This window comes from Cupriavidus sp. 05L310 (assembly GCF_056398185.1).
Genome location: NZ_JBFTOX010000012.1, coordinates 57672 through 161218, shown reverse-complemented (window position 1 = coordinate 161218; position 103547 = coordinate 57672). Strand labels below are relative to the sequence as shown.

The following is a 103547-nucleotide window of genomic DNA, read 5'->3' as shown; positions in this document are numbered from 1 at the left end:
TACCGGGCCACCTCGCCTCCCCCCGTGGAGAAACCCACCAGGATGGCGTCCCGCAGGTCAAGGGTTTCGAACACAGTGGCCAGATCGTCGGCATAGGTGTTCATCTCATTGCCGTTCCATGGCTGGCTTGAACGGCCGTGGCCACGACGTTCATGTGCAACGGCGCGATACCCTTCCGACGCAACCAGCATCATCTGGGATTCCCAACTGTCCGAGCTCAGTGGCCAGCCATGACTGAATACAACGGGGCGACCGGCGCCCCAGTCCTTGCAATAGAGCTGGGTGCCGTCCTTTGCCGTGATGTAGCTGCCTGAGGCCTTGCCGCGTGCCGTTGAGGGACTCGATCCCATTGCCGACGGTGCCGCCGCAGCAGGTCCGGGCAAGCTGGAAGCCGCCAGCGCGCTGGCGGCGGCCGCGCTGCCGAGCAGCAGGTTGCGTCGCGATACACCTTTGTTGAGGCTGCGAATTGAAGACATGGTAAGACTCCTTTCTTAGCGCGTGAGCGCGCCGCTGCGTTATATATGACCAGTCGTCTATTTAAAAATGCAAAAAAATTTCAGTACAACAACCGCTTCAGCGTGACTTGCTGAAATCGTCGGCAGGCGTCGCCATTGCGCTCGACCTTGCTGCGCAGGACCGCCCCCTCCCAGGCTTCGATGATGATGGACGCGAGCTGCGCGGAATCACAGTCCGCCGGCAGTTCCTGGCGCAGCCTGGCCTCATCAAGGCAGGCTGTGATGAGGCCTTCCCAGCGCGCCAGAATGCGCTCCAGAGCAACTCGAACTTCACCGCTGGTATTGGACAATTCGAGGGAAAGGTTGCCCACAAGGCACCCCAGCGTGAATTCTTCTGCCGCGTGGTCCCCTACCAGCAACTCGAACAGCTTTTCGATCCTGGCCAACGGCGTAATGCGCGCGTCGTACATCACTTTGCCGTGGCATTGTTCAATGGAATCCCAATAGGCTTCGAGCACTTCGGCGGCAAAGGCCTCCTTGCTGTCGAAGTAGCTGTAGAAGGATCCCTTGGGAACCACTGCGGCAGCTACGATGTCCTGCACGCCAGATCCGTTGAAGCCGGACCTGTGTATAACACGGCCGCCGTCGATGAGCAGGCGGTTACGGATCTCGGGGTTGGCGGGTCTTGGCATGTCGAAATGGTCAATGAGGGGATGGAAGGAACAATAGACGACTGGTTGTCTATTTGTCAAGCATCCGTTGACGATCGTCTACGCTTTCAGCGCGCGCATCAGCTCCGCAACCAGGCGATCGGCCTCGGACTGGCTGCGGAGATTGGTAAAGCCCATCATCAAGCCACGCCGCCCGGGCGCACCGTGCCGCCACGCGGTCAGCGAATCCTCGATGATCCACGCCCCCTGCTCACCGGCCCGGTCGAGCAGTTCGACGCGCCGTTGCAGTGTCAGTGCGACGCCGGTCGGGCTCTGATGCGAAGGCGTCACCACGGCCAGGCGCGCCTTCGGAAAGTGCTGACGCCCAAATTCTGACTTCTTCGGCAACCTCCGCGCTGCGTAGCAGCGCCATCGCGTGCTGGTAAAACTCTTGGCCCACCTCGGTCATGGCGAACTGGCGCGATGTCCGGTTGATGAGTCGAACGCCCGGCGAGCGTGAAACGGCGCCCAACGGCCGAAAAACTTGATGAAGTGGCGCGCGGCCTCCGGATTGTAAAGAAACAGAGTCCATCAGCCGCACTGGCAGAAGATGCGCCAATCTCACGGTAAGTACTTCAGCAGCCTGCTAGAGGACAATACCGTGCTCTGCCGCTGGCTCGGGAACATCGCTCTTCTCGCCAAGCATATCCATGAGTTCGCGTTCAATCTTCCGGCAGATCTGTGCCATGGGCACGTCATTGGCGTTTCCTTCGAACGGGTTCTCCGTGCTTTCGCCAACCTGCTCCAGCGCGAGGTACATCCACGAGATCATAGTGCTGAATGGAATGACCAGCCAGATCATGTTGCCATGCATGAAGCCTGAAACGCTGGCATTGATCTTTTCGAATTCCGTAAGAATGCCAAAAGGCAGCAGCAGACAAAAAGTACGGACAAAGAGCTTATTGATGACCGCATATTGCCTGGGATACGGATAGTCCTTGATACGCTCCGCCCGTCCTTGCTGCGCGAAGAAGCCCTTGATGGATCCTCCCAACTCCAAATAGAAGGCATTGCCGATCTCGCCGGCATCAAGGAACCGCTTGATCGTCGCCGACTGTGTTCCCAGCAACCGGGTTGTCTTGCTTTCGGCATGCTGAAGCGAGTCGAGTTCGGCCTGCGGCAGATACCGCGCAAGCGCCTGTTCCAATGGAGTCTCCCACTCTGGAACCCGGTAGTACTTTCGATACTCCACGTTCGATACCTTGCCCGCATTTTCCCAGATCCTTGGGGTTCTCAGCTGATAGCGAAGCGCCGTCAACCACGCGCAATGCCGGAGAATCAGTTCCCGCCCGGCTGCCTGCCCCGCCAGAAAGTCCCGGCCCATCACACCCAGACATCGGCTGCCATTCAGTATCTCAGTCCAGATTTGCTGCGCCTCCAAGGCTCTGCTGTAGGTCTGCACGTTCCTGAAACCCACGATGAATGACGTGGCCGTGCCCAGCAGCAGCACAACCGAGACCGGAATCGACAGCCATTTCAGCCCGAAGAACTGATAAAGGAGAACGGGCAGCGAACCGCATGCTAGCGAGGCATAGAGTTGCCGTCTCGACCAGAACGTGAACTCGGATACGGTGTACGATTTTCCCAGGTGCATGGTGCGCATCTCCCGGCAGTGTGGCAGCTCGCAGGGCCGCGGTCCGAACTGCCGACAGGCAATATCGCCAACCGCCCTCACCACTGACAAGATAGCTGCCGGGGACCTGATTCTGCAATGGTGGATTGCCGTTCGGCCGCTCGAGACAAAACAGGTCGGCTCCGCCGTTCGCTGAAACCCAGCGGCTGACCAGTCTCCAAACGCGCCCTCAGACGCGATATCCGTAGAGTGTTCCGTCGGCTTCGCGCGCGTTGTCCAGCGGGTCGCCCGCAAGTTCGCTGCAGGCATTGCCGTTCGGCTGAACTGTGCCGACAGCTGGCCCTCCCGCGTGGTCATTGACCGTAGCCAGGACAAGGTTGGCGGCAACGGCGAAAGCGGCGGCTGTAATCGCCCGCCTTAGCATGTGTGTGCGGATCATCTGAAATCCCTTAGTTGAGTAGGAAACATGCAAAACGCAGGTTTCATGGGCAGTTGGCCAGCAACTGCACGAATACTTGCAAGCGCCGGTCGACGTCCTCGGGCATGCGCAGCCAGTTGAACGGGCTGGCCACAGTTGCGGGAAGAGCGAGGCAACGGCGATGACAGTGCCATCTGCAAGCGCTTACGCGGACCTACGCGCGGATGATCGGCAGGACCGGGATGACTTCCGTAAATCCGGCTGATGAGCTGGGGCTGCGCTCAGCCCAGTTCAAAGCCTCTTCCAGCGTCTCGACATTGATCACCACAAAGCCGCCAAATAGCGCGCGCCCTTCCGGGGATGGGCCATCCTGGACTTCGCGCTGGCCGTCCCGCACCCGCACGGTGCTGGCGTTGCGCGGATCGAGTTGCGTGCCGGCCCGCATGACGCCGGCGGCCGCCATGGCGCCCATATACTGTTTCCACGCTAGCGAGACTTGCTGCCCTTTGAGCGGATCGGCGTGGATTTCATAGCTGTTCGGTGGCTGTTGAAAAGCGAGAACAATTCCATCGTTGTTTCCTTTTTGATAGCGAGGATCAGGCAGGCGTGAACGCGGCCGCGTGGCGGCTAGCGAATTCGGCGGCGGAAATCGGCGCACGGCCGACCAACTGCTCGAAGGTGCCGGTCATGCGGTCGTAGCGGTTATCGCGATGTAGCTGGGCCATGACGACCAGGTGTGCGGTCAGATGCGCCGGCTGCTGGATCTCCTGGAGCTTGGCCTCCCAGATCTGCGGTGGCACGTTGACGTATTGGATGGTGCGGCCCAGAGCGCCGCTGAACTCCTGTGCGAGCTCCGCCATCGTCAGCGACTGGGGGCCGGTCAGTTCGTAGAGCTTGCCGATATGCGGCTCCGGGTTGGCCAGCACAGCTGCGGCGACAGCCCCCACATCGGCGGCGGCGATCGGCGAGGTCTTGCCGTCGGCGAACGGCAGGCGGATGGCGTTGTCGTCGCGGATGCCCTTGGCCGCCGGCAGGAACAAGCCTTCGAAGAAAGCAGTTGGACGCAGGTAGACCACCGGCAGGCCGGACCAACGCAGCATCTGCTCTGCGAGCCAGTGCTGCTTCTGTTGCGGGCTGCCGGTGGTCTCTGTCTCGCTCATCTGCGACAGCGTCATCTGCGACAGATTGACGAAGGCCTTCACACCCAGGCTCTTGGCTGTGACCGCGACGTTGGCGGCTGCTTCCAGGTAGTCGGGCGAAACCGACATCGTGAAATAGACCACTGAGCAGCCTTGCATGGCCGCGCGCACGGCAACGATGTCGAGCATGTCGGCGACCACGACTTCGGCGCCCAGGTCGCCCAGCATGTCGGCGCGCTTGTCCAGATTGCGCACCATGGCGCGTACGCGATGGCCTTGCTCCAGCAGGATGGCGATGGCCGCGCGCGCGGTCGAGCCGACGCTGCCGGCGGCGCCGGTGACGAGGATGGTTTCTTGGGACATGAGTCTCTTCCTTGTATCAATGATCAAAATGAAACCGGTGTAGCTGATGTTGTCGGCACCGGCCGGCGCCGCCTCGTCCAGGCAACCTTGGCGCTCAGAGGCGGCGACACGGCGGACTGGCCGCACCCGGTCAACGCCGCCACGCCTGGCGCAGTCGCTGCCCTGGGAATAGGGTAAGATTCAGTATGTAGAAAAATACATAGTGGCACGGTTTTTTGACTATGTCAAAAAAAACATAGTCATTCCGCGTGCGCGCTGACGCAATCAAGGAGCAATGCGAGTGAGTGATCTGAAGGAAGCCAGGGCAAGCAAGGAAAAGCCGCTGAAGCATGTTCTTCTTGCCGGGATACATTGCCAGCCGCGTTCCGGCTATGAACTGACCAAATGGCTGCAGATGGCGGGCCAGCATTGCTGGTCGGTCGAGCACAGCTCGGTGTACCCGGCTTTGCGAGAACTGGAGACGGATGGACTCATCACATCGGAGCGCTTGCCGGGAACGCGCGGGCCGGAACGCTCGATCTACAGCATGACTGTTGCCGGACGCGAGAAGCTGAGGTCTTGGGTGGCGAAAGGTTCACCGCGCCCGGCCATCAAGGACGAACAGATACTGCGGGTGTTGTGCTTCGATTTGCTGTCGCGCGAGGCAGCGTTGCAGCAGATCCGTGAGGTGCGTGCAGACCACCAGGTCCAGCTTGAATTTTTTCTCGCAAGGCAGGCCGAGCTGAGCGAGGATCAGCTTGGACCGCTGTTGGTGACGCGCCGCGGCGTGCTGGCTGAACAGGCCTATATCGCGTGGTGTGACGAGGTGGCGGAAATGATTGCTCGCAGGCCAGCCTGATGTCCGACTGAATTCAGGCTGGTGCGCCAGCTACTGGACTTTGCTGGCCGCTGCGATGATCGCGGCGGCAACCGCCTTCGGATGACTCAACATTGCGACGTGACTTGAATCGACGTGTATCGTTGTTGCGCCGATCTGCTTTGCCATTGCTTCCTCGGCTCGCGAATCGATCATGCGATCCTGGTTGGCGACCACGAACCACGACGGCTTCGTGTGCCACGCGGCGATGCTCACCTTGTCGTCCAGAGAGCCCGCGAACCACGGTCCTTGCGTCGCTGCGAGGGTGCGTGCTTGTGCCGGCGTCAGATCCTGGGCGAAATCATTAACCACCGCGTCGGTGGACAACGTCAGGAAGTTTGCGGAGTCTTTCCTCAATTTCCCTGCCCAGGCCGGCGCCGGCTTGCCTTTCATCATGTCGTTGACCGATACGCCGCTATCCGGAACGAGAGCGGCCACGTACACGAGTGCCTTGACTTTATCGTCGTTGCCGGCCTGGGTGATCACGAAACCGCCCCACGAATGGCCTACGAGCACAACCGGACCGGTTTGCAGTTCTATCGCACGCCTGGTCGCCGCCGTATCATCCGCAAGCGAGCTGAGCGGGTTCTGAACCGAAACCACGTGAAGACCGTGCGCTTCGAGCAGCGGGATCACCCGATTCCAGCTGGAACCGTCGGCGAAAGCGCCGTGCACAAGCACGACGTTCGTTCCTTTCAGATCCTGCGGCTGGGCGGCATGGGCCGCATTCAGCGGAAACACGCTGGCGAGCAACATCGCCGATGCGAGACATCTCTTCAACAAACGGTTCATGATGGGCTTTTCCTCAAATGTGTGGAGTGAGCCGTTAGCATCGCAGGCAGCCCACGCGACACGTTGGCACTTAGTAGCCGGCAACCTCGATCACCGCGTCCGCAAAGGCCTTGGGCGCTTCCTGCGGCAGATTGTGGCCGATTCCGCCTCCCATGGTCCGGTGCGTGTATTTGCCGGAAAATTTCTTCGCGTACGCTGCAGGCTCGGGATGAGACGCACCATTGGCGTCGCCTTCGAGAGTGATGGTCGGCACGGTGATGACCGGCGCGGCTGCGAGACGCTTTTCGAGCGCGTCGTACTGCGGCTCCCCGTCCGCAAGACCCAATCGCCAGCGGTAGTTGTAGATCACGATTGCCACGTGATCCGGGTTCTGGAAGGCTTTTGCGGATCGCTCGAACGTCGCATCGTCGAAATGCCATTTCGGCGATGCGAGTTGCCAGATGAGCTTCGTGAAGTCGTGCCGGTTGGCTTCATAGCCGCGCCTGCCACGCTCCGTCGCGAAGTAGAACTGGTACCACCACGTGAGCTCCGCCTGCGGCGGCAAGGGCGCCTTGTTGGCTTGCTGGCTGCCGATCAAATAGCCGCTCACCGATACCAGCGCCTTGCAGCGCTCCGGCCACAGCGCCGCGACGACGTTGGCCGTGCGTGCACCCCAGTCGAAACCGCCGATGATCGCCCTCTCGATCTTCAGCGCATCCATCAGCGCGATGACGTCGACGGCGAGCACCGCCTGCTGGCCATTGCGGACCGCGTCGCTGGAAAGAAACCGCGTCGTCCCGTAGCCGCGCAGGTACGGAACCACCACCCGATAGCCCGCCGACGCGAGCCGAGGCGCGACGTCGACGAAGCTGTGGATGTCGTATGGCCAGCCATGGAGCAAGATCACGACCGGGCCGGTACCCGGGCCGACTTCGGCATAACCGACATTCAGAGCGCCGGCATCGATCTGCCTGATCTCGGTGAACGATGCACTCGACGCTGAGGCGTTCGCGCCTGCAGCAGGCCCGCTGGCTTGACTGGACTGTGCGTGCGCCAGCCCGCTCAAGACCAGTTCCATCGCACCTGCGCTGACGGCCGCCGTCCCAACAAAGCGCCGACGACCGGTGTTGATCCGATTCGACATCAGTACCTCTCCTCTTCAGGTCGATTCAATGTGCTCGAATGCGCGCCGCACGCTTCGCTCTCTGCGCAGAACACGAATGCTTCGCTCCATTGCACCGGGGCACGCGCACATGCAATGCCGGTAACCGGGCGGATGGTCAGCCCTTGCAACGTGAAGCTTGGCGAACGAAGGGCCACACCAGGACCCCAGGATCCGGCATGAAATCAGACCGCGCGACGCGGCCAGAGAGCTAGCGGCCGTTGAGCAATGCAACACAGAGGGCTATCCCGAACGCGTAAGTTCCCAAGGCTCCGATAGCGCGAGCCGGATTGGGCTTCGTCATCGATGGCCAAGCAAGTAGTCCAACCACCAGGAGCAAGCGGCAGGCAGTTGCACCTGCCATGCACCAGAGCTGCCAGTGAGGCGGATTCCGAAAGCCGAGGTACAGAAAAAGCATCGCGAAGAACGGGACGTACTCGGCGGTGTTGCCGTGAGCGCGAACCAGTTTCGTCAGCAGCCGATCAGGCTCAGGAGCGTATCCGCTCAGCACGCCGACACGAGTGCGCAGGACCGAGATGGCGAGTCCAAGTGCGAACAAGAGCAGACCAAGCACGGCGGTGCAGGCCAGTGCAGTGCTATTCATTCGACACCCCCTTCCTGACATTCGAAACCAGCCATGCCCCAAGCGACCGCCAGGGTGAGCCGGGTCAGCGCAGCCACGTTCAGTTGAATCGTGTTTCCCTTCGAGCTGTCGGTAGCGCTCATCTGGAGTCCTCATGCCGAGTAGATTGACAGCTCCATGGTAGATGCCCACCCTGAGGCCTGAATGACGAATTTCCCTCCTTTTAGGACAATATGAAGCGCATCGGAGTCGTGGTGTTCCCCGGCTTCCAGTCCGTCGATATGGCCGCCGCTTCTTTCTTCGAGATGGCCAACTTCAAGGTGCCGGCCCATGCCTGCGAAATCCGTGTCGTCTCGGAAGCCGGCGGCGCCGTGAAGAGCGCTATGGGTACGGCAGTCCAAACGATCGCGTTTGACCCGCACACGTACGAGCCGATTCAATGGTTCCATCTGTTCGCGCGTTCGCCCCCCGGACTTGCCCATGCACAAAGACCTGATCGTGCCTGAGCGGTCTGCCGCCCATGGCGTGGTTATATGGCGGACGTCGTGCGACATTACCTGCGCGAAGAACGAATTCGCCCCGATGACCTCGTCGCGCACCGTAGCAATCGCTGCCGCGAGTTCCTCCTTCGCCCACGAGGATGGCAAGCCGCAGAGGCGGATGCAGTGTCAGCAGGCATGAAGGTCTCCTTGCGGATCCATGGAAGAGACTTGCTCTGTGGTGCCGCGCCTGGCCCAATCCCCCTGATGTGATACGCCAGGCCGGCGTACAAACAGATCACAAACCAGAGCGCGCCGAAGGCAATCAGGAAGTCATCCATGCTCTCTCCGTTTTCTCTGCCATGTCGGCCACCTCGCGGGTCAGCCGTCGCGCTTGCGAGAAAGAGTTGTCAGACGATTTCAATTGCGCTCCTTCATATCAGGTTGAGTTCGGACTGACCCCAGCAACACTCGACGGCCCCATTTCTGGACGGGCAGACGAATCTTCGGCGCTGATGCTCGCTTCACCACCAGGGCGATGCCGGCCAACTGGGCTACGGCGCCATCGTAAATCCGACAACCAGTACATTCAAATAATTGTCATGGATACACGCTGCGATGCTCGGATGCGCTACAAGCAATGTGTCGATCGCCTTGCTGCCAATATCTGCAAAGGTCGATTGCCGCTGGGACAAGTTTGCCCTTCGGCGGCGCCCCCTCCGCGCTTGCAAACGCTGCACCGCGATGCGCGTGGCTAGCCAGAGGCGGCTACAGTTTGAGTCAGCTTCCGCAGGTGGGATGGGGCGCTCGATTTGGCACTCGCGATGAGTGAGGCATGCCTGAGCGTATCCATGACAATTATTTGGATGTATTGAATATCGGTTCTACGATGGCGCAATACAGCGTTTCCACTCGCACGAGGACCGACATGCACATCGCCATCCTGACCTTTGAAGGTTTCAACGAACTCGACTCGCTGATCGCACTCGGCATCCTCAACCGGATCAAGCAGCCGGGCTGGCGGGTGTCGATCGCCAGTCCGGCGGACAAGGTGCGTTCGATGAACGGTGTGGTGATGGAGGCGCAAGCGTCGCTGAAGGACGCATGCGACGCGGACGCCGTGCTGGTGGGTAGCGGGATACGGACCCGGGACGTCGTCGCCGATGCCGCGCTGATGTCGCAGCTGAGGTTCGACCCGACGCGCCAGTTGCTGGGCGCGCAGTGCTCGGGCACGCTCATGCTTGCCAAGCTGGGCCTGCTGGACGACGTTCCGGCCTGCACGGACCTGACCACCAAGCCGTGGGTCGAGGAGGCAGGTGTGGCTGTGCTCAATCAGCCATTCGTGGCCAAGGGAAACGTCGCGACCGCCGGCGGATGTCTGTCCTCGCAGTATCTGGCGGCCTGGTTCATCGCACGCCTGGAAGGCGTCGACGCTGCACGTAGCGCGATTCACTATGTGGCGCCAGTGGGGGAAAAGGAGGCCTACGTGACGCGCGCGATGGCGAACATTTTGCCGTTCCTCTAATGCGTACTGCGTCTCGCACGGCTGCCCACTGCAGGCACTCGCCGTCGAGACCCGCTCCCGGCAAGTCATTTCCGGGGGGGGCAGATATGGTTCTCGATCGGCCAGCGGTTTACTTCGCACGCGAATTACATATATACTTCGCATACGAAGTTAAATTGAATGCCTGCACGGCATTACGCAACCCATCTGGAGACAGACCATGAGCTCGGAAATTCGTGTTGACCTTAGCGGCGGCGTCCTGACCATTACGCTTGCCCGGCCGGACAAGAAGAATGCATTGACGAACGAGATGTACGGCGCGCTCGCCGACACTATCGAGCAGGCACAGCAGGACCGCAATATCCGGGTATTGCTGCTGCAAGGCGACGGGGACATTTTTACGGCGGGCAATGATGTGGGCGAATTCGCAGCGATAGCGGCAGGAAATGGCCCCGGCGAACGCCACGTGCACCGCTTTCTGCGCGCCCTTGCCAACTCGACCGTACCGATTGTCGCCGCGGTCAACGGCAAGGCCGTCGGCGTCGGCACCACCATGCTGCTGCATTGCGATTACGTCGTGCTCGCGCAGGATGCGCTGCTGATCACGCCCTTCGTGAACCTTGCCCTTGTTCCCGAGGCGGCTTCAAGTTACCTGCTTCCCCTGCGTATCGGGCACGTCAGGGCCTTTGAGATGTTCGCGCTGGGCGAGCCGCTTGACGCGCAAACCGCCGTGGCATGGGGCATCGCGAACAAAGTTTGCGCCAATGACCAGCTGCGGGCGGACGCGCGCCTGATGGCCGAAAAGATTGCCGCCAGGCCCGCCGGCTCCCTTAGTGCAATGAAAAAGCTCATGCGCGACGCGGAGAAACTGGTTTCGCAGATGAACAGCGAAAGCGCCAGGTTCGAGGAGCGGCTGGCCAGTGCCGAAGCCAAGGAAGCATTCTCGGCCTTCGCCGAGAAGCGCAAACCGGACTTCACCAAGGTCGCCCTGCAGTAAGTCGAGTGATTCGCTGTCCGGCCGCTGCCCAGGTTACAACTCGCCTTCGTCGGCGGCCGGAAACTTCGTCTGCAGGCTGGTCAGCCACCGCGCCACCACGTCAATTTCGGCCGTGGTGAAACCTTCGGTCAGCCTGGCATTTGTTTCCTTCATGCCAGCCTTCGAACGCCGGCGAGCCAAGCGTCCTGCCTCCGTCAGCCATAGGCGCGATGCACGGCGATCGGTCTCGTCCGGCCGGCGCTCGATCAGGCCCGCCCTTTCGGTCCGGTCAGCCAGACCGCTCATCCCGGGTGCGCCCAGATCCAGCGCTGCGGCAGCCTCGCCCATCAGCGCCCCGTCGTTCCTGCCCAGAAAGAAAAGCAGTCCAGCCTGGGCCGCTGTCACGCCACCCGCGGCCGTGCGCGCTTGTGACCACCTATGCAGTCGACGCTGGCCGACGTTCAATAGATAGACGAGTCGATGCTCCATGTCTTTGACGGATAAAAGATGCCATTTAGTTCACATGCGAATGTTATCACGTACCCGGTGCCTGACTTTGGTCGGTCACGGCAATGAACTTCTGTCGACTCCGCCGACGCCTCACCTCGAAGGTTCGCCATCCCTGGTAGCAATCAGTTCTTTCGGCGTCAGCGGGATCAAGAGCAGGATCAGTGCGTACACCACGGTCGTCGCGATCACACAATATGTGAATCCGTGCGTTGAACTGCTGTTGTAGATCCATGAGCCCAATAGATCGCCGGCACGCGCCGAAAGCGCGAGAACGCCTTCCACCAGCATCATCAAGGTTCCTTGCAAGCCTGGCGGGCAGGACCGCATCGCGAGATCGAAGTATGCTGCCGTGGCTACACCGCCCATCAGCCCTATCGGTGCCGCCAATACAAGCGCAAGATTCGCAGAGTGAATGAATGCCAGCGGAATCATCTGCGGCACTGCGACGATCGTTCCCCACCACAGCAGCTTGTTCAGCGATACGCTCTTGCACAGAAAGCCATACAGCAGGAATGTCGGGATGAACGCGGCGGCAAAGATCCCGTTGTAGTACGAGTAAACGGAATCCGATGCATGCAGCTCATTGGTCAGATAGAACTGCAGCGGAGTGGCCGATCCTGGCGCAAAGTTCCACAGAAAGCAGATGAGAACCGCTGGATAAACGGCCTTATGCTTCGCCAGCCGCCTGACATTCCCAACAAGATCCGCGCCCCTGGCTTGCGGGTGCTCGTAGGTATGGCCGAAGACGGAAACGGGCTTCCAGAGTCCCATCACGGCAATCAATAAAGTGAACATCGCAGCCAGGACGAAGGCTTCTTTCGCGGCAAGATGATCGGAAAAGTACCCGGAAGCAAACGCTCCCGCAACGACCGGGACGGAACTGACCACATTCAACAGAGCGCTCAGGCGCCCGGACATGCGCTTCTCCTGGCCCACCAGAGCGACCAGCCCCTGATAGGCTGCGGCGATAAATCGGGACGACAGCATCGCCAGCAGCATCCCGATGACCAGTCCCGCGTATGAGAAACCCGAAAACGCCATCCAGATGAATGCCACCGCGGTCGCCGGAGCGAAAATCAGGAAGAAGCCGCGATCGCGCAATCCCATCGGGTCCCATTGGTCGCGCGCGAGGCCGAAAGCGAACGCAAAGTACACGGGTATGCCCGTAACCAGCCGGAATGTCGAGATCTGCGTCGCCGTCGCATGCAACTGGTTCTTGAGTATGTACGACGTCTGTATGTCAATCAGATAACCGGCCGGCGTTGCCAGATAGATGAACAGGGTCAGCCAACCGAAATACAGCAGGGTTCGGTCGCTGCCCTCGGAACCATTAGTTGGGGGTGGAAAAATTTCAGCCCGATAGGCGCGTCTGGCGTTCTTGGACATGGGGGGAACACGTACACGTCCTCAAAAAACCGATCCAGGGTGCACCCGTGAATGTGCGGGCTACTCCACCGGAAAACGGTTACTGAATTCAGCGTTCAGCGCGGGAAAGTATAGGTAAAAAACGGGATTGGATGTTCCGAGGCCTACCGCATCGAAGCGAGAGAGAATTTCGGACGCACACGCTTACTCACTTGTACCTCTGGACAGCCAGTTGGGGTCGCCGGACGTCGACCTTCTCCTGCCCTTGCTTGGCCGAAGTCGGTGTGGAATCAACCGGTCGATGCCGCAACGGATACCGACAAACTCCCTCCCCTTCGCGCAGTGGTCCAGCGAGGCATCATCGCTACCCATACCATGGCCACGATCCGCGCCGCCAGCCAGGGCTGGTGCGGCCGCCACGGAGCGTCCAGGCTCGCGTACAAGCGCAACTACGCGCGCCAGGCCCTGGTGCGCCGCAGCACGAAAAACCATCCTTTAGGTGGGCTGCTCATCCGCCCGCGCCTGTTGCAATGTCTCCACCGCCGATCACAGGCGGACAGGAGACAACGACATGATCGAACTACAGGGCCGCAACGCCCTCATCACCGGTGCGGCGCAGGGGCTCGGCCTTGCCATCGCCCGGCTGTTCGTCGAACGCGGTGCACGGGTAATGCTGGCCGACATCGACGAGGCCGGGGCCGCCAGCGCCGCGGACGAACTGGGCCCGCAGGCGCGCTTCGTGCCCTGCGACGTCACCAGGAGCGCTGACTGGGTCCGCGCGGTGGAGGCGGCCACGGCCGCCTTCGGCGGGCTCGATACGCTGGTCAACAACGCCGGCATCGAGATCGTCAAGCCGCTGTTCGACCAGAGCGAGGAAGGGGTCGGCCGCCTCATGAGCATCAACGTCATGGGCGTGTTCCTCGGCATGAAGCACTCGCTGGGCGCGCTCGCCGCCTCGGGCAAGGGTGCGGTGGTCAACATCTCGTCGCTGGCCGGCACCAACGGTGTGCCGCTGTTTGGCTCCTACGCCGCCTCGAAATCGGCCGTGATACTGGCGCAAAGCCTGTTCGTGTCGGAGGCCACGGTCAAATGGCACCTTCACAACATCTTTGCGAAGCTCGGCGTGCGCAACCGCACGAGCGCGCTGGCGCGCGCGCAGGAGAACTCACTGCTCTGATCCGCGAAGTGCCGTACCCGGCCTCTTTCGCCGCCTGATACTGCCTATCAATGCCAGAAATCTGGATGCAGCCGGGCGAAAAAAAGCCCGCAGAATCGCGGGCTTGGATCACTTACTGCTACTGCCTGTCATTGCCAGGTGGCGCCAGAAAATGCACCAAAATGAGGTTCACTCCCACTCGATCGTAGCCGGCGGTTTCCCCGACACGTCATACACCACGCGGTTCAAACCACGCACCTCATTGATGATGCGGTTCGAGCAACGACCCAACAGCGCGTACGGCAGGTGCGCCCAGTGCGCCGTCATGAAGTCGGTGGTCTGTACCGCGCGCAGCGCCACGACGTAGTCGTAGGTGCGTCCGTCGCCCATCACGCCGACCGACTTGACCGGCAGGAACACCGCAAAGGCCTGGCTGGTCAGGTCGTACCAGCTCTTGCCTACTTGCGAAGGCTCGCACATGCCCGCTGCAGCGTCCTGCTCGGTGGCAACCGTGCCACGCAGTTCTTCGATAAAGATCGCGTCGGCCCGGCGCAGCAGCTCGGCGTAGTCGCGCTTGACCTCACCCAGGATACGCACGCCCAGGCCCGGGCCCGGGAAGGGATGGCGGTAGACCATCTCCGGCGGCAGGCCAAGCGCCACGCCGAGTTCGCGGACTTCGTCCTTGAACAGGTCGCGCAGCGGCTCGAGCAGCTTCAGGCCCAGCGTTTCCGGCAGGCCGCCCACGTTGTGGTGGCTCTTGATGGTGGTGGCCTTCTTGGTCTTGGTGCCGCCGGACTCGACCACGTCGGGGTAGATCGTGCCCTGCGCCAGCCATTTGGCGTTGGTCAGTTTCTTGGCCTCGGCCTGGAACACTTCGACGAATTCGCGGCCGATGATCTTGCGTTTCTGCTCGGGATCGGTCACGCCGGCGAGGTGGCCGAGGAACTGCTCGGACGCGTCGATGGCAATGACCTTGGCGTGCAGGCGGCCGGCGAACATGTCCATGACCATCTTGCCTTCGTTCAGGCGAAGCAGGCCGTGGTCGACGAATACGCAGGTGAGCTGGTCGCCGATGGCGCGATGGATCAGGGCTGCGGCCACCGAGGAATCAACGCCGCCGGACAGGCCGAGAATCACTTCCTCGTCACCCACCTGCTCGCGGATCTTGGCGACGGCTTCAGCGATATGGTCGTGCATCACCCAGTCAGCCTTGGCGCCGGCGATCTTCAGCACGAAGCGCTCCAGAATGTCGCGGCCCTTGGCGGTATGCGTAACTTCCGGGTGGAACTGCACGGCGTAGTAGCCGCGCGCTTCGTCGGCCATGGCGGCGATCGGGCAACTGGGCGTGGAGGCCATCAGCTTGAAGCCCGGCGGCAGCTCGGCGACCTTGTCACCGTGGCTCATCCAGACCTTGAGCATGCCGTGGCCTTCGGGCGTGGAGAAATCCTCCAGGTCCTTGAGCAGCGCGGTATGGCCATGCGCGCGCATCTCGGCGTAACCGAACTCGCGATGGTCGCTCCACTCCACCTTGCCGCCCAGTTGCACGGCCATGGTCTGCATGCCGTAGCAGATGCCCAGCACCGGCACACCGAGGTCCCACACCGCCTGCGGCGCGCGCAGCTGATGGTCTTCGTAGGTGCTGGCGTGGCTGCCGGACAGGATGATGCCCTTGGGCGCGAACTCGCGCACGAATTCTTCCGTGACGTCGTTCGGGTGAATCTCGCAGTAGACGTGCGCTTCGCGCACGCGGCGGGCGATCAGCTGCGTAACCTGCGAGCCGAAATCAAGGATTAGGATTTTGTCGTGCATGATGGGCGGATGGCGTTTCGTCCGGCAGGGGCTCGGGCATCACTTCGGTGCCCGGACCATAACCGGGCGGAGGCGTGACACCGGGCTCACGCCGGTATTCAGGTGATTGCGGCCGGCGTGCCACGGGGGCCGCGCCGGCATCCTTGTTTTGCGTCTCTTTTTGCAGCTCGCGCTGCGCGCGTTCTCGCACGCGCACGCGCTTGGCGGCCGGGATCTGCACCGCCGCGAAGAAGGCCATGACCGCGGCCAGCACCGGCAGCCAGATCTTTCCGGCGCCCTGCACCGGCAGGTCGAGCATAAGCATCCAGGTCACGATCAGCAGCGCGCTGGCCAGGTTGACCTGTCCAACCGTCCGCGCCACCGCGACCGTGAGCTGCCCGTTGACGGTCGCCTGCCACAGCAGCAAGGCCAGGCCGACCAGCGCCACGCCAAGCAGTTGCCCGTACATGGGGGGCTGCGGCTGCGGCAATTGCAGCGCGCTGTAAAAGGTCGTGAAAGGCGAAAGCAGCAAGACGGCGCCGAGCAGCAGATTCAGCAAGGCATCGAGGAACAGCACGGCACGCAGCAATACTTTCATCAGAGCTCCTCCGGCCAGGCAAGTAGCGTGGCTTGGGGGCGCAGCGTGGCCGGCAATCCCGGCCGCGCTGGCCCTTGCAGGCTACGCCGGTGGGTGCAGCCGGCGCGCGGCTGGCAGGACCGTCGGGTCCCGCGCAGCCGCCAGTTCATCGAGACCGGCTTAGTCGATGTAGTAGTTCGGCGCTTCCTTGGTGATCTGCACGTCGTGCACATGCGATTCGCGCATGCCGGCGGCCGTGATCTGCACGAACTCTGCGGTGTCGTGCCAGCTTTCGATGGAGCTGCTGCCGCAGTAACCCATCGAGGCGCGCACGCCGCCGCACATCTGGTGGATGATGGCCGTGACCGAACCCTTGTAGGCCACGCGGCCTTCAATCCCCTCGGGAACCAGCTTGTCGACGTTGGCGGTGTTGTCTTCCTGGAAGTAGCGATCGGCGGCGCCGTCCTTCATCGCGCCCACCGAACCCATGCCGCGGTAGCTCTTGAACGAGCGGCCCTGGTACAGGAACACTTCGCCCGGGGCCTCTTCGGTACCGGAGAACATGCCGCCCATCATGACCACATGCGCGCCGGCTGCCAGCGCCTTGGCGATGTCGCCCGAGTAGCGGATGCCGCCGTCGGCCACCAGCGGCACGCCGGTGCCCTTGAGGGCTTCGGCCACGTTGGAGACCGCGGTGATCTGCGGCACGCCCACGCCTGCCACGATACGGGTGGTACAGATCGAGCCCGGGCCGATGCCGACCTTGACACCGTCGGCGCCATGATCGACCAGCGCGCGCGCGGCAGCGCCGGTGGCGATATTGCCGCCGATCACCTGCACCTGCGGGAAGTTCTGCTTGACCCAGCGCACGCGGTCCAGCACGCCCTGGCTGTGGCCGTGCGCGGTGTCGACCACGATCACGTCGACGCCGGCCTTGACCAGCAACTCGATACGCTCGTCGTTGTCGGGGCCCACGCCAACCGCCGCGCCTACGCGCAGCTGGCCGCGGTCATCCTTGCTGGCCAGCGGATGCTCCACTGCCTTCTGGATGTCCTTGACCGTGATCAGGCCGCGCAGTTCGAAGGCCTGGTTGACCACCAGCACGCGCTCGAGGCGGTGGCGGTTCATCAGGCGCTTGGCGTCTTCCAGCGAGGCGTCTTCGCCAACCGTGACCAGCTTCTCGCGCGGGGTCATCTTGGCGCGCGCGGGCGCGTCCAGCTCTTCCTCGAAACGCAGGTCGCGGTTGGTGATGATGCCAACCACGGTCTTGCCTTCCAGCACCGGGAAACCCGAGATGCCGTACTGATGTGATAGTGCAATCACATCGCGGATCTTCATGTCGGGGGGAATGGTGATCGGATCGCGCAGCACGCCGGATTCATAGCGCTTCACGCGCGCCACTTCCCGGGCCTGGTCGGCCGGTTTCAGGTTCTTGTGGACGATGCCGATACCGCCGGCCTGCGCCATGGCAATCGCCAGGCGGGCTTCCGTCACGGTATCCATGGCGGCGGATACCAGCGGAATGTTCAGTTCGATCGAACGGGTCAGGCGGGTACGGAGCGAAACATCCCGGGGCAGCACCGACGAATAAGCCGGCACGAGGAGCACGTCATCGAATGTGAGTGCTTTCTGGACAAGACGCATAGCAATTCCTCTAGGCGCAAAACCGAATTATACAGGAATGGCTTGTTTCTTGACGCGCCTGAGGGTGCCCTTGTTCAAGTCTGCTATGCTCGTCGTCCTTTTTCCGGCATAGGCAAGCAACGATGGGTATCGGCGTACTGTGCGGCCTGCTGGCCGGCGCGTTCTGGGGCATGGTGTTTATCGCCCCCAAGCTGCTGCCCGTCTTCTCGCCCTGGGAACTTGCGATTGGTCGCTACCTCGCTTATGGGCTGGTGGCGTTTATCGCCGCGCTGCCGCTGATGCGGCGCATTGCACGCAAGCTCACCCGCGCCGATTGCGTTGCCCTGCTCCGCCAGGCCTTCACCGGCAACCTGCTGTACTACGTGCTGCTGGCCTTCGGCGTGCAGCTTGCGGGGGTGGGTCCGACCTCGCTGATCATCGGCATCCTGCCGATCTCGGTCACCATCATGGGCCGGCGCGACCACGGCGCAGTGCCGCTGTCGCGCCTGATCTGGCCGTTGCTGGTGGTCGCCGCGGGCATCGCCTGCATCAATATCGACCTGTTCGCCGGCGGCGGCGCCCATGGCGCCAGCGCCGGGGGAGAGGCGCTGCGCACCGTCTGGCAGCGCCTGGCCGGCGTGCTCTGCGCGGCCGGCGCCCTGGTGTGCTGGACGCTCTATGCCGTAGACAACGCGCGCTACCTGCAGCGCAATCCGCAATACAGCGGCAATGAATGGTCCGCCCTCTATGGCATTTCCACCGGCGTGGTGTCGGTCGTGCTGGCGCTGGCGGGCTGGCTGCTGGCCAGCGACAGCCTGGGCACCGCCGGCAGCGGCCGCGACTGGCAATGGTTCTGGATGGTCAACGCCGCGGTGGCGCTCGGTGCGTCGCTGATTGGCAACAACCTGTGGAACATCTCCAGCCGCCGCCTGCCGCTTACGCTGTCGGGCCAGATGATCGTCTTCGAGACGCTGTTCGCGCTGGCGTATGGCTTTGTCTTCGACCACCGCCTGCCGCGCCCCCTGGAGATCGCCGCCATTGTGTTGTTGATGATCGGCGTGGCCTGGTCGGTGCGCTTGCACGCCACCGACAAGTCTGCATAAACTAGCGGCCAACCCCGGCAGACAAGGGCGCATGCGTCACTCGTGAGACGGGGTCTCTCGCCCTACTCGCGGATCTCGCAGGCGTGCTTGCCTGCTGCCGTATTGTCACCGCAGAGCCACCACAACCCACAAGCCATGAAACGATCGACCGCGCTGTCCAAGCTCGCCACGCTCGCCGCCCTCGCCTGCCTCTGCCAGGGAGCCGCCGCCCAGGCACAATGGCAGTGGCGCGACGGCAGCGGCCGCATGGTCTATAGCGACGTGCCACCACCGCCCTCGGTTCCGGTAGCCAGCGTGATCAAGGCACCGGGACGCTTCGCCGGGACCCTGCGCCCGCTCGAGGCTGCGCCTTCGGCGGTCGCGCCGGCCAGCCCGGCGGGCGTTGCCGCCGGCATCCAGCCTGCGCCCAAGGGAAGTGAACCGAAGGGCAATGGCAAGGCGGAGTCCACGGCAAGTGCGGAGGAAGCCTTCGAAAAGCGCCGGACGGCCAGACTGAAAGCGGAAGCCGACCAGGCCCTCAAGGACCAGGCCGCACAGGAACGGCAGGTACGTTGCGCGCGGATGCAGAACTACGCCGTCGCGCTGCAGCAAAACCGGCGCGTCGCCGTCTCGGCGCCGGATGGCTCCGCGCAGCACCTGGATGACGAGCAGCGCCAGGCCGAGTTGCAGAGGACCGGCGCCAGCCTCGAACAGAACTGCGTCTGAGCGCCGGCGGCGGTCAGCCGCCGCGCAGCCACTTCAGCCCTTCGCGCGTGCCGCCCTGGCGGGTCTTCTGCACGCGCTTGCGGCGCGCCGACTTGGGGTCGGCCACCAACGGGCGATAGACTTCGATGCGATCACCGGCCCGCACCTGCGTGTCCGGCGTCTTGAGCTTGCTGAAGATGCCGACCCGCATGGTGGCCGGATCCACCTCCGGACAGGCCTGCAGCAAACCCGAAGCGCCGATCGCGGCGAGGATGCTGGTGCCTGGCGCGACCTCCAGCTCTTTCAGGAAGGCGCCGCCCGGCTGGGCGTAGCACACGGAGATGCTTACCGGACGTGCTCCGGCTTCTTCAGCCATTGCCATAGACCGCTTCGGCGCGTTTGACGAAGGCATCGACAAAGGTATTGGCGATCACGTTGAACACCGGCCCGATGATCTTCTCCAGCAGGAAGTTGGAAAACTCATAATGCAGGTGAAACTCGATCTTGCAGGCGTCCTCGCGCAGCGGCGTGAAGCGCCAGGAGCCATTGAAGGTCTTGAAGGGCCCGTCCTCGAACACCATATCGATCCGGGTAGGCGGCTCCTGCGTATTGCGGGTGTGGAAGTACTGCTTGATGCCTTTGAAGTGGATATGGATCTTGGCATCGAGCAGCGTTTCGGTCTGCTCGAACACCTCCACGCCACCGCACCATGGGAGGAACTTGGGATAGTCCTCGACGCACGTGACCAGGTTGTACATCTGCTCGGCGGAGTGGCCGACCAGCACGGATTTTTGGACGTCTGCCATTATTGGAAGTGATGGCCCGCGCAGGCCCCGCCTGCAATATGACGCAGCGCGGAATCCACCGGGGCGGGCCGGTTTGCTAGAATCGCGATTTTAGCCCACGTGCGCCCCGGCGGCATACCGGATGTGCATGACAGCGGCATGTACGCCGCAAGCGGCGCGGCGGCACCGGATTCTTCCCTAGTTCCGGGTGTTGTTTGGCTTTTTTTGTTTTACCTATCTCCATTTCCTCTATCCGGACCGCATGACCATCGCAGACAACAAGAAAGCCTTTTTCGACTACTTCATCGAAGAGCGATATGAGGCGGGGATCGTGCTCGAGGGCTGGGAAGTCAAGGCGATCCGCGCGGGACGCGTGCAGATCAAGGAAGGCTACGTGGTCATCCGCGATGCCGAGCTGTTCCTGATCGGCGCCCACATCAGCGCGCTGAACAGTGCCTCGACCCATATCTCGCCCGATGCGGTGCGTACCCGCAAGCTGCTGCTCAAGGCGGAAGAGATCAAGCGGCTGATCGGCAAGGTGGAGCAGCGCGGCTTCACGATCGTGCCGCTCAACCTGCATTACACGCGCGGACGCGTCAAATGCGAAATCGGCTTGGCCAAGGGCAAGAAGATGTTCGACAAGCGCGAGACCGAGAAGGATCGCGACTGGCAGCGCGAGAAGGCGCGCATCATGAAGGGCGCCGGGAAAGAGTAAGGCTGCAAGACAGTTCGAGCACTTGCGCCACCGGTATGCCCACCCTCTCCCGCCTGAGCAGGGAGAGGGCAGATGCCCGCAATAGTGGGACGTGAGACGCCCCACTCCGGCGCCCTCCTTCCCCCCCGAACTCAGGCCCCCTTCTGCTGCCCTTTGACGATCTGCAGCGCGGAAGCAATCATGCTGCTCATCTCGCCGAGATTGCCCGGCACGATGAGCGTGTTGCCCTGCTTGGCCAGATTGCCGAAGGCGCTCACGTATTCCTCCGCAACCTTCAGGTTGACCGCTTCCATGCCGCCCTCAGTCCGGATGGCGCGCCCGATTTTCTCAATCGCCTGCGCATTGGCTTCCGCCACTGCCAGGATGGCCGAGGCCTCGCCCTGCGCCCGGTTGATGGCCGCCTGCCGCTCGCCTTCTGACTTCTGGATCGCGGCCTCGCGCGCGCCGGTGGCCAGGTTGATCTGTTCCTGCCGCTTGCCTTCGGAGGCCGCGATCAGCGCGCGCTTCTCCCGCTCGGCGGTGATCTGCGCCTGCATCGCGTGCAGGATCTCCTTGGGCGGTGTGAGATCCTTGATCTCGTAGCGCAGCACCTTCACGCCCCAGCTCGCGGCGGCCTCGTCCAGCGAGTTGACTACGCTGTGGTTGATGTACTCGCGCTCCTCGAAGGTCTTGTCCAGTTCCAGCTTGCCGATCACCGAGCGCAGCGTGGTCTGCGACAACTGCGTGATCGCCACCACGAAATTGCTCGAGCCGTAGGAAGCCTTCATCGGGTCGGTGACCTGGTAGTACAGCACGCCGTCCACCTGTAGCTGCGTATTGTCCCTGGTGATGCAGATCTGGCTGGGCACATCGAGCGGGATTTCCTTGAGGACGTGCTTGTAGGCAACCCGATCGACGAAGGGCAGCACCACGGTCAGCCCCGGAGTCAGCGTGGCGCGGTACTTGCCGAGGCGCTCCAGCACCCAGGCATGTTGCTGCGGCACGATCTTGAAGCTCTTCGCCACCAGGACGATGACAGCGACAAGAACCAGCAGGGGCAGCAGGCTGCCAAAGAATTCAAACATGAGACCTCCGTGACGGGGTTGGGAAGACGAACTGCTAGAACCTGGAAACCAGCACGGGCGCGGCCCGCACCGCTATCTCGGGCTGACGAACAGCGTGTTGCCGCGTACCTCGACAATGCGGAAGCGCCCCGGAGCCGCCAGCCCATTGGCCTGGAACTCGACGTCCCATTCCGTACCGCGGTAGCGCACCCGTGCCCGCCCGTCAGCCCCCCAGGCCGGCACTTCCAGTTCCTGGCCGATGTCCGGGTTGACGTTCGGATCGCGCTCCGCCACGTCGCGCCGCGTACGGCCGTAGCGGGACCGCCGCAGCACCAGGAAGCCAGCCAGGGCCACCAGCGCGGCCAGAATGGTCTGGCTGGCTGCTTCCAGCCCCGCCAGCGCACCGAGCCCGCCTGCCGCCGCGCCCAGCGCCACCATCAGCAGATACAAGGTGCCGAAACCCAGTTCCACGATCACCAGCACCGCTGCCAATGCAAACCAGATGTAATACGGCGCCATAGCCTCCCCTTCGCGTTGCCTGCCTTCATGCCCGTCCGGACCAGGACCGCCGCATCGCGCACGGCCGCGGCCAAAACAAAAAACCCCCGCGGCGCCAGAGCGCCTGCGGGGGTTAGGAACACCTGGCGCAGGGCCGGTGTACCGCTATTGTGACGTCAAATGCTTCAGGAGGCCAGTTGCTTCCAGGTATCGATCACGGAATCGGGATTCAGCGAAATCGACTTGATGCCTTCCTTGGCCAGCCACAGCGCAAAGTCCGGGTGATCGGAAGGACCCTGGCCGCAGATGCCGACGTACTTGTCCAGGCGCAGCGCGGTGGAAATGGCACGCGACAGCATGAACTTGACCGCCGGGTCGCGTTCGTCGAAGTCCTTGGCCAGCAGTTCCATGCCGGAGTCGCGGTCCAGGCCCAGCGTGAGCTGGGTCAGGTCGTTCGAGCCGATCGAGAAGCCGTCGAAATACTGCAGGAACTCTTCGGCCAGGATAGCGTTGGACGGCACTTCGCACATCATGATGACGCGCAGGCCGTTTTCGCCGCGCTTCAGGCCGTGCTTGGCCAACAGGCCGATGACCTTCTCGGCCTGGCCCAGGGTCCGCACGAACGGCACCATGATCTCGACGTTGGTCAGGCCCATGTCGTCGCGCACGCGCTTCATGGCCTTGCATTCCATCTCGAAGGCTTCGGCGAAGTCTTCGGAGATGTAGCGCGAGGCGCCGCGGAAGCCCAGCATGGGGTTTTCTTCATCCGGCTCGTAGCGCGAACCGCCGATCAGCTTCTTGTACTCGTTGGACTTGAAGTCCGACAGGCGCACGATGACCGGCTTCGGGTAGAAGGCCGCGCCAATCGTGGCGATGCCTTCGGCCAGCTTGTCCACGTAGAAGGCGCGCGGGCTGGCATGGCCACGGGCCACGCTTTCCACTGCTTTCTTCAGGTCGGCGTCGACTTGCGGGTAGTCGAGGATGGCCTTGGGGTGGACGCCGATATTGTTGTTGATGATGAACTCGAGGCGAGCCAGGCCAACGCCCTGGTTCGGGATCTGGCAGAAGTCGAAGGCCAGTTGCGGGTTACCGACGTTCATCATGATCTTGACGTCGATTTCCGGCATCTCGCCGCGCTGCACTTCGGTCACTTCGGTCTCGAGCAGGCCGTCGTAGACGCGGCCTTCGTCGCCCTCGGCGCACGACACCGTCACCAGCGTGCCGTCCTTGAGCAGGTCGGTGGCATCGCCGCAACCGACCACGGCGGGCACGCCCAGTTCGCGTGCGATGATGGCCGCGTGGCAGGTACGGCCACCACGGTTGGTCACGATGGCGGCGGCGCGCTTCATCACCGGCTCCCAGTTGGGATCGGTCATGTCGGCAACCAGCACGTCACCGGGCTGCACGCGTTCCATTTCGGACGGGTCATTGATCACACGGACGCGGCCGGTGCCGATCTTCTGGCCAATGGCGCGGCCGCTGGTGAGCACGGGCGCGGTGCCCTTGAGCTTGAAGCGCTGCTCTGCCTTGCCGGCGGACTGGCTCTTCACCGTTTCCGGGCGGGCCTGCAGGATGTAGATCTTGCCGTCGCGGCCGTCCTTGCCCCACTCGATGTCCATCGGGCGGCCGTAATGCTTCTCGATGATCATCGCGTACTTGGCCAGCTCCGACACATCGGCGTCGGTGATGGAGTAGCGGTTGCGCAGTTCGATGGGTACGTCGACGGTCTTGACGCGGCCGGCTTCGCCCGGCGCGGTGAATTCCATCTTGATCAGCTTGGAGCCGATCGAGCGGCGAATGATGGGGTACTTGCCCGCTTGCAGCGTGGGCTTGAAGACGTAGAACTCGTCCGGGTTGACCGCGCCCTGCACCACCGTTTCGCCCAGGCCGTAGCTGGAGGTGATGAAGACGACATCGGGGAAGCCGGATTCGGTGTCGATGGTGAACATCACGCCTGCGGCGCCCACATCCGAGCGCACCATGCGCTGCACGCCGGCGGACAGCGCGACGATGTCGTGCGCGAAGCCCTTGTGCACGCGATAGGAAATGGCGCGGTCGTTGTACAGCGAGGCAAACACGTGGCGGATCTTGTCCAGCACATCGTCAATGCCGCTGACGTTGAGGTACGACTCCTGCTGGCCGGCGAACGATGCATCCGGCAGGTCTTCGGCGGTCGCCGACGAACGCACGGCGAACGAAGCCTCGGCGCCTTCGCGCTCTTCGGCACGCGCGTAGAACTCGCGGATTTCCTTTTCCAGGCGCGGCTGGAACGGCGCTTCGATAACCCAGTTGCGGATCTCGGCGCCGGCTTCGGCCAGGGCCTTGACGTCGTCGACGTTGAGGGCCTTGAGGCGATCGGAAATGCGCTGGGTCAGGTTGCTGTGGGCGAGGAAATCGCGGAAAGCCAGCGAGGTGGTGGCAAAGCCACCGGGCACCCGCACGCCGGCTTCGGCCAGCTGCGAGATCATCTCGCCGAGCGACGAATTCTTGCCGCCCACGGTTTCCACATCTTCCTTGCGCAACTGCTCGAACGGCAGCACGTATGCGCCGTCAATTGCCGGGTTGTTCATAAAAGCCTCAAAACAAAGTAAGAAACCTGTTGCTGACGCCCGGAATATTGTTGGAGTTCTGCTACCGGACGGATCGCTTGGCTAAACAACCCCAGCGTTGTCACGATCGGCGCGCGATCGTGATTGCTGCAGCGCACATTGTTGACAATTCGTGCCCGAATCGTTGCACCAACAGCGCTGGTGGAATTGCTTAGCGAAAAGATCGCCGCTATTCTACCGTGCCGCACCGCACTTTCGCGGAGCGCGGATTCAAAAATATTGTCCTAACATGTCCCAGCCCGACGCTCCCATTGCACCGCAGGAACCCCAGGAACCGCGTACGGAGGAGCGCCCCGCCATCCGTACGGTCTTTATCGTCTCCGATGGTACCGGCATCACTGCCGAGACCTTCAGCCACTCGATCCTGGCCCAGTTCGAGATGCGTTTCCGCAAGGTGCGCATGCCTTTTGTCGACACGCCCGAGAAAGCACATATCGCGGTCGGCAAGATCAATGAGGCCTTCTACGCGGAAGGGGTGCAGCCCATCGTCTTCACCACCCTGGTCAACCAGGAGTCGAACAAGGCGATCCGCCGCGCCAAGGCCATGATACTGGACATGTTCCAGACCTTCATCGAGCCGCTGGAGAAGGAACTCGGCCTCAAGTCCACCCATGCGATCGGGCGCTTCCACCAGAACGCCGACACCGAGGCTTACCAGAACCGCATCGAGGCGATCAACTTCTCGCTCGCGCATGACGACGGCCAGTCGCACAAGAACCTGGCCGAGGCCGACATCATCCTGGTCGGCGTTTCGCGCAGCGGCAAGACCCCGACCAGCCTGTACCTGGCCATGCAGTACGGCCTCAAGGCGGCCAACTACCCGCTGATTCCCGACGACTTCGAGCGCGGCAAGCTGCCGAGCGCCCTGTATGCGTTCAAACCCAAGATCTTCGGCCTGTCGATCAATCCGCAGCGCCTGGCCGAGATCCGCAACGAGCGGCGGCCGGGCAGCAAATACGCGGCGCCGGAAAACTGCCGGTACGAGGTCAATGAGGCCGAGGCCATGATGCGTCGCGAGGGCATCAAGTGGCTGTCGTCCACGCACAAGTCGATCGAAGAGATCGCCACCACGATCCTGCAGGAGATCAAGGTGGATCGGGATAGCAATTATTGAGAAGGCAGCCGGCGCGCCGAACGAAGCTGAACGGTGCGCCAAAGCCGCCTGATGCCCCTGCCGGTGTTGATTCCTGCCGCCCTCAGGGAGCGTGGGAAACAATCCGCCCGTGGGCCTTATAGCATCAACCGGGCCGCCGCTGCCGCACCGCCTCGAACAGGCAGATCGCCGTAGCCGCCGCCACATTCAGCGATTCCAGCCCGCCCGGCTGCGGAATGCCCACCGTGCGGCTGACCCTGGCCATCCACTCCGGGCTGACGCCCGCGCCTTCATTGCCCACCACCCAGCCCACCGGACCACGCAAATCGGTGTCGAACACGGCCGCCTGGGCATGCGAGGATGTCGCCAGCAGCGGCACCGCCAGGCGCGGCGCCAGCATGTCCAGCGTGCAGTGCTCGACGATATTCAGGTGGAAATTGGCACCCATGGCCGCACGCAAGGTCTTGGTGGACCAGGCGAAGGCGCTGCCCGTGACGAGGAACGCATGGCCGATGCCCGCGGCGGCCGCGCTGCGCAGGATCGAGCCCACGTTGCCGGCATCCTGCACGCCGTCCAGGATGATGCAATCGGTATCGATATGCGATGGCAGGTGGCCGGACGGCGTCTCGATAACCAGCATCAGGTCGATGCCGTTGACCACGCCGGCAATCAGGTCGAACAAGGCGTCCGCCAGCAGTACCACGCGTTCGGGCGCGATCTGCCTGAGCAGCGGCGCCACCTCGGCGTGATCGTAGTGCCGCTCCGACACCACGCACTGCACCGGCTGGCCCAGCGCATCCAGGTAGGCCTGCGCAAGATGCACGCCATCGAGCACCGATTGCCCGGCCTTGCGGCGGGCATGCGTGGAGCCCGTCAGGGCCTTGAGATGCTTGAACAGCGCATTGTCGCGCGACGTGACGTGCTTCACGATACCTGCTCCGGGAAAGACGACGGCGGCAGGCCGGCGGCAGGCGCGATGCGCCCTTGCGCGATGGCCTCGCGCACCGGCGCGAACGAGCGCCGATGGTGCGGCGTGGCGCCGTGCTGCGTGAGCGCGGCCAGGTGCTGCGGCGTGCCGTAGCCCGAGTGGGCGTCGAAGCCATACTGCGGGTACGACGCGTGCAGCGTCAGCAATTCACGATCGCGCGCCACCTTGGCGAGGATCGACGCCGCCGATATCGCCTGCACCTTTGCATCGCCCTTGACGATGGCCTCGACCGCAAAGCGCACCTGCGGGCAGCGGTTGCCGTCGACCTGCACCAGGTCTGGCTCCAGACCGGCATCCGCCAGGCCGTGCACCGCGCGCTGCATGGCCAGCATGGTGGCGTGCAGGATGTTGATGGTGTCGATCTCTTCCACCGTGGCGAAGGCGATATGCCAGCCCAGGGCGCGTTCGCAGATCTGCTCGAACAGCGCCTCCCGGCGCAGGGCGGTCAGCACTTTCGAGTCGGCCAGGCCCTTGATCGGACGCTCCGGATCAAGCACCACGGCAGCGGCATAGACGGGGCCGGCCAGCGGACCCCTGCCCGCCTCGTCCACGCCACACAGGTGGCGGACCTGCACAGCGGTGTCGGCGAGGTCGAAACCAAGTTGGGCCGGATTGCCCTTGGCAGCGGGACGGCGCGCCATTACCCGCCCCTGCGCTGCCGGATCAGGCCGGCGACCACCTCCGAGGCGATCTCGGCGGTATTGCGTTTAAGGGTCTGGTGCATCTGGGTGAAATGTTCGCGCAGGAACGCGGTATTGCCATCGTCGTTCAACTGCAGCAACGTCTCGCGCGCCAGCGCCTCGGGCGTGGCGTCGTCCTGCAACAGTTCGGGCACGACAAAGCGCCCCGACAGGATGTTGGGCAAGCCCACATACGGCAGGTACCCCTGCCGCTTCATGATCTGCGCGGTCAGCCAGGGCACCTTGTACGAGATCACCATCGGCTTCTTGTACAGCGCCGCCTCCAGCGTGGCGGTGCCGCTGGCCAGCAGGATCACGTCGGCGGCTTCCATGGCAAGGTGCGACTGCCCGTCGATGACGGTCAGCGGAATCTGCGGATACTGCTGATGCAGGCCCTTGACGATCTCGCGCAGCGGCGCGCTGGCGACCGGCAACACGAAGGCAAGATTGCCGTCCATGCCGTGCATGCGTGCCATGGCGTCGAAGAACGTCGCCCCAAGGTTGCGCACCTCGGATTGCCGGCTGCCGGGCAACACCGCCACCACGCGGGGCCCGGCCGGCAGGCCCAGCCGCGCGCGCGCGCCCTGCGTATCCGGCACCATCGGGATCACGTCAGCCAGCGGATGGCCCACGTAGGTAGCGGGAATGCCTGCCCGGGCGTAGATCTCCGGTTCGAACGGGAACAGGCACAGGATGTGATCGACCGCGCGTGCGATGGTACGGATGCGTCCGCCCCGCCATGCCCAGATCGAAGGACTGACAAAATGCACCACGGGAATGCCGGCACGGCGCAGCGGCACTTCCAGCCCGAAGTTGAAATCCGGCGCATCCACCCCGATGAAGCACAGCGGCGGCTGCGCGATCAGCTGTTCCCTGATGGCGCGGCGCGTGGCCAGGATCTCGCGCAGCGAGCCCAGCACCTCCACATAGCCGTTGACCGAGAGCGTATCCATCGGCCATTGCGACTCGAACCCCTGCGCCATCATGCGCGGCCCGCCAATGCCGGCGTAGCGAACGGTTTCGCCGAGCCGGGCCTTGAGCCCGCCCATCAGCAGTGAAGCCAGCAGATCACCCGAGTTCTCGCCGGCCACCATGGCAATGGTGCCGCGCGTACCCGCGCCTGCTACGTCCCGCGTGGCACCCGTGGCCGGTAGGACACCGTCGACCATGGCGTGGGCCGGCTTCAGCGCACAATGCCGCGCTGCGTGGCGGCAATGAAGTCGAGGAAACCCTGCAGCGGCACCTTGGCGCTGCCTTCGGCATGCGCGATCAGTTGCGCGATCTCGTTGCGGGCGGCTTCGAAGCTCAGGTCGGACTTGTACAGTACCTTGTAGGCCTGGCGCAGGGCCGCGATCTGCGCGGCGTCGAATCCACGGCGGCGCATGCCTTCCACGTTGATGCCGTGCGGCGTGGCCTTGTTGCCGCCCTTGTCGCCCGCGGCGATCACGAACGGCGGCAGGTCCTGCACCAGTGCCGAGGCGCCGCCCAGCATGGCGTGGTCGCCAATGCGCACGAACTGGTGAACCCCGCTCATGCCGCCAAGGATGGCCCAGTCGCCCACCTGCACATGGCCGGCAATCTGCGCATTGCTGGAAAACACCGTATGGTTGCCCACCCGGCAATCGTGCGCGATGTGGACATAGGCCATGATCCAGTTGTCGTCGCCGATACTGGTCACGCCCTGATCCTGCACCGTGCCGGTGTGGATGGTGGTGAACTCGCGAATGGTATTGCGATCGCCGATCACGAGCCGGGTCGGCTCGTTGCGGTACTTCATGTCCTGCGGCGTGCCGCCAACCGAGGCATATGGCCCAATGCGGTTATCCGCGCCGACGGTGGTATGCCCTTCGATGGTCGTGTGCGCGCCAACCTGGGTACCGCTGCCAAGGCGAACGTTGGGACCAACGATGGAAAACGGCCCGACGGTCACGTCGGCTGCAAGCTCGGCCTTCGGGTCGACCAGTGCGCTGGGATGGATTTGCGTCATGCGTCCTGTCCTATGGTCTGAGATTGAAAAGTTGAACGATCGAAACAATGAACCAACACGTCCAAATTCGCTTTCAGGGTGTAGCTAGCGGCCGTCAGGTGGTGCCGCCCCCAGCGCAGGAACCGGCACGTACATGGGTACGCGAGGGTTCCGAGCAGCGGACGGTGCCGCATGGCGGCCGCGCGGTAGCCCTGAATGCGAATGTTCAGGCGTCGGCTTGTTTGACGGTGCACATCAACTCAGCTTCGCAAGCCACCTTCTCGTCGACGGTGGCAAACGCCTTGAACTTCCAGATGCCGCGGATATAGCGCTCTACGGATACGGTCATGTGCAGCTGGTCGCCCGGCGTCACAACCTGCTTGAAGCGCGCGCCGTCGATGCCGACGAAGTAGTAAAGCGAGCCTTCCTTGCGCTCCATGTCGGCGCCAAAGGTCAGCAGGCCGGCCGACTGCGCCAGCGCTTCAAGGATCATCACGCCCGGCATCACGGGGTGACCCGGGAAATGGCCCTGGAAGTACGGCTCGTTCATGGTGACGTTCTTCAGCGTTTTGATACGCTTCTGCGGCTCCAGTTCAAGCACGCGGTCTACCATCAGGAACGGGTAACGATGCGGCAGCAGCTTGAGGATCTTGCGGATGTCGATATCGACGGCGTTCATGATTTTTTCTCTTCGGTATGCTGGATAGAATTGCCGGCGTCCTGGCCTTGCAGGCGTTTTTCGAGCTGGATCACGCGCTCGCGCAATTTGCTCAGCCCTCGCAAGGTGGCCGCGGTGCGTTCCCAGTCGCCATGCGGCTGGACCGGGAACACGCTGGTGAAATGACCGCCGGGCTTGGTAATGGATTTAGTGATCGACGTGCCACCGGAAACCGTGGTGCGGTCGGCAATGTTCAGATGGCCGGCAAAGTTGGCCGAGCCCCCGATGACGCAAAAGCGGCCGATCTTGGTACTGCCGGCAATCGCCGCGCAGCCCGCGATCACAGTATGCGCGCCCACGCGCACGTTATGCGCGATCTGCACCTGGTTGTCGAGCTTGCAGCCGTCCTCGATGACCGTATCGGCCATGGCGCCGCGATCGATCGCGGTATTGGCGCCCACCTCGACATCGTTACCCAACACCGCGCGGCCGGTCTGGGGAATCTTGACGTACTCCACGCCGCCCGGGCCGATGTCCGGGGCAAAGCCAAAGCCATCGGCGCCCAGCACCGCCCCGCTGTGCAGTATGCATCGCATGCCCACCACGCATTGATGATAGATCGAGACATTGGCGTAGATCAGCGTGTCGTCGCCAATCCGCGCCCCGGTACCGACAAAGCCGTTGGCCAGGATACGCACCCGTTCGCCTAGCCGTGCCCCGCTCTCGATCACCACATTGGGCCCGATAAAGCACGAAGCCGGCACTACGGCATCCGGCGCCACGCTGGCGCGCGGGTCGATGCCGGTACGATGGTCGGTATTGGCACGGCGCTCGAAGCCCTGCGCGATACGTGCAAAGCACACGTAGGGATTGCGCGCGACCAGCCAGTTGCGGCCGTCGGCCTGGCCTTCAGCCCGGATGCGCTCGAGGTCGGCTGCGGACACGATCACGGCACCGGCGCCGGACGCCAGCGCCTGTGGCAGGTACAGGGGGTTGGAGAGGAACGAGAGCTGGTCGGAGCCGGCCTGGTCGAGCGGCGCGAGGCCGCGCACAGCGAGGTCGGGATCACCCACAACCTGCGCGCCGGTATCGGTGGCGAGCTGACCCAGTGTGGGTGTTTGCATGGCAGTACTTCCTTGGACTGTGAAAACAGGCAGGCTTACTTGCTGCCGGCGTTCAGCGCTTTCATCACATCATCGGTGATGTCGATGCGAGGATTGACATAGACGGCTTCCTGCACGATCAGGTCGTACTTGCGCTGTTCTGCAAGCTGGCGGATCACGCGGTTGGCACGCTCGAGCACCTGGGCCAGTTCCTCATTGCGGCGCTGGTTCAGGTCCTCGCGGAATTCGCGTTGCTTGCGCTGGAATTCGCGGTCGAGATCGGCGACTTCGCGCTGACGGCGTTGGCGGTCGGCGTCAGCCAGCACGGCAGTGTCCTTGTCGAGCTTGTCGGCCATGCCCTTGATCTTCTGGGCCATGTCCTGCAGCTCGCGGTCGCGCTTGGAGAATTCCTGTTCCAGCTTGACCTGGGCCTGCTTGGCAGGCACCGAGTCACGCAGGATACGCTCGGAATTCACCGCGGCAATGCGTGCTTCCTGCGCCATGGCGGGCGCGGCAGCCAGCAGCGCGCCAGCCGTCAGCGCGGCGGCCGTCAGGCTCTTGATCAGTGGGAATGTTGTTTTCATAAATACGTTCCTCAATCTTCTATTCTCTATTCTCGCTCAGAACGCGGTACCGATCTGGAACTGGAAGCGCTGTACCTTGTCGGTCTCATCCTTCTTCAGCGGGAAGCCCACGCTGATCTTGAGCGGACCGATCGGCGACAGCCACGACATGCCCACACCCGTCGAATACTTCAGCTGGCTGAACAACAGCGGCGTGCCTTCCTGGTACACGTTACCAAAGTCGAAGAAGGTGAACAGGCGCAGCGTCCGGTCCACGCCCGAACCCGGCAGCGGGAAGATGAACTCGACGTTACCAATCATCTTGGAGGCGCCGCCAGTCGGGTTGCCGTTCTGGTCCTTCGGGCCCAGCGTGCTGGTCTGGTAGCCGCGAACCGAGCCGATACCGCCGGCGTAGAAGTTCTTGAACACCGGGAACGGCGTGTTGCCGTAGCCATGACCGTAGGCCACTTCACCGTTGAAAGCCATCGTGAAGGCTTTCGACAGCGGATAGAAATACTGCTGCTGGATACTGGCGCGATAGTACTGCGTATCGCCACCGGGCACGCCCACTTCAAGGTTGGCCTGCGTGTAGGGTCCCTTGGTCGGGACCAGCGCGCTGTCGCGCCGGTCGCGGGCCCAGCCGATCGTGAACGGGAAGTTGTTGATCGGGTCGCCGCTGTTTTTGCCGATCTTCGTCAGCCACTGGGTGTACTGGATCGGCGTGTTCACCGAGGTGTAGACCTGGCTGCGCTCGTAGCCGATACCGAAGAACACCGTATCGACTTCCGAGAACGGCACGCCGAACTTGAAGCCACCGCCCATCGACACGATCTTGTAGTCCTGGTCGCCGGTGTAGTACAGCGGCCGCGACGTACGATAGTAAACATCGGTCGAGCGGCTGATGCCGTCGACCGTGAAGTACGGATCGTACTGCGTCAGCGAGATGGTGCGGAAGGACTTCGCGGTGTTGACGTCCAGGCCCAGGCTGGTACCCGAACCGAACACGTTGTCCTGGCGCAGGCCGGCCTGCAGCACCAGCTTGTCCGTGGAGGAGAAGCCCAGGCCCAGGCTGATCTGCCCGGTCGGCTTCTCGGTCACGTTGACGTTCACATCGACCTGGTCAGGCGCGCCGGACACGTCCTCGGTCGTGATGTTGGTATCGGTGAAGTAGCCGGTACGGTTGATACGCGCCTGCGACTGGGTCAGCTTTTCGCTGTCGAACCACGAGCTTTCCATCTGGCGCATTTCGCGCCGCACCACTTCATCGCGGGTCTTGCTGTTGCCCACCACGTTGACGCGGCGCACATAGACGCGACGGCCCGGATCGACCATCAGGGTCAGCGCGACCTCGCGCTTTTCCTTGTCGATCTGCGGCTGCGGATTGATGGTGGTGAACGCATAGCCGTAGGTGCCCAGCAGATCGGTAATGGCCTTGGTGCTCTGGGTCAGCTTCTCGGATGAAAAGACCTCGCCCTTCTGCAGCTTGAGCAGCTTTTCCATCTCGGCCTGCTTGCCGAGCAGTTCGCCTGCCAGGCGGATGTCCGACACCTTGTACTGGTCGCCTTCCTTGATGTTCAGCGTCAGGAAGATGTCCTTCTTGTCCGGCGTGATCGACACCTGGGTCGATTCGATGGCGAACTCGAGGTAGCCGCGGTTCAGGTAATACGAACGCAGCGATTCCAGGTCGGCAGTGAGCTTCTGCTTGGAATACAGGTCGTTCTTGGTGTACCAGGACAGCCAGTTCGGGGTCGACAGCTGCATTTCATCGCGCAGCGTGCTTTCCTTGAAGGCCTTGTTGCCGACGATATTGATCTGGCGGATCTTGGCCACCGGGCCTTCGTCGACATTGAACACCACCGACACGCGATTGCGGTCGACCGGGGTGATCGTGGTCTGGACGTCGGCGGCATAGTAGCCGCGCGCCACGTACTGGCGCTTGAGTTCCTGCTCTGCCTTGTCGATCAGGGCCTTGTCGTAATACCGGGCTTCGGCCACGCCCACCGCGCGCAACGAGCGGCGCAGGGTGTCCTTGTCGAATTCCTTGATGCCGACGAATTCGAGCTGGGAAATGGCGGGACGCTCTTCCACCTGGACCACCAGCACGCCGTCCTCGGAACGGATCTGGACGTCCTTGAAGAACCCGGTGTTATACAGGGCACGAATGGCGTCCGCGCCCTTGTCGTCGCTGAAGGTCTCGCCGACCTTGACCGGCAGGTAGCCGAACACCGTACCCGGCTCAACCCGCTGCAGGCCCTCGACACGAATGTCCTTGACGACGAATGGCTCCGCGGCCCAACTCACTGGGGTCCAGGCCGCGATGATGGCACTCGCCAGCACGCCCAGCGAGATGCGCTTATGTCTGATCAATCTTGATCCCCTCTTTGATTCCATGCAGGATTGGGCTCCGATGCTTCACGGGGCTGCGCCTTGGCTCAGCATCCGGCGCGTGGTGCCAGTGACACCGACACGCCGCTGCCGGCAACCTACGTCTAGCCGCGCGCAAGAAACAGCCGGCTGACGTCGTTGAACAAGGCGAGCGAAGTCAGGAGCAAGACGCAGGCGATGCCGACCTTCTGCAGCACAGCCTGCCAATGGTCTGGTACGGGCCTGCCAGTCAAAAATTCAACGCAATAATACAGCAAATGCCCCCCATCCAATACCGGAATAGGTAACAAATTCAATACACCGAGGCTAACACTGACCAACGCCAGGAAGCCGACAAAGGGCTGCCATCCGAGGTGGGCGGCACGCCCGGCGTAGTCCGCCACGGTCAGCGGCCCGCTCAGGTTTTGCAGCGACGCCTGCCCCACCAGCATCTTGCCAAGCAGCTTGAGCGAGAGCGCGCTGGTGCTCCACACCTGCCCGATGGAGCGCGTCAGCGCTTCGACCGGCTGGTAGCGCACGGTCTCCATCTCGACCGCCTGGCTCAGCGCGGCACCCAGCTTGCCGGTGCCAGCCGCGGGTGCGCTGGCACCCTCGGCGGCGGACACCGTGTCGAGTTTCACCGGCACGTCCAGGCGTCGCCCGTCGCGCTCGATGCCGAGCGTGACCTCCGCGCCGGGCCGCGCCCTGACGCCACGGATCAGTTCGCCGGCCTGGGTAAGCGCTTGTCCTTGCCAGGCCACGACGCGGTCGCCCTGGCGCAGGCCGGCGCGTTGCGCGGCGGAATCCGGCAGGACCTCGGTAATGGTGACCGGACCGCCCTTGAGGGCCAGCCCCAGCGTGGCAAGCGGATCCTGCTCCGGGTTGCCGCCAGTATTCGGCAAGCGCGGCAGTTTCACATCGCGCTCAGCGCCGTCGGCCGCGCGCACGTGCAGCACCGCGCTGGCGTCGCCGAATCCCTGCGCGAATATGGCCATGCGCAGGTCATTCCAGGAACGCACCTGCTCGGTCTCGCCGTTGGCCTGCAACGCGAGGACGCGATCGCCCTCCCGCAAGCCCGCCTCTGCCGCGGGCGTGCCTGCGGACGGCGCCGCGACGATGGGAGCCGCCTCTCGCATGCCGCCGGCAAACAGTACGAAATACAGCACCACCGCCAGGGCAAAATTGGCCAGCGGCCCGGCTGCGACAATCGCGAAACGCTTGCCTACCGGCTGCCGGTTGAACGCGCGCGGCAAATCCGCCGGATCAATGGGCGCGTCGTGCTCCGGATCGCTCTCGCGCTCGTCGAGCATCTTGACATAGCCCCCGAGCGGAATCGCGGCGATGGTCCATTCGGTGCGATCGCGCCCCTTGGACACCCAGCGCAGCAGCGGCCGGCCGAAGCCGATCGAGAAACGCAACACCTTGACTCCGCACAGGCGCGCGGCCAGGTAGTGCCCCATCTCATGGAAATAGATCAGGATGCACAGGGCAGCGACGAAAGCGATTACGGTTTGCATGGCTGGCAGCTTGTCGTCAGGGGCTTACCGCCCCGATGGCACAAAGGACACACCGGGCGTCAGGCCCGGCAACCGGCGGTCCGGCATTTGCCGGAACACCGCTATTGTCGCCGATCCCGGCATCGCCCCCCGCCGGCTTCAGCACGAGCCGGCGCTATCCAGCAAGGCGCCGGCGCGGCGGCGCGCCTCGCGGTCGGCGTCCAGCACGCCCTCCAGGGTGTCGGCGCTGCCTTGCGCGGCCTGCCCGAGCACATCGCCCACAATGCGCGCGATGTCGGTGAACCGTATCCGACCTTGCAGGAACGCATCGACCGCGACCTCGTTGGCCGCGTTCAGGATCACCGGAGCGACCCCGCCCGCGCGCAGGGCGTCGAACGCCAGGCCGAGGCAGGGAAAGCGCATGAGGTCCGGGGTTTCGAAGGTGAGCGCGCCGGCGCGGGTGAGATCCAGCGGAGAAACGCCGGCGTGCATGCGCTCGGGATACGCCAGCCCGTAGGCGATCGGCGTGCGCATATCGGGGTTGCCGAGCTGGGCCAGCACCGAACCGTCGGCATAGGACACCATGGAATGCACGATGCTCTGCGGATGGATCAGGACTTCGATGCGCTCGGCGGGCGCGGCGAACAGCCAGTGCGCCTCGATCACCTCCAGCCCCTTGTTCATCATGGTGGCGGAGTCCACCGAGATCTTGCGGCCCATCACCCAGTTAGGGTGGGCGCAGGCCTCGTCGGGCGAGATATCGCGCAGCGTGGCCGGGTCGCGGGTCCTGAAAGGCCCGCCGGATGCGGTCAGCACGATCTTGGACACACCCGCGCGGAAACGTGGATCGTCGGCCGGCAGGCATTGGAAGATGGCATTGTGCTCGCTGTCGATCGGCAGCAGCGTGGCACCATGCTCGCGTACGGCATCCATGAAGAGCCGGCCCGACATCACCAGCGCTTCCTTGTTGGCCAGCAGCACGCGCTTGCCGGCCCGCGCCGCGGCGAGCGTGGGGCGCAGCCCGGCAGCGCCGACGATGGCGGCCATCACCGAATCGACCGCCGGATCCGCCGCTACCGCTTCCAGCGCCGCCTCGCCGTAGCCAACCTCGGTCTTGACGCCATCGGCCCGCAGCAGCGCTTCCAGCTCGCCAGCGGCCTGCGCGGTGCCCACCACGGCATGGGCCGGGCGGAACTCGCGGCACAGGGCGGCCAGCTTGTCGACCTGCCGGTGCGCCGTCAGCGCATGCACGGCATAGCGTTCGGGGTGGCGCTTGACCACATCAAGCGTGCTGTCCCCGATCGAGCCAGTGGCACCCAGTACGGTAATACGACGCATATCAGATCAACTCAAAGATAAATGGCCAGCAACGCGGCCAGCGGGAATACGGGCAGCAGCGCGTCGATGCGATCGAGCACGCCGCCATGGCCTGGCAACAGCCTGCTGCTGTCCTTCATGCCGACCTGCCGCTTGAGCAGCGACTCGAACAGGTCGCCGACCACGCTGGCGATCACCAGCAGTGTCGAGAGCAGCGTCACGGCGGCCAGGCCGCTATGACCGGCCATGCGCGAAAACCAGGTCGGCGCAAAAGCCTGGGTAGCGGCCAGCGACAGGGCAATCGCCAGGACCAGCACCCAGCCGCCGATGGCACCTTCCCAGGACTTGCCCGGGCTGATGGCGGGTGCGAGTTTGCGCTTTCCGATGGCCTTGCCGACGAAATAGGCGCCGATATCGGCCGCCCAGACCAGCACTGCCACCGACAGCAGCACCCCGATGCCCAGCTCGCGCAGGATCAGGGTGGCCTGGCCGAAGGCCGGCAGCATGAACAAACCGAGAATGGCGCCCAGCAGCGTAAAGGCCGGTGTGGCACGACGCACGCCCCGTGCCAGCAAGACCACCGCCACACCCCAGCAAGCCACGCCGATCTGCAGCAGGAGCGTCAGCGCCTGCCGGCCAGCGGCATCATGCCAGCCAATCAGCGCCACCAGGCAGGCCAGGGCATAGACATAGGGCCAGGGGCCGCGCAGCCCGATCAGCCGGCCGAACTCCCAGCCCGCCAGGACGACAATCACCGCCACCAGGCCGGCCAGCGCCGACGGCGGCGCCAGGAAGAGGATCGGCAGGATCAGCAGCAACAGGCATACGGCGGTGATGACACGGGTAAGGAGCATGCGCTGCGGAGTTCCGGTGAAAAAAGAAAACGATCAGGCGGTGCCGGAAAGGCCGGAGGGCGCCACCACTTGCGCGCTGGTACGGCCGAAACGGCGCTCGCGCTGCCGGTACGAGGCAAACGCCTTGTCGAGCTCGGCCGCACCGAAATCCGGCCAGAACACATCGGTGAAATAAAGTTCGGAGTATGCCAGTTGCCACAGCAGGAAATTGCTGATGCGCTGTTCGCCGCCGGTACGGATGAACAAGTCCGGCTCGGGCGCATAGGCCATGGCCAAGTGCGGGGCGAGTACGGCTTCATCGACTGCCTCCGGCTCGAGCATGGGCGAGCGCGCCAGCATCTTGCGCATCGCCTGCAGCAAGTCCCAGCGGCCGCCATAATTGGCGGCGATGGTCACTGTCAGCCCGGTGTTGCCGGCCGTGCGGGCCTCGGCATCGGCGATCAGTTGCTGGATGCGCGGGCTGAAGCGGCCCAGGTCGCCAACCACCCTCACCCGGATGTTGTTGGCGTGCATCTTGACCACCTCGCGGCGCAGCGCGGTCATGAACAGCCGCATCAGGAACGAGACTTCGTCGGCCGGGCGGCGCCAGTTCTCGGAACTGAACGCGAACAGGGTCAGGTACTGCACGCCACGCGCCGCGCAAGCCTCCACCACCGCCCGGACTGCATCCAGGCCACGGCTGTGGCCGGCAACGCGCGGCAGATGCCGCTGGGTCGCCCAACGGCCGTTGCCATCCATGATGATGGCAACGTGACGGGGCACATAGGTGGATTCGGGGACGCTAAGCGTGGAACTGATGTGATGCATGATTGGAAACGGTAGCGGACACAGCGGCGGCTTGCAAGCCGCCGCACCTTGCGTCACACCGTCATGATCTCCTTGTCCTTCTCGGCAACCATCCTGTCGATTTCGGCAACGAACTTGTCGGTCAGCTTCTGGACGTCGTCCTGGCCGCGGCGCTCGTCATCCTCGGAAATCGACTTGTCCTTGACCAGCTTCTTGAACTGCTCGTTGGCATCGCGGCGCAGGTTGCGCACGGCGACCTTGGCACCCTCGGCCTCGCCCTTGACGACCTTGGCGAGTTCCTTGCGGCGCTCTTCGGTCAGCATGGGCATCGGCACGCGAATGGTTTCGCCCATGGTGGCCGGGTTCAGGCCGAGATCGGCATCGCGGATAGCCTTCTCGATGGCGCCGACCATCTTCTTTTCCCACGGCTGCACGCTGATGGTGCGGGAATCGGCCAGGCCGACGTTGGCCACCTGGCTGATCGGCACCGGCGAACCGTAATAATCCACCTGGACATGGTCAAGCAGACCCGTATGGGCACGACCAGTGCGAATCTTGGCCAGGTCGGCCTTGAACGCTTCAATGGTCTTCACCATCTTCTGCTCGGCGCTCTTCTTGATGTCGGCGACGCTCATCTTTACCTCCAAAACGGGTAATCATGACCCCGGATACCGGGATCGAAAATGAATCATTCTACTCTTTGCCGGACCGCATGCCACTCCTGGCGGCCACGCACCGGCGGCTGGCCAGCGATCAGACGTGCACCAGCGTACCCTCATCCTCGCCAAGAATCACGCGCTTGAGCGCACCCGGCTTCACAATCGAGAACACCTTGATCGGCAGCTTCTGGTCGCGGCAAAGGGCAAATGCCGTGGCATCCATCACCTGCAGGTTGCGCGAGATGGCCTCGTCGAAGGAAATGGTCGTGTAGCGCGTGGCGCTGGGGTCTTTCTTGGGGTCGGCCGTATAAACGCCGTCCACCTTGGTTGCCTTGAGCACGATCTCCGCGCCGATTTCCGCGCCGCGCAGGGCTGCCGCGGTGTCGGTCGTGAAAAAGGGATTGCCGGTGCCGGCGGCGAAGATCACCACCTTGCCCTCTTCCAGCTGGCGGATGGCGCGCGGGCGGATGTAAGGCTCGACCACCTGGTCCATGCGCAGGGCCGATTGCACGCGGCCCACGATGTCGGCGTGGCGCATCGCGTCCTGCAGCGCCAGCGCATTCATCATGGTGGCCAGCATGCCCATGTAGTCGGCCGTGGCGCGGTCCATGCCCGCCGCCCCGCCGGCCACGCCGCGGAAGATATTGCCGCCGCCAATCACCACCGCGACCTGGACGCCGAGCCTGACGATCTCGGCAATATCATTGACCATGGCCTCGATAGTGGCGCGGTTGATGCCGAAGGCATCATCGCCCATCAGGGCCTCGCCGGACAATTTCAGTAGGACGCGCTTATAGGCTGGCATATTGATCCCCGGAGCTGGTTCGGCTCGCACGAGCGAGCCGGAAATTTGAATGCGTGCGGCACGGATCGGCGTGCCGCCGCTGTAAAAGCCGGTTTTCGGGGTGGCCTGCTCCTGCACGGCAAACGCACGGCAAGTCAGACGACCGCGGAAACGGGCTACGGCGCCCGCGCCGCACGGGTAAGCGTGGCGCGGTCATTTGTGCCGAGGGGCACCTCGCGGTGCCCCTCGGCATTATACGGCGGCCGCCGGGGCACCCTGCCGGGTACCCGCCTGGCCGCCAGGACTTCAGGCCTTCTGCGCGGCGGCCACCTGGGCGGCCACTTCGGCGGCGAAGTCGTCCTGCTTCTTCTCGATGCCTTCGCCGACCACGTACAGGGTGAAGCCCTTGACCGTGGTGTTGACGGACTTGAGCATCTGCTCGACGGTCTGCTTGTCGTTCTTCACGAAGGTCTGGTTGAACAGCGACACTTCCTTCAGGTACTTCTGCACCGAACCGTCGACCATCTTGGCGACGATTTCAGCCGGCTTGCCCGATTCGGCGGCCTTCTGCTCGGCGATGCTGCGCTCCTTGGCGATCAGCTCGGCGGGCACGTCGGCGGACGACAGAGACACCGGCTTCATCGCGGCAACGTGCATGGCCACGTCCTTGGCGGCGGTTTCGTCGCCTTCGAACTCGACCATCACGCCGATGCGGGTGCCGTGCAGGTAGGCGGCCAGCTTGCCGCCGTTTGCGTAGCGCACGAAGCGGCGGATCGCCAGGTTTTCGCCGATCTTGCCGATCAGGGCGGTACGGGTGGCTTCAACGGAAACACCGTCGATTTCCAGCGCCGACAGCGCGGCCACGTCGGCCGGGTTCTGCTTGGCGACCAGTTCGGCGACCTTGGCCGAGAACGCCAGGAAGTCGTCGTTCTTCGACACGAAGTCGGTTTCGCAGTTCAGTTCCACCAGCGCACCGGTGTTGCCGTCGATGTACGACACGACCACGCCTTCGGCGGTGACGCGCGAAGCGGCCTTGCTGGCCTTGTTGCCCAGCTTGACGCGCAGCAGCTCTTCAGCTTTTTCCAGGTTGCCGTCGGCCTCGGTCAGGGCCTTCTTGCATTCCATCATCGGCGCGTCGGTCTTTGCGCGCAGTTCTGCCACCATGCTTGCGGTAATTGCCGCCATTTGTCACTCCTTGAATGGTTCGCCCCGGCCTGCCCGCAATCGATCTGGCGGGCCCGGGACCGGGGGTATGTTCAACTTCACCCGCGCCAGATGATGCCTGCGGCGGATGACAACAATTCGAAAAAAGGGGGCGTAAGATTCGCCCCCTTGATTGCCGAAAAGCCCCGGCTGCGCGCAGCGCACCGGCCCAGGGGCCGGTCGGCTAGCGGTGATGGTCAGCTTGCTGTGCGCGCGGTACGGGGTCCTTTCGGCAGCAAGCGCTTAGGCTTCTTCGACTTCGACGAAATCGTCGCCGCCGCGAGCGGCTTCAACCACGTCCTGCACGGCGTTTGCACGGCCTTCCAGGATCGCGTCGGCCACGCCGCGCACGTACAGGGCAACTGCCTTGCTCGAGTCGTCGTTACCGGGGATCACATAGTCGATGCCTTCCGGCGAGTGGTTGGTATCGACCACGCCGATCACGGGCACGCCCAGCTTCTTGGCTTCGGTCACGGCAATCTTGTGGTAGCCGACGTCGACCACGAAGATAGCGTCAGGCACGCCGTTCATGTCCTTGATGCCGCCGATGGACTTTTGCAGCTTGTCCATTTCGCGCTCGAACATCAGCGCTTCCTTCTTGCTCATGGTTTCCAGCGCGCCGGCTTCCTTGGCGGCTTCCATGTCCTTCAGGCGCTTGATCGAGATCTTGACGGTCTTGAAGTTGGTCATCATGCCGCCGAGCCAGCGGGCGTCGACGTAAGGCATGCCTGCGCGGCCTGCTTCTTCAGCCAGGATTTCGCGCGATTGACGCTTGGTGCCCACGAACAGCACGGTGCCGCGGTTTGCTGCCAGTTGACGCACGTACTTCAGCGCGTCCTGGAACATCGGCAACGTCTTTTCGAGGTTGATAATATGGATCTTGTTGCGATGGCCGAAGATGTACGGAGCCATCTTGGGGTTCCAGAAGCGGGTTTGGTGGCCGAAGTGGCAACCGGCTTCCAGCATTTCGCGCATGGTAACGGACATGAAAATCTCCAAAAGGGTTAGGTCTGAAGGCCGCCCCGACATTCCTGAAAAGGAACACCCCGGATGGACGGACTCGCAATTTCAAACTTCAAACAATTCACAAGCGCCGGGCGCCTGCAAACAAAGCGAACACGCAACAACAAGTAACGTGCCCGGCCTAGCAACCACCAGCCACGCCACCGCATGCATCGCCGGGTGACGAAAAGCCGAAAGAAAGCCAGCCCAAGATTGTAGCAACAAAACAGGACTTCGCTCAAGAGGCTAACTATGATGGGGAAGGTGGGCAGCCGTCGGAAAGCCCCGGGGCGCCTCGCGCGCCTCCCCGCGCTTGCGCCGCCCGCCCGGACCGCGCCCGCATCCGGCGCAGCCCGTTTTCGGCTGCGGTCGATGCCCGATGGTGCGATAATCCCACTTTCAGATTCGAATTAAGGCGCAGCCAGTGGCTTCGCCGCCACTTTTGCGAGTAGCATGAGCATCCATATCAAGAACGCCGACGACATCGCCCAAATGCGGGTAGCCTGCCGGCTGGCCTCCGAGGTCCTCGACTACATCACGCCCTTCGTCAAGCCGGGCGTCACCACCGGCGAACTCGACCGGCTGTGCCACGCCTATATGCGCGATGTGCAGGGCACGGTGCCGGCGCCGCTGAATTATGCGCCCCCGGGCTACCCCCCCTTCCCTGGCGCCATCTGCACCTCGGTCAACGACGTGATCTGCCACGGCATCCCGGGCGAGCGCGTGCTGAAGTCCGGCGACGCGGTCAATCTCGATATCACCGTGATCACCAAGGAAGGCTACTACGGCGACACCAGCCGCATGTTCATCGCCGGCGAGGGCTCGATCCTGGCCAAGCGCCTGGCCCAGATCACGTTCGAGTGCATGTGGAAAGGCATCGCCCAGGTGCGCCCCGGTGCCCGCCTCGGCGACATCGGCCATGTGATCCAGGTCCATGCGGAAGCCGCCGGCTATACCGTGGTGCGCGAATACTGCGGCCACGGCATCGGCAAGAACTTCCACGAAGACCCGCAGATCCTGCATTACGGCCGCCCGGGCACCGGCATGGAGATCCAGGCCGGCATGATCTTCACGATCGAGCCGATGGTCAACGCCGGCAAGCGCGACATCCGCACCATGCCAGACCACTGGACCGTCAAGACCCGCGACCGCAGCCTGTCGGCGCAATGGGAGCACACCATCCTGGTGACCGAGACCGGCTATGACGTGCTGACGGTCTCCGAGGGTACGCAGGCGCCACCCGCCTTCATTACGGATTCTGTCGCAGCCTGACGCTACGGGCGCCAAAGTTGGCGCCCTTCTTATTTCAGCCGTCCCTTCGATGCACTCAGCCCCAGCCATGGACGCCACGCCGGAACTCATCCTCGCCACCCGTGTTCGCGATCAGCTCAAAGCCGACAAGCAAGCCGTGTTCGAGGATTTCAACGCGCACGGCCACGTCGGCCAGCTGCTGACGCGCCTGCGGCGCGCGGTGGACAACGCGCTGACCGAAGCCTGGCGCGGACTGGGCCTGCCGGCGCATAGCGCGCTGGTGGCCGTGGGGGGCTACGGGCGCGGCGAACTGTTCCCGTATTCCGACGTGGACGTGCTGCTGCTGCTGCCGTCGGAACCCGACCAGGACACCACCGAACGGCTGGAGAAGTTCATCGGCCTGTGCTGGGATCTCGGGCTCGAAATCGGCTCCGCCGTGCGTACCGTGGACGACTGCATCCGCGAATCGCGCCAGGACGTGACCATCCAGACGTCCCTGCTCGAAGCGCGCCTGCTGACGGGCAACCGCGCGCTCTTCACCGAGCTGCAGACGCGCTACCAGGCCGACCTGGACCCGCGCGCCTTCTTCCAGGCCAAGCTGCTGGAAATGCGCCAGCGCCATGCCAAATATCAGGACACGCCCTACTCGCTCGAACCCAACAGCAAGGAAAGCCCCGGCGGCCTGCGCGACCTGCAGGTCATCCTGTGGATGACCAAGGCGGCGGGCCTGGGGGATAGCTGGAAAGAACTGTTCGAGCGCGACCTGCTGAGCGAACGCGAAGCGCAGGAACTGGCGCGCAACGAGCGACTGCTCAAGACCATCCGCGCGCGCCTGCACCTGGTCGCCGGACGCCGCCAGGACGTATTGGTGTTCGACCTGCAGACCGCGCTGGCCGAGGCCTTCGGCTACCGCCAGAACAACAACAAGCGCGCCAGCGAGCAGCTGATGCGCCGTTACTACTGGGCGGCCAAGGCGGTCACGCAGCTCAATATCGTGCTGCTGCTCAATATCGAGGCCATGCTGTTCCCCAGCGAATCCAAGGTGACGCGCGTCATCAACGAGCGCTTCGTGGAACGCCAGGGCATGCTGGAGATCACCAGCGACGATCTCTACGAGCGCGAACCCCACGCCATCCTGGAAACCTTCCTGGTGTACGAGCGCACACCCGGCGTCAAGGGCCTGTCGCCCCGCACGCTGCGCGGCCTGTACAACGCCCGCACGGTGATGGATGCCGGCTGGCGCAACGATCCGGAAAACCGCCGCCTGTTCCTTGCCATCGTGCAGGAGCCGCAGGGCATCACCCACGCGCTGCGGCTGATGAACCAGACCAGCGTGCTGGGCCGCTACCTGATCAACTTCCGCCGCATCGTCGGGCAGATGCAGCACGACCTGTTCCACGTCTATACGGTGGACCAGCACATCCTGATGGTGGTGCGCAACATGCGCCGCTTCGCCATTGTCGAGCACACCCACGAGTTCCCCTTCTGCAGCCAGTTGATGGCAACCTTCGACCGTCCCTGGGTGCTGTGGGTGGCTGCGCTGTTCCACGATATCGCCAAAGGCCGCGGCGGCGACCACTCCAAGCTCGGCACCGCCGATGCGCGGCGCTTTTGCAAGCAGCACGGCATCGGCCGCGAGGATACCGACCTGATCGCCTGGCTGGTCGAGCATCACCTGACCATGAGCCATGTGGCGCAGAAGCAGGACCTGACCGATGCCGACGTGATCCATGCGTTCGCGCGGGTGGTCGGCACCGAGCGCTACCTGACCGCGCTCTACCTGCTGACCGTGGCCGATATCCGCGGCACCAGCCCCAAGGTGTGGAACGCGTGGAAAGGCAAACTGCTGGAAGACCTCTACCGCATCACGCTGCGCGTGCTGGGCGGCGCCCGCGTCGATCCGCATTCGCTGTGGGCGCAGCGCAGGGACGACACGATCGCCCAGCTACGGCTCAAGGCGTTTGACCCGGAACTGGGCAAGCCGCTGTGGGCCCAGCTCGACGTCGCCTTTTTCCTGCGCCACGATGCGCGCGACATCGCCTGGCTCACGCGCCACCTGTACAACAAGGTGGACAGCCCAACGCCGGTGGTCAAGGCGCGCCTGTCGCCCGCCGGCGAAGGCCTGCAGGTAGCGGTCTACGTCAAGGACCAGCCCGACGTATTCGCCCGCATCTGCGGCTATTTCGAACGCAAGAGCTTCTCCATCCAGGAAGCCAAGATCCACACCACCCGGCACGGCTACGCGCTCGATACCTTCCAGGTAACCGATCCGGGCATCAGCAGCGATGCGAGCGGCAATTACCGCGACATCATTGCGCTGGTAGAGCACGAACTGGCCGAGCGCCTGCAGCAGCAGGCTGCCCTGCCGGAACCCACCCAGGGACGGCTGTCGCGCCAGTCGCGCAGCTTCCCGATCAAGCCGCGTGTCGACCTGCGTGCCGACGAGCGCGGCCAGTATTACCTGCTGTCGCTCTCGGCCAACGACCGCACCGGTCTTTTGTACGCCATCTCGCGCGTATTGGCCAAACATCGCATCTCGGTGCATACCGCCCGCATCAACACGCTCGGTGAGCGGGTGGAAGACGTTTTCCTGGTCGACGGCAGCCGCCTCGCCTCGGATAACAAACTGCAGTTACAGCTCGAACAGGACCTGCTGGCGGCGCTGGCCATCTAGGCCGGACGCCCCACATAGAAGATATGACCGATAGCAATTCGCCCAAGCGCAAGACGCTGGGCATCAAGGCCGCCTCCGAAGGCAACGCCCGCAAACCCGGCGCCACCCGGCCGGTGCGCGTGTCAGACCTGAACCGCGGTCGCGTACGCGCCGTGGTCGACGGCATCAAGCAGGCACAGGAGCGCGCCGGCGGCGGCGAGCGCTCGCGCAAGAAGGCGGAAGACGGTGCCCAGCGCCCGCCACGTGGCCCGCGCACCGGTGAAGGCCAGGACCGTCCCCGCCGCTTTGCCGGCGAAGGCGACGACCGTCCGCGCCGTTTCGGTTCAGGCGAAGGGCAGGATCGTCCGCGGCGCTTTGCTGGCGAAGGCCAGGACCGCCCGCGCCGTTTCCCCCCCGGTGAAGGCCAGGATCGTCCCCGCCGCTTTGCTGGCGAAGGCCAGGATCGCCCGCGCCGTTTCGACTCAGGTGAGGGTCAGGACCGCCCGCGCCGTTTCACCCCCGGTGAAGGCCAGGATCGCCCCCGCCGTTTCGGCCCCGGCGAAGGTCAGGATCGTCCCCGCCGCTTTGCTGGCGAAGGCAATGATCGCCCGCGCAATTTCGGTCCCGGTGAAGGCCAGGACCGCCCGCGCCGTTTCACCCCCGGTGAAGGCCAGGATCGCCCCCGCCGTTTCGGCCCTGGCGAAGGTCAGGATCGTCCCCGCCGCTTTGCTGGCGAAGGTAATGATCGCCCGCGCAATTTCGGTCCCGGTGAAGGCCAGGACCGCCCGCGCCGTTTCACCCCCGGTGAAGGCCAGGATCGCCCCCGCCGTTTCGGCCCCGGCGAAGGTCAGGATCGTCCCCGCCGCTTTGCTGGCGAAGGTAATGATCGCCCGCGCCGTTTCGACTCCGGTGAAGGCCAGGATCGTCCGCGCCGTTTCGCCCCCGGCGAAGGCCAGGATCGCCCCCGCCGCTTCACCCCTGGAGAAGGTCAGGATCGTCCGCGCCGCTTCACCCCCGGCGAAGGTCAGGATCGTCCGCGCCGTTTCGCCCCCGGTGAAAGCCAGGATCGCCCGCGCCGCTTTGCCGGCGAAGGCAATGATCGCCCGCGCAACTTCGCCCCCGGCGAAGGACAAAGCCGTCCGCGCCGCGCGCACGATGCCGGCCAGGGCACGGGCGCGGAGCGCGCCGCGCCCGCGCGGCATGCGCCCCAGCCCAGCTCCGATGGCCTGGTACGCCTGTCCAAGCGGATGTCGGAACTCGGCCTGTGCTCGCGCCGCGAAGCCGACGAATGGATTCCGCGCGGCTGGGTGCTGGTCGACGGCCAGCCCGTCACTGAACTCGGCTCGCGCATCAGCCCGGACGCCAACATCGAGATCCACCAGGCTGCCCGCTCCGAGCAGGGCGAACGCGTGACCGTGTTGCTGCACAAGCCCGTCGGCTACGTGTCGGGCCAGGCCGAGGACGGCTATGAGCCGGCCGCGGTGCTGTTCGCGCCGGAGAACCAGTGGGAACTCGACCCCACCCGCAAGCGCTTCGCCCCGTGGCAGCGCAAGAGCCTGGCCCCCGCCGGCCGGCTCGACATCGACTCCACCGGCCTGCTGGTGCTGACCCAGGACGGCCGCGTTGCGCGCCACCTGATCGGTGAAGACTCGACGGTGGAGAAGGAATACCTGGTGCGGGTGAGCTGGGATTCGCCCGAAGGCCTGGTCGAGCGCGATATCTCGAAAGTCTTCCCCGCGGAGCTGATCGAGAAGCTGCGCCACGGCCTGTCCCTGGACGGCGAGGCGCTCAAGCCGGCCAAGGTCAGCTGGCAGAACGAGGAGCAATTGCGCTTCGTGCTGCGCGAGGGCAAGAAGCGGCAGATCCGCCGCATGTGCGAACAGGTCGGCCTGCGGGTCGTGGGCCTGAAGCGCGTGCGCATGGGCCGCATCGTGCTGGGCGACCTGCCGGTCGGCCAGTGGCGCTTCCTCGGCGCGTTCGAGAAGTTCTGAGCGCCTTGCCCTGAACGCTGGCGGCCAGGTGGCCGCCAGCGTTCACACTGATCGGCGCGTGCCAGCGCCCTGCCCCACTCCCGTCACCTCATAGCTGCGGCGCCCGGCAAGCCGCGCCATCGGCATTGGCCGTCTCCGCCAGCCCGAATACCGCTTTCGCCCCGCATTGCGAGCCAAGCATGCGCCCCTGGTTATGGCCGACGCCGACCACCTCGAAGGCCTGGTGGCGGACCGGCGGGCGCTGGCTGCCCAACGGGGCGGCAAGATAGCGCTCGTAGCGCAGGTAGCCGCGCGCCCGCTCCAGCCTGGTCGGGCCTTCGGCTTCGGCGCCGCAGGCCTTGTCGAGCACGCGGTGGTTGGGGTCGTTGTCTTCCGTCCCCACCAGATAGGTCACCTGGCGCTGCAGATAGCGGCGGAACAGCGCGTCGCCCGTCGCGCCGCGCGCATACGGCACCATGTCGCGCATGCCGTACCGGTATTTGTCGTAGTCCGCGCAAATGGCCGTGTCATAGCGTGCGAAGCCCTTGCCGCTCGGGCGCTCCGGCGTGAAATAGAGATACGACGAAGGATTCGCCACCACGTAGCGCAGGTCGATACCGCCCGCGCGAATGCGCTCGTCGACATTGTTCAGTACCGCATAGCGGTGCACCAGTTGCGCGCCGCCCGAATGGCCGGCAATCGTTACGCGGGTCACGGCCGGGAAGCGGCGCTTGTCGGTCACCATGCCGACGAGATCGTCCAGCACCTGCAGCGAGCTGGTCGAGTACGGTGGGTTGAGGGCATCCTCGCCGCCCATCCAGCCCTGCACGCTCCACACCGGCATATGGTCGAAGACCTTGCCCTTGGCCACGTCCGGCGTGCCGGGGAAATTGGGCGCCAGCAGCAGCACCTCGTCGGGATTGCGGCCGGTTTGCCTGAGCAAGTCCGCGCCGGCGGCGAAGTAGTCGTCGCCGTTACGCTGCAGCCCGTGCTGAACAAAGATCACCTCGCGGATGCCGCTCAGATCACCGTCCAGCGGATGGTTGGCATAGACCGGGAAATCGTAGGTCTGCGCGCCCGTGCCAAGCTTTACGCGCTGCCAGTGGGAGGCCGCCGCCTGTGGCGCCGCGGCGGTTGCCGGCCTGGCCTGCGCGGCACCGTTGTCCACGCCGGTCGCCGCGCAGCCGAACTGCGCGGCGACCGCGAGCGCAAGCAGCGCGATCGGCGCGTAACGCCCACGGCGCAATGTCCTCATGTCCCGTCTCCTGATACCGAAGCGGCACAACGCCTGGCCGCCGCTCCATTCTCGTTGGTGAAGTCGCACCGCGCCAGGAAGCGCGGCGACGGGAAGGCCCCCGCCGCGCCGGGCGAAGCGATCAGTCGTCGCTATTGGGAGGCAACTCGGGGAACAGTACCTCGGTAAAGCCGAATCGCGTGAAATCCCGCACTCGCATGGGATAAAGGATACCCTGCAGGTGATCGCATTCATGCTGCACCACCCGCGCATGGAAGTCCTCCGCCACCCGCTCGATGCGCGCCCCCATCATGTCGAATCCGGTGTACTTCAGCCGGGTATAGCGAGGCACCACGCCACGCAAGCCCGGTACCGACAGGCAGCCTTCCCAGGCCTCGTCCTGCTCCTCGCCAATCGGCGTCAGCTCGGGATTGATCAGCACGGTCTTGGGCACGGTCGGCGCATCCGGATAGCGCGGATTGCGATCGAAACCGAAGATCACCACCTGGAGGTCCACGCCGATCTGCGGCGCGGCGAGGCCAGCGCCGTTGGCGTGATCCATGGTGTCGAACATATCGTCGATCAGCAGCCGCAACTCCGGCGTATTGAAGCGCGTGACCGGGCGCGCTACCTGCAGCAGGCGTGGGTCGCCCATCTTTAGAATGTCACGGATCATCCTTGATCTCCGGTTTGAATCTCGGCCAGCAAGGCCAGCATGGCGGCCTCGTCAAGCACGGGCACGCCGAGCGCCTCGGCCTTTTCCAGTTTGCTGCCGGCTTCCGCGCCGGCCACCACGTAGTCGGTCTTCTTCGACACCGAACCGGCCACCTTGGCGCCGGCGGCTTCCAGCATTTCCTTGGCGGCCTCGCGCGACAGCGTGGGCAGCGTGCCGGTAAGCACGAAGGTCTTGCCGGCCAGCGGCGCGGGCGCGGCGCGCGCCGCCGGTTCGCTTTCCTGCCAGTGCACGCCGGCCGCGCGCAATTGCTCGATGACTTCCACATTGTGCGGCTCGGCAAGGAAGTTGGCGATCGACTGCGCCACCACCGGGCCTACGTCGTTGACCTCCAGCAAGGCGGCCTCATCGGCGGCCAGCAGGCCATCCAGCTTGCCGAAGTGTTTGGCCAGGTCCTTGGCCGTCGCCTCGCCCACATGGCGGATGCCCAGCGCGAAGATGAAGCGGTTAAGCGTGGTCTCACGCGACACTTCGATGGCCGCCACCAGGTTGGTGGCCGACTTGTCGGCCATCCGGTCCAGCGCTGCCAGCTTGGCGACGCCGAGCTTGTACAGGTCGGCGGGCGTATGCACGATGCCCAGGTCGACCAGTTGCTCGACTACCTTATCGCCCAGGCCCTCGATATCCATGGCGCGGCGTTGCGCGAAATGCAGCAGCGCCTGCTTGCGCTGCGCCGCGCAGATCAGCCCGCCGGTGCAGCGCGCGATCACCTCGCCTTCCAGCTTTTCGATATGCGATCCGCACACGGGGCACGTTGTCGGCATGACAAAGGCGCGGGCATCGGCGGGCCGGCGCTCCGGCACCACCGCCACCACTTCCGGAATCACATCGCCGGCGCGCCGCACGATCACGGTATCGCCGATATGGACGTCCTTGCGGCGGATCTCGTCCTCGTTGTGCAGCGTGGCATTGGTCACGGTCACGCCGCCCACGAACACCGGCGCCAGCCGTGCCACCGGCGTGATGGCGCCGGTGCGGCCAACCTGCACTTCAATGTCCTCGACCACCGTGGTCATTTCCTGGGCGGGAAACTTGTGCGCCAGGGCAAAGCGCGGCGCGCGCGACACGAAACCGAGCTGCTCCTGCTCCGCCAGCGCATTAACCTTGTACACCACGCCATCGATGTCGTACGGCAAGCTGCCACGGCGCTCGCCCACGCCACGGTAGAAGTCCAGCAGCCCCTCGGCGCCGCGCACTACCGCGCGTTCCGCGCAGACCGGCATCCCAAGCCCGGCAAACCAGTCGAGCATGGCGCTGTGCGTATCGGGACGCGGCGCGCCCTGCAGTTCGCCCAGCCCGTAGGCGAAGAACGACAGGGGCCGCCTGGCGGTGATGCGCGGGTCCAGCTGGCGCAGGCTGCCGGCAGCGGCATTGCGCGGATTGACGAAGGTCTTTTCGCCCGCCTCGGCCTGCCGCGCGTTGAGCTTGTCGAACTCGCGGCGGTACATGAAGACCTCGCCGCGCACTTCCAGCACCGCCGGCGCCGCCCCGCGCAAACGCAGCGGAATGGCCTTGATGGTGCGGACATTGACGGTTACGTCTTCGCCGGTTTCGCCGTCGCCGCGCGTGGCGGCCTGCACCAGCCGGCCGTCTTCATAGCGCAAGGACATGGCCAGGCCATCGAACTTCAGCTCGCTGGCATATTCCACGGCATCGGCGGTGCCGAACAGGTCGGCCGTGCCCTCCGCCGGCGCGGTCCGCGCCAGCCCCTGCGCGCAACGGCGGTCGAATGCCACCACATCTTCGTCTTCGAAGGCGTTGTTGAGCGACAGCATCGGAATGGCGTGGCGCACCGTGTCGAATGCCGACAGCGGCTGTCCGCCCACGCGCTGGGTGGGCGACTCCGGCGTCAGCAAGTCGGGATGGGCCGCCTCGATGTCCTGCAGCTCGCGGAACAGCGCGTCGTATTCCGCATCGGGAACCGACGGCGCGTCGAGCACGTAATACTGATAGTTATGCCGCTCCAGCTCGGCGCGCAGCCAGTCGGCGCGCGCGGCGGGAGAATCGCCGGCAGGTGCGGGGGCTTGCGCCGCCGCACCTTCTCGTTGGGAACTCATGCTGAATGACCGGATCCGATGTCGTACTGCTGTTTCAGAGACTGAACAAACGTAGGGTCACGGGCGAGCCTGCGGGCATGCCGCGCGCCTCGAGCTTGTCGTAGAGCGTTTGCAGCTGGCCGAAGATGGCGACGAAGGACGACTCGCTCAGCGGCCGCATATTGTCGTCGACCAGTTGCGCACCCATGCGCTGCGCCAGGCTGTAGCCATACTCGCACACCGTCTTGAACGGCTTGGTCGCCTGCGCCGCCGACGGCACGTCGAGCAGCAGCGTGATCTGACGGCCAGCCTTGGCCGTCAGATCGTCGCGCAGGAAGTTGGTGTCGCCGAACTGCAGCGTGAACAAGGCACGCTGAACGCCATCGGCGCCGGCCTGGTAGCGGGTAAAGCGGGTGCCGTCGCGCGACAGCACCAGGCCGTCCTGGGTCGCCACAGTCTGCACGTAGGCGGCCGACCACGGCGCGCCGTCGGAGATCACATTGACGCCAAGCTGCACGTCGCAGCTTGCGGCAAACCCATCCAGCTCGCGACCGTTGGCGACCGTCTCGCTCATGTCGGGCAGCTCGGCAGACGCATCGAGCGACTCCGCCAGCGCTTCCACCGCGTTGACGAACTCGGAAAACTCGAGCGCATTGAGCGCCCCACCCCGATTGGCGAGTTGTACCGCTACCTGCAGGTCTTCGTACTGGTGACCGGCGGTGACCGCTTCCCACGCATTGGCCTCGGCGCGCAGGCCCTCGATATGCACCTGTTTGGTCCCCGCGCGGCGCAGGCGGCCGGTGAGCGGCAGGATGCGGTCACCGGAGCTCTTGCGCTCCAGGTGCAGCGGCACGATGCAGTCGATCAGCGGATCAATCACCGCGGGCGTGGGCTGGCCGTCGGGGACGGCGGGCTCGACATAGGCTTCCTTGCGCGGCGCGGCTTCCTGCTGCGCGGTCGCGTGGCCTTCGCCTTCCTCGTGCGCTGCGTGTTCGGCATGCCCCCCGTGTTCGGCGTGCGCCTGCGCCACCGGCTGGCCAGCCGCGGCTTGCACACCTTCGGCGTCCGCTGGCTTGCGCGAGGCGGCATGGCCGGATGCCGGCGCGGCGGCGATGGCGACTTCGTCGGCCACCGCTTCATCGGCATCCGCCGAACTGGCGGCCATGCCGGCCGCCACGGCGGCGGCGTCCAGCGGCGAGCCCGACAGCGTGGGCTCGCGCCGCTCGACGACATGCGCGGCCGGCGGCTCGTGCAGCTTGGCACTGACTTCCGGCGTCACCACCGGGCTGACCACCGGCTCGCGCATCGGCGGCAGGTCGTCCTCGGGCTGCAGCGCGCGCGGGCGGCGCGCCTTGCGGATCTGCCATTGGTTATAAGCCACCACCAGCAGCAGCAGGACAATGCCTGCCACGATAAGGGCAGTCTGGAGCGTCATGCTGCCTCCGCCATCGACATCGCTGCGTCCATATCCACGGCGACGATACGCGAGACGCCTTGCTCCTGCATCGTCACGCCAATCAACTGGTGTGCCATTTCCATTGCGATTTTATTGTGGGAAATGAAAACAAACTGGGTCTTGTCCGACATGCGCGCCACCATATTGGCGTAGCGCTCGGTATTGGCATCGTCCAGCGGCGCGTCCACCTCGTCGAGCAGGCAGAACGGTGCGGGGTTGAGCTGGAACATGGCGAACACCAGCGCAATCGCGGTCAGGGCCTTCTCGCCGCCGGACAGCAGGTGAATCGTCGAGTTCTTCTTGCCTGGCGGCTGCGCCATCACCTGCACGCCCGCGTCGAGGATTTCGTCGCCGGTCATGATGAGCTTGGCCTGGCCGCCGCCGAACAGCGACGGGAACAGCTCGCCGAAGTGGTGGTTGACCTGGTCGAAGGTCCCCTGCAGCATCGCGCGGGTTTCCTGGTCGATCTTGTGGATCGCGTCTTCCAGCGTGGTGATGGCGTCGATCAGGTCGGCCGATTGCGCATCGAGGAAGGTCTTGCGCTCGCGCGCGGCCGCCAGCTCGTCCAGCGCCGCCATGTTCACCGGCCCAAGCGCGTTGATGGCGTTGTTCAGGCGGGTGACTTCGCCTTGCAGGTAGGAAGGCTTGAGGTCCGGGGTCAGCTTCTCGGCCAGCGCGTCCTCGTCCACCTCGGCGGTGGTCAGTTGTTCGCTGAACTGTTCCTGGTTCAGGCGCGCGGCCTGTTCCTTCAACTGGTATTCGGTGATGCGGTCGCGCAGCGGCTGCAGGCTGCGTTCGGCGGCCAGGCGCTGGTCGTCGTACTGGCGCAGCTGCGCTGACAGCGCATCGAGTTCCGTGCGGGCGAGCTGGAGCTTTTCTTCCTTCTCGGCACGGCGCTCCAGCGCATCCTGCAGGCCGGTGTGGGCGGTCTGCTCGTTGATGGTTTCCAGTTCGGCGCGCGCGTCTTCCAGCGACTGGGCAAGGCGCTCCGACTGGTCGCCGGCTGTCTGGATATTGCGGCGCAGCTCTTCGATGCGGTTGGCGAGATTGCGCTCGGCGAATAGGGCTTCCTGCGCCGCGCGCTCGAAATCGCGCAACTGGTGCCGTGCCGAAGACAGCTTGCTGTCCAGCGCCTCGAAGGCCATCTGGTGGTCTTCGTGCGTGGCCTGCATTTCGGCCAGCGCGGCGTCGTGATGCTCGAAGCTGGCTTCGGATTCGGCGCGGATGGCGCGCTGCTCTTCGATCTGCGCGCCGATTTCCGCCAGCTCCTCGCGGATCTGGCCGCTGCGCGCGGCATAGCGCTCCATGGCCTGCGACAGCTTGAGCACGTCCATCTGCAGCGCGTGCACGCGGCGGGTGGCCTGCTCGCTGCGCCCGCGTGCCTCCGTCAGAGCGGCGCTGGCCTGGGTGTAGGCCGCTTCGGCGCGTACCGCCTGGCTCTTGGCCTCATCCGACAGCAGCATCTGGGCGCGCGCCTGCTTCTGCAGGTTCTCGATTTCCTGCTCGCGAGCCAGCATGCCGGCCTGCTCGGAATCGGCAGCGTAGAGGTGGACCGAGCTGCGGCCCACCAGGTGGCCCTCGGCCACGACAAAAGATGCGCCTTCCGGCAGCGTGGCGCGCTGGGCGAGCGCCGAAGCCATGTCGGTGGCGGTATAGACATCGGCCAGCCAGTCTTGCATCACGGCCCGGATGCCGGGCTCGGTGATCTGCACCAGCGCCATCAGCGGGCGCAGGCCGGCAGGGGTTTCCTGCGGGCGTGCGGCCGGCGGCGGCGAGTAGAAGGCCAGCTTGGCGGGCGGCGCGTCGGACAGGAAGGACGTGATCCAGTCCAGGTTGGAGACTTCGAGCGCGGCGAGTTTTTCGCGCAGCACGGATTCCAGCGCGCTTTCCCAGCCCGGCTCGATATGGACCTTCTTCCACAGGCGCGGCAGTTCGGCCAGGCCGTGCTTGGCCAGCCAGGGCTGCACCTTGCCTTCGGTCTGAACGTTTTCCTGGAGCTGCTTCAGCGCGGCCAGGCGGGCTTCCAGCGATGCGATCGCCGCGGCCTCGCTCTGCACACGTTCCTGCGCGCTGCGGCGCCCGGCGTCCAGGCGCGGCACGCTTTCGGCGGAATCGGCCAGGATGGCCTGCGCTTCTTCCAGCACGGCTTCCTGCTCGGCCAGTTCGGCGCGCTGCTCTTCCAGGCGGATTTCATCCGGGCGGTCGAGCCCCTTCTCCTCGCCGGACAGGCGCTCGCGGCGCTGTTCCAGCTGCTGCAGCATCTGGTCGGCGCTGCGCTGCTGCGCGGCTTCGAGCTTGAGCGCCTGCTCGGCCTGCATGATGCTGGCGCGCTGCTCGTTGGACAGCGTCTGGGCATCGCGCCACTGGGCTTCCAGCGTGGGCAGCTCGTCGGTCTTGTGCGCCACCGCCTCCTGTGCCTCGACGGTGCGGCCTTCCGCCACCGCCAGTTCTTCCTCGGCCTGCGCGAGCGCGTCGGTGGCCTGCTCGGCCTTGCCCTGCCACTGCTCGCGCTGCGCGGTCAACGCGGCGATCTGCGCCTGCACGCGATTGCGCGATTCCACCACATAGCGGATCTCGGCCTCGAGCTTGCTGACCTCGGCATTGGCTTCGTACAGCGCGCCCTGCGCGGTGTGCATGTTGTCCGACGCCGCATAATGCGCGGCGCGCATGGTTTCGAGTTCGGCCTCGACGTGACGCAACTGCGCGGTCTGGGCTTCGAGATCGATCTGCGCCTGTTCGATGGCGCGCGTGTGCCGTTCCTGCTCGGCCTGCGCCTCGCGCTTGCGCAGCAGCCACAGCAGGTGCTGCTTTTCCTCGCCGTCGGACTGCAGCGTCTTGAAGCGCTGGGCCACTTCGGCCTGGCCTTCGAGCTTGTCCAGGTTGGTGCCGAGTTCGCGCAGGATGTCTTCGACGCGGGTCAGGTTCTCGCGTGTGTCGGACAGGCGGTTTTCGGTCTCGCGGCGGCGTTCCTTGTATTTGGACACGCCGGCGGCTTCTTCCAGGAAAATCCGCATGTCGTCGGGCTTGGCCTCGATGATGCGCGAGATCATGCCCTGCCCGATGATGGCGTAGGCGCGCGGCCCCAGGCCGGTACCCAGGAAGATGTCCTGGATGTCGCGGCGGCGCACGGCCTGGTTATTGATGTAGTACGAGGACGTGCCGTCGCGGGTCAGCACCCGCTTGACGGCGATCTCGGCATATTGGCTCCATTGCCCGCCGGCACGCCCCTCGGGGTTGTCGAACACCAGTTCGACGCTGGCGCGCCCGGCCTGCTTGCGGGCGGTGGAGCCATTGAAGATCACGTCCTGCATGGACTCGCCGCGCAGCTCGGAGGCACGCGACTCACCCAGCACCCAGCGCACCGCATCGATGATGTTCGACTTGCCGCAGCCGTTGGGACCGACGATGCCGACCAGCTGGCCGGGCACTTGAAAATTGGTGGGATCGACAAAGGACTTGAAGCCCGCCAGTTTGATCGAGGACAGTCGCACGGTTGGTCGTGGGGTATTTAGCGTAATGCAGCGTTCAGGAAGCCGGGCTCAACGAGAAGCCAGGCGACGCGTGCCGCTTGCGCCCCATGCCTGGCTCTTGTGCCCGATAGTTGGCGCTAATCATACCATCGTGCCTTCCGCGTCCGCGCGCTTTCCGGGCTAAGCGGAAGCCATTTCCCAATGGTGTTTGAGCCATTTCCGATGCACCTTGTACAGTCCCAGCCCCACACTCCGGGGTGACGTTTCGCATGCCAGGGAGCGCTTGTATTGCCGGAAACGACACTGCCTTGTGCACCCTGCGGGAAACTTCCGAGGGTTAATGCTAGTCTCTTCACTGTCAGCGTGATCTTTGATGCCCATTGCGCCCCTCATTCCGAGGCCAGTACGCCATCTCTCGCCGGTACAACGCGAAGCCTGCCTCGCTACTCTTCTGGGAGTGTCCAGCATGACCGCCTACACACCGGCGACATCACACGAAAGCTCGCCCGGCCAGGCTGCCGGTCCCACGGCAAAAGCGCTGCCCTGGTCTCTCAGCCAGATCGATTTCGGGGCGATCGACATCGCCCGGGTGCGGCCCGATCGGGAGTTGTTCTACCTGCTGGTGTCCGCCTCGTTCGTTGAGAGCGGCTCGGACACTTACGCCGGCAATCTGGCCGGCTATTACGCCGCCCATCCGGAGGCTTCCGGCTGGCTGTCCGAACACTGGGAGGCCGAGGAGCTGCAGCACGGCCTGGCCCTGCGGCGTTACGTGGAACATGTCTGGCCGGAGTTCGACTGGGAACGCGGTTACGCGCGGTTCTTCGAGGAATACCGCCACACCTGCTCGGTGGACAATTTTGAGACGTCAGAAGCACTTGAAATGGCCGCCCGATGCGTAGTCGAAACCGGCACCGCGGCGCTCTACCGCGCGCTGGAGCAAGCCAGCGACGAACCGGTGCTGCGCAGCCTGACGCGCCGCATCGCCAACGACGAAGTGCGCCACTACAAGCACTTCTACCGCTACTTCAACAGCTTCAACGCCGCGGAACGGCTCGGCCGCCTGCGCGTGCTGGGCGCGCTGGTGCGCCGCCTGCTGGAGATCAAGAACGAAGACGCGGAGATCGCACTGCGCAATGTGCTGCGCATCGAGCGCGGCACCGAGCATATTCCACAGAAGGACGTGCGCAAGCTCAATTCCAGGGTCAGCGCGGTAATCCGGCGCAACCTGCCGATCGAAATGACAGTCAAGATGCTGCTGCGCCCGCTGCACCTGCCCGCGGGCGTCGAACGCGCGATACGCAGGCCGCTGGTGGCGGTTGTCTCGCGGGCGATGCTTTACTAAGCCCTTACCAGGCCAGGCCGCTGGCTATTGCGGCTGCAGCGCCGGATCCCCGGCTCCACCCGCGCCGGCGGCGGCGCTGGCCCTGGCGCGGTGCACCAGCCCGGACAAGGCGCCGGCCGCCACGATGCACAGGCCACCGGCGGCCTCCTTCCAGCTCAGCGTCTCGGTCGCCAGCCACCACGACGACACCGCCGCGATCACGATCTCGAACAGCATCAGCAGGGATACCCGATTGGCCGGAAGGCGCTGCAACCCGTACTGGACCACCGAATTGCTCAGGACCAGGGTGGCGGCCAGGCCCAGCATCAGCGCCAGGCCGCCCCAGCCGATTGCCGGCGCCAAGGCGACGCCGCCCGGCTCCAGCCAGAGCGCGCAGGGCAAGCCGACCGCGGTGCAACCCAGGTAGACCATGACGGTGCGCAGGCGCGCATCCATTTCCGGGTAGAGCTGGCCGGCCCGGCGCGACAGCACATTGTTCACGGCGAATCCCATGCCGCCGATCAGGCCCGACCATTCGGCGGCATGCGTCGGCAGCGGCAGGCCGACTTCCGGCGTCCACAGCATCAGGCCCGCGCCAAACAGCGCCAGCGCCACCAGCAGCAAGCCGGCCGCGGACAGCTTCTCGCCAAGGAAGGCGCGGGCGAACAAGGCCGTCCACACCGGCGTCAGGTAGAACAGCAGCAAGACCCGCATCACGTGGCCGTTGACGCTGCCCCACACGAACCCGGCGTTGGTCACGCCGGCCGCCAGGCCGATGGCGACAAACAGCCACGACCAGCGCAGGCCGCCCAAGTGGCGCGCGAACGCGGCCAGTGCGATCAGCGCGGCCAGCGCGCTGACCAGCGCCGCCGCCGTCATGCCGCCCAGCCCCCAGCCTGCCAGCAGCCGGTACGGAAACCAGGCGATACCCCAGACCGAGGCACCCAGCAGGATGGATAAAGTGGATTTGAAGGCATGCGGCTCGGAACCGGCCGGGGCGCAGGAAGATGCAGGCGAAGCAGGCAGATTGCTCATAAAAGCGAGATAGGGCCGCCGGGTGGGCGGCCTGTTTGTATTCGGTATCGGAAAATCGTCCAGGGACACACGGGCGCCCCGTCCACCGGTAACCGGCATCGGGCCGGACGGGTGACTACAGGCGAGCGGGGCTTGCATCATGCCGCGCTGATGGATCCGGCGCGCCGCCAGGCCCTTGCGGGCGCGCGGGAAAGCCCGGCAATCCTTTATAATGACCGGCTTTGAGCTTGGCCCTACCGGCCTGAACCTGACCGTGAATCCCCGCCTCGACCTGCTCCAGCCCTATCCGTTCGAAAAACTGCGCGTGATGCTGGCTGACGTCAAACCGAACGGCGCGTTGCCCGCTATCAGCTTCGGCATTGGCGAACCCAAGCATCCCACGCCCGAATTCATCAAGACGGCGCTGTCGGAGTCACTTGCGGGACTGGCGAATTATCCCACAACGGCAGGTTCGGACGCACTACGACAGTGCATAGCCGCGTGGCTGCAGCGCCGCTACGGCCTGCCGGCGGTCAATGCCGCCACCCAGGTCCTGCCGGTGACCGGCTCGCGCGAGGCGCTGTTCGCCTTCGCCCAGACCGTGGTCGACGCCAGCCGGCCTGGCGCGCTGGTGCTCTGCCCCAATCCGTTCTACCAGATCTACGAAGGCGCGGCGCTGCTGGCCGGCGCCACCCCGGTGTTCGCCAACAGCGACCCGGCGCGCAATTTCGCCCCGGCCTTCGATCGCATCTCCGCCGACACCTGGGCCAGGGTGCAACTGGTCTATGTGTGCTCCCCTGGCAACCCGACCGGCGCCGTGCTGTCGCTGGAAGACTGGCGCGAGCTGTTCGCGCTGTCCGACCGTCACGGCTTCGTGATCGCCTCGGACGAGTGCTACTCGGAAATCTATTTCAAGGAAGGCGAGCCGCCATTGGGCGCGCTGGAAGCGGCGCACAAGCTGGGCCGCGCCGAAGGCACCCATCCCTTCGAGCGGCTGGTGATGTTCTCCAGCCTGTCCAAGCGCTCCAATGTGCCCGGCCTGCGCTCGGGCTTCGTGGCGGGCGACGCCGCCCTGCTGAAGAAATTCCTGCTATACCGTACCTATCACGGCGGCGCCATGAACCCGGCGGTGCAGGCAGCCAGCGTGGCAGCCTGGAACGACGAGGCCCATGTGCGCGACAACCGCGCCGCCTATGTGCGCAAGTTCGCCGAAGTCACGCCGATGCTGGCCGAAGTGCTGGACGTGGCCCTGCCCGATGCCGGCTTCTACCTGTGGGCGGATGTTTCGCGCACGGGACTGACGGATACCGAATTCGCCGCCCGCCTGCTGGCCGAACAGAACGTCACCGTGCTGCCGGGCAGCTTCCTGGCGCGCGAGGCCGACGGCATCAACCCGGGCGCCAACCGCGTGCGCATGGCGCTGGTGGCCACGCCCGGGGAATGCCTGGAAGGCGCGCGCCGCATCGTCGCCTTCTGCAAGTCGCTGGGCTGAGCCCCGCGTGCAAGCCACACACTGAGTTTTGTTGTAGACAACGATCAACCACTGAAAACACGCATATGACGCAAGCACTGCAAGCCCTGATCGACCAGGCATGGGAAGACCGCGCAAGCCTCTCGCCCAAGTCCGCCCCCAACGACATCCGCGAAGCTGTCGCCAACGTGATCGGCCAGCTCGACACCGGCGCCCTGCGCGTGGCCGAGAAGCAAGGCAAGGAATGGATCGTCAACCAGTGGATCAAGAAGGCCGTGCTGCTGTCGTTCCGCCTGGAAGACAACGCGCCGATGTCCGCCGGCGGATTCGCCCAGTTCTACGACAAGGTGCCGACCAAGTTCGCCAACTGGACCGCTGACGATTTCGCCAAGGGCGGCTTCCGCGTGGTGCCCCCGGCCGTGGCCCGCCGTGGCTCGTTCATCGCCAGGAACGCCGTGCTGATGCCGTCGTACGTCAACATCGGCGCCTACGTCGATGAAGGCACCATGGTCGACACCTGGGCCACCGTCGGTTCCTGCGCCCAGATCGGCAAGAACGTCCACCTGTCCGGCGGCGTCGGCATCGGCGGCGTGCTCGAGCCGCTGCAGGCCAACCCGGTCATCATCGAAGACAACTGCTTCATCGGCGCGCGTTCGGAAGTGGTGGAAGGTGTGATCATCGAGGAAAACTCGGTGATCTCGATGGGCGTGTACCTCGGCCAGTCGACCAAGATCTATGACCGCGAAACCGGCGAGATCCACTACGGCCGCGTGCCGGCTGGCTCGGTGGTGGTGGCGGGCAACCTGCCGTCCAAGGACGGCAAGTACAGCCTGTACTGCGCCGTGATCGTCAAGAAGGTGGACGCGCAGACCCGCGCCAAGACCAGCCTGAACGACCTGCTGCGCGGCGACTGATTTCGCCGGCAGTAAAAGAGGGAGCAGACGCAAGCCGGAACCGCGCGCGTGCGCGGCCGGCCTGACCCGGAATGCCGGATCAGACTAGCACTCCCCTTCCCCCGCTTCCCAACGGTGCCCGTTCCACGGGCACCGCCGCCGGCATGAGCTGGCCCGCCCTTCGCAAGCGACTCATGGCTCTGGACCCGACCACCGTCACCACCGTTCTTTCGCTGTTGCCCACGATCCTCGAACAGGCCAACAAGACCATCGAGAAGCTCAAGAAAGGCAAGCGCAAGGATGGCGGCACCGACATGCCCGGCCCGGACTCGCGCGATGCGGCCGCCCGCATCGCCGACCTGGAAAACGCCGCCATGCAGCAGGCCGAGGCTGTCAAGCTGCTGGCCGAGCAACACGCCATCACCATCGAGGCCCTGCGCCGCGAGGCCGCGCGGCTGGACCGCCGGCTGCGCCTGATGACCGCGGTGGCCATGGCCGGTTTCGCGCTGGGCCTCGCCGGCCTGGTGGTCGCCCTCAACCTCTTGCTGCGCTAGCCCCGGCTGGCCCCGAATTCGCCATGACTGTCCTGCTATACGGCATTCCCAACTGCGATACCGTCAAGAAAGCCCGCACCTGGCTCGAAGCCAACGGCGTGGACTACACCTTCCACGACTTCAAGAAGCAAGGCGTGGACGAAGCCATGCTGCGGGGCTGGCTCGCGCATGTGCCGCTGGCGAGCCTGCTCAACCGCAAGGGCACGACCTGGCGCGCGCTGTCGGACGCCGACAAGGCCCGCGCCGAGCAGGAAGCCGGCGCGATTGCGCTGATGCAGCAAAGCCCTTCGCTGATCAAGCGTCCTGTGCTGGCCCACAAGGGCAGCGTCAGCGTGGGGTTTTCGCCGGATAATTACGCAAGCCTCTTTTAAGCCCGATGGCAGCGCCAGGACATGCGCGCTGCCAGGATGCAAGATTCGAACAATGCACCCCGCCGGATTCCGGCGCCACGTGCCTCCTCGCTGCCACCATGAACCCCACACTCGCCCTCACCGAAGACCTGATCCGCCGCCGCTCCGTCACGCCCGCCGATGAAGGCTGCCAGGCCGTGCTGGAGACACGCCTGAAGGCGCTCGGCTTTGCCTGCGAAGCCATCGTCAGCGGCCCGGACGATTTCCGCGTGACCAACCTGTGGGCCGTCAAGCGCGGCACGCGCGGGCAGGACGGCAAGCTGCTGGCCTTCGCCGGCCACACCGACGTGGTGCCCACCGGCCCGCTGGAGCAATGGGGCTCGGACCCCTTCCTGCCCTCCCACCGCGACGGCAAGCTGTACGGCCGCGGCGCCGCCGACATGAAGACCTCGATCGCGGGCTTCGTAGTGGCCGTGGAAGAATTCGTCAAGGCGCATCCGGATCACGCCGGCTCCATCGCGTTCCTGATCACCAGCGACGAGGAAGGCCCCGCGCACGACGGCACCGTCAAGGTGGTCGAAGCGCTGAAGGCGCGCGGCGAGCGGCTTGATTACTGCGTGATCGGCGAGCCCACCTCGGTCGACACGCTCGGCGACATGGTCAAGAACGGCCGCCGCGGCTCGCTCTCGGGCAAGCTCACCGTGAAGGGCGTGCAAGGCCATATCGCCTACCCGCACCTGGCGAAGAACCCCATCCATCTGGCCGCGCCCGCGCTGGCCGAACTGGTCGGCGAGCGCTGGGACGAGGGCAATGAGTACTTCCCGCCGACCACCTGGCAGATGTCGAATATCCACGCTGGCACCGGCGCCACCAACGTGATTCCCGGCCACGTCACCATCGACTTCAACTTCCGCTTTTCCACCGCCAGCACGCCCGAGGGCCTGAAGGCGCGCGTGCATGCGATCCTGGACCGCCACCAGCTCGAATACGACCTGGCCTGGACCCTGGGTGGCGAGCCCTTCCTGACCGCGCGCGGCGATCTCTCCGATGCGCTGGCCGGTGCCATCGCGGCGGAAACGGGCGTCAAGACCGAACTGTCCACCACCGGCGGCACCTCGGATGGCCGCTTTATCGCCAAGATCTGCCCGCAGGTGATCGAGTTCGGGCCACCCAATGCAAGCATCCACAAGATCGACGAGCACGTGGAAGTGCGCTTTATCGAACCCCTGAAGAACATCTACCGCGGCGTGCTGGAACGTCTGATCGCCTGACCGCCTGATCACGTTATTGCCCGAACACCCGGATACAAGAAAGAACCCATGGCCACACCCTCCCCCCTGCGCACTGTGCGCGACCTGCTGCGCCTGGCGGTCTCGCGCTTCACCCAAGCCAAGCTGTCTTTTGGCCACGGCAGCGCCAACGCCTACGACGAAGCCGCCTACCTGGTCCTGCACACGCTGCACCTGCCGCTGGACACGCTCGACCCCTTCCTCGACGCGCGCCTGCTGCCCGAGGAAGTCGAGGCCGTGCTGAACGTCATCGAGCGCCGCGTCACCGAACGCGTGCCCGCGGCCTACATTACCAACGAGGCCTTCATGCATGGCCTGCGCTTCTACGTGGATGCGCGCGTGATCGTGCCGCGCAGCTTCATTGGTGAACTGCTGCAGGAAGGACTGGAACCCTGGGTGGGCGACAGCGCCGAAATTGGCCCTGTGCTGGAACTGTGCACCGGTTCCGGCTGCCTGCCCATCATCGCCGCGCATGTCTGGCCGAAGGCCCGCATCGATGCGGTCGACATCTCGCCGGACGCGCTGGCTGTGGCTCGCCGCAATGTGGCGGACTACAAGATGGAAGACCGCATCAGCCTGTATGAGGGCGACCTGTACGCACCGCTGCCCGCGGGCGCCAAATACGATGTGATTCTCACCAACCCGCCCTACGTCAACGAAACCTCCATGCAAGCGCTGCCGGCCGAATACCAGGCCGAGCCGCGCATCGCGCTGGCTGGTGGCGACGACGGCATGGACGTGGTCCGCCGCATCATCGCCGGCGCCAAGGCGCACCTGAACCCCGGCGGGGCGCTGGTGGTGGAGATTGGCAACGAGCATGCCAACGTGGAAGCGGCATTCCCCGACCTGGAGATCGTCTGGCTGCCGGTCAGCGCCGGCGAGGAGCAGGTGTTCCTGCTGACCTATGAAGCGCTGCCTGGTTGAAGGCTTGCTCAAGACACGGCCGCGGATTCCTGCGGTCTTTTTCTTCCCGGCACCAGCGGCGCTGCCGTTTTCGACGGCTCCGCGCGGTTTTGACTGATCAAGCCGGCGGAGGCGACAACCAGCCTGACATGGTGGGGCGGTGTCAGTTTTTGTCAGTTTTGCTGTGATGCATTTGGATAGGATCGCTGTCGTTATCGACACCTGATTCCTATCCGCCATGCGTCATAAAGCCCATCGCACCCGTTGCGAGACCAACCCCGAAGTCCCGCGACACCAGCAAGCCCTTTCTCCCGCATACAGCAAACTGGCGCTCCCGTCCTGCCTGATGTTGACGCTTGCCCTGCTGGCCGGCTGCGGCGGGGATGGTTCCTCCACAACCGCCAGCCCGTCTTCCACTGGTCCGACTAGTCCCGCTCCCACGCCGCAACCGACCTACTCCATCGGCGGCAGCGTCTCCGGCCTGGCCGACGGGACCCCGATCACGCTGCTCGACAATGGCAGCGATGCGCTGATGGTGAAAGCCAGCGGCCCCTTTACCTTTGCCACGCCGATCGCCTTTAACGCCAGCTATGCGGTGACGCTGGGCACCCAGCCGCTGTGGCATTTCTGCGCCGTCGGCAATGGCAGCGGCACGGCCACGGCCAATGTGACCAACGTGGCCATCGCCTGCCCGCAGGCGCTGGCGCAAGTCACCACCGTGGCGGGCACCACCACCCCAGGCTCGGCCAACGGCGCCGGCTCCGCCGCGTCGTTCGACTTCCCGTTCGGCGCGGCGGTGGACGCCAGCGGCTACCTCTATGTGGCCGATAGAAGCAACAACATGATCCGCAAGATCTCGCCCGCGGGCGTGGTCACCACCCTGGCCGGCTCCGGCGCCACAGGCAGCGCCGACGGCACCGGCTCCGCCGCGTCGTTCAACACCCCGGTCGGCATGGCAGTGGACGGCAATGGCAACGTGTACGTGGCCGAGACGGTAGGCAACGTGGTCCGCAAGATCTCGCCCGCGGGCGTGGTCACCACCCTGGCCGGTTCCGGCGCGTCAGGCTACGCCGACGGCACCGGCTCCGCCGCGTCGTTCCACACCCCGGCCGGCCTGGCGGTGGATGCCGCTGGCAACCTCTATTTGGCCGATTCAGGCAACCACATGATCCGCAGGATCTCGCCCGCTGGCGTGGTCACCACCCTGGCCGGCTCCGCCGCATCAGGCCACGCCGACGGCACCGGCTCCGCCGCGTCGTTCAAAAATCCGGCTGCCGTGGCGGTGGACGCGGGCGGCAACCTTTACGTGGCCGATATGGGCAACCATATGATCCGCAAAGTCTCGCCCGCTGGCGCCGTCACCACCCTGGCCGGCTCCACCGCCTCGGGCTTCGCCGACGGCACCGGCTCCGCCGCGTCGTTCAACGGTCCTTACGGCATCGCGGTTGACGCCATCGGCCACGTCTACGTGGCCGATACGTTCAACAGCGCAATCCGCAGGATCTCGCCCGCCGGCGTGGTCACCACCCTGGCCGGATCCCCCACCTCGGGCCAGGCCGATGGCACCGGCTCCGCCGCGTCGTTCAGGAACCCGACCGCCGTCGCGGTCGACGCTGGCGGCAGCGTCTATGTGAGCGATGCGAACAACAACATGGTCCGCAAGATCACGCCAGTCCGCGCGCCACAGTGACCGCATCGCACGCGTGACCACACGATCCGCTGAATCACTCCCGCTGACGTGGTCACCACCCTGGCTCGGCTCCGGCACCGGAGGCCGAGCCGATGGCGCCGGGCCGGCCGCATCGTTCAGGAGCCCGCCTGGCATAGCGGTGGACACCGGCGGCAACCTTTACGTGGCCGATACGGGCAACTATATGAGCGCAAGATCGCGCAGGTTCAACTGCCCCGGTAACCGGCGTTACGTCTGGCCTTTTTCGGATTCCTACAGGCTCGCCGAAAGAGTCCTTGGCAGGGATCAGCGACCGGCAGCCGCCGCGCCGTATGGCAAGGCGGTTCCGCGGCCACCCCCTCACCACCCCGCCAATCCCTTCAGCACGGCCTCCCTGACCTGCTCCACGACGCTCTCGCGCCAGTCATCGGTATCCCCGTAGAAGGCATGCCACATCGCCTGCCGGATCAGGTTCCGCTGGCCTTCGTCCGCCTCCGGATGCAGGTGCAGCCAATGATCGCCACGTAATGCCTCCAGGACCTCGGTGACAGGCAAGGTGCCGAACTCAAGTGCGATGCCGTTGTACGCCAGCGTCGGCAACGTCTCCGGCGCGGCCATCCAGGCCATGCCGTTGAGATTGGCCGATGCCGACGAGCCGTCGTAGATCGAAGTGACATTGCTGCCCCAGATGGCGCGCGCCTCGCCGATTTCCTCTTCGCGGTCCGGACCCATATAGATAGGCTCGCCGTAGCCCCAAGGCCCCAGACCAGTATGCAGGTCGATCCAGCGCAAGGCTTCGCGCCCGGCACCGAAGCGCGCCAGGATGCGGCGCAGCGTGTAGTTGCTCCACGTTGCCTTGTTGCCGCCGAAGAACAGCCCTTCGGGCGCCTGATACTGGCCGGTGCTCACCGCCGCCTGGTACCAGGACAAGCCCTTCTCGGCCACGGCCTTCATCAGCGCCGCCTGGGCGGCCTCGGAAGGCGGCCACTGCTCGGGCAACAGCATGGGCGCCACTTCGGCGTATGGCGCGTTCTCCGGCAACGGCCTGGTGAAATCCATGAAATTGCGGTTGAGGTCGACATTGTCCTCATTGACGCGCCGCATATGCGAGAAGCCGTAGGGATTGACCGCATGCACCATCAGCAGCGCCACGCCGGCATCGGCGCACGCCTGCAGCAACGCGGCGTCGCCCAGCATGGCGACCTGCGCCCCTGAACCGCAGAAACCCTCCACGCCATGCATGCCCGAAGTCACCATCAGGAAGCGCCTGGCCTCGGCGTCGCCGACCCAGGCCACATCCATGGCGAGTTCCTCGCCGGCGCTGCCGCGCTTGGTGGGATGGGGAAAATCGGTCAGCGTGGCGCCGGCGGCATGGGCGGCATCGCGGAATTTCTGCCTGGCTTCGGCATAGCTGCGGGAAAAGCTGGTGTGCAGGGACATGACAGCAGATTTCGCGCTTGGCGAGGAGTGAGGGTGCCGCTATTAAACGCCAACTTGCCTGCCAATGCCATCCGAAGCCACCCGAAGCCGGCCAGCTAGCCCTTGGCGCCCCTGGCGCCCCTGACACTCTTGACACCCTTGGCATCCTTAATGCCTTTAGCGTCGTCGTGATCCGCCTGCGGGGCCTCGCGAAGCAACAGGGAGCGAAACGCATGTGGATGCATCTGGATGCCCGCGGCAGCGATCTGTGCGGCGGACAGCACCAAGTGCCGCGCCAGCCAGTCATGGATGCTGCGCAGGAACCTGCGCTGTTCCAGCCGGTTGGATTCCCTGATCACGCGCTCCAGCTTGACGTGGGCGGTGTAGACATCGAGCAGGTTGATGCTCTTGAGCTTGGGTGGAGTGGCCGCGCTGCGCTCGATGGCGAGGATGCGCCTGACCTGGGCATCCGGCAGTTCGCCGCTTTGCAGATAGGCCTGGTAGACCTCTTCCAGCGCCGGAAACCGCACGGTCGGCTGTACGCGGGGGACACCGGCCACCTTCTCCATGCGCAGGACCAGGTAGCGGATGGCGGCCGCGCGACGCAGCGCGGCATCGCCAGCCTTGCCGCCACGTCCGCCGCCGGCAACGGCCCGCGCGCGCACCACGGCGGGGGTAGGCGCCTCGAATTCCTCGTTGTCCGCGGCAGTGGGCTCGGGCACGGGCTGGCCTGCATCCCGCTCCGTGTAGTCGGGAACCAGGTCGAGCAAGCCCGGTTCGGCCAGCACGGCACGCGCGCAGGCTTCGCCGAAGGGGTGCTCGTGGCCCTGCGCGTCACGCAGGATATAGGCCTGCCCGTTGCCGAAGCCGTGATGCCGGCCACGGCCGACATGCTGCCGGCAGCGCGTGCCGGGTTCGACGAAATCCTTGCATACGGGGGTCCAGCTCCCGTCGTTGACTGCGATCATGAATCTGCGTGTGCCTGCGGTTGCCCGCGCTTGCCGGTCCGGGCCGGCGCGCTGCGTGGTGGATGCTACGCGATGCTGCGGGATGCTGCGAACGGCCCGCCACCCGCGGCGCGCCACCCGCTATTGTCCACCATCGCGCCAGCGCCGGCCATGCAGGCTGGCCAATGCCCTACTTCAGCATGAACGACATCGCCGACAGGCAGTTCAGCATGCGCACGGCCGCCTGCACCGAGGCAGCCTCGAACACCAGCGTGACACCGTCCATGCGCTCCAGCGTTGGCCACTGGCAAAACAGGTCGGCGAACGCCGGGCTCTGGGTCTGCAGGCGGCAACGGATCGGGCCTTCGATCTTCAGGGGGCGCCCGTCCGCATTGCGCACCGCCAGTTCGGCGGCCGCCGCGATGGCCTCGCGCGAGGCGGCAGGCGACAGCGTGGTGCCGCTGCCGTTGCCGCCGGCTTCCTTGGTCTGCACATAGCGCACCCACGGCATCAGCGGGCGGGTTTCATCCACGAAGACATCGTCGCCGCTGGCCATCAGCACCGGCACGCCGAATTCGCCCGCCAGCGCGCCGTACAGGCCGGCCTCGCCCAGTTCCTGCCCGTTGAGCCAGATACGGGCGAACGCGCCGCTGTTGATGGTGTGCGCCAGGATACCGCGGCTCTGCGCGCGGCCGTGGTAGCCGATCATGAAGACGCCGTCGCAGTCCTGCACGCCGGCCATCATGCCCAGGTAGCGCGGCTTGCCCAACACCAGCCGCGCGCGCGGGTCGAGCTGGTCGGGGAGCAGGTTGCGAAAGCCACCGTGCGAATCGTTGACCAGCACATCGCTCGCACCGCCCGCGAAGGCGCCCTGGACGGCGGCATTGGCCTCTGCCGTCATCCAGGCGCGGGCGCGTTCGTACTCGCCGTTGCCGGCACGCGTCTGCTCGGGATGGAAAACCCCGGCTACGCCTTCGATGTCGGTGGAAATCAGGATCTTCATAGCTTGTGGAGATTCAGTTCGTCGGTGCCGCGCGCTGCAGCCATTGCGGCAGCCCGGGCATCAGTTCGCGCAGCGCGACACGCTGGTGTCCATCACGGCCATGCACGGTTTCCGCCTGCCACAGCGCATGCAGGATGGCCTGCTCGACGCTGTCGGCGGCGGCATGGAACAGCGCGTCGAGCCCGGTTTCATGCAGCATGGCCAGCGCCGGCATGGGCGTGCCGGCTTGCTGGGGCACGGTGTAGGCGGTGGAAAAAGCGAGCGCGATGTCGCCCGAGCCGTGGCCGAATACCGAGCCGGTACGCGCCAGGCCCGCGCCCGCGCGTAGCGAAAGGCGGCGCAACTGGCGGGCGTCGAGCGGCGCGTCGGTGGCCAGGATCATGATGATCGAGCCCTTCTCCGGCCCGGACTCCGCCGGCGCTTGCGTATGCGCCTGGAGCCGTTCGGCCAGCACGCTGCCAAGGCGCGCGCCGGCCACGGTGAAATTGGGCAAGGTGCCGAAGTTCGCCTGCACCAGCACGCCCACATGGTATTCGCCCACCTGGCGGGACGCGGAGCCGATGCCGCCTTTCAGCCCGAACGACGACATGCCACGCCCTGCCCCGACAGCGCCCTGCGCGAAATCCACGCTGGCCGCGGCGCAAGCCTGCGCATAGTGCGCCTCCTGCACAGCCATCGCCTGTATGTCGTTCAGGTAGCCGTCGTTGCACTCGAACACCAGCGGGTTGACCGTGGGCCAGGCGCGGCCGATCTCCGGGTTGGCCGCGATCGCCTGCCGGATCTGCGCCTGCGACAGCGCGCCCACGGCAAAGGTGTTGCTCAGCGCGATGGGCGTCTCCAGCACGCCGAGCTCTTCCACCTGCACCAGGCCCACGCTCTTGCCGAAGCCATTGAGCACGGTCGCGGCGGCCGGCACCTTGTCGGTAAACAAGTTGCCGCTATGCGGCAGCACCACCGTCACGCCGGTCTGGCAGGCGCCGTCGGCCAGCGTGCATTGGCCCACCGTCACCCCCGGCACGTCGGTGATGCTGTTGCGCGCGCCGGCTGGCAACGCGCCGATATGCGGCATGCATCCGGACATCTGCGTGCGTTCCTTAGCGCCGGTCGATCTTCGGATCCAGCGCGTCGCGCAGCCCGTCGCCCAGCAGGTTGAACGCCAGCACGGTCAGGAAAATGGCAAGGCTGGGGAAGATCGCCACGTGCGGCGCGGTCACCATGTCGGCGCGGGCTTCGTTGAGCATCGCGCCCCACTCCGGCGTGGGCGGCTGCGCGCCGAGCCCGAGGAAAGACAGGCTGGCCGCGGTGATGATCGAGGTGCCGATACGCATCGAGAAATACACCACGATGGACGAGATGGTGCCCGGCAGGATGTGCCGCATCAGGATGGTGAAGTCGGACGCGCCGATGCTGCGCGCGGCTTCCACATAGGTCAGGCGCTTGAGCATCAGCGTATTGCCGCGCACCAGGCGGGCAAAGGCCGGGATGCTGAACACCGCCACCGCGAAGATCACGTTGGTCATGCCGTTGCCGAGGATGGCGACGATGCCGATCGCCAGCAGGATGCCGGGGAAAGCGAACAGGACGTCGGAGATGCGCATCACGATGCGGTCCCACCAACCCTCGTAGTAACCGGCCAGCAAACCCAGCACGGTACCGACGATGGCGCCGATGATGACCGAGAAGAAGCCGGCCGCCAGCGAGATGCGGGCGCCGGCCAGGATGCGGCTGAAAATATCGCGTCCGAGCGAATCGACGCCGAACCAATGCGCGGCGGAGGGGCCGGCATTGAGCGCGTCATAGTCGAAGAAATTCTCCGGGTCATAAGGCACCAGGTGCGGCGCGAGGACGGCCACCGCCACCAGCAGCAGCACGAACACGCCGGCGCCGAGCGCCAGGTGCTGCTTGCGGAATTTGCGCCAGAACTCGGTCCAGGGCGTACGCACGGCTTCTTGCGTGGCGGCTGCGGCCGGGATGGCGGTGTCGCCGTTGGCGGGCGTGGAAAGCTGGGTCATGCCGGCCTCACTTACTTGTAACGAATGGCGGGGTTGATGACGGTGTACAACACGTCGACCACCAGGTTGATCAGGATGAACTCGAGCGAGAACAGCAGCACCTCGGCCTGGATGACCGGGTAGTCGCGCATCTCGACCGCGTCCACCAGCAGGCGTCCGAGGCCAGGCCAGTTGAACACCTTCTCCACCACGATCGAGCCGCCCAGCAGGAAGCCGAACTGCAGGCCCATCATGGTGACCACCGGAATCATGGCGTTGCGCAGGCAGTGCTTGGCCACCACCAGGAACTCGCCCACGCCCTTGGCGCGCGCGGTGCGCACGAAATCCTCGTTCAGCACTTCGACGAAGGAGGCGCGGGTGAAGCGGGCCATCACGGCGGCCACCGCGGCGCCCAGCGTGATGGACGGCAAGATGTAGTGCTTCCAGGTATCGGCGCCGATCGACGGCAGCCAGCCCAGTTGCACCGAGAACACTTCCATCAGCAGCATGCCGAGCGCGAAGGCGGGAAAGGAAATGCCCGACACCGCCAGCGTCATGCCGAAACGGTCGGGCCAGCGATTGCGCCAGACCGCCGAACTGATCCCGATCACCATGCCGAAGATTACTGCCCACACCATCGAGGCCAGCGTCAGGTACAGCGTCGGCTTGAAGCGGTCGCCGATTTCCTCGCTGACCGGGCGCTTGGTGCGCAGCGAATTGCCGAACTCCCAGCGCAGCGCGTTCGAGAAGAAGTTCACGAACTGCTCGGGCAGCGGCTTGTCCAGGCCGAGATCGCGGCGTACCAGTTCCACCGTGGTCTGGTCAGCCTCGGGGCCGGCCGCGAGCCGGGCGGGATCGCCCGGCAACAGGTGGACGAACAGGAACACCAGCACTGCCACGATCAGCAATGTGGGGATCACGCCCAGGAATCGTTTAAGAAAGTAGTTCAGCATGAAGCACCGGATGATTAGAGACCGCGGGCCGCCCGCCCTGCCCCCGCATCTGTGGGCAGGCGGCCGTGCACGGCTTACTGCGCTGTACCGCCAAGCGATGGCTGAGAGCGTGGCGCCTGCTTGTGGGACGCGCCACGCGTCGTGCCGATACGCTTACTCTTACTGCTTGATATCGATCTCGTCGAAGCTGAACGAACCGTCGGGCATCACGTAGGCGCCGGTCAGGCGCTTGGCGCGCGCGAACAGCACCTTCTCGGTCACCAGGAAGGCCCAGGGCGCATCCTTCCAGATGTGTTCCTGCGCATCCTTGTACAGGCGGGCCTTCTCGCCGCGGTCGGTGGTGCGCAGCGCGCCGGCGATGTCGGCGTCGACCTGGTCGTTCTTGTAGTAGGCGGTGTTCAGCAGCTTGGGCGGCATCGACTCGGAAGCCAGCAGCGGGCGCAGCGCCCAGTCCGACTCGCCGGTCGACGACGACCAACCCACGTAGTACATGCGCACGCCGGCGTCTTCCGGCTTCTGCACGCTCTCCACCTTCTCCACGCGCTGGCCGGCTTCGAGCGCCTGCACCTGCGCCTTGATGCCGACCTGCTGCAACTGCTGCTGCACGAACTGGATCACCTTCTGCGCGGTGGTGTGGTTGTAGGCGGACCACAGCGTGGTCTCGAAGCCGTTCGGGTAGCCGGCTTCCTTCAGCAGCGCGCGCGCCTTGGCCGGGTCATACGGCCACGGGCCCAGCTTCTCGGCATAGTCCACGCCCGCGGGCACCACGCCATCGGACGGCGTGGCGTAGCCGGCAAACGCGACCTTGGCCAGCGCTTCCTTGTTGATGGCGTAATTGATGGCCTGGCGCACCTTCGGGTCGTTGAACGGCTTGACCATGGTGTTCATGGTCAGGTAGCGCTGGATGATCGACGGCGAGGCGATCAGGTCTACCTTGGCGCTGCCCTTGAGCACGGCCGCCTGCTCGAACGGAATGCTGAAGGCGAAGTCCGCTTCGCCGGTCTGCATGATGGCGGCGCGGGTGTTGTTGTCCACCACCGGCTTCCAGGTGATGGTGTCGATCTTGGGATAGCCGGTCTTCCAGAAGCCGGCGAACTTCTTGCCCTTCAGGTGATCGGGCTGCTTCCACTCGACGAACTCGAACGGGCCGGTGCCGACCGGGTGGAAGGCGATGTCCTTGCCGTACTTCTGCAGCGCGGCGGGCGAGATCATCACGGCGGACGGGTGGGCCAGCACGTTGATGAACGGCGAGAACGGCTCCTTCAGCGTGACCTTGACGGTGTTGGCGTCGACCACGTCGGTCTTGGCCACGCGGTTGAACAGCGTGTAGCGCTTGAGCTTGTTGGCCGGGTTGGTGACGCGGTCGAAGTTGGCCTTGACTGCGGCGGCATCGAAGGTGGTGCCGTCGTGGAACTTGACGTTCTTCTTCAGCTTGATGGTGTACGTCAGGCCGTCCTTGCTGGCTTCATAGCTCTCGGCCAGCACGTTGATCAGCTTCATGTCCTTGTCGAAGCCGAACAGGCCCTGGTAGAAGGACTTGGCGGCGGCTTGCGACAGCGTGTCGTTGGCGTCGTACGGGTCGAGCGTGGTGAAGGTGGAATACACCGCCATCACGGCATCCTTGGCGGCAAAGGCGGGACCTGCGCCTAGCGCGGCCAGGGCCAGGCCACCGGCGATCAGCTTCGAAGGGACCAAACGGGACATCATCGATTCTCCTTGGGAAATTCTTCGGTTCATGCTTAGGTTCAATAAGCGCCGCCAATGGCGTGCCGGGCTACAAAATGATGGGAAGCGGCATTGCCGCCAACCGCCACCAGGGGCTGAACCAGCGGCTCGTCGCCGAGCGCGCGGATCGGGCTGGGCATCTCGTCCGAGAGCGGCTCGCGCTTGAGGTGGCGGCGCGCCGGATCGGCGATCGGCACGGCCGACATCAGCTTCCTGGTGTACGGGTGCTGCGGGTTCTCGAAGATCGCGCGGCGCGGGCCGATCTCGACGATCTGGCCCAGGTACATCACCGCCACGCGGTGGCTCACACGCTCCACCACCGCCATGTCGTGCGAGATAAACAGGAAGGCGATGCCCAGTTCGCGCTGCAGGTCGAGCATCAGGTTGACGATCTGCGCCTGGATGGAGACATCGAGCGCGGAGACCGATTCGTCGGCCACCACCACCTTCGGGTTGAGCGCCAGGGCGCGGGCAATGCAGATGCGCTGGCGCTGGCCGCCCGAGAACTCATGCGGATAGCGCGAGGCATGCGCCGCAGGCAGGCCGACCTTCTCCAGCAGCCACGCCACCCGTTGCTCGGCCTCCTTGCCGCTGGCGACCTTGTGCACCAGCAGCGGCTCCATGATGGAGTAGCCCACCGGCACGCGCGGATCGAGCGAGGCGAACGGGTCCTGGAAGATGAACTGGATATTGCGGCGCAGGGTCTGCAGGGCGCCGCCGCGCATCTGGCTGATGTCCTGCCCGTTGAACTCGATGGTGCCGCTCTGGCTGTCGACCAGGCGCAGCAGCGAGCGCCCGGTGGTGGACTTGCCGCAACCGGACTCACCCACCAGCGCCAGCGTCTCGCCGGGGTAGAGGTCGAAGCTCACCCGCTCCACCGCATGCACGCGGCGCGCCACGCGGCCCAGCAGGCCGCCCGGCACGTCGAAGCGGGTCACCAGGTCGCGCACGCGCAGGATGGGCGAGGCGTGCGCCGGCACCGTGTCCTGCGGCACCGGCGCCACCGGCTCGCCCTCTTCCAGTTGCACCAGCGGGAACTTGGCCGGCCAGTCGGTGCCACGCATGGCGCCCAGCTTGGGCACGGCGGACAGCAGGGCGCGGGTGTACGGATGCGCCGGCTTGCCGAACACCTGTTCGGACGTGCCCTCCTCCACCTTCTCACCGCGGAACATCACCAGCACGCGGTCGGCCACTTCCGCCACCACGCCCATGTCGTGGGTGATGAAGACCACGGCCATGTCCATCTCGGCCTGCAGGTTGCGGATCAATTGCAGGATCTCGGCCTGGATGGTTACGTCGAGCGCCGTGGTGGGCTCGTCGGCAATCAGCAGCGCCGGCTTGCACGACAGCGCCATGGCGATCATCACGCGCTGGCGCATGCCGCCGGAGAGCTGGTGCGGGAAGCGGTCCAGCACGCGGCGCGCTTCGGGAATGCGCACGATCTCCAGCATGCGCAGCGCTTCGGCGCGCGCCTCGGCGCGGCTCTTGCCCTGGTGCAGGCGGATCGATTCGGCAATCTGCTCGCCGACCGGGAACACCGGGTTGAGCGAGGTCATCGGCTCCTGGAAGATCATCGCCACGTCGCTGCCGCGCACGCCGCGCATGGTGGCGCCGTCGGCCGTGGCGAGATCGAGCACCGCGCCATTGCGGCGGCGCAGCGCCATGCTGCCGCTGGCGATCTTGCCGCCGCCGTGTTCCACCAGGCGCATCAGCGCGAGGGAGGTCACCGACTTGCCCGAGCCCGATTCGCCCACCACGGCCAGCGTTTCGCCGCGATCGACGTGGAAGGACAGGTTGCGCACCGCGTCCACCGTGCGCTCCGAGGTGGAGAAACGCACGCTGAGATCGTTGACGGAAACCACCCGTTGCGGTGGCAGGACGATGGTCGACTTGGAAGAGGATGCAGCCACTGGGCCCCCTTAGTGCCTAGGTTGATGCTTTGCTTGATGCTTTGCCTGGTGCGGTGCGGATGCCGTGCCCTGGCACGCTCACCCGTAGATCCACACGTTGGCCGCTTCGCCCACCCGGGCGAAACCGCGGTACATGCCTTCGGTATTGAAGGGCAGCGTGACGTTGCCTTCGCGGTCCACCGCGATCAGGCCGCCGCGGCCATGGATGGCGGGCAGCTTGTCCATCACCACCCGGCGCGCGGCTTCCTCCAGCGGCAGGCCGGCGTAGCGCATCTGCGCCGCCACGTCGTAGGCGGCCACCGTGCGGATGAACATTTCGCCGGTACCGGTGGTGGAAACCGCGGCCACGTCGTCAGCAAAGCAGCCGGCGCCGACGATGGGCGTATCGCCCACCCGGCCCACCTGCTTGTTGGTAACGCCCCCGGTTGAGGTCGCCGCGGCAAGGCGCCCTTGCGCGTCGAACGCAACGGCGCCTACCGTGCCGAACTTGTTGTCCGGGTCGATCGGCTCGGCGGCCAGCGTGGCGGCATCGTGGTCCAGCAGGGTCATGCCGCTGGCTGCGCGGGCGCGTTCCCACTGATCGGTGCGCGCCTGCGTGAAGTAGTAGCCGGGCGTGACAAGCTCCAGGCCCTGCGCTTGCGCAAATGACTCTGCGCCCTCGCCGGCGAACAGCACGTGCTCGCTCTTTTCCATGACCGCGCGCGCGGCCAGCACCGGATTGCGCAGCCGCTTGACACAGGCCACGGCGCCGGCGCCCAGCGTGGCGCCGTCCATGATGGCGGCGTCCAGCTCATAGGTACCGGCGTGGGTCAGCACGGCGCCCTTGCCCGCATTGAACAGCGGGCAATCCTCAAGCAGGCGCACGGCCTCGGTCACGGCGTCGAGCGCGCTGCCGCCATCGGCCAGCACACGCTGGCCGGCTTCAAGCACGGCGCTGAGCGCGGCGGTGTATTCGGCCTCCTTGGCGGGGTTCATGGCGGCACGGGTGATGGTGCCGGCGCCGCCGTGGATGGCGATGACTGGGGTGTTCATTGGATTCACGATGCGTTCGGGGTAGTGTTCTTGCGGCGTGCCGGGGCACGCCTGGCGCGGCCTTCGGCAGCCTCGTCCTGGCGCGGCTCGCGCGCGTCGCGCCCTTGTCCGGGCGGGGCGCCGTGCAGCCACGGCAGCAGGAACTCGGTCATCTCGGCGGCCGCCTTCACGGCGTGCGCGGCGCGGTAGGCCACGGCGCCGCACAGCGCTTCGATGTAGGCAAGCACCGCGGCGTCCGAGTTGGCGGAAAGCTGGCGGCCGGTATGCGCATACAGCGCGATATCGGCGAGCGACGCCAGCGGCGAGGTGGGCGCGTCGGTCAGCGCCAGGATGCGCGCGCCACGCGAGCGGGCGCGCCGGGCAATGGTCACGGTGTCGTACACGTAGCGCGGGAAACCGATCACGATCAGCAGGTCGCTGCGCTGCAGCTTGAACAACTGGCGCGCGGCGGTGGACGCGCCACCGGCACCGGATACCGAAATCACCGTGCGGCAGGACATGTCCAGCCCATGTTGCAACAACCCGGCGAGAAAGCCGCTGGCGCCGAAGCCCACCACGAAGATGCGCTCGGCAGCCAGGATGGCCTCCACCGCGCGTTCGCAGGTCTCGGCGTCAAGCGCGCGGCGCGAGGCTTCCAGGTTGCGCACGTCCTCTTCCAGCGAGGCGGCGAACACTTCGGCCACCGTGGCCGGACGCGCCAGTTCGGTGCGTAGTTTCTCAACGGGTGCAAGAGTGGCTTCGAAACCGCGCACCAGTTCGGCGCGAAATTGCGGAAAGCCCTCGAATCCCAGCGCACGCGCGAAGCGATTGGCGGTGGCCACGGACACCTCCACGGCATCGGCGAATTCGTCGATACGCATGGTGGCGGCACGGAACGGGTTGCCCAGCACGTACTCCGCCATGCGCTGGTGCGCCGGCGTCAGCGTGGGCAGGGCGCGGGCAATACGCTCCGTGATTGAAGCGTTGCCATTGCCACCGTTACCGCCATTGCCACCGTCAGGGGCAGTCATGCCGGGAGAGCCTTGGGTACCGTTGGACATGGCGCGCGCCTTTGGTTGGTTGGAGATGCGCGCGCCGGAAACCAGGCCTTCATCCGGTGCGCATCGATGTAAATAAATTTACACGCAAAGCGCGTGCCATGAAAATAGAGTTTTACCAGCCCAAGGGTTTTCACCTATGACCGCTATCGGCCGGCCTGGCACCGTGCGGCGCGCAATCCACATTGATGAAGGGCTGGCGCAGCGCGTTGCGCGTTCCGGAGGTATCGGCATACGAAGCGGCTACAATGCCGGGTTGCCCCGTGCCATGCCGGGGCCGGATTGACCGAACGCCCAGACCCGCCCTTCTCCAGCCTCTCCCTCCCGTGATCCGAATCGACCAGCTAGTCCTCCAGCGCGGCACCAAGGTGCTGTTCGACCACACCAGCGTGACGCTGAACCCCGGCGAGCGCGTCGGCCTTGTCGGCGCCAACGGCAGCGGCAAGTCGACCTTGTTCGCCATGCTGCGCGGCGAGTTGCAGGCGGACGGCGGCGACGTGGCGATCCCGCCGCAGTGGCGCACCGCCCATGTGGCGCAGGAAACCCCGGCCGTGATGCGCAGCGCGGTGGAATACGTCATCGACGGCGACACCCAGCTGCGCGATATCGAAGCGCGCATCGCCGCGGCCCAGGCCAGCGGCGACGGCACCGCGGAGGGCGACGCCCACGCGGCGTTTGCCGACGCCGATGGCTACACCGCGCCGGCGCGCGCCGAAGCGCTGCTGCTGGGCCTGGGCTTCACGCTGCCGCAGGTGTCGCAGCCGGTGGCCTCCTTCTCGGGCGGCTGGCGCATGCGGCTGAACCTGGCGCAGGCGCTGATGTGCCCGTCCGACCTGCTGCTGCTAGACGAACCCACCAATCACCTGGATCTGGATGCCATCGTCTGGCTGGAAGACTGGCTGGCGCGCTATCCCGGCACGCTGGTGATGATTTCCCACGATCGCGAGTTCCTCGATGCGATCTGCAACGTCACGGTGCATATCGAGAACCAGCAGCTGCGCCGCTACGGCGGCAACTACAGCCAGTTCGAGACGCTGCGCCTGCAGCAGATGGCCTTGCAACAGTCCGCCTACTCGCGCCAGCAAAAGGAAATCGCCCACCTCGAGTCCTTCATCACCCGCTTCAAGGCCAAGGCCAGCAAGGCGCGCCAGGCACAGAGCCGGGTCAAGGCGCTGGAGAAGATGGAGCGGCTGGCGCCGGTGCATATCGCCGCGGGCTTTGCCTTCGAGTTCCGCGAGCCGGATTCGGCGCCCAACCCGATGATGGTGCTGGAAGGCGTGGACTGCGGCTACCCCGCCCCCGCGCCGGACGCGCCGCCCGTGACCATCCTGCATAACCTCACGCTATCGATCCAGACCGGCCAGCGCATCGGCCTGCTGGGCGCCAACGGCCAGGGCAAGTCGACGCTGGTGAAGACGCTGGCCGGCTCGCAGGAAGCGCTGGCCGGCACGCTGCGCCTGGGCAAGGGGCTGCAGATCGGCTATTTCGCCCAGCACCAGCTGGAAACGCTGCGCGACCAGGACTCGCCGCTGCAGCACCTGGCGCGGCTCGCGCCGGACACGCGCGAGCAGGAGCTGCGCGACTTCCTCGGCAGCTTCAATTTCCGCGGCGACATGGCCACCGCATCGATCGAGCCGTTCTCCGGAGGCGAGAAGGCACGCCTGGCGCTGTCGCTGATCGTCTGGCAGAAGCCCAACCTGCTGCTGCTCGACGAACCGACCAACCACCTGGACCTCGACACCCGCGAAGCACTCACCATGGCGCTGGCGCAGTTCGAGGGCACGCTGATCGTGGTCTCGCACGACCGGCACCTGCTGCGCGCCACCACCGACCAGTTCATCCTGGTAGCGGACGGCACCATCAAACCCTTCGACGGCGACCTGGACGACTATCGCGACTGGCTGCTGCAGCAAGCCGCCGCCAAGCGCAACGCGGCCAGCGCCTCGCACGCGCCGGCGGACGGCGATGCCTCGGCCACATCGAACGCCAACCGCCGCGACCAGCGCCGCGCCGAAGCGGACGAGCGCCAGCGCCTGACGCAGTTGCGCAAGCCGCTGACCAAGGAACTGGAAAAGGTGGAGAAGCGCATGGCCGTGCTGCAACAGGCCAAGACCGAGATCGACGCCTTCATGGCCGACGAGACCAGTTATGCGGAAGCCAACAAGGCCAGGCTGATGGAGATGCTCAAGCGCCAGGGCGAAGTCGGCGGCGAGCTGGACACGCTGGAGGAGCGCTGGCTCGAACTGCAGGAGCAGATCGAACAGATCGTGTAAGCCTGCGAGGGATGCCGGGGGCGCCAGCCCCCGGGAAGCGCGCGCCGGCAGCAGCCGGCCGCGCCAGGCAGATCAGCGGAAGTTTTTCTCGCGCCGGATCATGCCCACCGCCAGCGTGGCGGTCAGGATAAACAGCCAGATCAGCGACCACGCCGGGATCGACAGGCCGAAGATCGGGGGCAGCGGCGTGGTGCACATGCCATCCGAGAAGAACACCTGCGGCAGGACCTTGGCCGTGGGCAACCGGTTGACCCAGTTCTCCAGCGGATCGATGCCGCAGCTGGCCTTGGGATTCAGCAACAGCGACACGTGATAGCCCGCCACCGCGATGCCAGCCACACCGGACAGCATGCCCAACCCTTGCCACAGGCTGCGCGTGTTCTGCGCGATGGCGGCCAGCAGCGAGAACAGGCCGATTGCCACGAAGGCAAAACGCTGCATCACGCACAGCGGGCACGGCTGGTACCCCTCGACATGCTGCAGGTAGAGGGCATAGCCGACCAGCCCGAAGGAAATCGCGGCGATCAGCAGAAAGAAACTACGGGAATTGGCTTGCATGGCTCACTAGCAAAAAAATGGCCGGGCGGCACCCGTCGAAGCGCTAGACAGGCACCGCGAGGCCCTCCATCGGTGCGCCGGACGGCGTTGCCGTCCGCGCAATACGAGGCACATTATTACCGATTTTGCGAAAGACGCCCCCACAATCCCGCGCGACGGGCCCGACGCCGCTTGCGGCGGATTGACGCAGGCCACGCGGCGCGCAGGGCCACGCTCAGGCGCCCGCAAAACAGGCTGGCGCATGGCTCGCGCAAGGCGGGTGGAAACCGCCACAGTAAGCGGCCAGCCTCCCGCGAGCGCGCCGCCGTCAGGGTGCGCGGACGTTGCCGGACAGCGATTGCCAGCGCTGCGCTGACATGCGGTACAGCCAGTGCAACAGCAGCGGGCTGTCTTGCGCGAGCGCAGGGTGCTCGAAGGTGCCGTCCGCCACCATGCCCAGCCGCTCCATCACGGCGCGGGAACGCACATTGGGCAGCGCGGTGAACGAGACGATCTCCGCCAGCGCCAGCCGCCCGAAGCCAAATTGCAGCGCTGCCCGCGCCGCCTCCGCGGCATAGCCCTGCCCCCAGTGCGCCCGCGCCAGGCGCCAGCCGATTTCCACGCAGGGGGAGAACGGCAGCGTCGCGGCAGGCTCATGCAGGCCGACGAAGCCGATAAAGGCACCATCCTCCTTGCGCTCGACCGCCCAGAAGCCCCAGCCGCGCGCCGCGATCAGCGACTGGCAACGCAACGCCGTGGCGTCGCTGGCGGCGCGGTCCAGCGGCGCCGGAAAGCACGCCATCACCACCGGATCGGCATTGAGCGCGGCAAAGGGCGCGAAATCCGCCTCGCGCCACTGGCGCAAGCGCAGGCGGGCAGTGTCCAGGACGACCGGCTCATTACCGGCCGCGCCTGACAGGGAAGTCTGTCGATCGGGCATGTTGACGATATCTCCCGGCTTAGCGCGCGGCCGCGCCCTGCCCGGCCTGGCTGCGCTCGTAGGCTTTCAGCGCCTGCGCGTCCTGATGGCTGACGAGCTCGCAAATCAACAGTGTCTTGCCCGGCAGCGCGGCGCTTTCGCGCGCCACGATGGAAACGGTGCCGAGACTGGGCAGGGGCTGCTGAGCGGCCGGCAGAGCGCGGGCAAAACCCTTGGTGGCGGTGCCCAGCAAGGTCGAAGTCTCTTGCTTGAGCTGGTAGCGCGCGGCCAGCGCTTCGGCCTGCTGGCCCTGCACCAGCACACCCACCGACGTACCGGCGAATATCACTTCATCGCTAGCGAAGCCGTCCTGCGCGATGGGCAGCGGCAGCTTGTAGATGGCCGCGCCCAGCCTGGACAGATCCGGCTTGGCGAGCTTCTCGGCGGCCTCGTAGAGCGCGGTGGCGGCCTTGGTCGTGTAGGGCGGCTTGCACAGCGCCGCGTCGAAGAACGGCCTGGCGCCATCGGCTGCGGCTGCAGCCGCGTGCAGCAATGCTGCGCCGCAGCCGATCGCGGCGATCATGCCGTGGCGGCGATGGATGTTGAAAATGCGCATGGATGAACTCCGATTGAAAAAGTGCTTCGGAATATACCCAAAATTGCCACTGGAGGGGGTCGGGAAAGGGCTGGCGCCCTCACTCCAGGTGCCGGACCCGGTCGATTGCCTGTTCCAGCCGCTCCACCGCCATCACCTCCAGCCCGTCGATCTTCTGCTTGGGCGCATTGGCCTTGGGAATCACCGCCATCGAGAAGCCAAGCTTGGCCGCTTCGCGCAAGCGTTCCTGCCCGCGCGGGCTGGGACGGATCTCGCCGGCCAGGCCGACTTCGCCGAAGACCACCAGCCCGCGCGGCAGCGGCTTGTTGCGCATGGAGGAATGGATAGCCAGCAGCACCGCCAGGTCGGCCGCCGGCTCGGAGATCTTGACCCCGCCCACGGCGTTGAGAAACACGTCCTGGTCGAAGCAGGCAATGCCGGCATGGCGGTGCAACACCGCCAGCAGCATGGCCAGCCGGTTCTGCTCCAGCCCCACGGCCAGGCGCCGGGGATTCGGCACGTGCGCGGTATCCACCAGCGCCTGTACCTCCACCAGCAGCGGCCGCGTGCCCTCCTGCGTCACCAGCACGCAGGAGCCGGGCACCACCTGCTCGTGCTGCGACAGGAACAGCGCGGAGGGATTGCTGACGCCGCGCAGGCCACGCTCGGTCATGGCGAACACGCCCAGCTCGTTGACCGCGCCGAAGCGGTTCTTGAAGGCGCGGATCAGGCGGTGCGAGGAATGCGTGTCGCCCTCGAAATACAAAACGGTATCGACGATATGCTCCAGCACGCGCGGGCCGGCCAGGCTGCCGTCCTTGGTCACGTGCCCGACCAGGATGATGGTGGTACCCGTGCTCTTGGCGATGCGGGTGAGCTGGGCCGCGCACTCGCGCACCTGGGCCACCGAGCCGGGCGCCGAGGTCAGCGCCTCCGAGAACAAGGTCTGGATCGAATCGATCACCGCCACCTCGGGCTTCTCCGCCTCCAGCGTGGCCTGGATCTTTTCCAGCTGGATCTCAGCCAGCAGCGCCAGGTGCGGACTGTCAACGCCGAGGCGCTGCGCGCGCAACGCAATCTGCGCGCCGGACTCCTCGCCGCTGACGTACAGCACGCGCCGCTCAGCGGCCAGGTTGGCCAGCGCCTGCAACAGCAGGGTGGACTTGCCGATGCCGGGATCGCCGCCGATCAGCACCACGCCGCCGGAAACCAGGCCGCCGCCCAGCACGCGGTCGAACTCATCGATGCCGCTGGAGAAACGCGGCACGTCGGCGGCGTCGATTTCCGACAGGCGCTGCACCATCGCGGAAGCCGCCAGCGGCTGGAAGCGCTTGGCCGAGCCGGTTTCCGCCACGGTCTCCACCAGGGTGTTCCATTGCTGGCACTGCGGGCACTGGCCTTGCCAGCGTGGCGAGGTGCCGCCGCATTCGGTGCAGGTGTAGACGTTCTTGGGCTTGGCCAACTGGAGTCCTCGGGAATGGGGGGATGTGGCGGGTACACGCACGTGGGTGAGCCGCGCCTTCAATGCGGAGCACATGCGCGGCCCGGAGCCGCCCCGGCCTGCCCGCGAACGGACCGGCCGGGCTGGATGTGGCAGCGCTCCGCGCGGCCGCTCAGGCCAGTGCAGGCTGCTCGGGCGCGGTCAGCGTCGCCACAGTCACCGGCACGCGGAGCGACAGCGCGCACATCAGCTCGTAGCCCACGGTACCGCTGGCGGCGGCGACGTCGTCGATCGGCAAGCCCTGGCCCCACAGGGTCACGGGACTGCCCACCTTGGCCTTGGGGCAAGGGGTCAGGTCGACGCAGATCATATCCATGGAGACCCGGCCCACCAGACGGGTGCGCACGCCGTCGACCAGCACCGGCGCCGGGTTGTCGCCCCAGCCCGCCGCATGCCGAGGATAGCCGTCGGCATAGCCGCAGGCCACCACGCCGATGCGCATCGGCCGCTCGGCCTTGAACAGCGAACCGTAGCCAACGGTATCGCCCGGCTGGAGGTCCTGTATCGAGATCAGCTCGCTGTGCAGCGACATGGCCGGCTGCAGGCCGAAGCTGGACACATCGGCCGCCTGGCCCGAGGGCGATGCGCCGTACAGCACCACCCCTGGCCGGACCCAGGCGCGGTGGGCCTGCGGATGCCACAGCGTGGCGGCGGAGTTGGACAAGCTGGCCTCGCCCGGCAGGTTCGCGGTGGTGGCGTCGAACACTTCCATCTGGTGCGCGATGCCGCGCGCGCTGTCGGCGTCCGAGAAATGGGTCATATGCACGATACTGCCCACGCATGAGAGGGTTCGCGCACGCTCCCAGGCGGTCCGGTATTGCTCCGGGCGGAAGCCCAGGCGGTTCATGCCGGTATTGAGCTTGAGCTGGATCGCCAGCGGACCCTTGGGCCGCGCCACTTCCAGCATGCGGAGTTGTTCGTCGCAGTGCACCACGGTGGTGAGGCGGTACTGCTCCAGCAGGGCCACATCCTGCGGCTGGAAGAAGCCCTCCAGCAGCAGGATCGGGCCCTGCCAGCCCAGCTCGCGCAACAGCACGGCTTCGTTCAGGTCGAGCAGGCCGAAACCGTCGGCGGCGCGCAGGCCGGCGAAAGCACGGCGGATGCCGTGGCCATAGGCGTTGGCCTTGATCACGGCCCAGACCCGCGACTGGGGTGCGCAACGGCGCACAACGTCCAGGTTGTTGGCCAGGGCCGGTTGGTGAATGACGGCGTGAATGGGTCTTGGCATGAGATCGCTTCTAGAGGCTTGCGGCGCGGTGGCGCGGCAGGGATCCTGGCTGTCTGGCCTGAATGCCCCCGCCCGATGGTTGCACCATATCCGGGAAGACCCGGTACGCGCGGCACGTTGCACAGACGTTATTTGAACACATTAGAGCAAACATTTAGGGAATCGCGGCGCGCTTGCGTTGTCCAACCGGCGGCCCGTGGATGCTCGGAATCGCCTTATTTTCGTGTTATAAAGCCGGACGTTCCGGCCATGTTTTAAAAGTGATGCAATATGTCAAACACGGTCAGGCAAACTGCGCGGCACTCCCGGGGTTGGCACGAGCATCACTTTGACAACGACGCGGGCCCAGGTTCCCTACAGGCAACAACGGCGCCGAGCGGCGCGCTGGTGCCAGTCACGTACGGTAATAGCGATGGAGATAGAGTCCAAAGTATGAAGAAGGGTTTTTATACCATCATGGCGGCGCAGTTCTTCTCATCGCTGGCCGACAATGCGCTGCTCATCGCCGCCATCGCCCTTCTCACCGAACTGCATTCCCCGCAGTGGATGACCCCGCTGCTCAAGTTGTTCTTCGTGCTCTCCTACGTCGTGCTGGCCGCCTTCGTGGGCGCCTTCGCGGACTCCATGCCCAAGGGCAAGGTGATGTTCATCACGAACACCATCAAGATCGGCGGTTGCGCCATCATGATGTTCGGGCTGCACCCGCTGCTGGCCTATGGCATCGTCGGATTCGGCGCGGCGGCCTACTCGCCCGCCAAGTACGGCATCCTCACCGAACTGCTCCCCCCCGAAAAGCTGGTGGCCGCCAATGGCTGGATCGAAGGCCTGACCGTGGGCTCGATCATCCTCGGCACCGTGGTGGGTGGCGCGCTGATCTCGGTGCACATCTCGCAACTTCTGCTGGGCATCGACGTACCCGGCGTCAATACCGGCATCAATACGCCGGCCGAGGCTGCGATGGTGGTGATCATGCTGTTCTACGTGATCGCAGCCATCTTCAACCTGTTCATTCCCGAGACCGGCGCGCGTTACCCGCAGCAGGAAAAGAACCCGATCAAGCTGATTGCCGAATTCGCCGACTGCTTTACCGCGCTGTGGCGCGACAAGCTGGGCCAGATCTCGCTGGCCGTGACCACGCTGTTCTGGGGCGCCGGCGCCACGCTGCAGTTCATCGTGTTGAAATGGGCAGAGAAGTCGCTCAGCCTGAACCTCTCGCAAGGCGCGCTGCTGCAGGCCGTGGTGGCAGTGGGCGTCGCGGTCGGCGCGATCATGGCGGCCATGCGCATTCCCCTGCGCAAGTCGCTGTCGGTGCTGCCCTTCGGCGTGGCGATGGGCGTGGTGGTGATGCTGATGGCCTTCTACACCAAGAACAGCATGCCCGACATTACGTTCCAGTTCTTCGGCATGCACATGCCGTTGTACATGGCCATCGCCTACGTGTTCCTGATGCTGGTGGGCGGCATGTCCGGCTACTTCGTGGTGCCGATGAACGCGCTGCTGCAGCACCGCGGGCACGTGCTGCTATCGGCCGGGCACTCGATTGCCGTGCAGAACTTCAACGAGAACGTTTCCGTGCTGCTGATGCTGTGCCTGTACGCATTGCTGATCAAGCTCAATGTGCCCATCGGCATCGTCATCGTCGCGTTCGGCATTTTTGTCTGCGTGACCATGCTGCTGGTGATGCGCCAGCACCGCTACAACGTGCGGACCTTCAATTCGCTGGCCATGATCGGCGAAGACAAGCACCACTAGCCAGGCAGAGGGCCAGGCACGGCCCTCACCCCACCGGCCTGGCGATGCGCTGGCGCGCACGCTCCTCCCACCCCGGCGGCACCACGAAGCCGCGCGTACGTTCCCGCCACACGCCGGGCTGCCCCGCCGGCTCCACTTCGCATAGCATCACCGGGGCCTCGCGCCGCCAGTTCTTCTCGTGGTGCGTTTCGGCAAAGCGCTGCGCCAGGGCCTCATGCACCGCCTCCGGCGTCTCCGTATGCGCTTGCGCCACCCTGGCCGGCGCCATCCATGCCGAGCGCGGCAGCCGGTACCAGCGCGATCCTTCCCGCTTGCGCGCCCAGTCCGACCAGTCCTGCAAGGTAGACCACCAGCCATGCAAGTGGTCGGGCGCGATGCCCAGATCGCTGATGGCAGCCGGCACCACGCCGTCCCGGTAGAACAGCCACCCGAGCAGGTAGACCTCGCTGCGATCGACCGGCCGGCCCAGCAGCGCGCGGGCCTCCGGCGTGTGCGACAGCGGCAGCTGGCGGCGCACGATATGTTCGAGCTTGTCGCCCAGCCGGTCCACCAGGTTGGGACCGACAAAACAATGCCGGTCCAGCACGGCTTTGCCGGTCCCGCCATCGCGCGACCCGGCATCCGCCACGGGCTCGACCAGCAGGTAGAACTTGGCCGCCATCTCCCAGTGCACGGTGGCGCCGCTAGCCACGTCTCGCCAGACGAAATCCAGCTCCCCCAGCGTTTGCACGCCATGGGTGCCGGCGCGGCGCACCGGCAGGTTCGCCGCGAGCAGTTCCAGTCCCTCGGTGTGTTCCAGCGTGAATTGCAGCAGGCGTTCCGCGTGGCGGCCCAGGCGCAGGCTGGGCGCGGGCGACGGGCCGCGCACGCGCTGCTGTTCCTGGCCAAGCGCCAGCTCGGCAATGGTGGGCGGCAGCGAACCGGGATCGGCAGCCGGCAGCCAGCGCTGCCAGGCGGCCAGCGCCCCTTCAGGCCAGCGCGCCAGGGCCGCCTGCGAAGGCGCCGAGCCGTTGACGACGGGATGGGCCGCGTCAGCTTCGGGCAGGAACGCGAGCAATGGGGGCGAAAGCGAGCACCAGGCGAGTTCGCGCAGGCGCTGCGAGGCGGCATGGCGCCAGAGCGGCGCCATCTCGATGGCGCCGCCGGGGCTTAGCGCGAAATCAGGCCTTGGCTCCCGCACGGTCGTGCACCTCGCGTGCCAGGCACAGGTCCTCCCAGGCACGCGCCTTGTCGGACAAGGTGCGCAACAGGTAGGCGGGATGGTAGGTCACCACCACCGGGATGCCTTCATAGCTGTGGACGGTGCCGCGCAGCTTGCCAATCGGCGTGCTGGTGCGCAGCAGGGACTGAGCAGCAAAGCGCCCCAGCACCACGATCAGCTTGGGCTGGATCAATGCGATCTGGCGCTTCAGGTAGGGTTCGCACCGGGCGACCTCTTCCGGCTCGGGATTGCGGTTGCCGGGCGGGCGGCACTTGAGCACGTTGGCGATATACACGTTGCGTCCGCGCGCCAGGTCCAGGGCAGCCAGCATATTGTCGAGCAGCTTGCCGGCCTGGCCGACGAAGGGCTCGCCCTGCTTGTCCTCGTTTTCGCCAGGCGCCTCGCCGATCAGCATCCATTCGGCCTGGCGGTCGCCCACGCCGAATACAGTCTGGGTGCGGCCGTTGCACAACTGGCAGTCCACGCAGCCCGAGACGCGCTGTTCGAGCGCGGTCCAGTCCAGCGCGGCAATGGCGGCGGAACGCGCATCGGCGTCCACACCCGGTTGGGCTGCCGGCGAGGGATCGAAGCCGCTTTCCGCCGGGATCGCGACGGGCGGCCGGGGGGGAAGGCGGACCGGTGCGGGGACGGGTCCGGCATCCATGTCTGGCCCCCATGCGGAAGGCGCCGCCACTGCAACCGCGTCGTCCGCGCCGGCTCCGGCTGGCGCATCGACAGCGGCAGCGCGCGTGATGACAACCTGCGCGGCTTCCTGCGCGGGCAGGTCGTCGTGATCCAGGGCATCTTCACCGGCGGAGGCATCCGCGGCCGCCCCGGGTGGCTCGGCGGCCTCCGGCATGGCTGGCGCGCGGCGCAGCACCCATTCATCGGCAATGCCGAGCACTTCGAGAAACCTGGCGCGGCGGCTCATGGCATGGCCTCCACAGGCGCCCAGGCGCGGCGCAGCACCAGCGCATCCTCCCGCGCATGGCCCGCGGCCGGGTAATAGCCCTTGCGCCGCCCGATCTCGGCAAAGCCCGCCTGGCGGTACAGCTCGATCGCACCGACGTTGGATGGCCGCACTTCCAGCAGCATGGTATGCAGGTGATGCCCGTGCGACGTGGCCAGGGCGACGGCCAGCAGCAGCCGGCCCAGCCCGCCACGCTGGCGCACCGGGTCCACGGTGATATTGAGCAGGTGCATCTCGTCGACCACCGGCATCAGCACCGTATAGGCAACCAGCACGCCGCCGGGATCCCGCAAAGTCAGGCCAATATGCCCCGCCTTGACGGAGTTCTCGAAATTGCCGCGCGTCCACGGATGGCTATAGGCCCTGGCTTCGATCTCCGCGACGGCTTCGACATCCAGCGCGCTCATGCGGCCGATGGCCCAGCCTGCCGGTATGCTCGGCATCACCGGCATGTCGGGCCACGCGCAGCCGGCGCCGGCTCCCTGGCCAGAGCCGGGACGGGCCGCGCCGTCGGCGGGTGGCAGGTTGCGCTCCACGCTCACGGCTGCTCCCCCGCCGCGGCCAGCGAGGCGCGCCGCGCCGCCGCGGCCTGGCGCTCGGCGATGGTCTGGGCAACCTTGTCGCGCAGGTAGATCGGCATGGCGTCCGCCGCCGCGACGGTTTCATTGCGTGCCAGCGCGCGCAGGGCAATCGATACCAGCGCCGGCGCGGCGGGCAAGGCTTCGGGCACGCTTTGCTGCGCAATCCCCGTGGCCTTGAGGCGCTCGCCAAACACGGCAGCGGCGCTGCCGGCCAGCCAGAACGGCCCTGCCGGCAGGCTGACGGCCTCGGGCGGGCACACCTGCATTTCGGTCGCTGCCTGCCACTCGTGCGCGCCGGCATCCCAGCGGAAAGCGCCCGCATAGGCTTCGTCCATGCGCGCATCCAGGGCAACCAGCACCGACACGCCGGGCGGCAAGGCGGGCATCCCCTCCCCGCCCAGGCGCACGCGCTCGGCACAGGCCATCAGCGAATTGACGGGAATCACCGGCAGGTCGGCCCCGAAGGCCAGCCCCTGGGCCACGCCGCAGGCGGTGCGCAGGCCCGTGAAGGAGCCCGGCCCGGCGCCAAACGCGATGGCGGCACAATCGGACAAGGCGATGCCGGCCTCGGCCAGCAGCTCGCCGGCGGCCGGCAACACGCGGGAAGAGGAGCGCGGGCCGGTATGTTCATGACGAACCAGGCACTCAAGGGCGCCGCCATCGGCAAGGCGCCCGAGCGCGACCGAACACCACTCGGTGGAGGTTTCAACTGCAAGAATCCAGGACATGGCGAGATTGTATCCGGAGCGACCTCAAAAGCTGAACTTGCGCGCGTCCGGGCCAACCCGCAACCGGGCGCCCCTTCCCCGCGGACTGAAGTGTTCTTCGGTTTCTTTCGGCGCCAACGCACCGTGGCGGGCGCTATCATCGCGGCTCACGCGCTTTGTCCCCCAACGCTTCCCCTTCAAACCCATCCCGGAGAATCCCATGAGCGACCTGCAGGCACGCTTCGCCCAAGCCCAGCTCGACGTCAAGCAACTGACCGAGCGCCCCAGCAACATGACCCTGCTGCGCCTGTATGCGCTGTTCAAGCAGGGCAGCGAGGGCGACGCCCACGGCGACAAGCCGGGCATGACCGATTTCGTCGGCCGCTACAAGTTCGAGGCCTGGGAGACGCTCAAGGGCACGTCCCAGGACGACGCCAGGGAAAAATACATCGCGCTGGTGGAGGAACTGCGCAGCGGCACCACCGCCTGAAGCCGGACCGCCCCCCGGTCCCCCTAGGCCTGCGCCGCGTCGGACAGCGGCCTTGGCCGGATCCGCCAGGCCGCCAGGATCGCGGTGGCGATAACCAGCCCCACCGCGAGGAAGGTTTCGTCGAAGGCGCGGATGCGCGCGGCGGCGTCGCCTTCCGGGCCGAGCACCGCGCCCTGCGCCGCCAGCCGCCATTGCAGCCCCACCCCGGCCAGGCTCACGCCGATGGCGCCACCCAGTTGCCGCAGGAAGTTGATACAGCTGGAGCCCTGCGCGATCAGCGAATAATCCACGCCGCGCATCGCACCCAGCGTCAGCGAAGGCAGGATGCAGCCCAGCCCGATGCGGCCGAGTATCGCAAACCCCACCAGCAGCAGGTAAGGCGTGGCCTTGGTGCCCATCGCCATCAGCAGGAAGGAAGCCGCCAGCAGCGCGAGGCCGACGGATACCTGCCAATGCGGCGCGACGCGATTGGACAGGCGTCCCGACGCGGCGATGGTCAAGGCCAGCGCGATGCCCGCAGGCAACAGCACCAGGCCGGCGCGCGACGGCGTATAGGCCAGCGCCAACTGCATATAGACCGGCAGCAGGTAGGTGGACCCGAACAGCCCCGCGCCGTAGATGAACGCCACCACTGCCCCGGCCGCGAACTGCTGGTAGCTGTACAGGCGCATATTCATCAGCGGATGGGCGGCGCGCAACTGCCACAGCACGAACACCACCAGCATCAGTACCCCGAAGCCGGCCAACGCCAGCCCGGCCGGCAGGCTTTCACGCATCTGCACCAGCCCGTTGAGCAAGCTCACGGTGGCAATACCGGCCAGCCCCAGGCCCTGCCAGTCGAGCGGCTTGCGCTCGCCCATCATGGCGGAGTCCACCGCCATGAAGCGCCGCGCCATCCACAGCCCGATCAGCGTCAGCGGCACCACCACGAAGAAAATCGAGCGCCAGCCGAAGGCCTCCACCAGGAAGCCGCCCAAGCTCGGCCCCAGCGCCGGCGCCAGCACCACGCCGAAGCCGAACAGGCTGACCGCCTTGCCCTGCTCGCGCTCCTCGAACACCCGCAGGATCAGGATATTCGGCAGCGGCTGCAGGATCCCCGCGGCAACGCCCTCGGCCGCCCGCATGGCGATCATCACGCCGTAAGTCGGTGAAAATCCGCCAACCAGCCCGCCCGCGCCCAGCAGCAACAGGCTGCCCAGGAAGGTGCGGCGCAGGCCATAGCGGTTGAGCAGCCAGGGGGTCAGCAGCATCGACAGCGTCATGGCGATCATGAAGCTGGCCGCCACCCATTGCGCGCGCTCCTGCCCCAGCACGAAATGCCGGCTCAGGTCCGGAATGGCCACGTTGATGATGGTCGACGACACGATCGATGAGACCGTCCCCAGCATCAGCGTGAGCAGCACCAGCCAGCGCAGGCGGCTGCCATAGCGCGCCCGCAGCGATTCCCGGGTCGGTCCGCCCGGCTGCCCGCCGGGGGCAGGCGACGAAGGCTGCCCGCTCACCCCAGCCGCCCGAGGGCTGCCATTTCGCGAATCTTGCGCACGGTGTCGAGGTCGGCCTCATGGTAGGCCGACTTGACGATCTCGGCGTAACGGTCGTCGCCGCTGTCGTCCACCGCGGGCATGGTGGTCTCGTAGATAAAGCGCAGCAGCAGCGCGCCAGGGCCCGGCGTCTCGATCGCCATGGTCAGGGTGCCGCCTGCGTGTTCGTCCGTGGGGGCGGTCTCATAGCGCACCACGCGGCGTCGCTCGAAGACCACGCGGTCGCGGATCGTGGCCTTGCCGAAGTGCAGCTTGCGCTCGACCCAGTCGTCGCCCCGTTCCACGATCTCCGCGCGGTCCAGCCCCATCACAAACAGCTCGGGCTCGGCACTGCGCAGCACCAGCCCTTGCCAGAGCTGCTCCGGCGTAAGCATGTCCAACTGGATATTTCGTGGATCGTTGATCTCCACCAGGTGCTCGAAACGCAACTTCACTCTCCCGATCTATTGTTAGCCGATATTATGAGGGTTTCCGAGCCAAGGTTCGCAGCAAAACTTCCGCGCCCGGAACCCTGTCGCAAAGCTGCCAATGCGGCTTTACCCGACGCTTCCCGCCAGTCCTGCCCGCCACGGAGAATGCCCATGAGCCATCCCCCGCAGTCCGCTACCGTTCCCTCCCCCCTCGACAGCGCGTACGCCGACCCGCTCCAGGTATTGGTCTATGCCGACTCGCTGTCGTGGGGCATCGTGCCGGGAACGCGGCAGCGCCTGCCCTGGCCGGTGCGCTGGCCTGGGCGCCTGGAGCTTGCCCTGAATGTGGCGAACGGCGCGGCCGCCGGCGGCCAGCGCCCGGTCCGCATACTCGAAGACTGCCTCAACGGCCGCCGCACGGTCTGGGACGACCCCTTCAAACCCGGCCGCAACGGCATCCAGGGCCTGGCACAGCGCATGGAAATGCACGCGCCGCTGGCCCTCGTCATCCTGATGCTCGGCAGCAACGACTTCCAGTCCATGCACCCGCACAATGCCTGGCATGCCGCGCAAGGCATCGGCGCCCTGCTCGACGCGATCCGCGGCGCGCCCATCGAGCCCGGCATGCCGGTGCCGCCGGTACTGGTGCTGGTGCCGCCCCCCATCACTAAGCCGCGCGGGCCGCTGGCGCCCAAGTTCGCGGGTGGCGAGCACAAATGCGCCGGGCTGGCGCAAGCCTTTGAGGCGGTCTGCCGCGCCCGCGGTTGCGACTGGTTCGACACCGGCACGGTGATCCGCAGCAGCGAGGTCGACGGCGTGCACCTTGATGCCGCCGACCATATGGCGCTCGGCGATGCGCTGGCGCCCGTCGTGGCCGCGCTGCTGGCGCCGGCGCGCGCCTGAAGGCCGCTCCGGGCGCCTTGCCAGCCTTGCGCGGACGGGCGCCGGCTACAACACTCCTGACAGTATTTGTCAGGAGTGTTGGCGCACAATCCCGCTCCTCACTCAGCGGATGTTTGCTGGCAAGCGTCTGACTCACCATCCGCATCCGGCACGCACGTGGCGGCAGGCGGAACGCTCCGGAGTGAAATCGCCCCAATCTAAGCAGGAGGCAGCGATGCAATTGCTGGTCAATATCGATGTCGACGACCTCGCGCGCGGCATCGGCTTCTATCAGCGCGGCCTGGGACTGCGCCTGGCGCGCAAGCTGTTCGACGGAACCGTGGCAGAAATGGCGGGCGGCACCACGCCCATCTACCTGCTCGCCGGTGCGCCAGGCACCTCGCCCGGCGCACGTGCCGACGGACGGCGCAACTATCGCCGGCGCTCGATGCCGGTACAACTCGACTTTGTGGTGGAAGACCTCGAAGCCGCCATCGAGCGCGCGCTGGAAGCCGGCGCCGAACTCGAGGACTGGCCGCAGGATTTCGTCTGGGGCCGGCAGGCCATGCTGTCCGATCCCTTCGGCCATGGCATCTGTTTCATCGAGTGGAAGGGCGAAGGATACGGTGCTGCAATGGACGGGAAACGAGCCGTGGAGGCGGCCTAGCGGCGGCGCTGCCGCAAGCGCGGTTCGCCTGGGCACGGGCCCCTTCCGAACTGTCGCGAGGAAATTCCTGCGAGTGGCCATCGCGGCGGGCCGCCATCCATAAAAGTGGATATGCAAGCGCAGTTTGCTTCGTTGGTGGCGTGGCGAGCTTGTTCTATCGTGTCTCCGGTGCAAACAACGAGACGACAAAGAGAAGACAACGCTGAGCTTGCCAGGGACATCGCCGGCCAACCTGCCGGCCGTGTTCCGGCGGGCTCCAGGCCCAACCGGACCGCCCGGCGCATCGCCGCCGGTCCACCTCGCCAAATCAAGCATGTCCACCTTCGGCCCGGATCTGACCGATCCCTTCGTCGCCCGCGCAGTGGTGCTGCGCGAGTCCTTCCATACCGATGCCGCGCAGCGCGACAAAGCCGGCGGCCGGCCCACCGCGCAGATTCGCCTGCTCAAGGAAAGCGGCCTGCTGGCGGCCGGCATTCCGGCGGCTTACGGCGGCGGCGGCGCTTCGTGGCTGTCGCTGCTGCGGGTCGTGCGCGAGTTCGCGCGCACCGATGGCTCGCTGGCCCACCTCTTCGGCTACCACCACCTCCCCGTGCATACCGTGCTGGCGCGCGGCGCGCCGGAGCAGAAAGACCGCCTCCTGCGTGAGGCCGCGCAGCAGCAATGGCTATGGAGCAATTCGGGCAATGCCCTGTCGAAGACCTCCGGCGCCCGGCGCGCGCCCGGCAACGATGGCTGGATAGTCACCGGCTTCCGGCCCTTCTCCAGCGGCACGCATGTGGCCGACGTGATCCAGGTCGCCTGGGAAAACGAACTCGGCCAGCGGCTGACGGGCGTCGTGCCGGCGGAGCGCGCCGGCATCGTGATCGAGGATGACTGGGACGGCATCGGCCAGCGCCAGACCGGCAGCGGCACCGTCACCTTCAACGGCGTGCTGGTGCGCGACGACGAACTCCTGGGCCAGCCCGACGATCCGCTGACGCCCTTTGCCTCGCTGGTCACGCTGCTGCAGCAAAGCGTGCTGCTCAATGTGTTCATTGGCACGGCGCAGGGAGCGCTGGACGAAGGCCGTGCCTATACCGCCACGCAGTCGCGCCCGTGGATCCACTCGGGCGTGGCGCGCCATGTCGATGACCCGTGGGTCCAGCGCAAGTACGGCGAACTCGCCATCCGCACGCTGGCGGCCACGGAACTGGCCGACCAGGCCGCGCGCAGCCTGGACGCGATCTACCGCCACGGCGCGGCGCTGACGCCGGAGTTGCGCGGACGCGCGGCGATCGAACTGGCCACGGCCAACCTGTACGCGGGGGAAACCGGTCTGGCCGTTTCCAGCGAGATCTTCGAGGTCATGGGCGCGCGCTCCGCCACCAACGCCAACGGCTTCGACCGCTTCTGGCGCAACGTGCGCACGCATACGCTGCACAACCCGGCGGAATACAAGAAACGCACGGTGGGCACATGGCTGCTCACGGGCGAATTCCCCTCCCCGGCCGTGTACCGCTGACTTTACCGATCACCCGGTATTCCATTGATTCATTTCATTGATTCCCATGAGCCGCGATCGACTGTTCCTGCTGCAACCCGGATTCACCGACCCCAAGCAACCCGGCGAACGCTACGTCTGCCCGCATTGCCTGGCCATCGAAGGCTTGCTGGCCTCTGACCCGGCGCTGGCCGGGCATCTCGACATCACGCGCGTGCCCTTCGCGCGTCCGCGCCAGACGGTGATCGCCGTGCTCGGCGAAGCGCACCAGGGCCTGCCCGCGCTGGTCCTGGGCGACGCCGCGCCGGCACCCGCCGATGCGCAAGCCCTGGGCGAACTGCGCTTCGTCACCGACAGCCGCCGCATCCTCGAACTGCTGGCCGAACGCCACGGTTTTGCCAAGGTGCACTGAGCGCACCAACCGGAACGCCATCATGACCGCTAACGTCGCTTACCTTCACGCGCTGGAAGATGCAGCGCCCGCGCTGTTCGAACCCGACTCCGGCAACCCCTTCGTCACGCGCGCCGTGGCACTGCGCGACCGCTTCGCCGGAGACGCCATCGCGCGCGACCAGGCCGGCGGGAAACCACTGGCACAGATCCGCTTGCTCAAGGAGCACGGCCTGCTGGCCCTACTGCTGCCGCGCGAGCATGGCGGCCAGGGCGAGTCCTGGTCGACCGTGCTGCGCATCACACGCCTGTTCGCACAGGTGGATGGCTCGCTTGGCCATCTGTTCGGCTATCACTACAGCAGCCTGCTGAGCCCGCGCTTGCGCAATGCACCGGAGAAGGCGGCCAGCCTGTGGCGCCGGTCAGTCGAGGGCAACTGGTTCTGGGGCAATACCGCCAACAGCTTTTCCAACAGCCTGTTTGGCCGGCGCGACGGGGAGTGGTTCGTGCTGGACGGCTACCGCCCCTTCACCTCGGGCTCGCATGTCGCCGACTTCCTGGCGATTGCCTGGGAGGATGCCGAAAGCGGCGAGCGACGCTTCGCCGCGATTCCCGCGGACCGCGAGGGCATCGTGATCGAGGATGACTGGGACGGCATCGGCCAGCGCCAGACCGGCAGCGGCCGCGTCACCTACCGCGGCGTGCGCGTACACCAGGACGAGGTGCTGGGCGAGCCCGTGCCGCTGAATCCCACCGGCGCGCCGCCCGAGCCCTACCGCACGGTCACGCCGCTGCAGCAGCAAAGCGTGCTGCTCAACGTGTTTATCGGCACGGCCCAGGGCGCGCTGCGCGCCGGGCGCGAATACACGGTGCACCAGTCGCGCCCGTGGATCCACTCGGGCGTGGAGCGCCATGTCGACGACCCCTGGGTGCGGCGCCAGTACGGCGAACTCTGGGTCAGGACCCAGGCTGCCACCGCGCTGGCCGACCGCGCGCTGGCGGCGCTCGACGGCGTGCAGGCGCGCGGCGAAAAGCTCACCGCCGAAGAACGCGGCGAAGCGGCTGTCGCCATCGCGGCAGCCAATGTGCTGGCCGGCGAAGTCGCTTTGCAGGTCTCCAGCGATATCTTCGAAGTCACCGGCGCACGCTCGGCGGTGCGCAAGGTTGGCCTGGACCGCTTCTGGCGCAACGCCCGCATCCACACGCTGCACAACCCGTCGGAATACAAGACCCGCAATGTAGGCCGCTGGGTACTCGGCGAAGGCCATCCGGAACCGGGGACATTCCAATGAGCGCACCGCTTGCATCGCGCCGGCCGCGCCAGCTTCACCTCAACATCAACATCCTGCATTCGGGTTTCGTGCCGTCGGCCTGGCGGCTGCCCGAGAGCGACCCCGGCGCCTTCGCCGATGTGCGGCACTACATCCGCGTGGCGCAGATCGCCGAGGCCGGCAAGCTCGACGCGGTCTTCCTCGCGGATAACGCCGCCATCGTCGACCAGATCCACTTCCGCCCGATCACCGCGCTGGAGCCGACCGTGCTGCTGGCGAGCATCGCGGCGGCCACCACGCATATCGGCCTGATCGGCACGGCGTCCACCAGCTACAACGAGCCCTACAACATCGCGCGGCGTTTCGCCACGCTGGACCACGTGAGCGCCGGGCGCGCCGGATGGAATGTGGTCACCACCGCCGACGCGCCCTCGGCGCGCAACTTCGGGCGCGACGCGGCGCCGGATCACGCGCAGCGCTATGCGCGCGCTTCCGAGTTCACCGCGGTCGTCAAGGCGCTGTGGGACAGCTGGGAGGACGATGCCTTCGTCGGCGACAAGACATCGGGCCGCTTCGTCGACCCGGGCAAGGTGCTGCCGATCGCGCACCATGGCGAGCATTTCTCGGTGCAAGGACCGCTCAACCTGCCGCGTTCGCCGCAAGGCCATCCGGTGGTGGTGCAGGCAGGCGGCTCCGCGGATGGCCGCGAGCTGGCGGCGCGCCACGCGGAAGCCGTGTTCTCGGCCTCGCAATCGTTCGAGGAGTCGCTGGCCTACGGGCGCGAGCTGAAATCGCGCGCGCAGGCGCTAGGGCGCGGACCCGATGCCGTTCAGGTGCTGGCGGGGCTGACCACCATCATCGGCGCAACGGAAGCACAGGCGCGCCGGCGGCGCGACGAGCTGGTCGACCTGATCCCGTGGGACTACAGCCTGACGCGGCTGGCCGGCACGCTGGGCATCACGCCGGACCGCCTCAAGCTCGACGAACGCCTGCCCGCCAGCCTCGCCCTGCCGGCCAATGGCAACGGCAACCATACCTTCTTCAATGCCACGCTCGCGCTGGCGCGGCGCCACGGCTATACCGTGCGCGAACTGATCCGCGAGCTGGCGGGCGGCGGCGGGCACCGCGTGATCGTCGGCACGCCGGAGCAGATCGCCGACGACATCGAGCACTGGTTCCGGCACGGCGCGGCCGACGGCTTCAACCTGATGCCCGATGCATTGCCCGGCGGACTGCAGGATTTTGTCGACGGCGTGGTGCCGATCTTGCAGCGGCGCGGCATCTTCCGCACGGAGTACGAAGGCGGCACGCTGCGCGAGCATCTGGGCCTGGCACGGCCGCAAGGGCGGCAAAGCGCCCGCGAGGCGGCCTGACACCAACACTGACATCAGCAAGACGCGAGACAATCCATCATGGCTCAACGTAGCGGTTTCCTCAGCCTGGGCGCCTTCCTTTACCCCAGCGGCCACCATATCGCCGCCTGGCGCCATCCCGACGCCAAGGCCGACGCCGGCATCGACTTCAGGCATTACGTGGCGCTGGCGCAGGCCGCCGAGGCGGCGAAGTTCGACCTGATCTTCCTGGCCGACGGCGTGGGCACGCGCGGCGACGATACCGAGTTTCTCAGCCGCACCGCGCACAGCTACCAGGCGCAGTTCGAACCCATCACCCTGCTATCGGCACTGGGCGCGGTGACCGAGCGCATCGGCCTGGTCGGCACGGCATCGACGAGCTTCAACGAGCCCTATCACGTGGCCCGCAAGTTCGCCTCTCTGGACCACATTTCCGGTGGACGCGCGGGCTGGAACCTGGTCACATCGTCGAGCGAGCACGAAGCGCGCAACTTCAACCGCGACCACCACCTGGCGCATGCCGAGCGCTACGAGCGAGCCGCCGAATTTGCCGACGTGGTCACCGGCCTGTGGAACAGCTGGGAAGACGACGCCTTCCTGCGCGACAAGGCCAGCGGGCGCTACTACGATCCGGCCCGGCGCCATGTGCTGCGCCACAAGGGCAAGCATTTCTCGGTGCAGGGGCCGCTTAACGTTTCGCGGACGCCGCAGGGCCACCCGGTCGTGGTGCAGGCTGGCTCATCGGAAGCCGGCAAGGAGCTGGCGGCCCGCACCGGTGAGGCTGTGTTCACGGCGCAGCAGACCGTGGAGGACGCGGTGGCGTTCTATGCCGACGTCAAGGGGCGGCTAGCCAGATACGGCCGCGAGCCGGACGATCTCAAGATCCTGCCCGGCGTGTTCCCGGTCGTGGCGGAAAGCGAGAGCGAAGCCCGGGAGAAATTCGAGCAACTGCAATCGCTGATCGACCCCGTGGTCGGGCTGGCACTGGTATCGGGCCTGAGCGGCGGCTTCGACCTGTCCGGCTATCCGCTCGACGGGCCGATTCCCGAACTGCCCGAGACCAACGCCAGCAAGAGCCGCCAGCGCCTGGTGATCGATCTCGCGCGGCGCGAGAACCTGACCATCCGCCAGCTCTACCAGCGCGTGGCCGGCGCGCGCGGCCACTGGCAACTGGTCGGCACGCCCGTACAGATCGCGGACCAGCTCGAAGAGCGCTTCCGGAAATTCGGCGCCGACGGCTACAACATCATGTCGCCGGTATTGCCGGGCGGGCTCACCGATTTCATCGCGCTGGTGCTGCCGGAATTGCGCCGCCGCGGCCTGTTCCGTACCGAGTACTCGGGCAGCACGCTGCGCGAACACCTGGGCCTCAAGCGCCCCGCGCATCCCGCAGCCGCCTCCGGACCCGCCACCTCCATCATTGCCGCTGCCGCATGACCACTTCGCCCTCCCTCCCCGCATCCGATCCGGACTTCCTCGCGCGTGAAACGCTGCGCCCGCTCGGACCCGCAGCACGTCACTACGGCAAGTGCGCTGCTATCCATTGCGACACGAAGACCGTACACCCGATGAACAGTGTGAAGCCGATGCAATAAGCGCTGAGGATGTGCCAGCGGGCGGCGGACCGCCGAACCAGCGCCACCGGCAGCGGATGTGCCCAGCCGGGCGCATCCATAAAAAAACCCGCAGCGCGGGTGGCTGCGGGTTATTTACGCCGGGGCAGAACCCCGGCCAGTCTACTGCAACGGTCCGATCAGATTTCCTCGTACAGCGGCAGCGTCAGGAACTCGGCAAAATCTTCCGACGTGGACATCTGCTCGAAGATTTCGCCGGCGCGGTCATAGGTCCTGGTGTCGCCACCGACGAACTCCTTGACCTTGGCCAGTTCTTCCGGGATCAGCGCGCGCACCATCTCTGCGGTCACCTTGCGGCCGTCTTCCAGCTTGCCCTTGGGCGAGCGGATCCACTGCCACACTTGCGAGCGCGAGATTTCGGCGGTGGCGGCGTCTTCCATCAGGTTATGGATGGGCACGCAGCCGTTGCCGGCCAGCCAGGAGCCGAGGTAGTGGATGCCGACGTTGATGTTCATGCGCAGGCCGGCTTCGGTGATCGGGGTTTCCGGCTGGAAGTCCAGCAGGTCCTTGGCGGTCACGTTAACGTCGTCGCGCTGCTTGCCGAACTGGTTGGGCGCGTCGCCCAGCACTGCCACGAATTCCTTCATGGCCGGCTCGACCAGTCCCGGGTGCGCCACCCAGCCGCCGTCGTAGCCGTCGGTGGCATCGCGCTTCTTGTCGTTGATGATGCCTTGCATGGCGATGGCGTTCTTCTCCGGATCGTTCTTGATCGGGATCAGTGCGCTCATGCCGCCGATGGCGGGCGCGCCGCGCTTGTGGCAGGTCTTGAGCAGCAGCAGCGCGTACGAGCGCATGAACGGCGAGGTCATGGTGACCTTGGCGCGGTCGGCCAGGCAGAAGTTCTTGTCAACCTTGAACTTCTTGATGCACGAGAAGATGTAGTCCCAGCGGCCGGCGTTCAGGCCAGCGCTGTGCTCGCGCAGTTCATACAGGATTTCTTCCATCTCGAAGGCGGCCAGGATCGTTTCGATCAGCACGGTCGCCTTGACGGTGCCTTGCGGCAGGCCGATTTCGTTCTGGGCCATGACGAAGACGTCGTTCCACAGACGGGCTTCGAGGTGGCTTTCCATCTTCGGCAGGTAGAAGAACGGGCCGGCGCCGCGTGCGATCTGTTCCTTGGCGTTATGGAACAGGAACAGCGCGAAATCGAAGATGCCGCCGGAGACGCGCTGGCCGTCGATGGTGACGTGCTTTTCGTCCAGGTGCCAGCCGCGCGGGCGCACTTGCAACGTGGCGATCTTGTCGTTGAGCTTGTAGTGCTTGCCGTTCGAGTCCAGCGTGAGGGTGCGGCGCACGGCGGCCTTGAGGTTCACCTGACCCTGCAACTGGTTGTGCCAGTTGGGGGTGTTGGAGTCCTCGAAGTCGGTCATGTAGCTGTCCGCGCCGGAGTTGAACGCGTTGATGACCATCTTGGCTTCCACCGGGCCGGTGATTTCCACGCGGCGGCAATGCAGCGCGGGGGGCACCGGCGCGACCTTCCAGTCGCCTTCGCGCACGCTCTTGGTTTCAGGCAGGAAGTCGGGCAGCTCGCCGGCGTCCAGGCGCTTGGTGCGCTCGACGCGGGCAGCCAGCAGTTGCTGGCGGCGCGGCTCGAAGGCGCGATGCAGTTTGTCCACCAGGGCCAGGGCCGCCGGCGTGAGGATGTCTTCGTAGGCCGGCAGGATTTCGCCGGTAATCTTCATGCCCGCAGGCAGCGTGATGGCCATCAGTGTTCTCCTGTGATCGATGGTTTGTTTAGGGTGCCCGCTGTCAAACCGCCGCACCGCGGGTGCGGGCGAATTCGAGCAGGTCGTTCATGTCGTGCCCGGTGCCGGAGGGGCTCACATCGAGCTGCTCCGCCGGATGGCCGGCACGATTGATCCAGAACGTGGTGTAGCCATACCAGGTGGCGCCGCAAGCGTCCCAGCCGTTGGACGAGACG

General features: G+C 65.7%; 97 protein-coding genes and 1 pseudogene (1 of these 98 only partly in view). 32 read left to right on the top strand and 66 right to left on the bottom strand.

All coding sequences use genetic code 11. The annotated features are described in order from the left end of the window. The 7 genes from AC1DS6_RS11535 to AC1DS6_RS11505 form a co-directional block, all read right to left on the bottom strand. On the bottom strand, positions 1 to 476 hold a 476-nt coding region (locus AC1DS6_RS11535), incomplete at its 3' end, for an alpha/beta fold hydrolase (RefSeq protein ID WP_477102523.1). Between the two features lie 80 nt (positions 477 to 556). After that, positions 557 to 1147, bottom strand: a complete 591-nt coding sequence (locus AC1DS6_RS11530) for a TetR/AcrR family transcriptional regulator (protein WP_441631931.1) — start codon at positions 1145 to 1147, stop codon at positions 557 to 559. A 78-nt stretch (positions 1148 to 1225) separates the two neighbouring features. Next, a complete protein-coding gene (locus tag AC1DS6_RS11525; RefSeq protein WP_441631933.1) occupies positions 1226 to 1513 on the bottom strand; it encodes a hypothetical protein in 288 nt (95 codons plus the stop codon). Between the two features lie 238 nt (positions 1514 to 1751). Continuing rightward, entirely contained in the window at positions 1752 to 2759 is a 1008-nt protein-coding gene (locus AC1DS6_RS11520) for a bestrophin family protein (RefSeq protein WP_441631935.1), read from the bottom strand. 208 nt (positions 2760 to 2967) lie between these two features. Next, positions 2968 to 3177, bottom strand: a complete 210-nt coding sequence (locus AC1DS6_RS11515) for a hypothetical protein (RefSeq protein WP_441631937.1) — start codon at positions 3175 to 3177, stop codon at positions 2968 to 2970. Between the two features lie 193 nt (positions 3178 to 3370). After that, the gene (locus AC1DS6_RS11510; protein WP_477102522.1) at positions 3371 to 3814 is read right to left on the bottom strand and encodes a YciI family protein; all 444 of its coding nucleotides are present in this window, start codon (positions 3812 to 3814) and stop codon (positions 3371 to 3373) included. Then, positions 3753 to 4658, bottom strand: a complete 906-nt coding sequence (locus AC1DS6_RS11505; protein WP_441631941.1) for an NmrA family NAD(P)-binding protein — start codon at positions 4656 to 4658, stop codon at positions 3753 to 3755. The genes AC1DS6_RS11510 and AC1DS6_RS11505 overlap by 62 nt, the downstream gene beginning before the upstream one ends. 274 nt (positions 4659 to 4932) lie before the next feature. On the opposite strand from AC1DS6_RS11505, the gene AC1DS6_RS11500 reads away from it, so the two are divergent. Then, a complete protein-coding gene (locus AC1DS6_RS11500) occupies positions 4933 to 5496 on the top strand; it encodes a PadR family transcriptional regulator (protein ID WP_477102521.1) in 564 nt (187 codons plus the stop codon). A gap of 30 nt (positions 5497 to 5526) precedes the next feature. Here the strand turns inward: AC1DS6_RS11500 and AC1DS6_RS11495 are convergent, their stop codons facing one another. The 4 genes from AC1DS6_RS11495 to AC1DS6_RS11480 form a co-directional block, all read right to left on the bottom strand. After that, complete coding sequence (locus AC1DS6_RS11495) at positions 5527 to 6306, bottom strand: alpha/beta fold hydrolase (protein WP_477102520.1); 780 nt, start codon at positions 6304 to 6306, stop codon at positions 5527 to 5529. A 70-nt stretch (positions 6307 to 6376) separates the two neighbouring features. Continuing rightward, a complete protein-coding gene (locus AC1DS6_RS11490) occupies positions 6377 to 7429 on the bottom strand; it encodes an alpha/beta fold hydrolase (protein ID WP_441631947.1) in 1053 nt (350 codons plus the stop codon). A 229-nt stretch (positions 7430 to 7658) separates the two neighbouring features. After that, the gene (locus AC1DS6_RS11485; RefSeq protein WP_477102519.1) at positions 7659 to 8051 is read right to left on the bottom strand and encodes an MAPEG family protein; all 393 of its coding nucleotides are present in this window, start codon (positions 8049 to 8051) and stop codon (positions 7659 to 7661) included. Further along, a complete protein-coding gene (locus AC1DS6_RS11480; RefSeq protein WP_441631951.1) occupies positions 8048 to 8173 on the bottom strand; it encodes a hypothetical protein in 126 nt (41 codons plus the stop codon). Before AC1DS6_RS11480 ends, AC1DS6_RS11485 begins: the two co-directional genes overlap by 4 nt. Positions 8174 to 8263: 90 nt before the next feature. Here AC1DS6_RS11480 and AC1DS6_RS11475 point away from each other — a divergent pair, with 90 nt between their 5' ends. The 3 genes from AC1DS6_RS11475 to AC1DS6_RS11465 all read left to right on the top strand — a co-directional run bounded on the left by AC1DS6_RS11475 (position 8264) and on the right by AC1DS6_RS11465 (position 11010). Beyond that, on the top strand, positions 8264 to 8536 hold the full coding sequence (locus tag AC1DS6_RS11475; protein WP_477102518.1) for a hypothetical protein: 273 nt from the start codon (positions 8264 to 8266) through the stop codon (positions 8534 to 8536). 901 nt (positions 8537 to 9437) lie between these two features. Beyond that, a complete protein-coding gene (locus tag AC1DS6_RS11470; protein ID WP_441632000.1) occupies positions 9438 to 10034 on the top strand; it encodes a DJ-1/PfpI family protein in 597 nt (198 codons plus the stop codon). Positions 10035 to 10233: 199 nt separating this feature from the next. Next, the gene (locus AC1DS6_RS11465) at positions 10234 to 11010 is read left to right on the top strand and encodes an enoyl-CoA hydratase (RefSeq protein ID WP_441631955.1); all 777 of its coding nucleotides are present in this window, start codon (positions 10234 to 10236) and stop codon (positions 11008 to 11010) included. 33 nt (positions 11011 to 11043) lie between these two features. Here AC1DS6_RS11465 and AC1DS6_RS11460 read toward each other — a convergent pair whose 3' ends face one another. Both AC1DS6_RS11460 and AC1DS6_RS11455 read right to left on the bottom strand, forming a co-directional pair. Beyond that, on the bottom strand, positions 11044 to 11478 hold the full coding sequence (locus AC1DS6_RS11460) for a MarR family winged helix-turn-helix transcriptional regulator (protein ID WP_441631957.1): 435 nt from the start codon (positions 11476 to 11478) through the stop codon (positions 11044 to 11046). Between the two features lie 111 nt (positions 11479 to 11589). Beyond that, positions 11590 to 12885 (bottom strand): MFS transporter, encoded by a 1296-nt coding sequence (locus AC1DS6_RS11455; protein ID WP_441631959.1) that lies wholly within the window; start codon positions 12883 to 12885, stop codon positions 11590 to 11592. Between the two features lie 550 nt (positions 12886 to 13435). Between AC1DS6_RS11455 and AC1DS6_RS11450 the strand changes: the two genes are divergently transcribed. Then, positions 13436 to 14041 carry an SDR family NAD(P)-dependent oxidoreductase gene (locus AC1DS6_RS11450; protein ID WP_477102517.1) on the top strand — a complete coding sequence of 202 codons (606 nt, stop codon included), beginning with the start codon at positions 13436 to 13438 and terminating at the stop codon, positions 14039 to 14041. Between the two features lie 168 nt (positions 14042 to 14209). Here the strand turns inward: AC1DS6_RS11450 and guaA are convergent, their stop codons facing one another. The 3 genes from guaA to guaB all read right to left on the bottom strand — a co-directional run bounded on the left by guaA (position 14210) and on the right by guaB (position 18029). Continuing rightward, positions 14210 to 15829 (bottom strand): glutamine-hydrolyzing GMP synthase, encoded by a 1620-nt coding sequence (gene guaA, locus AC1DS6_RS11445; RefSeq protein WP_428179046.1) that lies wholly within the window; start codon positions 15827 to 15829, stop codon positions 14210 to 14212. Beyond that, the gene (locus AC1DS6_RS11440; protein WP_441631963.1) at positions 15804 to 16406 is read right to left on the bottom strand and encodes a hypothetical protein; all 603 of its coding nucleotides are present in this window, start codon (positions 16404 to 16406) and stop codon (positions 15804 to 15806) included. The genes guaA and AC1DS6_RS11440 overlap by 26 nt, the downstream gene beginning before the upstream one ends. A 159-nt stretch (positions 16407 to 16565) precedes the next feature. Further along, positions 16566 to 18029 carry an IMP dehydrogenase gene (gene guaB, locus AC1DS6_RS11435; RefSeq protein ID WP_441631965.1) on the bottom strand — a complete coding sequence of 488 codons (1464 nt, stop codon included), beginning with the start codon at positions 18027 to 18029 and terminating at the stop codon, positions 16566 to 16568. A gap of 122 nt (positions 18030 to 18151) precedes the next feature. Here guaB and AC1DS6_RS11430 point away from each other — a divergent pair, with 122 nt between their 5' ends. Beyond that, entirely contained in the window at positions 18152 to 19111 is a 960-nt protein-coding gene (locus tag AC1DS6_RS11430) for a DMT family transporter (protein WP_276290192.1), read from the top strand. Positions 19112 to 19246: 135 nt separating this feature from the next. Next, the gene (locus AC1DS6_RS11425) at positions 19247 to 19816 is read left to right on the top strand and encodes a DUF4124 domain-containing protein (RefSeq protein WP_477102516.1); all 570 of its coding nucleotides are present in this window, start codon (positions 19247 to 19249) and stop codon (positions 19814 to 19816) included. A 13-nt stretch (positions 19817 to 19829) separates the two neighbouring features. Here the strand turns inward: AC1DS6_RS11425 and AC1DS6_RS11420 are convergent, their stop codons facing one another. Beyond that, positions 19830 to 20171, bottom strand: coding sequence for an RnfH family protein (locus tag AC1DS6_RS11420; RefSeq protein ID WP_276290210.1), 342 nt, complete (start codon positions 20169 to 20171; stop codon positions 19830 to 19832). Next, positions 20164 to 20601, bottom strand: coding sequence for a type II toxin-antitoxin system RatA family toxin (locus tag AC1DS6_RS11415; protein ID WP_441631970.1), 438 nt, complete (start codon positions 20599 to 20601; stop codon positions 20164 to 20166). Before AC1DS6_RS11415 ends, AC1DS6_RS11420 begins: the two co-directional genes overlap by 8 nt. Positions 20602 to 20842: 241 nt before the next feature. On the opposite strand from AC1DS6_RS11415, the gene smpB reads away from it, so the two are divergent. Then, on the top strand, positions 20843 to 21295 hold the full coding sequence (gene smpB, locus AC1DS6_RS11410) for an SsrA-binding protein SmpB (protein WP_006164727.1): 453 nt from the start codon (positions 20843 to 20845) through the stop codon (positions 21293 to 21295). 131 nt (positions 21296 to 21426) lie between these two features. On the opposite strand, the gene AC1DS6_RS11405 is transcribed toward smpB, so the two are convergent. The 3 genes from AC1DS6_RS11405 to ppsA all read right to left on the bottom strand — a co-directional run bounded on the left by AC1DS6_RS11405 (position 21427) and on the right by ppsA (position 25406). Continuing rightward, positions 21427 to 22359 carry an SPFH domain-containing protein gene (locus AC1DS6_RS11405; RefSeq protein ID WP_276290195.1) on the bottom strand — a complete coding sequence of 311 codons (933 nt, stop codon included), beginning with the start codon at positions 22357 to 22359 and terminating at the stop codon, positions 21427 to 21429. Between the two features lie 72 nt (positions 22360 to 22431). Beyond that, the gene (locus AC1DS6_RS11400) at positions 22432 to 22857 is read right to left on the bottom strand and encodes an NfeD family protein (protein WP_441631973.1); all 426 of its coding nucleotides are present in this window, start codon (positions 22855 to 22857) and stop codon (positions 22432 to 22434) included. A gap of 164 nt (positions 22858 to 23021) precedes the next feature. After that, on the bottom strand, positions 23022 to 25406 hold the full coding sequence (ppsA, locus tag AC1DS6_RS11395) for a phosphoenolpyruvate synthase (RefSeq protein WP_441631975.1): 2385 nt from the start codon (positions 25404 to 25406) through the stop codon (positions 23022 to 23024). Positions 25407 to 25743: 337 nt separating this feature from the next. On the opposite strand from ppsA, the gene ppsR reads away from it, so the two are divergent. After that, positions 25744 to 26559 (top strand): posphoenolpyruvate synthetase regulatory kinase/phosphorylase PpsR, encoded by an 816-nt coding sequence (gene ppsR, locus AC1DS6_RS11390; RefSeq protein ID WP_045241570.1) that lies wholly within the window; start codon positions 25744 to 25746, stop codon positions 26557 to 26559. A gap of 124 nt (positions 26560 to 26683) precedes the next feature. Here the strand turns inward: ppsR and AC1DS6_RS11385 are convergent, their stop codons facing one another. The 16 genes from AC1DS6_RS11385 to rpsB form a co-directional block, all read right to left on the bottom strand. Continuing rightward, positions 26684 to 27466, bottom strand: a complete 783-nt coding sequence (locus AC1DS6_RS11385; protein ID WP_045241476.1) for a TrmH family RNA methyltransferase — start codon at positions 27464 to 27466, stop codon at positions 26684 to 26686. Next, positions 27463 to 28167, bottom strand: coding sequence for a ribonuclease HII (rnhB, locus tag AC1DS6_RS11380; RefSeq protein WP_477102515.1), 705 nt, complete (start codon positions 28165 to 28167; stop codon positions 27463 to 27465). Before rnhB ends, AC1DS6_RS11385 begins: the two co-directional genes overlap by 4 nt. Further along, positions 28167 to 29375, bottom strand: a complete 1209-nt coding sequence (gene lpxB / locus AC1DS6_RS11375) for a lipid-A-disaccharide synthase (RefSeq protein ID WP_441631979.1) — start codon at positions 29373 to 29375, stop codon at positions 28167 to 28169. Before lpxB ends, rnhB begins: the two co-directional genes overlap by 1 nt. 14 nt (positions 29376 to 29389) lie before the next feature. Further along, the gene (gene lpxA, locus AC1DS6_RS11370) at positions 29390 to 30193 is read right to left on the bottom strand and encodes an acyl-ACP--UDP-N-acetylglucosamine O-acyltransferase (RefSeq protein WP_276290202.1); all 804 of its coding nucleotides are present in this window, start codon (positions 30191 to 30193) and stop codon (positions 29390 to 29392) included. A 205-nt stretch (positions 30194 to 30398) separates the two neighbouring features. Next, complete coding sequence (gene fabZ / locus AC1DS6_RS11365) at positions 30399 to 30851, bottom strand: 3-hydroxyacyl-ACP dehydratase FabZ (protein ID WP_045241480.1); 453 nt, start codon at positions 30849 to 30851, stop codon at positions 30399 to 30401. Beyond that, entirely contained in the window at positions 30848 to 31954 is a 1107-nt protein-coding gene (gene lpxD, locus AC1DS6_RS11360) for a UDP-3-O-(3-hydroxymyristoyl)glucosamine N-acyltransferase (protein ID WP_477102514.1), read from the bottom strand. The genes fabZ and lpxD overlap by 4 nt, the downstream gene beginning before the upstream one ends. Positions 31955 to 31989: 35 nt before the next feature. Further along, entirely contained in the window at positions 31990 to 32517 is a 528-nt protein-coding gene (locus tag AC1DS6_RS11355) for an OmpH/Skp family outer membrane protein (protein WP_276290204.1), read from the bottom strand. A gap of 36 nt (positions 32518 to 32553) precedes the next feature. Next, the gene (gene bamA, locus AC1DS6_RS11350) at positions 32554 to 34887 is read right to left on the bottom strand and encodes an outer membrane protein assembly factor BamA (RefSeq protein ID WP_477102513.1); all 2334 of its coding nucleotides are present in this window, start codon (positions 34885 to 34887) and stop codon (positions 32554 to 32556) included. 98 nt (positions 34888 to 34985) lie between these two features. After that, the gene (gene rseP / locus AC1DS6_RS11345; protein ID WP_477102512.1) at positions 34986 to 36377 is read right to left on the bottom strand and encodes an RIP metalloprotease RseP; all 1392 of its coding nucleotides are present in this window, start codon (positions 36375 to 36377) and stop codon (positions 34986 to 34988) included. 138 nt (positions 36378 to 36515) lie between these two features. Next, complete coding sequence (gene ispC, locus AC1DS6_RS11340; RefSeq protein ID WP_477102511.1) at positions 36516 to 37694, bottom strand: 1-deoxy-D-xylulose-5-phosphate reductoisomerase; 1179 nt, start codon at positions 37692 to 37694, stop codon at positions 36516 to 36518. Positions 37695 to 37705: 11 nt separating this feature from the next. After that, positions 37706 to 38527 (bottom strand): phosphatidate cytidylyltransferase, encoded by an 822-nt coding sequence (locus AC1DS6_RS11335; RefSeq protein ID WP_477102510.1) that lies wholly within the window; start codon positions 38525 to 38527, stop codon positions 37706 to 37708. A 33-nt stretch (positions 38528 to 38560) separates the two neighbouring features. Further along, positions 38561 to 39334 carry an isoprenyl transferase gene (locus AC1DS6_RS11330; protein WP_477102509.1) on the bottom strand — a complete coding sequence of 258 codons (774 nt, stop codon included), beginning with the start codon at positions 39332 to 39334 and terminating at the stop codon, positions 38561 to 38563. Between the two features lie 53 nt (positions 39335 to 39387). After that, the gene (gene frr, locus AC1DS6_RS11325; protein ID WP_441631992.1) at positions 39388 to 39948 is read right to left on the bottom strand and encodes a ribosome recycling factor; all 561 of its coding nucleotides are present in this window, start codon (positions 39946 to 39948) and stop codon (positions 39388 to 39390) included. Between the two features lie 118 nt (positions 39949 to 40066). Further along, positions 40067 to 40777 (bottom strand): UMP kinase, encoded by a 711-nt coding sequence (pyrH, locus tag AC1DS6_RS11320; RefSeq protein WP_441631994.1) that lies wholly within the window; start codon positions 40775 to 40777, stop codon positions 40067 to 40069. 285 nt (positions 40778 to 41062) lie between these two features. Beyond that, a complete protein-coding gene (gene tsf / locus AC1DS6_RS11315) occupies positions 41063 to 41941 on the bottom strand; it encodes a translation elongation factor Ts (protein WP_045241489.1) in 879 nt (292 codons plus the stop codon). A gap of 261 nt (positions 41942 to 42202) precedes the next feature. Continuing rightward, positions 42203 to 42946: a 30S ribosomal protein S2 gene (rpsB, locus tag AC1DS6_RS11310; RefSeq protein ID WP_045241490.1), complete on the bottom strand. Its 744-nt coding sequence runs from the start codon at positions 42944 to 42946 to the stop codon at positions 42203 to 42205. Between rpsB and AC1DS6_RS11305 the strand changes: the two genes are divergently transcribed. The 4 genes and pseudogenes from AC1DS6_RS11305 (at position 42945) to AC1DS6_RS11290 (ending at position 48856) form a co-directional block, all read left to right on the top strand. Then, a complete protein-coding gene (locus tag AC1DS6_RS11305; protein ID WP_441631998.1) occupies positions 42945 to 43145 on the top strand; it encodes a hypothetical protein in 201 nt (66 codons plus the stop codon). The two genes, rpsB and AC1DS6_RS11305, sit on opposite strands and share 2 nt — an antisense overlap. Before the next feature lie 266 nt (positions 43146 to 43411). Next, positions 43412 to 44233, top strand: a pseudogene (map, locus tag AC1DS6_RS11300) (type I methionyl aminopeptidase); the annotation flags it as partial. Between the two features lie 49 nt (positions 44234 to 44282). Continuing rightward, complete coding sequence (locus tag AC1DS6_RS11295) at positions 44283 to 46886, top strand: [protein-PII] uridylyltransferase (protein WP_477102508.1); 2604 nt, start codon at positions 44283 to 44285, stop codon at positions 46884 to 46886. A 23-nt stretch (positions 46887 to 46909) separates the two neighbouring features. Continuing rightward, complete coding sequence (locus AC1DS6_RS11290; RefSeq protein WP_477102507.1) at positions 46910 to 48856, top strand: pseudouridine synthase; 1947 nt, start codon at positions 46910 to 46912, stop codon at positions 48854 to 48856. Between the two features lie 88 nt (positions 48857 to 48944). On the opposite strand, the gene AC1DS6_RS11285 is transcribed toward AC1DS6_RS11290, so the two are convergent. The 5 genes from AC1DS6_RS11285 to smc all read right to left on the bottom strand — a co-directional run bounded on the left by AC1DS6_RS11285 (position 48945) and on the right by smc (position 57785). Beyond that, on the bottom strand, positions 48945 to 50090 hold the full coding sequence (locus AC1DS6_RS11285) for a hypothetical protein (protein WP_441633439.1): 1146 nt from the start codon (positions 50088 to 50090) through the stop codon (positions 48945 to 48947). A gap of 121 nt (positions 50091 to 50211) precedes the next feature. Continuing rightward, positions 50212 to 50745 (bottom strand): peptide deformylase, encoded by a 534-nt coding sequence (gene def, locus AC1DS6_RS11280; protein WP_035864901.1) that lies wholly within the window; start codon positions 50743 to 50745, stop codon positions 50212 to 50214. After that, positions 50742 to 52859 carry an NAD-dependent DNA ligase LigA gene (gene ligA / locus AC1DS6_RS11275; RefSeq protein ID WP_477102506.1) on the bottom strand — a complete coding sequence of 706 codons (2118 nt, stop codon included), beginning with the start codon at positions 52857 to 52859 and terminating at the stop codon, positions 50742 to 50744. The genes def and ligA overlap by 4 nt, the downstream gene beginning before the upstream one ends. Positions 52860 to 52893: 34 nt before the next feature. Then, on the bottom strand, positions 52894 to 54273 hold the full coding sequence (locus AC1DS6_RS11270) for a cell division protein ZipA C-terminal FtsZ-binding domain-containing protein (RefSeq protein WP_441633435.1): 1380 nt from the start codon (positions 54271 to 54273) through the stop codon (positions 52894 to 52896). Next, positions 54270 to 57785, bottom strand: a complete 3516-nt coding sequence (smc, locus tag AC1DS6_RS11265; RefSeq protein ID WP_477102505.1) for a chromosome segregation protein SMC — start codon at positions 57783 to 57785, stop codon at positions 54270 to 54272. Before smc ends, AC1DS6_RS11270 begins: the two co-directional genes overlap by 4 nt. Positions 57786 to 58230: 445 nt before the next feature. Between smc and AC1DS6_RS11260 the strand changes: the two genes are divergently transcribed. Beyond that, entirely contained in the window at positions 58231 to 59106 is an 876-nt protein-coding gene (locus AC1DS6_RS11260) for a ferritin family protein (protein WP_441633431.1), read from the top strand. 24 nt (positions 59107 to 59130) lie between these two features. On the opposite strand, the gene AC1DS6_RS11255 is transcribed toward AC1DS6_RS11260, so the two are convergent. Beyond that, on the bottom strand, positions 59131 to 60120 hold the full coding sequence (locus AC1DS6_RS11255; RefSeq protein ID WP_441633429.1) for a DMT family transporter: 990 nt from the start codon (positions 60118 to 60120) through the stop codon (positions 59131 to 59133). Between the two features lie 253 nt (positions 60121 to 60373). Here AC1DS6_RS11255 and dapC point away from each other — a divergent pair, with 253 nt between their 5' ends. The 8 genes from dapC (at position 60374) to AC1DS6_RS11215 (ending at position 67670) form a co-directional block, all read left to right on the top strand. Continuing rightward, on the top strand, positions 60374 to 61591 hold the full coding sequence (gene dapC / locus AC1DS6_RS11250; RefSeq protein WP_477102525.1) for a succinyldiaminopimelate transaminase: 1218 nt from the start codon (positions 60374 to 60376) through the stop codon (positions 61589 to 61591). Positions 61592 to 61656: 65 nt separating this feature from the next. Beyond that, complete coding sequence (dapD, locus tag AC1DS6_RS11245) at positions 61657 to 62484, top strand: 2,3,4,5-tetrahydropyridine-2,6-dicarboxylate N-succinyltransferase (RefSeq protein WP_441633427.1); 828 nt, start codon at positions 61657 to 61659, stop codon at positions 62482 to 62484. A 173-nt stretch (positions 62485 to 62657) separates the two neighbouring features. Continuing rightward, a complete protein-coding gene (locus tag AC1DS6_RS11240) occupies positions 62658 to 63017 on the top strand; it encodes a hypothetical protein (RefSeq protein ID WP_441633425.1) in 360 nt (119 codons plus the stop codon). Positions 63018 to 63040: 23 nt separating this feature from the next. Next, complete coding sequence (locus tag AC1DS6_RS11235) at positions 63041 to 63388, top strand: ArsC family reductase (RefSeq protein WP_441633423.1); 348 nt, start codon at positions 63041 to 63043, stop codon at positions 63386 to 63388. Positions 63389 to 63486: 98 nt separating this feature from the next. Beyond that, positions 63487 to 64638 carry a succinyl-diaminopimelate desuccinylase gene (gene dapE, locus AC1DS6_RS11230; protein WP_045241502.1) on the top strand — a complete coding sequence of 384 codons (1152 nt, stop codon included), beginning with the start codon at positions 63487 to 63489 and terminating at the stop codon, positions 64636 to 64638. Positions 64639 to 64686: 48 nt separating this feature from the next. Then, positions 64687 to 65580: a 50S ribosomal protein L3 N(5)-glutamine methyltransferase gene (gene prmB, locus AC1DS6_RS11225; RefSeq protein WP_441633421.1), complete on the top strand. Its 894-nt coding sequence runs from the start codon at positions 64687 to 64689 to the stop codon at positions 65578 to 65580. Positions 65581 to 65797: 217 nt separating this feature from the next. Continuing rightward, on the top strand, positions 65798 to 67249 hold the full coding sequence (locus AC1DS6_RS11220) for an NHL repeat-containing protein (protein WP_477102504.1): 1452 nt from the start codon (positions 65798 to 65800) through the stop codon (positions 67247 to 67249). Continuing rightward, positions 67197 to 67670, top strand: coding sequence for a hypothetical protein (locus AC1DS6_RS11215; RefSeq protein ID WP_477102503.1), 474 nt, complete (start codon positions 67197 to 67199; stop codon positions 67668 to 67670). The genes AC1DS6_RS11220 and AC1DS6_RS11215 overlap by 53 nt, the downstream gene beginning before the upstream one ends. Here AC1DS6_RS11215 and AC1DS6_RS11210 read toward each other — a convergent pair. The 10 genes from AC1DS6_RS11210 to AC1DS6_RS11165 form a co-directional block, all read right to left on the bottom strand. Further along, positions 67589 to 68668 (bottom strand): M14 family metallopeptidase, encoded by a 1080-nt coding sequence (locus tag AC1DS6_RS11210; protein ID WP_477102502.1) that lies wholly within the window; start codon positions 68666 to 68668, stop codon positions 67589 to 67591. The genes AC1DS6_RS11215 and AC1DS6_RS11210 overlap by 82 nt on opposite strands. A gap of 95 nt (positions 68669 to 68763) precedes the next feature. Next, entirely contained in the window at positions 68764 to 69615 is an 852-nt protein-coding gene (locus AC1DS6_RS11205; RefSeq protein WP_477102501.1) for a hypothetical protein, read from the bottom strand. 169 nt (positions 69616 to 69784) lie between these two features. Further along, positions 69785 to 70597: a M55 family metallopeptidase gene (locus AC1DS6_RS11200; protein WP_441633411.1), complete on the bottom strand. Its 813-nt coding sequence runs from the start codon at positions 70595 to 70597 to the stop codon at positions 69785 to 69787. 13 nt (positions 70598 to 70610) lie between these two features. Further along, entirely contained in the window at positions 70611 to 71678 is a 1068-nt protein-coding gene (locus AC1DS6_RS11195) for a DmpA family aminopeptidase (protein WP_477102500.1), read from the bottom strand. A gap of 13 nt (positions 71679 to 71691) precedes the next feature. Beyond that, positions 71692 to 72609: a glutathione ABC transporter permease GsiD gene (gene gsiD, locus AC1DS6_RS11190; RefSeq protein WP_441633407.1), complete on the bottom strand. Its 918-nt coding sequence runs from the start codon at positions 72607 to 72609 to the stop codon at positions 71692 to 71694. A gap of 11 nt (positions 72610 to 72620) precedes the next feature. Continuing rightward, entirely contained in the window at positions 72621 to 73541 is a 921-nt protein-coding gene (gene gsiC, locus AC1DS6_RS11185; protein WP_441633405.1) for a glutathione ABC transporter permease GsiC, read from the bottom strand. 159 nt (positions 73542 to 73700) lie between these two features. Further along, a complete protein-coding gene (gsiB, locus tag AC1DS6_RS11180; protein WP_441633403.1) occupies positions 73701 to 75248 on the bottom strand; it encodes a glutathione ABC transporter substrate-binding protein GsiB in 1548 nt (515 codons plus the stop codon). Between the two features lie 38 nt (positions 75249 to 75286). Beyond that, positions 75287 to 77176: a dipeptide ABC transporter ATP-binding protein gene (locus AC1DS6_RS11175; protein ID WP_035864929.1), complete on the bottom strand. Its 1890-nt coding sequence runs from the start codon at positions 77174 to 77176 to the stop codon at positions 75287 to 75289. 78 nt (positions 77177 to 77254) lie between these two features. Next, positions 77255 to 78208: an isoaspartyl peptidase/L-asparaginase family protein gene (locus AC1DS6_RS11170; RefSeq protein ID WP_441633401.1), complete on the bottom strand. Its 954-nt coding sequence runs from the start codon at positions 78206 to 78208 to the stop codon at positions 77255 to 77257. Positions 78209 to 78213: 5 nt separating this feature from the next. Beyond that, positions 78214 to 79218, bottom strand: coding sequence for a MurR/RpiR family transcriptional regulator (locus tag AC1DS6_RS11165; protein WP_441633443.1), 1005 nt, complete (start codon positions 79216 to 79218; stop codon positions 78214 to 78216). Positions 79219 to 79571: 353 nt separating this feature from the next. Between AC1DS6_RS11165 and AC1DS6_RS11160 the strand changes: the two genes are divergently transcribed. Then, entirely contained in the window at positions 79572 to 81518 is a 1947-nt protein-coding gene (locus AC1DS6_RS11160; RefSeq protein ID WP_045241512.1) for an ATP-binding cassette domain-containing protein, read from the top strand. A 72-nt stretch (positions 81519 to 81590) separates the two neighbouring features. On the opposite strand, the gene AC1DS6_RS11155 is transcribed toward AC1DS6_RS11160, so the two are convergent. From AC1DS6_RS11155 to alr, 5 genes are all read right to left on the bottom strand, one after another. Beyond that, positions 81591 to 82076, bottom strand: a complete 486-nt coding sequence (locus AC1DS6_RS11155) for a disulfide bond formation protein B (protein ID WP_441633398.1) — start codon at positions 82074 to 82076, stop codon at positions 81591 to 81593. A 307-nt stretch (positions 82077 to 82383) separates the two neighbouring features. Then, positions 82384 to 82995 (bottom strand): GNAT family N-acetyltransferase, encoded by a 612-nt coding sequence (locus AC1DS6_RS11150; RefSeq protein ID WP_441633396.1) that lies wholly within the window; start codon positions 82993 to 82995, stop codon positions 82384 to 82386. A gap of 19 nt (positions 82996 to 83014) precedes the next feature. Continuing rightward, the gene (locus tag AC1DS6_RS11145) at positions 83015 to 83590 is read right to left on the bottom strand and encodes a hypothetical protein (RefSeq protein ID WP_477102499.1); all 576 of its coding nucleotides are present in this window, start codon (positions 83588 to 83590) and stop codon (positions 83015 to 83017) included. Positions 83591 to 83669: 79 nt separating this feature from the next. Further along, positions 83670 to 85031: a DNA repair protein RadA gene (gene radA / locus AC1DS6_RS11140; protein WP_035864940.1), complete on the bottom strand. Its 1362-nt coding sequence runs from the start codon at positions 85029 to 85031 to the stop codon at positions 83670 to 83672. Positions 85032 to 85182: 151 nt separating this feature from the next. Next, positions 85183 to 86298, bottom strand: coding sequence for an alanine racemase (gene alr, locus AC1DS6_RS11135; RefSeq protein WP_441633390.1), 1116 nt, complete (start codon positions 86296 to 86298; stop codon positions 85183 to 85185). 432 nt (positions 86299 to 86730) lie between these two features. On the opposite strand from alr, the gene lplT reads away from it, so the two are divergent. Next, positions 86731 to 88050: a lysophospholipid transporter LplT gene (gene lplT, locus AC1DS6_RS11130; RefSeq protein WP_477102498.1), complete on the top strand. Its 1320-nt coding sequence runs from the start codon at positions 86731 to 86733 to the stop codon at positions 88048 to 88050. A gap of 25 nt (positions 88051 to 88075) precedes the next feature. Here lplT and AC1DS6_RS11125 read toward each other — a convergent pair whose 3' ends face one another. The 4 genes from AC1DS6_RS11125 to tsaB all read right to left on the bottom strand — a co-directional run bounded on the left by AC1DS6_RS11125 (position 88076) and on the right by tsaB (position 91530). Then, on the bottom strand, positions 88076 to 89230 hold the full coding sequence (locus AC1DS6_RS11125) for a DUF1853 family protein (RefSeq protein WP_441637662.1): 1155 nt from the start codon (positions 89228 to 89230) through the stop codon (positions 88076 to 88078). Further along, entirely contained in the window at positions 89211 to 90182 is a 972-nt protein-coding gene (locus AC1DS6_RS11120) for a uracil-DNA glycosylase (protein WP_441637660.1), read from the bottom strand. Before AC1DS6_RS11120 ends, AC1DS6_RS11125 begins: the two co-directional genes overlap by 20 nt. Continuing rightward, the gene (gene rimI / locus AC1DS6_RS11115; RefSeq protein ID WP_035865087.1) at positions 90179 to 90673 is read right to left on the bottom strand and encodes a ribosomal protein S18-alanine N-acetyltransferase; all 495 of its coding nucleotides are present in this window, start codon (positions 90671 to 90673) and stop codon (positions 90179 to 90181) included. The genes AC1DS6_RS11120 and rimI overlap by 4 nt, the downstream gene beginning before the upstream one ends. Before the next feature lie 86 nt (positions 90674 to 90759). Further along, positions 90760 to 91530, bottom strand: coding sequence for a tRNA (adenosine(37)-N6)-threonylcarbamoyltransferase complex dimerization subunit type 1 TsaB (gene tsaB / locus AC1DS6_RS11110; protein ID WP_441634681.1), 771 nt, complete (start codon positions 91528 to 91530; stop codon positions 90760 to 90762). A 199-nt stretch (positions 91531 to 91729) separates the two neighbouring features. Between tsaB and AC1DS6_RS11105 the strand changes: the two genes are divergently transcribed. After that, the gene (locus tag AC1DS6_RS11105; RefSeq protein ID WP_035864953.1) at positions 91730 to 91999 is read left to right on the top strand and encodes an acyl-CoA-binding protein; all 270 of its coding nucleotides are present in this window, start codon (positions 91730 to 91732) and stop codon (positions 91997 to 91999) included. 23 nt (positions 92000 to 92022) lie between these two features. On the opposite strand, the gene AC1DS6_RS11100 is transcribed toward AC1DS6_RS11105, so the two are convergent. Together AC1DS6_RS11100 and AC1DS6_RS11095 are read right to left on the bottom strand one after the other, a co-directional pair. After that, complete coding sequence (locus AC1DS6_RS11100; protein ID WP_441634679.1) at positions 92023 to 93501, bottom strand: DHA2 family efflux MFS transporter permease subunit; 1479 nt, start codon at positions 93499 to 93501, stop codon at positions 92023 to 92025. Then, complete coding sequence (locus AC1DS6_RS11095) at positions 93498 to 93968, bottom strand: SRPBCC family protein (protein ID WP_441634677.1); 471 nt, start codon at positions 93966 to 93968, stop codon at positions 93498 to 93500. The genes AC1DS6_RS11100 and AC1DS6_RS11095 overlap by 4 nt, the downstream gene beginning before the upstream one ends. 153 nt (positions 93969 to 94121) lie before the next feature. On the opposite strand from AC1DS6_RS11095, the gene AC1DS6_RS11090 reads away from it, so the two are divergent. The 7 genes from AC1DS6_RS11090 (at position 94122) to AC1DS6_RS11060 (ending at position 101429) form a co-directional block, all read left to right on the top strand. Continuing rightward, positions 94122 to 94853 carry an SGNH/GDSL hydrolase family protein gene (locus AC1DS6_RS11090; RefSeq protein WP_441634675.1) on the top strand — a complete coding sequence of 244 codons (732 nt, stop codon included), beginning with the start codon at positions 94122 to 94124 and terminating at the stop codon, positions 94851 to 94853. A gap of 214 nt (positions 94854 to 95067) precedes the next feature. Next, complete coding sequence (locus AC1DS6_RS11085; RefSeq protein WP_441634673.1) at positions 95068 to 95499, top strand: VOC family protein; 432 nt, start codon at positions 95068 to 95070, stop codon at positions 95497 to 95499. A 313-nt stretch (positions 95500 to 95812) separates the two neighbouring features. Further along, the gene (locus AC1DS6_RS11080; protein WP_441634671.1) at positions 95813 to 97000 is read left to right on the top strand and encodes an acyl-CoA dehydrogenase family protein; all 1188 of its coding nucleotides are present in this window, start codon (positions 95813 to 95815) and stop codon (positions 96998 to 97000) included. A 46-nt stretch (positions 97001 to 97046) separates the two neighbouring features. Beyond that, positions 97047 to 97391, top strand: a complete 345-nt coding sequence (locus AC1DS6_RS11075) for a DUF3088 domain-containing protein (RefSeq protein ID WP_441634669.1) — start codon at positions 97047 to 97049, stop codon at positions 97389 to 97391. Positions 97392 to 97413: 22 nt separating this feature from the next. Next, complete coding sequence (locus tag AC1DS6_RS11070) at positions 97414 to 98661, top strand: acyl-CoA dehydrogenase family protein (protein WP_441634667.1); 1248 nt, start codon at positions 97414 to 97416, stop codon at positions 98659 to 98661. Next, positions 98658 to 100013, top strand: a complete 1356-nt coding sequence (locus tag AC1DS6_RS11065) for an LLM class flavin-dependent oxidoreductase (RefSeq protein WP_477102497.1) — start codon at positions 98658 to 98660, stop codon at positions 100011 to 100013. The genes AC1DS6_RS11070 and AC1DS6_RS11065 overlap by 4 nt, the downstream gene beginning before the upstream one ends. Positions 100014 to 100052: 39 nt before the next feature. Then, the gene (locus AC1DS6_RS11060; RefSeq protein WP_441634663.1) at positions 100053 to 101429 is read left to right on the top strand and encodes an LLM class flavin-dependent oxidoreductase; all 1377 of its coding nucleotides are present in this window, start codon (positions 100053 to 100055) and stop codon (positions 101427 to 101429) included. A 316-nt stretch (positions 101430 to 101745) separates the two neighbouring features. On the opposite strand, the gene aceB is transcribed toward AC1DS6_RS11060, so the two are convergent. Both aceB and AC1DS6_RS11050 read right to left on the bottom strand, forming a co-directional pair. Continuing rightward, entirely contained in the window at positions 101746 to 103332 is a 1587-nt protein-coding gene (gene aceB, locus AC1DS6_RS11055; RefSeq protein WP_441634661.1) for a malate synthase A, read from the bottom strand. 43 nt (positions 103333 to 103375) lie between these two features. Continuing rightward, positions 103376 to 103547 carry the end of a haloacid dehalogenase type II gene (locus AC1DS6_RS11050; RefSeq protein WP_045241533.1) on the bottom strand. The gene runs 530 nt beyond the window's last position, so the window shows 172 of its 702 coding nt (coding positions 531–702); its start codon lies beyond the right edge, outside the window; it ends in the stop codon at positions 103376 to 103378.

Bases quoted from the DNA above. Each gene is read 5' to 3' on its own strand.
- AC1DS6_RS11145 (WP_477102499.1), bottom strand. From the start codon at position 83,590: ATGCGCATTTTCAACATCCATCGCCGCCACGGCATGATCGCCGCGATC.
- AC1DS6_RS11485 (WP_477102519.1), bottom strand. From the start codon at position 8,051: ATGAATAGCACTGCACTGGCCTGCACCGCCGTGCTTGGTCTGCTCTTG.
- AC1DS6_RS11235 (WP_441633423.1), top strand. From the start codon at position 63,041: ATGACTGTCCTGCTATACGGCATTCCCAACTGCGATACCGTCAAGAAA.
- AC1DS6_RS11480 (WP_441631951.1), bottom strand. From the start codon at position 8,173: ATGAGCGCTACCGACAGCTCGAAGGGAAACACGATTCAACTGAACGTG.
- guaA (WP_428179046.1), bottom strand. From the start codon at position 15,829: ATGCACGACAAAATCCTAATCCTTGATTTCGGCTCGCAGGTTACGCAG.
- rseP (WP_477102512.1), bottom strand. From the start codon at position 36,377: ATGCAAACCGTAATCGCTTTCGTCGCTGCCCTGTGCATCCTGATCTAT.
- AC1DS6_RS11415 (WP_441631970.1), bottom strand. From the start codon at position 20,601: ATGGCAGACGTCCAAAAATCCGTGCTGGTCGGCCACTCCGCCGAGCAG.
- AC1DS6_RS11260 (WP_441633431.1), top strand. From the start codon at position 58,231: ATGACCGCCTACACACCGGCGACATCACACGAAAGCTCGCCCGGCCAG.
- AC1DS6_RS11215 (WP_477102503.1), top strand. From the start codon at position 67,197: ATGCGAACAACAACATGGTCCGCAAGATCACGCCAGTCCGCGCGCCAC.
- AC1DS6_RS11270 (WP_441633435.1), bottom strand. From the start codon at position 54,273: ATGACGCTCCAGACTGCCCTTATCGTGGCAGGCATTGTCCTGCTGCTG.
- AC1DS6_RS11105 (WP_035864953.1), top strand. From the start codon at position 91,730: ATGAGCGACCTGCAGGCACGCTTCGCCCAAGCCCAGCTCGACGTCAAG.
- AC1DS6_RS11490 (WP_441631947.1), bottom strand. From the start codon at position 7,429: ATGTCGAATCGGATCAACACCGGTCGTCGGCGCTTTGTTGGGACGGCG.
- lpxD (WP_477102514.1), bottom strand. From the start codon at position 31,954: ATGCAAACACCCACACTGGGTCAGCTCGCCACCGATACCGGCGCGCAG.
- AC1DS6_RS11335 (WP_477102510.1), bottom strand. From the start codon at position 38,527: ATGCTCCTTACCCGTGTCATCACCGCCGTATGCCTGTTGCTGCTGATC.
- AC1DS6_RS11470 (WP_441632000.1), top strand. From the start codon at position 9,438: ATGCACATCGCCATCCTGACCTTTGAAGGTTTCAACGAACTCGACTCG.
- AC1DS6_RS11065 (WP_477102497.1), top strand. From the start codon at position 98,658: ATGAGCGCACCGCTTGCATCGCGCCGGCCGCGCCAGCTTCACCTCAAC.
- AC1DS6_RS11515 (WP_441631937.1), bottom strand. From the start codon at position 3,177: ATGATCCGCACACACATGCTAAGGCGGGCGATTACAGCCGCCGCTTTC.
- ispC (WP_477102511.1), bottom strand. From the start codon at position 37,694: ATGCGTCGTATTACCGTACTGGGTGCCACTGGCTCGATCGGGGACAGC.
- AC1DS6_RS11305 (WP_441631998.1), top strand. From the start codon at position 42,945: ATGAAAATCTCCAAAAGGGTTAGGTCTGAAGGCCGCCCCGACATTCCT.
- ligA (WP_477102506.1), bottom strand. From the start codon at position 52,859: ATGAGTTCCCAACGAGAAGGTGCGGCGGCGCAAGCCCCCGCACCTGCC.
- bamA (WP_477102513.1), bottom strand. From the start codon at position 34,887: ATGGAATCAAAGAGGGGATCAAGATTGATCAGACATAAGCGCATCTCG.
- def (WP_035864901.1), bottom strand. From the start codon at position 50,745: ATGATCCGTGACATTCTAAAGATGGGCGACCCACGCCTGCTGCAGGTA.
- AC1DS6_RS11090 (WP_441634675.1), top strand. From the start codon at position 94,122: ATGAGCCATCCCCCGCAGTCCGCTACCGTTCCCTCCCCCCTCGACAGC.
- AC1DS6_RS11460 (WP_441631957.1), bottom strand. From the start codon at position 11,478: ATGGAGCATCGACTCGTCTATCTATTGAACGTCGGCCAGCGTCGACTG.
- pyrH (WP_441631994.1), bottom strand. From the start codon at position 40,777: ATGCCAGCCTATAAGCGCGTCCTACTGAAATTGTCCGGCGAGGCCCTG.
- AC1DS6_RS11075 (WP_441634669.1), top strand. From the start codon at position 97,047: ATGAGCCGCGATCGACTGTTCCTGCTGCAACCCGGATTCACCGACCCC.
- gsiB (WP_441633403.1), bottom strand. From the start codon at position 75,248: ATGATGTCCCGTTTGGTCCCTTCGAAGCTGATCGCCGGTGGCCTGGCC.
- AC1DS6_RS11170 (WP_441633401.1), bottom strand. From the start codon at position 78,208: ATGAACACCCCAGTCATCGCCATCCACGGCGGCGCCGGCACCATCACC.
- AC1DS6_RS11450 (WP_477102517.1), top strand. From the start codon at position 13,436: ATGATCGAACTACAGGGCCGCAACGCCCTCATCACCGGTGCGGCGCAG.
- ppsA (WP_441631975.1), bottom strand. From the start codon at position 25,406: ATGAACAACCCGGCAATTGACGGCGCATACGTGCTGCCGTTCGAGCAG.
- AC1DS6_RS11505 (WP_441631941.1), bottom strand. From the start codon at position 4,658: ATGTCCCAAGAAACCATCCTCGTCACCGGCGCCGCCGGCAGCGTCGGC.
- gsiC (WP_441633405.1), bottom strand. From the start codon at position 73,541: ATGCTGAACTACTTTCTTAAACGATTCCTGGGCGTGATCCCCACATTG.
- prmB (WP_441633421.1), top strand. From the start codon at position 64,687: ATGGCCACACCCTCCCCCCTGCGCACTGTGCGCGACCTGCTGCGCCTG.
- AC1DS6_RS11500 (WP_477102521.1), top strand. From the start codon at position 4,933: ATGCGAGTGAGTGATCTGAAGGAAGCCAGGGCAAGCAAGGAAAAGCCG.
- AC1DS6_RS11405 (WP_276290195.1), bottom strand. From the start codon at position 22,359: ATGTTTGAATTCTTTGGCAGCCTGCTGCCCCTGCTGGTTCTTGTCGCT.
- AC1DS6_RS11085 (WP_441634673.1), top strand. From the start codon at position 95,068: ATGCAATTGCTGGTCAATATCGATGTCGACGACCTCGCGCGCGGCATC.
- AC1DS6_RS11425 (WP_477102516.1), top strand. From the start codon at position 19,247: ATGAAACGATCGACCGCGCTGTCCAAGCTCGCCACGCTCGCCGCCCTC.
- dapD (WP_441633427.1), top strand. From the start codon at position 61,657: ATGACGCAAGCACTGCAAGCCCTGATCGACCAGGCATGGGAAGACCGC.
- lpxB (WP_441631979.1), bottom strand. From the start codon at position 29,375: ATGGTCGACGGTGTCCTACCGGCCACGGGTGCCACGCGGGACGTAGCA.
- AC1DS6_RS11440 (WP_441631963.1), bottom strand. From the start codon at position 16,406: ATGAAAGTATTGCTGCGTGCCGTGCTGTTCCTCGATGCCTTGCTGAAT.
- fabZ (WP_045241480.1), bottom strand. From the start codon at position 30,851: ATGAACGCCGTCGATATCGACATCCGCAAGATCCTCAAGCTGCTGCCG.
- AC1DS6_RS11290 (WP_477102507.1), top strand. From the start codon at position 46,910: ATGACCGATAGCAATTCGCCCAAGCGCAAGACGCTGGGCATCAAGGCC.
- tsf (WP_045241489.1), bottom strand. From the start codon at position 41,941: ATGGCGGCAATTACCGCAAGCATGGTGGCAGAACTGCGCGCAAAGACC.
- AC1DS6_RS11070 (WP_441634667.1), top strand. From the start codon at position 97,414: ATGACCGCTAACGTCGCTTACCTTCACGCGCTGGAAGATGCAGCGCCC.
- AC1DS6_RS11495 (WP_477102520.1), bottom strand. From the start codon at position 6,306: ATGAACCGTTTGTTGAAGAGATGTCTCGCATCGGCGATGTTGCTCGCC.
- gsiD (WP_441633407.1), bottom strand. From the start codon at position 72,609: ATGACCCAGCTTTCCACGCCCGCCAACGGCGACACCGCCATCCCGGCC.
- guaB (WP_441631965.1), bottom strand. From the start codon at position 18,029: ATGCGTCTTGTCCAGAAAGCACTCACATTCGATGACGTGCTCCTCGTG.
- AC1DS6_RS11120 (WP_441637660.1), bottom strand. From the start codon at position 90,182: ATGAGCCGCCGCGCCAGGTTTCTCGAAGTGCTCGGCATTGCCGATGAA.
- AC1DS6_RS11420 (WP_276290210.1), bottom strand. From the start codon at position 20,171: ATGGCTGAAGAAGCCGGAGCACGTCCGGTAAGCATCTCCGTGTGCTAC.
- AC1DS6_RS11150 (WP_441633396.1), bottom strand. From the start codon at position 82,995: ATGCCCGATCGACAGACTTCCCTGTCAGGCGCGGCCGGTAATGAGCCG.
- AC1DS6_RS11240 (WP_441633425.1), top strand. From the start codon at position 62,658: ATGGCTCTGGACCCGACCACCGTCACCACCGTTCTTTCGCTGTTGCCC.
- AC1DS6_RS11520 (WP_441631935.1), bottom strand. From the start codon at position 2,759: ATGCACCTGGGAAAATCGTACACCGTATCCGAGTTCACGTTCTGGTCG.
- AC1DS6_RS11205 (WP_477102501.1), bottom strand. From the start codon at position 69,615: ATGATCGCAGTCAACGACGGGAGCTGGACCCCCGTATGCAAGGATTTC.
- lplT (WP_477102498.1), top strand. From the start codon at position 86,731: ATGAAGAAGGGTTTTTATACCATCATGGCGGCGCAGTTCTTCTCATCG.
- frr (WP_441631992.1), bottom strand. From the start codon at position 39,948: ATGAGCGTCGCCGACATCAAGAAGAGCGCCGAGCAGAAGATGGTGAAG.
- AC1DS6_RS11400 (WP_441631973.1), bottom strand. From the start codon at position 22,857: ATGGCGCCGTATTACATCTGGTTTGCATTGGCAGCGGTGCTGGTGATC.
- AC1DS6_RS11455 (WP_441631959.1), bottom strand. From the start codon at position 12,885: ATGTCCAAGAACGCCAGACGCGCCTATCGGGCTGAAATTTTTCCACCC.
- dapE (WP_045241502.1), top strand. From the start codon at position 63,487: ATGAACCCCACACTCGCCCTCACCGAAGACCTGATCCGCCGCCGCTCC.
- tsaB (WP_441634681.1), bottom strand. From the start codon at position 91,530: ATGTCCTGGATTCTTGCAGTTGAAACCTCCACCGAGTGGTGTTCGGTC.
- AC1DS6_RS11080 (WP_441634671.1), top strand. From the start codon at position 95,813: ATGTCCACCTTCGGCCCGGATCTGACCGATCCCTTCGTCGCCCGCGCA.
- AC1DS6_RS11200 (WP_441633411.1), bottom strand. From the start codon at position 70,597: ATGAAGATCCTGATTTCCACCGACATCGAAGGCGTAGCCGGGGTTTTC.
- AC1DS6_RS11530 (WP_441631931.1), bottom strand. From the start codon at position 1,147: ATGCCAAGACCCGCCAACCCCGAGATCCGTAACCGCCTGCTCATCGAC.
- AC1DS6_RS11430 (WP_276290192.1), top strand. From the start codon at position 18,152: ATGGGTATCGGCGTACTGTGCGGCCTGCTGGCCGGCGCGTTCTGGGGC.
- AC1DS6_RS11285 (WP_441633439.1), bottom strand. From the start codon at position 50,090: ATGAGGACATTGCGCCGTGGGCGTTACGCGCCGATCGCGCTGCTTGCG.
- aceB (WP_441634661.1), bottom strand. From the start codon at position 103,332: ATGGCCATCACGCTGCCTGCGGGCATGAAGATTACCGGCGAAATCCTG.
- AC1DS6_RS11210 (WP_477102502.1), bottom strand. From the start codon at position 68,668: ATGTCCCTGCACACCAGCTTTTCCCGCAGCTATGCCGAAGCCAGGCAG.
- AC1DS6_RS11355 (WP_276290204.1), bottom strand. From the start codon at position 32,517: ATGAAAACAACATTCCCACTGATCAAGAGCCTGACGGCCGCCGCGCTG.
- AC1DS6_RS11295 (WP_477102508.1), top strand. From the start codon at position 44,283: ATGCACTCAGCCCCAGCCATGGACGCCACGCCGGAACTCATCCTCGCC.
- AC1DS6_RS11465 (WP_441631955.1), top strand. From the start codon at position 10,234: ATGAGCTCGGAAATTCGTGTTGACCTTAGCGGCGGCGTCCTGACCATT.
- rnhB (WP_477102515.1), bottom strand. From the start codon at position 28,167: ATGGCGCGCCGTCCCGCTGCCAAGGGCAATCCGGCCCAACTTGGTTTC.
- AC1DS6_RS11060 (WP_441634663.1), top strand. From the start codon at position 100,053: ATGGCTCAACGTAGCGGTTTCCTCAGCCTGGGCGCCTTCCTTTACCCC.
- AC1DS6_RS11155 (WP_441633398.1), bottom strand. From the start codon at position 82,076: ATGCAAGCCAATTCCCGTAGTTTCTTTCTGCTGATCGCCGCGATTTCC.
- AC1DS6_RS11165 (WP_441633443.1), bottom strand. From the start codon at position 79,218: ATGACTGCCCCTGACGGTGGCAATGGCGGTAACGGTGGCAATGGCAAC.
- rpsB (WP_045241490.1), bottom strand. From the start codon at position 42,946: ATGTCCGTTACCATGCGCGAAATGCTGGAAGCCGGTTGCCACTTCGGC.
- AC1DS6_RS11195 (WP_477102500.1), bottom strand. From the start codon at position 71,678: ATGTCCGGATGCATGCCGCATATCGGCGCGTTGCCAGCCGGCGCGCGC.
- AC1DS6_RS11220 (WP_477102504.1), top strand. From the start codon at position 65,798: ATGCGTCATAAAGCCCATCGCACCCGTTGCGAGACCAACCCCGAAGTC.
- lpxA (WP_276290202.1), bottom strand. From the start codon at position 30,193: ATGACGCAAATCCATCCCAGCGCACTGGTCGACCCGAAGGCCGAGCTT.
- rimI (WP_035865087.1), bottom strand. From the start codon at position 90,673: ATGCCGGTGATGCCGAGCATACCGGCAGGCTGGGCCATCGGCCGCATG.
- AC1DS6_RS11255 (WP_441633429.1), bottom strand. From the start codon at position 60,120: ATGAGCAATCTGCCTGCTTCGCCTGCATCTTCCTGCGCCCCGGCCGGT.
- smpB (WP_006164727.1), top strand. From the start codon at position 20,843: ATGACCATCGCAGACAACAAGAAAGCCTTTTTCGACTACTTCATCGAA.
- alr (WP_441633390.1), bottom strand. From the start codon at position 86,298: ATGCCAAGACCCATTCACGCCGTCATTCACCAACCGGCCCTGGCCAAC.
- AC1DS6_RS11475 (WP_477102518.1), top strand. From the start codon at position 8,264: ATGAAGCGCATCGGAGTCGTGGTGTTCCCCGGCTTCCAGTCCGTCGAT.
- AC1DS6_RS11330 (WP_477102509.1), bottom strand. From the start codon at position 39,334: ATGCATCACATCAGTTCCACGCTTAGCGTCCCCGAATCCACCTATGTG.